The 112,379-nt window shown below is 61.2% G+C and carries 121 protein-coding genes (2 of these 121 only partly in view); 72 read left to right on the forward strand and 49 right to left on the reverse strand.

Translation table 11 applies throughout. The annotated features are described in order from the left end of the window. Nucleotides 1-136, reverse strand: the start of a protein-coding gene (locus Q0844_RS11125) for a hypothetical protein (RefSeq protein ID WP_299044747.1). It extends 488 nt beyond the left edge of the window; only the first 136 of its 624 coding nucleotides appear in the window; its start codon is at nt 134-136; its stop codon lies off the left edge, out of view. Between the two features lie 149 nt (nt 137-285). On the opposite strand from Q0844_RS11125, the gene Q0844_RS11130 reads away from it, so the two are divergent. Genes Q0844_RS11130 through Q0844_RS11145 form a run of 4 tightly spaced genes read left to right on the forward strand, consistent with a single transcriptional unit; the run spans nt 286 to nt 4,240 of the window. Continuing rightward, entirely contained in the window at nt 286-1,479 is a 1,194-nt protein-coding gene (locus Q0844_RS11130; protein WP_299044748.1) for a formate dehydrogenase subunit gamma, read from the forward strand. Continuing rightward, nucleotides 1,460-2,764 carry a c-type cytochrome gene (locus Q0844_RS11135; RefSeq protein ID WP_299044750.1) on the forward strand — a complete coding sequence of 435 codons (1,305 nt, stop codon included), beginning with the start codon at nt 1,460-1,462 and terminating at the stop codon, nt 2,762-2,764. Before Q0844_RS11130 ends, Q0844_RS11135 begins: the two co-directional genes overlap by 20 nt. Further along, complete coding sequence (locus tag Q0844_RS11140; RefSeq protein ID WP_299044751.1) at nt 2,761-2,886, forward strand: hypothetical protein; 126 nt, start codon at nt 2,761-2,763, stop codon at nt 2,884-2,886. Before Q0844_RS11135 ends, Q0844_RS11140 begins: the two co-directional genes overlap by 4 nt. A gap of 4 nt (nt 2,887-2,890) precedes the next feature. Further along, the gene (locus Q0844_RS11145; protein WP_299044753.1) at nt 2,891-4,240 is read left to right on the forward strand and encodes a sigma-54 dependent transcriptional regulator; all 1,350 of its coding nucleotides are present in this window, start codon (nt 2,891-2,893) and stop codon (nt 4,238-4,240) included. A 311-nt stretch (nt 4,241-4,551) separates the two neighbouring features. On the opposite strand, the gene Q0844_RS11150 is transcribed toward Q0844_RS11145, so the two are convergent. Together Q0844_RS11150 and Q0844_RS20910 are read right to left on the reverse strand one after the other, a co-directional pair. After that, a complete protein-coding gene (locus tag Q0844_RS11150; RefSeq protein WP_366522993.1) occupies nt 4,552-5,250 on the reverse strand; it encodes a di-heme oxidoredictase family protein in 699 nt (232 codons plus the stop codon). Continuing rightward, complete coding sequence (locus Q0844_RS20910; protein ID WP_366522994.1) at nt 5,247-5,435, reverse strand: hypothetical protein; 189 nt, start codon at nt 5,433-5,435, stop codon at nt 5,247-5,249. Before Q0844_RS20910 ends, Q0844_RS11150 begins: the two co-directional genes overlap by 4 nt. 134 nt (nt 5,436-5,569) lie before the next feature. On the opposite strand from Q0844_RS20910, the gene Q0844_RS11155 reads away from it, so the two are divergent. Further along, on the forward strand, nt 5,570-6,001 hold the full coding sequence (locus tag Q0844_RS11155) for a hypothetical protein (RefSeq protein WP_299044755.1): 432 nt from the start codon (nt 5,570-5,572) through the stop codon (nt 5,999-6,001). A 104-nt stretch (nt 6,002-6,105) separates the two neighbouring features. Continuing rightward, on the forward strand, nt 6,106-6,576 hold the full coding sequence (locus Q0844_RS11160) for a DNA starvation/stationary phase protection protein (protein WP_299044757.1): 471 nt from the start codon (nt 6,106-6,108) through the stop codon (nt 6,574-6,576). Between the two features lie 19 nt (nt 6,577-6,595). Here Q0844_RS11160 and Q0844_RS11165 read toward each other — a convergent pair whose 3' ends face one another. The 6 genes from Q0844_RS11165 to Q0844_RS11190 form a co-directional block, all read right to left on the reverse strand. Further along, entirely contained in the window at nt 6,596-6,853 is a 258-nt protein-coding gene (locus Q0844_RS11165; protein WP_299044759.1) for a DUF1289 domain-containing protein, read from the reverse strand. A gap of 164 nt (nt 6,854-7,017) precedes the next feature. Next, complete coding sequence (locus Q0844_RS11170; protein ID WP_366522995.1) at nt 7,018-7,824, reverse strand: imelysin family protein; 807 nt, start codon at nt 7,822-7,824, stop codon at nt 7,018-7,020. A gap of 32 nt (nt 7,825-7,856) precedes the next feature. Continuing rightward, the gene (locus Q0844_RS11175) at nt 7,857-8,336 is read right to left on the reverse strand and encodes a hypothetical protein (protein ID WP_299044760.1); all 480 of its coding nucleotides are present in this window, start codon (nt 8,334-8,336) and stop codon (nt 7,857-7,859) included. Next, nucleotides 8,333-8,506 carry a hemin uptake protein HemP gene (locus tag Q0844_RS11180; protein WP_299044762.1) on the reverse strand — a complete coding sequence of 58 codons (174 nt, stop codon included), beginning with the start codon at nt 8,504-8,506 and terminating at the stop codon, nt 8,333-8,335. Before Q0844_RS11180 ends, Q0844_RS11175 begins: the two co-directional genes overlap by 4 nt. A gap of 306 nt (nt 8,507-8,812) precedes the next feature. Further along, nucleotides 8,813-9,832: an extracellular solute-binding protein gene (locus Q0844_RS11185; protein ID WP_299044764.1), complete on the reverse strand. Its 1,020-nt coding sequence runs from the start codon at nt 9,830-9,832 to the stop codon at nt 8,813-8,815. Nucleotides 9,833-9,975: 143 nt separating this feature from the next. Next, nucleotides 9,976-11,004, reverse strand: coding sequence for an L-idonate 5-dehydrogenase (locus tag Q0844_RS11190; RefSeq protein WP_299044766.1), 1,029 nt, complete (start codon nt 11,002-11,004; stop codon nt 9,976-9,978). A 125-nt stretch (nt 11,005-11,129) separates the two neighbouring features. On the opposite strand from Q0844_RS11190, the gene Q0844_RS11195 reads away from it, so the two are divergent. The 5 genes from Q0844_RS11195 to Q0844_RS11215 are packed head-to-tail and all read left to right on the forward strand — an operon-like array spanning nt 11,130 to nt 14,606. After that, on the forward strand, nt 11,130-11,885 hold the full coding sequence (locus Q0844_RS11195) for an SDR family oxidoreductase (protein WP_299044768.1): 756 nt from the start codon (nt 11,130-11,132) through the stop codon (nt 11,883-11,885). Then, nucleotides 11,885-12,385, forward strand: coding sequence for a gluconokinase (locus tag Q0844_RS11200; RefSeq protein ID WP_299044770.1), 501 nt, complete (start codon nt 11,885-11,887; stop codon nt 12,383-12,385). Before Q0844_RS11195 ends, Q0844_RS11200 begins: the two co-directional genes overlap by 1 nt. Further along, entirely contained in the window at nt 12,382-13,269 is an 888-nt protein-coding gene (locus Q0844_RS11205) for an NAD(P)-dependent oxidoreductase (protein ID WP_299044772.1), read from the forward strand. Before Q0844_RS11200 ends, Q0844_RS11205 begins: the two co-directional genes overlap by 4 nt. Beyond that, nucleotides 13,266-13,598, forward strand: a complete 333-nt coding sequence (locus Q0844_RS11210; protein WP_299044774.1) for an antibiotic biosynthesis monooxygenase — start codon at nt 13,266-13,268, stop codon at nt 13,596-13,598. The genes Q0844_RS11205 and Q0844_RS11210 overlap by 4 nt, the downstream gene beginning before the upstream one ends. 3 nt (nt 13,599-13,601) lie before the next feature. Then, nucleotides 13,602-14,606, forward strand: a complete 1,005-nt coding sequence (locus Q0844_RS11215; protein ID WP_299044776.1) for a LacI family DNA-binding transcriptional regulator — start codon at nt 13,602-13,604, stop codon at nt 14,604-14,606. 253 nt (nt 14,607-14,859) lie between these two features. On the opposite strand, the gene Q0844_RS11220 is transcribed toward Q0844_RS11215, so the two are convergent. Beyond that, nucleotides 14,860-15,903 (reverse strand): LacI family DNA-binding transcriptional regulator, encoded by a 1,044-nt coding sequence (locus tag Q0844_RS11220; RefSeq protein ID WP_299044777.1) that lies wholly within the window; start codon nt 15,901-15,903, stop codon nt 14,860-14,862. A 115-nt stretch (nt 15,904-16,018) separates the two neighbouring features. Here Q0844_RS11220 and Q0844_RS11225 point away from each other — a divergent pair, with 115 nt between their 5' ends. The 6 genes from Q0844_RS11225 to Q0844_RS11250 all read left to right on the forward strand — a co-directional run bounded on the left by Q0844_RS11225 (nt 16,019) and on the right by Q0844_RS11250 (nt 22,849). Then, complete coding sequence (locus Q0844_RS11225) at nt 16,019-17,545, forward strand: sugar ABC transporter ATP-binding protein (RefSeq protein WP_299044779.1); 1,527 nt, start codon at nt 16,019-16,021, stop codon at nt 17,543-17,545. After that, nucleotides 17,532-18,554 carry an ABC transporter permease gene (locus Q0844_RS11230; protein WP_299044781.1) on the forward strand — a complete coding sequence of 341 codons (1,023 nt, stop codon included), beginning with the start codon at nt 17,532-17,534 and terminating at the stop codon, nt 18,552-18,554. Before Q0844_RS11225 ends, Q0844_RS11230 begins: the two co-directional genes overlap by 14 nt. 26 nt (nt 18,555-18,580) lie before the next feature. After that, nucleotides 18,581-19,627 carry a substrate-binding domain-containing protein gene (locus Q0844_RS11235; protein WP_299044783.1) on the forward strand — a complete coding sequence of 349 codons (1,047 nt, stop codon included), beginning with the start codon at nt 18,581-18,583 and terminating at the stop codon, nt 19,625-19,627. A gap of 104 nt (nt 19,628-19,731) precedes the next feature. Then, nucleotides 19,732-20,493: an ATP-binding cassette domain-containing protein gene (locus Q0844_RS11240; protein ID WP_299044785.1), complete on the forward strand. Its 762-nt coding sequence runs from the start codon at nt 19,732-19,734 to the stop codon at nt 20,491-20,493. Then, complete coding sequence (locus Q0844_RS11245; RefSeq protein WP_299044787.1) at nt 20,490-21,617, forward strand: ABC transporter permease; 1,128 nt, start codon at nt 20,490-20,492, stop codon at nt 21,615-21,617. The genes Q0844_RS11240 and Q0844_RS11245 overlap by 4 nt, the downstream gene beginning before the upstream one ends. Nucleotides 21,618-21,703: 86 nt before the next feature. Further along, nucleotides 21,704-22,849, forward strand: coding sequence for a substrate-binding domain-containing protein (locus tag Q0844_RS11250; protein ID WP_299044788.1), 1,146 nt, complete (start codon nt 21,704-21,706; stop codon nt 22,847-22,849). Nucleotides 22,850-22,888: 39 nt separating this feature from the next. On the opposite strand, the gene Q0844_RS11255 is transcribed toward Q0844_RS11250, so the two are convergent. After that, nucleotides 22,889-23,653 (reverse strand): penicillin-binding transpeptidase domain-containing protein, encoded by a 765-nt coding sequence (locus tag Q0844_RS11255; protein WP_299044789.1) that lies wholly within the window; start codon nt 23,651-23,653, stop codon nt 22,889-22,891. A gap of 212 nt (nt 23,654-23,865) precedes the next feature. Between Q0844_RS11255 and Q0844_RS11260 the strand changes: the two genes are divergently transcribed. The 7 genes from Q0844_RS11260 to Q0844_RS11290 all read left to right on the forward strand — a co-directional run bounded on the left by Q0844_RS11260 (nt 23,866) and on the right by Q0844_RS11290 (nt 31,029). After that, entirely contained in the window at nt 23,866-24,933 is a 1,068-nt protein-coding gene (locus Q0844_RS11260) for a LacI family DNA-binding transcriptional regulator (protein WP_299044790.1), read from the forward strand. Between the two features lie 99 nt (nt 24,934-25,032). Then, nucleotides 25,033-26,121, forward strand: coding sequence for a sn-glycerol-3-phosphate ABC transporter ATP-binding protein UgpC (gene ugpC, locus Q0844_RS11265; RefSeq protein ID WP_299044792.1), 1,089 nt, complete (start codon nt 25,033-25,035; stop codon nt 26,119-26,121). Between the two features lie 28 nt (nt 26,122-26,149). After that, nucleotides 26,150-27,478: an extracellular solute-binding protein gene (locus Q0844_RS11270; RefSeq protein ID WP_299044794.1), complete on the forward strand. Its 1,329-nt coding sequence runs from the start codon at nt 26,150-26,152 to the stop codon at nt 27,476-27,478. Between the two features lie 78 nt (nt 27,479-27,556). Then, entirely contained in the window at nt 27,557-28,468 is a 912-nt protein-coding gene (locus tag Q0844_RS11275) for a sugar ABC transporter permease (RefSeq protein ID WP_299044796.1), read from the forward strand. Further along, nucleotides 28,468-29,403, forward strand: a complete 936-nt coding sequence (locus Q0844_RS11280) for a carbohydrate ABC transporter permease (protein WP_299044798.1) — start codon at nt 28,468-28,470, stop codon at nt 29,401-29,403. The genes Q0844_RS11275 and Q0844_RS11280 overlap by 1 nt, the downstream gene beginning before the upstream one ends. After that, nucleotides 29,403-30,146 (forward strand): cytochrome B, encoded by a 744-nt coding sequence (locus Q0844_RS11285; protein ID WP_299044799.1) that lies wholly within the window; start codon nt 29,403-29,405, stop codon nt 30,144-30,146. Before Q0844_RS11280 ends, Q0844_RS11285 begins: the two co-directional genes overlap by 1 nt. Beyond that, a complete protein-coding gene (locus tag Q0844_RS11290; protein ID WP_299044800.1) occupies nt 30,106-31,029 on the forward strand; it encodes an SMP-30/gluconolactonase/LRE family protein in 924 nt (307 codons plus the stop codon). Before Q0844_RS11285 ends, Q0844_RS11290 begins: the two co-directional genes overlap by 41 nt. On the opposite strand, the gene gndA is transcribed toward Q0844_RS11290, so the two are convergent. Then, complete coding sequence (gndA, locus tag Q0844_RS11295) at nt 31,018-32,439, reverse strand: NADP-dependent phosphogluconate dehydrogenase (RefSeq protein ID WP_299044801.1); 1,422 nt, start codon at nt 32,437-32,439, stop codon at nt 31,018-31,020. The two genes, Q0844_RS11290 and gndA, sit on opposite strands and share 12 nt — an antisense overlap. 66 nt (nt 32,440-32,505) lie before the next feature. On the opposite strand from gndA, the gene Q0844_RS11300 reads away from it, so the two are divergent. From Q0844_RS11300 to Q0844_RS11330, 7 genes are all read left to right on the forward strand, one after another. Then, entirely contained in the window at nt 32,506-32,925 is a 420-nt protein-coding gene (locus Q0844_RS11300; protein ID WP_299044802.1) for a heme-binding protein, read from the forward strand. Nucleotides 32,926-33,038: 113 nt separating this feature from the next. Next, the gene (pqqA, locus tag Q0844_RS11305) at nt 33,039-33,146 is read left to right on the forward strand and encodes a pyrroloquinoline quinone precursor peptide PqqA (RefSeq protein ID WP_299044803.1); all 108 of its coding nucleotides are present in this window, start codon (nt 33,039-33,041) and stop codon (nt 33,144-33,146) included. A gap of 15 nt (nt 33,147-33,161) precedes the next feature. Beyond that, the gene (gene pqqB / locus Q0844_RS11310) at nt 33,162-34,049 is read left to right on the forward strand and encodes a pyrroloquinoline quinone biosynthesis protein PqqB (RefSeq protein ID WP_299044804.1); all 888 of its coding nucleotides are present in this window, start codon (nt 33,162-33,164) and stop codon (nt 34,047-34,049) included. Further along, nucleotides 34,046-34,792 carry a pyrroloquinoline-quinone synthase PqqC gene (gene pqqC, locus Q0844_RS11315; RefSeq protein WP_299044805.1) on the forward strand — a complete coding sequence of 249 codons (747 nt, stop codon included), beginning with the start codon at nt 34,046-34,048 and terminating at the stop codon, nt 34,790-34,792. The genes pqqB and pqqC overlap by 4 nt, the downstream gene beginning before the upstream one ends. After that, entirely contained in the window at nt 34,789-35,067 is a 279-nt protein-coding gene (pqqD, locus tag Q0844_RS11320) for a pyrroloquinoline quinone biosynthesis peptide chaperone PqqD (protein ID WP_299044806.1), read from the forward strand. Before pqqC ends, pqqD begins: the two co-directional genes overlap by 4 nt. After that, complete coding sequence (gene pqqE / locus Q0844_RS11325; protein ID WP_299044807.1) at nt 35,051-36,136, forward strand: pyrroloquinoline quinone biosynthesis protein PqqE; 1,086 nt, start codon at nt 35,051-35,053, stop codon at nt 36,134-36,136. Before pqqD ends, pqqE begins: the two co-directional genes overlap by 17 nt. A 9-nt stretch (nt 36,137-36,145) precedes the next feature. Beyond that, entirely contained in the window at nt 36,146-36,847 is a 702-nt protein-coding gene (locus Q0844_RS11330; protein WP_299044808.1) for a vWA domain-containing protein, read from the forward strand. Here Q0844_RS11330 and Q0844_RS11335 read toward each other — a convergent pair. Further along, complete coding sequence (locus tag Q0844_RS11335) at nt 36,844-37,608, reverse strand: ABC transporter permease (protein WP_299044809.1); 765 nt, start codon at nt 37,606-37,608, stop codon at nt 36,844-36,846. The two genes, Q0844_RS11330 and Q0844_RS11335, sit on opposite strands and share 4 nt — an antisense overlap. Before the next feature lie 110 nt (nt 37,609-37,718). On the opposite strand from Q0844_RS11335, the gene Q0844_RS11340 reads away from it, so the two are divergent. After that, nucleotides 37,719-39,821: a 4Fe-4S binding protein gene (locus Q0844_RS11340; RefSeq protein WP_299044810.1), complete on the forward strand. Its 2,103-nt coding sequence runs from the start codon at nt 37,719-37,721 to the stop codon at nt 39,819-39,821. Then, nucleotides 39,818-40,690: an FAD:protein FMN transferase gene (locus tag Q0844_RS11345; protein ID WP_299044812.1), complete on the forward strand. Its 873-nt coding sequence runs from the start codon at nt 39,818-39,820 to the stop codon at nt 40,688-40,690. Before Q0844_RS11340 ends, Q0844_RS11345 begins: the two co-directional genes overlap by 4 nt. Before the next feature lie 53 nt (nt 40,691-40,743). Here Q0844_RS11345 and Q0844_RS11350 read toward each other — a convergent pair whose 3' ends face one another. The 6 genes from Q0844_RS11350 to pedF all read right to left on the reverse strand — a co-directional run bounded on the left by Q0844_RS11350 (nt 40,744) and on the right by pedF (nt 46,805). Then, nucleotides 40,744-41,526 (reverse strand): FAD binding domain-containing protein, encoded by a 783-nt coding sequence (locus Q0844_RS11350; RefSeq protein WP_299044815.1) that lies wholly within the window; start codon nt 41,524-41,526, stop codon nt 40,744-40,746. 100 nt (nt 41,527-41,626) lie between these two features. After that, nucleotides 41,627-43,990, reverse strand: a complete 2,364-nt coding sequence (locus Q0844_RS11355; protein WP_299044817.1) for a xanthine dehydrogenase family protein molybdopterin-binding subunit — start codon at nt 43,988-43,990, stop codon at nt 41,627-41,629. A gap of 86 nt (nt 43,991-44,076) precedes the next feature. After that, complete coding sequence (locus Q0844_RS11360; protein WP_299044819.1) at nt 44,077-44,562, reverse strand: (2Fe-2S)-binding protein; 486 nt, start codon at nt 44,560-44,562, stop codon at nt 44,077-44,079. 37 nt (nt 44,563-44,599) lie between these two features. Beyond that, nucleotides 44,600-45,115 (reverse strand): carbon monoxide dehydrogenase subunit G, encoded by a 516-nt coding sequence (locus Q0844_RS11365; RefSeq protein WP_299044821.1) that lies wholly within the window; start codon nt 45,113-45,115, stop codon nt 44,600-44,602. Nucleotides 45,116-45,202: 87 nt separating this feature from the next. Then, the gene (locus Q0844_RS11370; protein WP_299044823.1) at nt 45,203-46,102 is read right to left on the reverse strand and encodes a transporter substrate-binding domain-containing protein; all 900 of its coding nucleotides are present in this window, start codon (nt 46,100-46,102) and stop codon (nt 45,203-45,205) included. A 4-nt stretch (nt 46,103-46,106) separates the two neighbouring features. After that, a complete protein-coding gene (pedF, locus tag Q0844_RS11375; RefSeq protein ID WP_299044825.1) occupies nt 46,107-46,805 on the reverse strand; it encodes a cytochrome c-550 PedF in 699 nt (232 codons plus the stop codon). 162 nt (nt 46,806-46,967) lie between these two features. Between pedF and Q0844_RS11380 the strand changes: the two genes are divergently transcribed. Genes Q0844_RS11380 through Q0844_RS11400 form a run of 5 tightly spaced genes read left to right on the forward strand, consistent with a single transcriptional unit; the run spans nt 46,968 to nt 51,062 of the window. Further along, nucleotides 46,968-48,131 carry an ABC transporter substrate-binding protein gene (locus tag Q0844_RS11380; protein ID WP_299044827.1) on the forward strand — a complete coding sequence of 388 codons (1,164 nt, stop codon included), beginning with the start codon at nt 46,968-46,970 and terminating at the stop codon, nt 48,129-48,131. Then, entirely contained in the window at nt 48,128-49,090 is a 963-nt protein-coding gene (locus Q0844_RS11385) for a YVTN family beta-propeller repeat protein (protein WP_299044828.1), read from the forward strand. The genes Q0844_RS11380 and Q0844_RS11385 overlap by 4 nt, the downstream gene beginning before the upstream one ends. Nucleotides 49,091-49,111: 21 nt before the next feature. Beyond that, the gene (locus Q0844_RS11390; protein ID WP_299044829.1) at nt 49,112-49,561 is read left to right on the forward strand and encodes a hypothetical protein; all 450 of its coding nucleotides are present in this window, start codon (nt 49,112-49,114) and stop codon (nt 49,559-49,561) included. After that, the gene (locus Q0844_RS11395; protein ID WP_299044830.1) at nt 49,558-50,274 is read left to right on the forward strand and encodes an ABC transporter ATP-binding protein; all 717 of its coding nucleotides are present in this window, start codon (nt 49,558-49,560) and stop codon (nt 50,272-50,274) included. The genes Q0844_RS11390 and Q0844_RS11395 overlap by 4 nt, the downstream gene beginning before the upstream one ends. Continuing rightward, nucleotides 50,271-51,062, forward strand: coding sequence for an ABC transporter permease (locus Q0844_RS11400; RefSeq protein ID WP_299044831.1), 792 nt, complete (start codon nt 50,271-50,273; stop codon nt 51,060-51,062). Before Q0844_RS11395 ends, Q0844_RS11400 begins: the two co-directional genes overlap by 4 nt. Here Q0844_RS11400 and Q0844_RS11405 read toward each other — a convergent pair. From Q0844_RS11405 to Q0844_RS11415, 3 genes are all read right to left on the reverse strand, one after another. Then, the gene (locus tag Q0844_RS11405; protein ID WP_299044832.1) at nt 51,059-51,673 is read right to left on the reverse strand and encodes an ABC transporter ATP-binding protein; all 615 of its coding nucleotides are present in this window, start codon (nt 51,671-51,673) and stop codon (nt 51,059-51,061) included. The genes Q0844_RS11400 and Q0844_RS11405 overlap by 4 nt on opposite strands. Further along, nucleotides 51,674-52,642 (reverse strand): ABC transporter substrate-binding protein, encoded by a 969-nt coding sequence (locus Q0844_RS11410; RefSeq protein ID WP_299044834.1) that lies wholly within the window; start codon nt 52,640-52,642, stop codon nt 51,674-51,676. It lies immediately after the preceding gene. Between the two features lie 72 nt (nt 52,643-52,714). Next, entirely contained in the window at nt 52,715-53,236 is a 522-nt protein-coding gene (locus Q0844_RS11415) for a hypothetical protein (RefSeq protein WP_299044835.1), read from the reverse strand. Nucleotides 53,237-53,454: 218 nt separating this feature from the next. On the opposite strand from Q0844_RS11415, the gene Q0844_RS11420 reads away from it, so the two are divergent. The 4 genes from Q0844_RS11420 to Q0844_RS11435 all read left to right on the forward strand — a co-directional run bounded on the left by Q0844_RS11420 (nt 53,455) and on the right by Q0844_RS11435 (nt 59,456). Next, a complete protein-coding gene (locus Q0844_RS11420) occupies nt 53,455-55,221 on the forward strand; it encodes a PQQ-dependent methanol/ethanol family dehydrogenase (protein WP_299044836.1) in 1,767 nt (588 codons plus the stop codon). Between the two features lie 112 nt (nt 55,222-55,333). Next, nucleotides 55,334-56,035, forward strand: a complete 702-nt coding sequence (locus tag Q0844_RS11425; RefSeq protein ID WP_299044837.1) for a response regulator transcription factor — start codon at nt 55,334-55,336, stop codon at nt 56,033-56,035. 32 nt (nt 56,036-56,067) lie between these two features. Then, entirely contained in the window at nt 56,068-57,273 is a 1,206-nt protein-coding gene (locus tag Q0844_RS11430) for an FIST N-terminal domain-containing protein (protein WP_299044838.1), read from the forward strand. After that, entirely contained in the window at nt 57,264-59,456 is a 2,193-nt protein-coding gene (locus tag Q0844_RS11435) for a PAS-domain containing protein (protein ID WP_299044840.1), read from the forward strand. Before Q0844_RS11430 ends, Q0844_RS11435 begins: the two co-directional genes overlap by 10 nt. A 322-nt stretch (nt 59,457-59,778) precedes the next feature. On the opposite strand, the gene Q0844_RS11440 is transcribed toward Q0844_RS11435, so the two are convergent. From Q0844_RS11440 to Q0844_RS11450, 3 genes are all read right to left on the reverse strand, one after another. Beyond that, on the reverse strand, nt 59,779-60,921 hold the full coding sequence (locus Q0844_RS11440) for an aldo/keto reductase (protein WP_299044841.1): 1,143 nt from the start codon (nt 60,919-60,921) through the stop codon (nt 59,779-59,781). A gap of 52 nt (nt 60,922-60,973) precedes the next feature. Next, nucleotides 60,974-61,174, reverse strand: a complete 201-nt coding sequence (locus Q0844_RS11445; protein WP_299044842.1) for a hypothetical protein — start codon at nt 61,172-61,174, stop codon at nt 60,974-60,976. Nucleotides 61,175-61,256: 82 nt separating this feature from the next. Further along, a complete protein-coding gene (locus tag Q0844_RS11450) occupies nt 61,257-62,156 on the reverse strand; it encodes a LysR family transcriptional regulator (RefSeq protein ID WP_366522996.1) in 900 nt (299 codons plus the stop codon). Between the two features lie 95 nt (nt 62,157-62,251). Here Q0844_RS11450 and Q0844_RS11455 point away from each other — a divergent pair, with 95 nt between their 5' ends. Together Q0844_RS11455 and Q0844_RS11460 are read left to right on the forward strand one after the other, a co-directional pair. Then, nucleotides 62,252-63,172 carry a DMT family transporter gene (locus Q0844_RS11455; protein ID WP_299044844.1) on the forward strand — a complete coding sequence of 307 codons (921 nt, stop codon included), beginning with the start codon at nt 62,252-62,254 and terminating at the stop codon, nt 63,170-63,172. Between the two features lie 33 nt (nt 63,173-63,205). Further along, a complete protein-coding gene (locus tag Q0844_RS11460) occupies nt 63,206-64,549 on the forward strand; it encodes an adenylate/guanylate cyclase domain-containing protein (protein ID WP_299044845.1) in 1,344 nt (447 codons plus the stop codon). Here Q0844_RS11460 and Q0844_RS11465 read toward each other — a convergent pair. From Q0844_RS11465 to Q0844_RS11475, 3 genes are all read right to left on the reverse strand, one after another. Next, entirely contained in the window at nt 64,546-65,439 is an 894-nt protein-coding gene (locus Q0844_RS11465) for an AraC family transcriptional regulator (RefSeq protein WP_299044846.1), read from the reverse strand. The two genes, Q0844_RS11460 and Q0844_RS11465, sit on opposite strands and share 4 nt — an antisense overlap. 265 nt (nt 65,440-65,704) lie before the next feature. Then, nucleotides 65,705-66,592, reverse strand: coding sequence for a DMT family transporter (locus Q0844_RS11470; protein ID WP_299044848.1), 888 nt, complete (start codon nt 66,590-66,592; stop codon nt 65,705-65,707). A 318-nt stretch (nt 66,593-66,910) separates the two neighbouring features. Continuing rightward, nucleotides 66,911-67,597, reverse strand: coding sequence for a response regulator transcription factor (locus Q0844_RS11475; RefSeq protein WP_299044850.1), 687 nt, complete (start codon nt 67,595-67,597; stop codon nt 66,911-66,913). Nucleotides 67,598-67,759: 162 nt separating this feature from the next. Here Q0844_RS11475 and ribA point away from each other — a divergent pair, with 162 nt between their 5' ends. Together ribA and Q0844_RS11485 are read left to right on the forward strand one after the other, a co-directional pair. Beyond that, on the forward strand, nt 67,760-68,848 hold the full coding sequence (gene ribA / locus Q0844_RS11480; RefSeq protein WP_299044852.1) for a GTP cyclohydrolase II: 1,089 nt from the start codon (nt 67,760-67,762) through the stop codon (nt 68,846-68,848). Then, on the forward strand, nt 68,845-69,339 hold the full coding sequence (locus Q0844_RS11485) for a L,D-transpeptidase family protein (RefSeq protein ID WP_299044854.1): 495 nt from the start codon (nt 68,845-68,847) through the stop codon (nt 69,337-69,339). The genes ribA and Q0844_RS11485 overlap by 4 nt, the downstream gene beginning before the upstream one ends. On the opposite strand, the gene Q0844_RS11490 is transcribed toward Q0844_RS11485, so the two are convergent. From Q0844_RS11490 to Q0844_RS11500, 3 genes are all read right to left on the reverse strand, one after another. Then, on the reverse strand, nt 69,336-69,818 hold the full coding sequence (locus tag Q0844_RS11490; protein ID WP_299044856.1) for a hypothetical protein: 483 nt from the start codon (nt 69,816-69,818) through the stop codon (nt 69,336-69,338). The two genes, Q0844_RS11485 and Q0844_RS11490, sit on opposite strands and share 4 nt — an antisense overlap. Next, on the reverse strand, nt 69,818-70,471 hold the full coding sequence (locus Q0844_RS11495; protein WP_299044858.1) for a YggS family pyridoxal phosphate-dependent enzyme: 654 nt from the start codon (nt 70,469-70,471) through the stop codon (nt 69,818-69,820). The genes Q0844_RS11490 and Q0844_RS11495 overlap by 1 nt, the downstream gene beginning before the upstream one ends. Nucleotides 70,472-70,594: 123 nt before the next feature. After that, nucleotides 70,595-71,626, reverse strand: coding sequence for a porin (locus tag Q0844_RS11500; protein WP_299044860.1), 1,032 nt, complete (start codon nt 71,624-71,626; stop codon nt 70,595-70,597). Nucleotides 71,627-71,890: 264 nt separating this feature from the next. Between Q0844_RS11500 and Q0844_RS11505 the strand changes: the two genes are divergently transcribed. From Q0844_RS11505 to holA, 4 genes are all read left to right on the forward strand, one after another. Then, entirely contained in the window at nt 71,891-72,385 is a 495-nt protein-coding gene (locus tag Q0844_RS11505) for a DUF3576 domain-containing protein (protein ID WP_299044862.1), read from the forward strand. 80 nt (nt 72,386-72,465) lie between these two features. Continuing rightward, nucleotides 72,466-75,003, forward strand: a complete 2,538-nt coding sequence (gene leuS / locus Q0844_RS11510; RefSeq protein WP_299044864.1) for a leucine--tRNA ligase — start codon at nt 72,466-72,468, stop codon at nt 75,001-75,003. 6 nt (nt 75,004-75,009) lie between these two features. After that, nucleotides 75,010-75,477 carry an LPS assembly lipoprotein LptE gene (gene lptE, locus Q0844_RS11515; RefSeq protein WP_299044866.1) on the forward strand — a complete coding sequence of 156 codons (468 nt, stop codon included), beginning with the start codon at nt 75,010-75,012 and terminating at the stop codon, nt 75,475-75,477. Then, nucleotides 75,474-76,475: a DNA polymerase III subunit delta gene (holA, locus tag Q0844_RS11520; protein WP_299044868.1), complete on the forward strand. Its 1,002-nt coding sequence runs from the start codon at nt 75,474-75,476 to the stop codon at nt 76,473-76,475. The genes lptE and holA overlap by 4 nt, the downstream gene beginning before the upstream one ends. 101 nt (nt 76,476-76,576) lie before the next feature. Here holA and Q0844_RS11525 read toward each other — a convergent pair whose 3' ends face one another. Further along, nucleotides 76,577-77,020 carry a GFA family protein gene (locus tag Q0844_RS11525; protein ID WP_299044870.1) on the reverse strand — a complete coding sequence of 148 codons (444 nt, stop codon included), beginning with the start codon at nt 77,018-77,020 and terminating at the stop codon, nt 76,577-76,579. Nucleotides 77,021-77,140: 120 nt separating this feature from the next. Here Q0844_RS11525 and Q0844_RS11530 point away from each other — a divergent pair, with 120 nt between their 5' ends. Continuing rightward, nucleotides 77,141-77,728, forward strand: a complete 588-nt coding sequence (locus tag Q0844_RS11530) for a glutathione S-transferase family protein (RefSeq protein WP_299044872.1) — start codon at nt 77,141-77,143, stop codon at nt 77,726-77,728. On the opposite strand, the gene Q0844_RS11535 is transcribed toward Q0844_RS11530, so the two are convergent. Further along, the gene (locus Q0844_RS11535) at nt 77,725-78,897 is read right to left on the reverse strand and encodes a TIGR03862 family flavoprotein (RefSeq protein ID WP_299044874.1); all 1,173 of its coding nucleotides are present in this window, start codon (nt 78,895-78,897) and stop codon (nt 77,725-77,727) included. The two genes, Q0844_RS11530 and Q0844_RS11535, sit on opposite strands and share 4 nt — an antisense overlap. After that, nucleotides 78,894-80,225, reverse strand: coding sequence for a mechanosensitive ion channel domain-containing protein (locus Q0844_RS11540; protein WP_299044876.1), 1,332 nt, complete (start codon nt 80,223-80,225; stop codon nt 78,894-78,896). Before Q0844_RS11540 ends, Q0844_RS11535 begins: the two co-directional genes overlap by 4 nt. Nucleotides 80,226-80,299: 74 nt before the next feature. Here Q0844_RS11540 and Q0844_RS11545 point away from each other — a divergent pair, with 74 nt between their 5' ends. Further along, nucleotides 80,300-80,593, forward strand: a complete 294-nt coding sequence (locus Q0844_RS11545) for an HNH endonuclease (protein WP_299044877.1) — start codon at nt 80,300-80,302, stop codon at nt 80,591-80,593. Here the strand turns inward: Q0844_RS11545 and Q0844_RS11550 are convergent. Genes Q0844_RS11550 through Q0844_RS11560 form a run of 3 tightly spaced genes read right to left on the reverse strand, consistent with a single transcriptional unit; the run spans nt 80,590 to nt 82,183 of the window. Then, a complete protein-coding gene (locus Q0844_RS11550; protein ID WP_299044878.1) occupies nt 80,590-80,763 on the reverse strand; it encodes a hypothetical protein in 174 nt (57 codons plus the stop codon). The genes Q0844_RS11545 and Q0844_RS11550 overlap by 4 nt on opposite strands. A 59-nt stretch (nt 80,764-80,822) precedes the next feature. Next, nucleotides 80,823-81,434 (reverse strand): enoyl-CoA hydratase/isomerase family protein, encoded by a 612-nt coding sequence (locus Q0844_RS11555; RefSeq protein ID WP_299044879.1) that lies wholly within the window; start codon nt 81,432-81,434, stop codon nt 80,823-80,825. Then, nucleotides 81,431-82,183, reverse strand: a complete 753-nt coding sequence (locus Q0844_RS11560) for an SDR family oxidoreductase (protein ID WP_299044881.1) — start codon at nt 82,181-82,183, stop codon at nt 81,431-81,433. The genes Q0844_RS11555 and Q0844_RS11560 overlap by 4 nt, the downstream gene beginning before the upstream one ends. Nucleotides 82,184-82,308: 125 nt before the next feature. On the opposite strand from Q0844_RS11560, the gene Q0844_RS11565 reads away from it, so the two are divergent. From Q0844_RS11565 to lpxK, 6 genes are all read left to right on the forward strand, one after another. Continuing rightward, complete coding sequence (locus Q0844_RS11565) at nt 82,309-83,844, forward strand: DUF2125 domain-containing protein (protein WP_299044883.1); 1,536 nt, start codon at nt 82,309-82,311, stop codon at nt 83,842-83,844. An 88-nt stretch (nt 83,845-83,932) separates the two neighbouring features. Then, complete coding sequence (locus tag Q0844_RS11570; RefSeq protein WP_299044885.1) at nt 83,933-85,282, forward strand: TldD/PmbA family protein; 1,350 nt, start codon at nt 83,933-83,935, stop codon at nt 85,280-85,282. After that, nucleotides 85,269-86,057 carry a 3'(2'),5'-bisphosphate nucleotidase CysQ gene (locus tag Q0844_RS11575; protein ID WP_299044887.1) on the forward strand — a complete coding sequence of 263 codons (789 nt, stop codon included), beginning with the start codon at nt 85,269-85,271 and terminating at the stop codon, nt 86,055-86,057. Before Q0844_RS11570 ends, Q0844_RS11575 begins: the two co-directional genes overlap by 14 nt. 72 nt (nt 86,058-86,129) lie before the next feature. After that, complete coding sequence (locus tag Q0844_RS11580) at nt 86,130-86,372, forward strand: DUF4170 domain-containing protein (protein WP_299044889.1); 243 nt, start codon at nt 86,130-86,132, stop codon at nt 86,370-86,372. 7 nt (nt 86,373-86,379) lie between these two features. Further along, nucleotides 86,380-87,600 (forward strand): glycosyltransferase N-terminal domain-containing protein, encoded by a 1,221-nt coding sequence (locus Q0844_RS11585; RefSeq protein WP_299044891.1) that lies wholly within the window; start codon nt 86,380-86,382, stop codon nt 87,598-87,600. Continuing rightward, nucleotides 87,600-88,598, forward strand: a complete 999-nt coding sequence (lpxK, locus tag Q0844_RS11590; RefSeq protein ID WP_299045297.1) for a tetraacyldisaccharide 4'-kinase — start codon at nt 87,600-87,602, stop codon at nt 88,596-88,598. The genes Q0844_RS11585 and lpxK overlap by 1 nt, the downstream gene beginning before the upstream one ends. Before the next feature lie 145 nt (nt 88,599-88,743). Here lpxK and Q0844_RS11595 read toward each other — a convergent pair whose 3' ends face one another. Together Q0844_RS11595 and Q0844_RS11600 are read right to left on the reverse strand one after the other, a co-directional pair. Further along, nucleotides 88,744-89,439 carry a DsbA family protein gene (locus tag Q0844_RS11595; RefSeq protein ID WP_299044893.1) on the reverse strand — a complete coding sequence of 232 codons (696 nt, stop codon included), beginning with the start codon at nt 89,437-89,439 and terminating at the stop codon, nt 88,744-88,746. After that, nucleotides 89,436-89,957: a DciA family protein gene (locus tag Q0844_RS11600; protein WP_299044895.1), complete on the reverse strand. Its 522-nt coding sequence runs from the start codon at nt 89,955-89,957 to the stop codon at nt 89,436-89,438. The genes Q0844_RS11595 and Q0844_RS11600 overlap by 4 nt, the downstream gene beginning before the upstream one ends. A gap of 82 nt (nt 89,958-90,039) precedes the next feature. Here Q0844_RS11600 and mutY point away from each other — a divergent pair, with 82 nt between their 5' ends. From mutY to Q0844_RS11615, 3 genes are all read left to right on the forward strand, one after another. Continuing rightward, the gene (gene mutY / locus Q0844_RS11605; RefSeq protein WP_299044896.1) at nt 90,040-91,083 is read left to right on the forward strand and encodes an A/G-specific adenine glycosylase; all 1,044 of its coding nucleotides are present in this window, start codon (nt 90,040-90,042) and stop codon (nt 91,081-91,083) included. Nucleotides 91,084-91,168: 85 nt separating this feature from the next. Continuing rightward, nucleotides 91,169-92,305 carry an alkane 1-monooxygenase gene (locus tag Q0844_RS11610; protein ID WP_299044897.1) on the forward strand — a complete coding sequence of 379 codons (1,137 nt, stop codon included), beginning with the start codon at nt 91,169-91,171 and terminating at the stop codon, nt 92,303-92,305. 71 nt (nt 92,306-92,376) lie between these two features. Continuing rightward, nucleotides 92,377-92,934 carry an SRPBCC family protein gene (locus Q0844_RS11615; RefSeq protein WP_299044898.1) on the forward strand — a complete coding sequence of 186 codons (558 nt, stop codon included), beginning with the start codon at nt 92,377-92,379 and terminating at the stop codon, nt 92,932-92,934. On the opposite strand, the gene Q0844_RS11620 is transcribed toward Q0844_RS11615, so the two are convergent. From Q0844_RS11620 to Q0844_RS11635, 4 genes are all read right to left on the reverse strand, one after another. Then, the gene (locus Q0844_RS11620; protein ID WP_299044899.1) at nt 92,883-94,250 is read right to left on the reverse strand and encodes an adenylate/guanylate cyclase domain-containing protein; all 1,368 of its coding nucleotides are present in this window, start codon (nt 94,248-94,250) and stop codon (nt 92,883-92,885) included. The two genes, Q0844_RS11615 and Q0844_RS11620, sit on opposite strands and share 52 nt — an antisense overlap. Nucleotides 94,251-94,381: 131 nt before the next feature. Beyond that, nucleotides 94,382-95,482 (reverse strand): site-specific DNA-methyltransferase, encoded by a 1,101-nt coding sequence (locus Q0844_RS11625; RefSeq protein WP_299044901.1) that lies wholly within the window; start codon nt 95,480-95,482, stop codon nt 94,382-94,384. 88 nt (nt 95,483-95,570) lie between these two features. After that, the gene (locus Q0844_RS11630; RefSeq protein ID WP_299044904.1) at nt 95,571-96,188 is read right to left on the reverse strand and encodes a ribonuclease HII; all 618 of its coding nucleotides are present in this window, start codon (nt 96,186-96,188) and stop codon (nt 95,571-95,573) included. A 160-nt stretch (nt 96,189-96,348) separates the two neighbouring features. After that, nucleotides 96,349-96,804, reverse strand: a complete 456-nt coding sequence (locus tag Q0844_RS11635) for a hypothetical protein (RefSeq protein WP_299044906.1) — start codon at nt 96,802-96,804, stop codon at nt 96,349-96,351. Between the two features lie 175 nt (nt 96,805-96,979). Here Q0844_RS11635 and Q0844_RS11640 point away from each other — a divergent pair, with 175 nt between their 5' ends. The 3 genes from Q0844_RS11640 (at nt 96,980) to Q0844_RS11650 (ending at nt 98,873) form a co-directional block, all read left to right on the forward strand. Continuing rightward, the gene (locus tag Q0844_RS11640) at nt 96,980-97,261 is read left to right on the forward strand and encodes a hypothetical protein (protein WP_299044908.1); all 282 of its coding nucleotides are present in this window, start codon (nt 96,980-96,982) and stop codon (nt 97,259-97,261) included. Next, nucleotides 97,233-97,937 (forward strand): hypothetical protein, encoded by a 705-nt coding sequence (locus Q0844_RS11645; protein WP_299044910.1) that lies wholly within the window; start codon nt 97,233-97,235, stop codon nt 97,935-97,937. Before Q0844_RS11640 ends, Q0844_RS11645 begins: the two co-directional genes overlap by 29 nt. Nucleotides 97,938-98,105: 168 nt before the next feature. Further along, nucleotides 98,106-98,873, forward strand: a complete 768-nt coding sequence (locus Q0844_RS11650; protein WP_299044912.1) for an HpcH/HpaI aldolase/citrate lyase family protein — start codon at nt 98,106-98,108, stop codon at nt 98,871-98,873. Nucleotides 98,874-98,905: 32 nt separating this feature from the next. On the opposite strand, the gene Q0844_RS11655 is transcribed toward Q0844_RS11650, so the two are convergent. Further along, nucleotides 98,906-100,033, reverse strand: coding sequence for a DUF3095 domain-containing protein (locus tag Q0844_RS11655; RefSeq protein ID WP_299044914.1), 1,128 nt, complete (start codon nt 100,031-100,033; stop codon nt 98,906-98,908). A gap of 107 nt (nt 100,034-100,140) precedes the next feature. On the opposite strand from Q0844_RS11655, the gene Q0844_RS11660 reads away from it, so the two are divergent. The 3 genes from Q0844_RS11660 to Q0844_RS11670 all read left to right on the forward strand — a co-directional run bounded on the left by Q0844_RS11660 (nt 100,141) and on the right by Q0844_RS11670 (nt 104,112). Next, nucleotides 100,141-101,313, forward strand: a complete 1,173-nt coding sequence (locus tag Q0844_RS11660) for an MFS transporter (RefSeq protein ID WP_299044916.1) — start codon at nt 100,141-100,143, stop codon at nt 101,311-101,313. Nucleotides 101,314-101,376: 63 nt separating this feature from the next. After that, nucleotides 101,377-102,399, forward strand: a complete 1,023-nt coding sequence (locus tag Q0844_RS11665; RefSeq protein ID WP_299044918.1) for an aspartate-semialdehyde dehydrogenase — start codon at nt 101,377-101,379, stop codon at nt 102,397-102,399. A gap of 99 nt (nt 102,400-102,498) precedes the next feature. Next, entirely contained in the window at nt 102,499-104,112 is a 1,614-nt protein-coding gene (locus Q0844_RS11670; protein WP_299044919.1) for a DUF4139 domain-containing protein, read from the forward strand. 475 nt (nt 104,113-104,587) lie between these two features. Here Q0844_RS11670 and Q0844_RS11675 read toward each other — a convergent pair whose 3' ends face one another. Genes Q0844_RS11675 through Q0844_RS11685 form a run of 3 tightly spaced genes read right to left on the reverse strand, consistent with a single transcriptional unit; the run spans nt 104,588 to nt 106,556 of the window. Continuing rightward, nucleotides 104,588-104,899 (reverse strand): transcriptional regulator, encoded by a 312-nt coding sequence (locus Q0844_RS11675; protein WP_299044921.1) that lies wholly within the window; start codon nt 104,897-104,899, stop codon nt 104,588-104,590. A gap of 4 nt (nt 104,900-104,903) precedes the next feature. Beyond that, entirely contained in the window at nt 104,904-105,881 is a 978-nt protein-coding gene (locus Q0844_RS11680) for a sodium-dependent bicarbonate transport family permease (RefSeq protein ID WP_299044923.1), read from the reverse strand. Between the two features lie 24 nt (nt 105,882-105,905). After that, nucleotides 105,906-106,556: a carbonic anhydrase gene (locus Q0844_RS11685; RefSeq protein WP_299044925.1), complete on the reverse strand. Its 651-nt coding sequence runs from the start codon at nt 106,554-106,556 to the stop codon at nt 105,906-105,908. A gap of 211 nt (nt 106,557-106,767) precedes the next feature. Here Q0844_RS11685 and Q0844_RS11690 point away from each other — a divergent pair, with 211 nt between their 5' ends. The 3 genes from Q0844_RS11690 to Q0844_RS11700 all read left to right on the forward strand — a co-directional run bounded on the left by Q0844_RS11690 (nt 106,768) and on the right by Q0844_RS11700 (nt 109,322). Then, nucleotides 106,768-107,112, forward strand: a complete 345-nt coding sequence (locus Q0844_RS11690; RefSeq protein ID WP_299044927.1) for a hypothetical protein — start codon at nt 106,768-106,770, stop codon at nt 107,110-107,112. A 72-nt stretch (nt 107,113-107,184) separates the two neighbouring features. After that, nucleotides 107,185-108,555 carry a M17 family metallopeptidase gene (locus tag Q0844_RS11695; RefSeq protein ID WP_299044929.1) on the forward strand — a complete coding sequence of 457 codons (1,371 nt, stop codon included), beginning with the start codon at nt 107,185-107,187 and terminating at the stop codon, nt 108,553-108,555. Beyond that, nucleotides 108,552-109,322 (forward strand): NlpC/P60 family protein, encoded by a 771-nt coding sequence (locus tag Q0844_RS11700; protein WP_299044931.1) that lies wholly within the window; start codon nt 108,552-108,554, stop codon nt 109,320-109,322. The genes Q0844_RS11695 and Q0844_RS11700 overlap by 4 nt, the downstream gene beginning before the upstream one ends. Nucleotides 109,323-109,411: 89 nt before the next feature. Here the strand turns inward: Q0844_RS11700 and Q0844_RS11705 are convergent, their stop codons facing one another. Beyond that, nucleotides 109,412-109,759, reverse strand: a complete 348-nt coding sequence (locus Q0844_RS11705) for a DUF2794 domain-containing protein (RefSeq protein ID WP_299045298.1) — start codon at nt 109,757-109,759, stop codon at nt 109,412-109,414. A 115-nt stretch (nt 109,760-109,874) separates the two neighbouring features. On the opposite strand from Q0844_RS11705, the gene paaI reads away from it, so the two are divergent. Together paaI and paaK are read left to right on the forward strand one after the other, a co-directional pair. Beyond that, nucleotides 109,875-110,309, forward strand: coding sequence for a hydroxyphenylacetyl-CoA thioesterase PaaI (paaI, locus tag Q0844_RS11710; protein WP_299044933.1), 435 nt, complete (start codon nt 109,875-109,877; stop codon nt 110,307-110,309). Then, the gene (paaK, locus tag Q0844_RS11715) at nt 110,306-111,583 is read left to right on the forward strand and encodes a phenylacetate--CoA ligase PaaK (RefSeq protein WP_299044935.1); all 1,278 of its coding nucleotides are present in this window, start codon (nt 110,306-110,308) and stop codon (nt 111,581-111,583) included. The genes paaI and paaK overlap by 4 nt, the downstream gene beginning before the upstream one ends. 55 nt (nt 111,584-111,638) lie before the next feature. Here the strand turns inward: paaK and Q0844_RS11720 are convergent, their stop codons facing one another. Next, nucleotides 111,639-112,379: the final stretch of a hypothetical protein gene (locus Q0844_RS11720; RefSeq protein WP_299044937.1), read on the reverse strand. The gene runs 1,146 nt beyond the window's last position; only the last 741 of its 1,887 coding nucleotides appear in the window; the start codon falls outside the window, past its right edge; its stop codon occupies nt 111,639-111,641.

A 112,379-nucleotide genomic window follows, 5' to 3' on the forward strand; every position in this document is an offset into this window, starting at 1 on the left:
GCTGTCGCAGCACGACAAAGCCCGGCGCGCCAGAGGGCGGCTGACCCTCTGTGCCGACCGAAAGGTGGTTATTCGCGACCGCCGGGACCGGCAGCATCGCAGCGATACAAATCGCAAAACAAAAACGTCTTCGCATTGTGGATCTCCTAAAAATTGGCTGGTCAAAGAAAAGTGCGCGGAAAATGAAAGTTGCGCGCCTTACTGTACCACCGCGCCGCAATTGGGCCTATGCGGGTATTCACTACCGCTTTGCTTTGCTTCTTCTTCACATGGGAAAGGTCACTCATGAGGCTGATAATCGCGTTCTGTTTTGTCCTTGTTGCTGCTCTGGCGCAGTTCGCGCCAGCACAGGCGCAAGAGGTGGTGGAAACCGACCGGTCCGCCACGGGTGGTGCGCAAACGCTTGAAGACATCCTGGCCCGCCAGCGCGGGGAAGAGGTTGCGCCGAGGACAGGCGACGCCGCAGGAGCGGCGCAGGAGCTGTCGGGCCAGTTGGGCACGCTGGGTGGCGCGTCTGACCCGGATTTGTGGCGCGCGCTGCGCTATGGGTCGGCGGACATCACCGTGTCATCGGGGGGCGAGGTTGCGTCCGTTCTTATGCAAGACGGTGGAATGGCGTGGCTTGAGTTCCGGCAGGGGTCGCTTGCGAAATACGGCGGTTATCTGCTGCTTGGGACAATTGCGCTTTTGCTGGTGTTCTTTGTCCTGCGCGGCCGCGTGAAGCTGGATTATGAAAAAACAGGCCGTACCGTGACACGGTTCAAGACCTTTGAACGCGCGTCACACTGGCTGCTTGCCGGTTCGTTTATTCTGCTTGGCCTGACGGGCCTGTTGACCCTGTTCGGGCGGATGTTCATCGCGCCCTATATCTCCAAGGATTTCAACGCGACGCTGTTGCTGGCATCGAAGTACGTTCACAACAATGTGGCGTGGGCGTTCATCGTGGCGCTGGTTGCCGTGTTCTTTCTGTGGATCTGGCACAATATTCCGAACCGCACGGACATCACGTGGTTTGCTCAAGCCGGCGGCATCGTCGGGTCCAAGCACCCCCCGGCCAAGAAATTCAACGGGGGTCAGAAAATCATCTTCTGGTCTGTGATTCTGCTGGGCGGCTCAATCTCGTTGTCCGGCATATCACTGCTATTCCCCTTTGAATTGCCGATGTTCATGAAGACCTTTGACCTGATGCGCAGTGTGGGAATCGAAAGCCTGCCCCTCTACGGGCCGCTGCCGACGGCATTGGCCCCGCATGAAGAGATGCAGTACGCGCAAGCCTGGCACGCCATCGTCGCCTTTGTGTTGATGGCGATCATCATCGCCCACATCTACATCGGATCGGTCGGCATGGAGGGTGCCTATGACGCGATGGGCACGGGCGAGGTGGACGAGGCCTGGGCCCGGCAACACCATTCGCTGTGGCTGGAAGAACTGGAGGCAAAGGGCAAGGCGGCACCAAAAGATGCGACGCCAGCTGAGTAGCCTTTTACTGTGTTTGGCCCTGCCCCTGAGTGCGCAGGAGTTCACCACCTACAAGGGACACGGCGGACCAATCATGGCGCTTGATGTGTCGCCCGAGGGTGCGCTGGCCTCTGCCAGTTTTGACAACTCGGTCGGGATATGGCCGGGGCCGAAGTGGCTGGAAGGGCATGATGCAGCCGTGACGGCACTGAACTACGAAGTCGCGCCCGCGATCCTTTCAGGAAGCGACGACTTTCGCGTCCTGTTCTGGCGTCCAGACCTGCCTGATCCGATTGAAGTTACCAAAATGAGGGGCAAGATCAGTGCCATTGCCGCTGCATCGCGGCCAAACCGAATTGCCATTGGCAGCTGGGATGGCGCCGTCCGGCTGCTCAGCAGCTCTGATCTGCTGCGCGCAAATGATGCAGCCCTTTTAGAGTTCAGCGCGCAGGATTTGCACGGCCACCGGTCCAATGTGACGGATGTTGTGTTTTCGCCGACTGGCATGCTGTATTCCGCGTCCTCCGATGGCACAGTACGCATCTGGGCGGAGGGTGAGTCCCGGGTCATTGCCAATCAGGGCTTTGGGATCAACCGGATCATCGTGACCGATACATGGCTTGCGTATGGCGCTGTCGACGGCACTACGCGGGTGATCAACGTAGAGACGGGCGATCAGATTGCCGACTTTACCCTCGACCGCCGTCCCATCCTGTCAATGGACCACCACGCGCCCACCGGGCAACTCGCCATTGGCGATGGTGAAGGGCATATCATGATGGTGGACACCAACAGCTGGCGCATCACGCGCGACTTCCGGGCGATGCGGCAGGGGCCCGTCTGGGCGCTCGCGTTTTCCACCGATGGCACCGTGATACATGCCGGTGGGATCGATGATGTGATCTATGCCTGGCCCGTGGCGCTGCTGGACACTTACGATCCGGCAGGCGGGGACACGCGCAGCTTCCTGCGAGATGCTGACACAATGAGCAACGGTGAACGGCAGTTCATGCGCAAATGCTCCATCTGCCACAGCCTTGAGAACGGGCCATCACGCAAGGCGGGGCCAACGCTGTATGGCGTGTTTGGGCGCAAGGCGGGTGTCGTGCCGGATTATCGCTACTCGCCAACGCTTGATGGCTCTGCCATCATCTGGAACGACGCCACGATTGACGCGCTCTTTGACGTAGGCCCGGATCACTATATCCCGGGGTCAAAGATGCCGATGCAGGTGATCGCCGCACCACAGGATCGCGCCGACCTGATCGCATTCCTGCGCACGGCAACCAAGGAGAACAGAAAATGAAAGCGATGATGATGGGTTTTGCCGCGATGGTTGTGATCTCTGTCGGGTCGTATTTTGTGCTGCAAGAGCTTGGGTTTTCGTCTGGTGCCGTGAACTCGGGCGACGCGGTGCGTTTGGACTGACACAATGAATGCGCCACCCAGCCATACGCTTGATATGTACGGCACCTCGTTGTCGGGCGCGTCGATCCTAGTTATCGATGATGAACCCGGCATGCGGCACTTTTTGACCAAGACTTTGGAACCGCGGGTCAAGCGGGTCGAGGCGGTTGGATCCCCCGTGCAGGCGACCAAGGCCCTGGATGATGCACAATACGATCTGGTGATCATTGACAACTTGATGCCGGGCGGCACGGGTCTGGATTGGCTGACGGAACAGAAGCGCAAAGGGTTTTTTGCGGATGCGATCCTGATCACGGCATATGCCGATCTGGAAACCGCGATTGCGGCGCTGCGGGCCGGTGTAAGCGACTTTGTCCTCAAACCGTTCCGCGCCAATCAGATCCTGGGTGCAGTGGCCCGCACGCTGGACCGAAAGTATCTGCAACGCGACAACACTCTGTTGCGGCGTGAATTGTCGTCGGGCAATGGGCATGGCAAATTGCTGGGCGGGTCCGAGCCGATGGAAGACGTGCGCGCGATGCTGGCGCGACTGGCGCCGCTGCCCACGCCTGTGCTGTTCACCGGGGCAAGCGGCACCGGCAAGGAGATGGCTGCGCGCCATCTGCATGATCTGTCGGACCGCGGTGAGGCACCGTTTGTGCCCGTGAACTGCGCGACGATACAACCCGACCGCTTTACCGAAGAGTTGTTTGGCGTGGTCGAGGCCGAGGATCGGTTGAAACCTGGTCTTTTGCTGCTTGCCGATGGCGGCACCCTGCTGCTGGACGAAATCGCACAAATGCCCGAGACGGTGCAGGCGGCCCTTCTGCGCGTTCTTGAAGACAAGAAAGTGCGCCCTGTGGGCGCAGAACGCGAGATCCCATTGAACGTCCGATTTCTCTTTGCCACCAATGACGACATCGAGGCATCCGTGGCGGCCGGCCGGTTCCGCGCGGATCTCTATCACCGTATCCATGTCGTCAAGATCGAGATGCCGCCGCTCAAGGACCGGATGGACGACATAGTCGAGCTGGCTGCGCATTTCATGGCACAGTTTTCTGCGTCGCTTGCCATGCCATCGCTGGATCTGAATGAGGAAACACTGCTGAAACTACGCCGCTATGGCTGGCCCGGCAATGTACGAGAATTGCGCAACCTGATCGAACGGTCCGTAATCCTCGGCGCATTCCCCGAGGAATTCTCGGGTCATGGCAGTGTGACAGGCACCCAGGCCATCGAGAACCTGGATTTGGTGGTGCAGCGCCATATCCTGCGGATGCTTGATCTGTGCGGAGGCAACCGGGCGGAAGCGGCGCGGCGTCTGGGCGTATCACGCAAGACCATTGACCGGAAAATGGTCGCCTGGTCCGGGTAGAATCTTTGCTCCCGTCAGGTAAAAACCACAAGATGACTGTTAAAGGAAACTGTATGCGCCTTGAGTTGGGCAAGCCCCAGTTCCACCAGCGTATGCACACAGCCCAGCCCGTCCGTGATCAGGCATGGTCCAACTGGTGTCGCGCACAGAGCACACACACCCGTTGCCTTGTGCGTTCCCGCAATCTGTCCAACCGCGTCAAATTGGAACGCGCAATTGCCCGGCCGGGCAGGATATGGTCGGTGATTGTAAGCTCCACATCCGCAGATACTGGCAGCGCGACAACATACAGGATCACGGCAAGGCGCATGTCAAAGACTTTCCAGAATGCGGATTAGGGCCGCGCGATCGGGCGGCGGCATGTCCAAATAGGGCCAGATCAGTTGAAAGCTTTTCTCCGGCTGCCCAACCAGGCAATGGGTCACGTGTTTTGGCGTATGGCAGGAAATGCAGCCGGTTTCGTAGAACACCTGCTTGCCCAGCAATACGTCGGGATCGTCAATGTCACGCCGTGCGGGCACGCCCAAGATTGAGGAATAGAACGACACGAGTTGAAGTCCCAGATCCGCAAGCTCAACACCATCATGATCTGCCGTATTTCCGTTTGAGGCCGCACGGCATGCGACCTGAGCCAGCGTGCAATCGCCACACCCTGCCGGGTGCAACGATGTAAGAATGCCGTTATCCCCTGCAAACGCGCCTGCCGACTGTTCCCACACCGATGGCTTGCCAGCCTGCAGACCAAAGCGCCCCAGCATCGGAACCCCATACTCGGCTGACATAACAATTTGGGGGCGCCCGGATATACCATCGCCACCCGCATCATCGGGTTCGGCAAGCGCCAAGACGTCCGCGACCGGGATGGCGTCCAACAGCCCAAGACCGATCATTTGCGGCGCGACACGGGCGCTGAGCATGGCGTCCGGATGCAACGGTCCATAGCCAAGATGCGTCACGGCATAGTCCTGTGTACGCAGCGATGCGGTCTTGCCCCCCAACAGGTCGATCACCTGTTCTTGTACGTGACCTTCAGCTTGGCTTCGGCATGTATACCTGCGACCGAGAGACCCTGTATTTGCCCACTGTAGTTGGGATCAGGACCTGTTGCGATGAAATCTTCGATCTCTGGCGGTGTCGGCCCGCCAGGTATCGACACGCGCACCAGCATGGATGTCGGCAAGCTGAACTTCGGCACGTGCGAGGCAAGGCACAATCGCGATCACGAAAAGCGGCGGAAAGGTTGCGATACCCGCCATAACTTATAAATATACTCAGGAATTTAAGTTGGCGAGGCGATTCCCGCCCTGCTCCCGCCGGAGACCCTGCGACATGGCGCCCTTACGAATGGAAATGGCGGCAGACCAGCGCCGCGCACGGCCGTTGCCACGCGTCTCACCCCAGGGTCTGGCCTTTCTCGACTGTCTACGTGTCACGTCCATGGCCTGCCGCGCCAAGCCCCGCGCGGACCTGTTCGAGGCCTGTGCGCTGTTGCATGCCACCCGGTCCGCCAGCGTCTCTGCTCATGCCGAGGCGCTAATGCGCTGTCTGAACCAGGCTTTGCGTAAGCACCCGCGCCTGCACGCGCCCGGCACGGACGAAATGACCTTTGATGAAAAGTGGTTGGTGCAGTTGGGCCAAGCCAATGTGCGGGACGATGACGCAAGCATGGCGTTCCTTTTGCAATCCCGTATCGTGCCTGAACATCAGCGGCTGATCAAATTCCTGATTGGGCGTATTTCAGAGTCATTCGCACTAGTTTAGAATAATTCTAAAAACTTCTTGCTTATCCGGGAAGGCTGTCTACCTTCTATGGGGCCAGCCAGCAAAACCCACCAGCCAGCCGCAACATCAGACGGAGCTATGACATGACCCAAACAGCCGAAGCGCTGTCGACCGACGCGCGCAGCGTGATCGTAGAAGCGCTCAATCAATCGGTCGCCGAGACCGCTGTGGCCACAATGCTGGCGCAGAACTTTCACTGGAACGTCAAGGGCATGGCCTTTGGCCCCCTACACGAGTTGTTCCAGACGATCTACGAAGATCACTTTACCGCCCAGGACGATCTGGCCGAACGCATCAGGGCCCTTGATGCGCATGCCGAAGGAACACTTGCTGGCATGGTAGGCCGATCAAAGGTCAAGGAACATGACGGGCATGCAACCGATCGAGAGATGATCTCGGCCATGCTCGCAGCGCAGGAAACACTGGCTGCTACTCTGGCTGGCACCGGTGCATTGGCTGCGGAGCATGGCGATACCTTGACCGAGGATTTGTGTATCGCGCGCGGACAGGAACATGAAAAGTTCGCGTGGTTTCTGCGGGCACACCTGGGCTGATCCCCAAAGGGTCAGGAAGTCATGCCGCGTCGCGCACCGCGTCGACCGGCTTGACCTTCTTCTTCAGGCATTTGCGCAAATATTTGGGCGCCCAGTGCTTGTACTTGCCCATCTGTGATTGCTGGCCCACCAGCATTTTGACAAATGCCTCGCGGTGTTTGTTTTTCTTGAGCTGCTTGAAAAGCGACTTCTGCGCTTTGGTCATCGAACAGCCGATGCAATGACCTTGGCGTTTGAATTTGCAGACATCGATGCAAGGGCTGGGGGTCTTGGACATGGATTACCTCGCTGGTGCACACTGAAGCTGGGTGGTTTATCGCGGTTTTGCAATGCGCGCACCGGAAACGCGGAAAACCGGTGCGCGCGGCGGCTGCCACGCGGGGCAACAACGGCACGACATGCGTGTTGGGGTACAACACCGCACCCGCGCGTGGGAAAGGGCTACTGGAACACGGCGTTCGGATCATCGAGGCTGTCCGACCCTTCGAAAGTGATGCCCTCAACCCCCAACACCGCGACGGCCCTTTCGATGGATCGGGTTTGAGCCACAAACGCATCAACGGCTCCCATGATCAACGCTTTGCCTGCGGCATTCCCGCGTTCCAGCATCATATCGTAGGCGAAACCGGCTTCGGCGGTCGTCTTCATTTCGGACATTTCACGCATTGTGGCATCCAGTTTGGCACGCAGTTCGGCTTCAACATCTGCATCAGCGCGCGCCACCAGCCACGACAGGTTCTCGCCGCTTACAATTGTTCCGTCGATGCATGTGTAGCTGCCCAGATACACATTGCGGATGCCAAGGGCGTCATAGAAATGGCTGTTGTGTGTATTGTCCGAGAAGCAATCGTGCTCTTCCTCCGGATCGTTCAGCAACACGCCCAATCGCATCCGTTCGCCCGCCTGTTCACCACAACTGAGCGAGCCCATGTCCGTGAGGATCGCGCTGAGGCCTGCAGTTTCGTCGGCGGTCAGTTGCGTGCGCGTGTCCCCACCGTCTTGCGTTTGTGACACCATCCATTCCTGATCGGACACCATTAGGGCCGTTGCTGCCGCGAGATATTCGGCAGAAGGGGCCTCGGTATGGGCAGTCACCGCATCTATAAGTTTCTGCGCTGTGGTCAAGCTGTCTGTGTACTTGGCCAGCGCGATGTCGGCGTAATTGTCCAGAATGGCTGTCTTGTCCGCAAGCGCAGGCAAACCGGTCAATAGCGCGGCACCAAGCGCCGTCGTGATCGTCAGTTTCATGGGTGGCTTCCCTTCTGGTTTTGGCCGACAGATCAATGCAGGCGCACCAGTTCTGCCGTTGCAACTGGCGAAATCGAATTGGATTTGCAGTGTGCATGCCGCAATGCGCTGCCGACTTCGCCGGCCATCAGCGCAATGTGTTCGGCATGTGCAGGACCCGATAGCAAGGTTGCGATCAACGCTGCATCATTGAGGTACCCATCAGAGGCGGTGCGCACCAGGTGCAGGAAAATGTATTCGTCAGACCCCACACAATTGCACGTCACCTGATGACGGACCAGAGGACGAGACGCGGTGGTGATCACCCGCTCGACCAACCGCTCAAAGTCGTGCCAAGCGCGTTCGGCATCACCGTATGGAACGGCGTTTGCATAGTCGGTCCAGGCCGCGCGTCGCCCGGTTGGACCTTCGCACCACAGTCGCAGGTTCAACACTAGGTTGATTTCCCACGCGTCCATCTGATCGAGAACCGCGATCACAACGCCACCACGGGCATGATGTCGTGCACTCATTTGGTGAGGATCAGCTTGCCCGCGCGCGTGATGCGCAGGTAGTAAACCTGTCCGTCCAGAACGATTGATGCCTGAACGCCATCCTTGATCAAATCGCGCGCATCATAGGTGTCCAGTTGTTGTGGGTCGGGGGCGGCCGTCGTGTTGGGAACTTGTGTCATCGCATTCATGCCGCACGCTCCAGGTAGTCAAGAACGGGCTCCAGTCCAAATTCGGACACGAACCGGGTGTCCCATGCGCCAGATAATAATTCCTGTCTGCGTGTTCTGGGCAGCGCGCTGCGTCCGTTTTTTCGTCTCACCATGTTTCACCTCCAGTCGGGTCACCGGTGTCCGGGCTGCCCAAGGCTGGGTGGCTGAGACTCATGTAAATATCCTGATTGTTTTTGTCGGAAAAGTCAATCCTGAGCATTATTATAGGAAAACAAAAAAAGCGCGGTAAACACCGCGCCTTTCAAGATTTCAGCAAAGGTTTGCTTATTCCCAGCCGACCTCATTAAAGATCTTCTGTGCAGTGGGTACATTCTTGGCCACTTCGCTCAGGTCAACAGCGTCGGGGCGAAACAATCCAAGCTCAGCAACCGATGGGCTGAGGCCAACGCCAGGCACCGCTGGGTATTCGTCATTGCCAGCAGAGAAATATTGCTGCGCCTGATCGCTCGCCAGATATTCCATGAACAAGATTGCGTTTTCACGATTCGGCGCATTGGCCGCAACGCCACCGCCCGACAGGTTCATATGTGCGCCTTCGGCATTTTGCGCTGGGAAGACCCAGCCGATATTGGCGCGGGCATCGGCGGGCAAGCCGTCCACCTCTTTACGGATGGCACGTGCAAAGTAGTAAGTGTTCGAAATTGAGATGTCGCATTCACCCGAAACCAGTCCACGCAACTGATCTGTGTCACCGCCTTGCGGTGCACGGGCAAAGTTGTTGACGACGCCCTGCGCCCAGTCCCGCGCCGCTGCTTCACCGTGGTTCTGGATGACGGCAGACAGCAATGTCTGCGAATACACATTGGACGATGACCGATGGCACACCTGACCCTCGTAAGCCGGGTCGGCAAGATCTACATAGGTGGTCGGCGGGTTTGCGACGTCTGTCTTGTCGTAAAAAATGATGCGCGCGCGTTGGCTGAAACCGAACCACTGGTTGTCGACATCCTGCAAGTTGGCCGGAATACGCGCCTCCAAGGTGGCGCTCTCGATAGACTGCAAGACGCCCGCTTCTTTCGCACGTTCAAGCCGCGACGTATCGACCGTCAACAGAACATCCGCCGGCGAATTTGCGCCTTCGGCTTGCATCCGCGTGATCAGCTCATCCGCCTTGCCCTCAATCCGGTTGACCGTGATGCCAGTGGCATCAGTGAAATCCGAATAAAGGCGTTCATCGGTGTCGTAGTGCCGCGAGGAATACAGATTCAACTCGCCTTCGGCAGCGGCGCTGGTTGCAGTGATGGCAATCGCGGCCAGGGCCACGAAGGACGGTTTTGCAGACATGGAACGGCTCCTGTTTCCCAAAGTCAATTCTTACTGAAACAGTCAATTACAGGAGTCGCGGAACAAAGCAACCCTTTCCGAGTGAAATAGTCAGGAATGGGCAAAATTTCCCGACCTTTTTTATAGTGTTTGTATGAGAGCGCTCAGAAAGTGATGTTGACCTTGACCGCCTGCGACCTGTCGCTTGCCAGTTCGAATGCCTTTTGGGCATCATCAACCGGCAGCGCGTGCGTGATCAGCGGCGTCACATCCAGACGCCCTGTCCGCATCATATCGACAGCCGTGAAAAATTCGGCATGAAAGCGGAACGATCCCTTCAACTGAAGCTCCTTTGCAGTCATGGACTGCATCGGCAGGGTCATGTCACCGCCCAGACCCAGTTGAACGACAGTGGCCCGCGGCCGCATCGCGGGCACTGCGGACGCCAACGCCGAAGCAACACCCGAGCACTCAAAGAGCACATCAAAATACCCTTTGTCCGCTTCGAAAGCCGTCAGCCCCTGAGGGTCCGAGGCGACATTCACGATGTGATCGGCCCCGATGTCGCGCGCCTTGCCAAGGGTGAAATCGGAAATGTCCGTCGCCGCGATATCGACGGCACCAGCAGCCCGGGCCACCAGAACGGCCAGCAATCCGATCGGGCCACACCCGGTCACCAGGACCCGTTTGCCCATCAGGTCGCCGGCGTGTTTTGCCGCGTGCAGGACCACGGCCAATGGTTCGGCCATGGCTGCCTCACCAGCCGTCAGCTGCCCCGCATCCGCACATTGCGCCGCTTCCGCGACTATGTATTCACGGAATGCGCCCTGAATATGCGGAAATGGCATGGCAGAACCATAGAACCGCATGTTCAGGCAATGGTTCTGCATACCCGCCGCACAATAGGTGCACACGCCACAAGGACGTGACGGTGACACAGCGACCATTGTCCCACGCTCAACACCGGTGACGTCTGCACCCAAGGCTTCGATCTGACCTGCTACCTCGTGCCCGAGTATCATCGGCTCGCGCAGGCGGATCGCCCCGAAACCACCGTGGTTATAGTAATGAAGGTCTGAGCCGCAGATGCCGCCGGCCGCCATTTTGACAAGAACCTGGCCGGGGCCAGGGGTGGGAATGTCGCGTGTTTCAACGCGCAAGTCCTTGGCCCCGTGGGCAACGATGACTTTCATGGACAGCCTTTCATGATACGTGATCCAAGCATGGCAATTCTTGCGTTGACACACAATGTTATCGGTATCATGTTATCGGTACCAACAACCGAACGTCAATCCTGCGTGTCAATCCGGAGTACCGAATGTCCAATCTATTTTCCCTGTCGGGCCGTCGGGCTCTGATCACCGGATCATCTCAAGGTATCGGGTTCGCGCTTGCCAAGGGCCTGGCCGCAGCTGGCGCGGACATCGTGCTGAATGGCCGTGACACGGGCAAACTGGACAAAGCCGCCGCGGCTTTGGGCGGCGCGACGCAACAATTGGCTTTCGACGCCACCGATCACGATGGCGTGCGCGCCGCCATTGACGGATTCGAAGCAAACACAGGCCCGATTGATATCCTGATCAACAATGCCGGAATGCAGCATCGCACCGAACTCGAAAACTTTCCCGCGGACGCGTTTGAACGCTTGTTGCAGACCAATATTGCCAGTGTGTTTCACGTTGGCCAGGCCGTGGCGCGCCACATGATCGCGCGGGGTGCCGGCAAGATCATCAATATTGCCAGTGTGCAGACCGCCCTCGCCCGTCCGGGCATCGCGCCTTACACGGCGACCAAGGGGGCTGTGGCGAACCTGACCAAGGGGATGGCGACTGACTGGGCCAAGCACGGGCTGCAATGCAACGCCATCGCGCCCGGCTATTTCGACACACCGCTGAATGCCGCACTTGTGGCGGACCCGGACTTTTCTGCCTGGCTGGAAAAAAGGACACCCGCCGGCCGCTGGGGCCAGGTTGAAGAACTTGTGGGGGCGGCAGTATTCCTGTCGTCACCTGCCTCAAGCTTTGTAAACGGGCACACGCTGTTTGTAGACGGCGGCATAACGGCGTCTTTGTGATGCGGTGCTATGTCCTTATGGGGGTGTCAGGCTGCGGCAAATCATCCGTTGGAACGGCATTGCAGGTTCTGTGTGACCTCGACTTTGTCGATGGTGACGACCTGCACCCGCAACAAAACATCGACAAGATGGCGCGCGGTGTGCCTTTGAACGACGATGACCGCGCGCCTTGGTTGGCAGATGTGGGAAAGGCGTTGGCCCAGCATGACGGCGGTATCGCCATTGGATGTTCTGCTCTGAAGAAAACCTACCGGGACTGGATCCGCGAACACGTTGATGAGCCGGTGCATTTCCTGCATCTTGATGCCCCGCGCGACGTGCTGGCCAAGCGTGTTGCGCACCGTCCCGGCCACTTTATGCCTGCGTCTCTTTTGGACAGTCAGTTCGCCACGCTTGAGCGACTGCACCAGGACGAATGGGGTGGAGAGATCGATATCGCACGCCCCTTCGCTGAAGTGGTGGCCCAATCCGAAGCCTATGTGCGGGAGACGATGATATGAGTGAGAAGATTGCCCTGATCGGAGCCGGGGCCATGGGTGGTGCAATCGGCACCCGATTGCTTGACACCGGCAACAGCCTGCGGGTCTTTGACCTTGATGATGCACGGGTTGACGCATTGGTGGCAAAGGGTGCAGTGGCCGCAGCATCGGCAGCAGATGCAGCACGCGATGCGGATTTTGTAATCACCAGCCTCAACGCCTCTCGCATCGTTGGACTTGCTGCATTTGGAAAGGACGGGATCGCGGATGGCGCCAAACCCGGCACCGTGATCATCGACATGTCGTCGATCGAACCCGAAGCCACCCGCAAGTTTGCCAAGATGGCAGCTGAGAGGGGCCTCGCCTGGGTCGACAGTCCGCTGTCCGGCGGCGCCCCCAAAGCCTTGATCGGGGAACTGACCCTGATGGCAGGCGGAGAAGTTAAGGACGTGGAACGCGCCCATGTTGCGCTGAAACATGTAGCCTCGAACTACACACACATGGGGCCATCGGGCGCGGGCCAGACCACCAAACTGATCAACCAGGTGCTCTGCGGGCTCGGCTTTCTGGCGGTGGCCGAAGCCACTCAGCTTGCGCTCGACGCCGGTGTGGATGCCGAAAAGATTCCGCAGGCGTTGAAGGGCGGACGGGCAGATTCGGCGTTGTTGCAGGAATACCTGCCCCGGTACGCCACCAAGGATTACCGCCGCACGGGCCGCATCGACAACATGGTCAAGGATCTGAACATGGTAAACGATCTGGCCCGACATACCGGAACTTCGATGCCCATGACCGCGCTGTGCACTGAAATCCACCGCATGCTGACCGCCGCCGGTCTGGGCGGAGAGGACCAGGCGGCGTTGATGGAATTTTTCAGGGGCGCCAAAGAGGAGATAGTCGAATGATCACACGATTTGCCATGTTCGAGGGATCGGTAAGGCCCGGCCAGACCGAGGCCTTCCGGGCCGCAGTGCTTGAAAGGCTGGTACCGCTTTGGACGCAGTTCCCAGGCAACACAGATGTCCGCGTGATGTTTGGCGAAGATCGGGACCAAGGTGCCCCCGAATTCCCGTTGATCCTGGCCATCACCTATCCGGACGCGGCGGCGATGGAAGGTGCCTTGGGCAGCCCATACCGGGCGCAGTCGCGCGATGTGACGGCAGAGATTGTGGCAGAGCATTTCGATGGCCACATCCACCATCACGTCACCCAGTTGAACGCGTATCAGGCCTGAGACATGAGCGTGCGCGTCACCATGCGAGACGTGGCACAGGCCGTGGGCATGTCGCCGATGACGGTCAGCCGCGCGCTCCGTGATGACCGCACCGTCAATGCAAAGACGCGCGCGAAGGTGCGGCAGGTTGCAGACGACCTCGGGTATGTCTACGACAGCACGGCCCAGGCCTTTCGCACGCAAAAAAGCGGGTTTGTTGCCGTCACATTACCCTCCGTCAACAATGCCAACTTCGCCGAAACATTCCGTGCGCTGACGAACGGATTGGGTGCGGCGGGGTTGCAGCTGCTTTTGGGCAGCACAAACTACCGGGTGGAGCGGGAGGAAGAGTTGGTGCGCCAGCTTCTGACCCGCAACCCGGAGGCGTTGGTTTTGACCGGCGGCCATCACACGGATGAGACCCGCAAATTGGTGCTGGGCCGGGGCCTTCCGGTGATCGAAATGTGGGATTTGCCCGTGGACCCGCTGGGCCATGTGGTCGGCTTCTCAAACAGCGGCGCCATGGCACATATTGTCGAGCATCTGGCCGCAACAGGACACCGGAAACTGGCCTTTGTCGGCGCGTCCAAAGGTGCAGATATGCGCGGTGCGGCGCGGCGCGCAGGTGTCGTGGCGGCGGCGCGTGCATATGGGTTACCCGAGGTTGCGATGATCGACGCAGGCCCCGCGCCCGTGTCCATGCGCCACGGCGCTGCGGTGATCGAGGCGATGGGACGGGACGTGGCGCAATACGACGCGCTTGTCTGCGTGTCCGACCCGGTGGCCTTTGGCTGCCTCAGTGCCGTACAACGCATCGGCCTGTCGGTGCCGGATGATCTGGCCATCACCGGCTTTGGTCACTTCGAGGTGGCCAAAGTGTCAAATCCCCGGATCACCACGGTGAACGTGCAAGCCGAAGACATCGGGCGGCAGGTTGTGAGCCTCTTGCAAGGGATTTTCGACGGAGAGGTCGACGCACCAGTGCGGGTCGATGTGGGGTCAGAGTTGGTGGTCGGGGAGACGAGTTAAGGCGCTATTCACCTTGCTCGGAAATCATGAAACGCTCACCAATTGGATTTCCACGGCTGTCATAGGTCTGGCCGGACACACCGCCCAACAGCAGCTCATTCCGAAGAAACTTACGGCGACAACGGCAAGGATTGCCCCCGCAATTGCGCTGAAGACTAGGAACCCAACCGCAGTCGAAAAGAAAAAGCGCAAGTGATTGATTATGAACCGCAAAAGCGACGTTCCACTTGAAACATAGGTATTGAGCGGGTCCTCACACCCCACTGTTCCGCACAGTGGACCCCGGGATCAAGCGAAACCCGATATCCATGCAGGTCGGCACGGGTTCATCCGTCAGCCGGCCCATCATCATCTCGGCCGCCTTTTGGCCCAACCGCAGATGCGGGACATGGCAGGACGTGAGACGCCGGTTCATCACGGACGCAATAGGCAAGTCGCCCCAACCTGCGATGCCGATATCGCCCGGCACGGTCAGGCCCTTGGCGTCGCAATATTGCAAGCCACCAAAGGCCATCGCGTCGTTCTGATAGAAAATACACTCGATATCCCGCGCCGCACCCAACAGTTGCTCGGTGCCGTAAAAGCCGGGGTAGTACGTCGCGGTGTCGTGCAGGCACAGCTGCTTCACCACGGCCCCGCCCGCCCCCTCAACAGCTTTGCAAAAGCCATGCAACCGCTCGGTCGCGGCGTTGGCCGTGTCATGGGACGTGCCCACATAGCCGATGTTTTTATACCCCAGCGAGGTCAGGTAACGGCCCATGTCAAATCCGCTGTCGAAGTGGTTGATGCCCACACTCATATCAAGCGGAGAGGAGTTCAGATCCCAAATCTCGACAACCGGAATCCCCGCATTGCGCAGCATGTCCGCCGCGCGGGGCGAATGGTAGCGCCCGGTCAGGATGAGGCCCGCAGGCTGCCATGACAGCACGGTCCTGATCCAGTTCTCTTCCTCTTCCAGCGTGTGCTGCGTGAGGCCCAGAACGGACTGATATCCGAAGATCCCAAGCTTGCGATCGATGCCCTCCAGCACCTGCGCGAACACCTCGTTGCCAAGGTCCGGAATGGAAACACCAATGAAGGTCGAGCTCTGGTCACCCGCAAAAACCGTTGCCAGGCGATTCGGTAGATAGCCCAGCGCATCCACCTGCGCCATCACCTTGACCCGTGTGTTTTCCGAGTACCCCCCCTCACCCCGCAAAACACGGCTGGCCGTCATCTTTGAGACACCGGCTGCACGAGCTACTTGAGACAGGCTTACTTTATTGTTTTTATTTGATTTATCCACGTTCACAGCCATTTTACGTTACGGGTAACTTAAGCCTTGACACCTTGCGCGATCTGCCCCGATGCTAGCGTAACGTTACGGGTAACTCAACGGGGAGGTTGGGTTCCGTAGCCCCGGAGGAGACGTTATGCCTGACCTTCAGACAGGTCTGTTTTTCGACAGCATCGACAAGCATTTCGGCGGGACTTATGCGCTGAAAGATGTGTCGCTGACCGTTGGCCGAGGCGAGATTGTTGCCCTGCTGGGCGAAAACGGTGCCGGCAAATCGACCCTGATCAAAGTCTTGGGCGGCATCCACACTGCAGACGCAGGCCGGGTGCTGATTGACGGCGAACCCTACCAACATAAACCCGCCGGATTCGGTGAACGTCAAAAGGTGGCGTTCATCCACCAGGACCTGGGCCTGATCGAATGGATGACGGTGGCCGAAAACATCGGCCTTGCCTTGGGTTTCTCGCGCAGGAACGGTCTGATCCGCTGGAAGGATGTTGAACATTTCGCTGTCGAGGCATTGCGCAAGGTCGACGCGGAATTTGATCCCACAACCCGGGTCGAGGATTTGACCCGAACGGAAAAGTCGCTTGTGGCCATTGCCCGCGCCCTGGCCGTCGACAGTGAGTTCCTGGTGCTGGACGAACCCACGGCATCGTTGCCCGCTGACGAGGTTGAACGGCTGTTTGTGGCCATCCGCCCTCTGCGTGAAAAAGGCGTTGGCATGATCTATGTCAGCCACCGCCTTGATGAGATTTTCCAGATCGCCGACCGCGTGGCCGTGCTACGCGACGGGGCCATGGTCGGTGTTCGCAGCATTGACCACACAACTCCTGAAGAATTGGTACAAAAGATTGTCGGGCGCAAAACGCGCGAGACCGTCAAAGCCACCGACGCCATCGGCGAGGCCGTTTTGTCTTTGCGCAACTTTGAAGTGCCGGGCATGCAACGTCTGGGTTTCGATCTGCAGAAGAACGAGGTGCTTGGCCTGGTGGGTCTGCGTGGTGCCGGCCACGAGGCGATCTCGCGCGCGCTGTTCGGTCTGGTGCCCTTTGCGGGCCAAGTGACATTGGACGGGCAGATCCCCGACTTGTCGTCACCGCAAAAGGCACTTCATTCCGGTGTGGGCCTTGTTGCCAAGGACCGCACAGAAGAATCCGTGGCGATGAGCCTGTCGATCCGGGAGAACACGTTTCTCAACCCCGACGGGATTGGCCGGAAACTGCTGAGCATGCTGTCACCCCGGGTCGAGGCCGATCAGGCCGCGATCATAGGTGCAGAATTGGGCCTGTCCCCAAACGATCCAAGCCTCGCCATCGAAGCCTTGTCTGGCGGAAACCAACAGAAGGTCGTCATTGGCCGCTGGCTTGCGACCAAACGCAAACTCCTGATTTGCGAAGACCCTACTGCGGGCGTGGACGTGGGGGCGAAATCAGAAATCTACGCGCTGCTGAACCGCGCCTTGGGCGATGGCGTCGCGATCCTGATCATGTCCACCGATTTCGAGGAAATCGCAACAATCTGTCACCGGGCCATCGTGTTCAGTCAGGGCGCGATCGTGGACGAATTGAGCGGCACGCGTCTGACCACGGAAAACCTGATCCAATCGGCGTCGGCCGGGAACATCAAGACAGAAGGGGGCGGTGCGCATGCAGTCGCTTGAATCCAGCGCACTCGAGCCTACAAAGGCCGAACTCAAAGGGCTGCCGATGGGCAAGCGTTTGATGCGGTTCCTGCCGGTCTATGGTCTGGTGATCCTGACCGTGTTTCTGATCGGTCTGTTTTCGGTCCTGTTGCCCAACACGTTCCCTACACTGCTGAACCTGCGGTCCATCATCTCGGACAAGGCGATCATTGCGTTGCTGTCATTGGGGGCGATGATCCCGATGGCAGCCGGGCGGATCGACCTGACCGTGGGATACGGCATCGTATTGTGGCACATTCTCGCCATCAGCCTCCAGACCATGCTCGGCCTGCCCTGGCCCATCGCGGTGGCGATCGTGCTGCTGCTGGGCGCAATCACCGGTTTCCTGAATGGTTTGCTGGTTGAGGTTGCCAAAATCGACAGTTTCATCGCCACGTTGGGCACGGGCACGGTGCTGTACGCGCTGGCGCTGTGGCACACAGGCGGTCGGCAGATGGTGGGGCTGTTGCCGGATGGCTTCTATGCCCTGAACACCACCTTCGTCTTTGGCCTGCCCATCACCGCCTACTATCTAATCGTGATCACGGTCGTGATGTGGGTCGTGCTCGAATACACGCCGGTCGGCCGGTACCTTTATGCCATCGGCGCCAACCAGCGCGCCGCGCAGCTCAACGGTATTCCCACCCGGAAATACGTGATCGGCGCCTTTGTCGCCTCGGGCACGATGACAGCCCTCGCAGGTGTGCTGCTGGCTGCGAAGCTGAGGATCGGTCAGGCCTCTGTGGGACTTGAGTTCCTGCTGCCGGCCCTTGTGGGCGCATTCCTTGGCTCAACCACCATCAAGCCCGGACGGGTCAACGTATGGGGCACCGTTGTCGGTGTCGTCATTCTGGCTGTTGGCATTTCAGGCATTCAACAATTTGGCGGCTCCTTCTGGGTCGAGCCGCTGTTCAACGGAGTCACCCTGCTGGTTGCCATCGGCATCGCAGGCTACGCGCAGCGCAAAAAAGGTGCAGACAAGCGCTGACGCACCAATTGCAAAGGGAGGAAACCATGCAAAAACGTACATTCCTGGCTGGATTGACGGCCACGACAATGATGACCGCCGTTCCGGCCCTGGCCGAGTGGGATGGCCCGACAACCGGCCCCGCAGCAGCCGAGGGCAAATCCATCGTGGTGGTGGCAGGTGATCTGAAAAACGGCGGTATTCTGGGTGTGACCACGGGTGTAGAAGAAGCTGCCGAAAAGATCGGCTGGGACGTGCGTGTCCTGGACGGTGCGGGCTCAATCCAGGGGCGGACTGCGGCGATTGGCCAGGCGCTTGCTCTGAAGGCCGATGGCATCATCATCAACGGATTTGACGCCGTCGAACAGCAAGCCGCTCTGGAAGGCGTGGTCGCCGCCAATGTCCCGATGGTTGCCTGGCACTCTGGTCCCGTGATCGGCTGTGACGCACCCGGTGGCATCTTTGCCAACGTGTCGACGGACGCGATGACCGTGTCCGAAGTCGCCGCCGAATGGGCCATCGACGATGCACAGGCGCAAGGCGAAGAGATCGGCGTCGTGATCTTTACCGACAGCACATACCAGATCGCCATCGACAAGGCGGATCGTCTGAAAGAGACGGTTGAGGCCGCAGGCGGCAAGGTTCTGGAATATGTGGACACACCGATTGCGGACACGTCCACCCGCATGGGCCCGCTAACGACGTCGCTGCTGCAAAAGTACGGTGAAAGCTGGACGCACGCGCTGGCGATCAATGACCTTTACTTCGACTTCATGGGACCATCGTTGGCCGCCGCCGGTCTGTCGCCCGATGCAGGGCCCTTGGCGGGGTCTGCGGGTGACGGGTCCGAGGCTGCGTTCCAACGCATCCGGTCGGGCGGCTATCAGGCCATTACGGTAGCCGAGCCGCTGAACCTGCAAGGCTGGCAACTCGTGGACGAGTTGAACCGCGCCATTCAAGGCGAGGCATGCTCGGGCTATGTGACTTCGCCTGCGCTGGTCACACCCGAGGGGCTGGCCAAGCTGGGCGACAGCAACGCATTTGATCCCGACATTCCCTATCGCGAAGCCTACGCGGAGATCTGGGGCAAGTAATTCTCCCCGCGGGGTCGGGCGGCAAGGTCTGGCCCCGCACCTGAATTCAGAACATCTTGGGCGCGTGCGCAGCCCATCCCATCCGGCCTACGGAGGAGAGAGATATGGCTGATACGCCACTCGTGCAGATGCGCGGAATCACCAAACGGTTCGGCGGCGTCACCGCCCTGCAAGACGTCAACCTGAGTGCCTATGCTGGCGAAGTTCTTGCCATTGTCGGCGACAATGGGGCCGGTAAATCAACCCTGATCAAGGTGCTGACCGGGGTCTACCAACCGACCGACGGTGAAATCTACATCGACGGCGAAAAAGTCGAATTTTCCAACCACGCCGATGCCGCCAAGGCAGGTATCGACGCCGTGTATCAGACCCTTGCGCTGGCCGATCATCTTGACCCGGCAGCCAACATGTTCCTGGGCAACGAGCTGACAAAGAAAGTGTTTGGCATCACTGTCCTCGACAACAAGAAAATGCGCGAAGAAACCGAACGTGTCCTGATGGAACGTCTGGGGGTGCGCCTGAAGTCTCTGGATGCGCAGACCGACAGTCTGTCAGGCGGACAACGCCAAGCCGTCGCCATTGCGCGGGCGGTTTATCACGAAGGCCTGCGTGTGCTGGTGATGGACGAACCTACGGCGGCACTGGGACCGCAAGAAACCGCGCGGACCCTCAAACTGATCCTGTCTCTCAAGGCTCAAGGTCTGGCCGTCATTCTGATCAGCCACTCGCTGGACGACGTGTTCGAGGTCGCGGACCGTGTGCACGTCCAACGCCGCGGACGATGCGTTGGCGTGGCGCTCACTGCCGAAAGCTCGACCCAGGAAGTGCTGGGCATGATCGTTGGTGCCAAGGAGGACGCCGCATGAACTCCGCAGTTGATACAGACTACAAGCCACCGCTGAGCGAGCGGCTTGAACCTTACATGGCCGTCATCGCGCCCATGGCGATGATTGCGGCGATCTTCCTTTTCATGGCCGTCGCATCGCCTGACCGGTTCTATCGGATCAGCAACTTGGAACTGATCCTGCAGGACGCCGCCCTGTACATGCCGATGGCGATGGCAATGACCTTTGTCATCACGCAACGCGGCATTGACCTATCGGTCGGGTCGGTCGCTGTCCTGTCGGCCATCATCATGGCCTTTTTGGTCAAGCAATTCGGGTTCTCGATTTATGTGGGCATCCCGATTGCGCTGACCATCGGCGCACTTCTGGGCCTAATCAACGGCCTCGTCATCACACGCTTCAACGTACCCGACCTGATCGGTACGCTCGCGATGGACCTTGTCTACAAGGGATTGGCGCTGCTGCTTGCCAAAGGTCTGGTATTGGCCCGGTTCCCGGATTTTCTGACGGAAATGGGGCGCGGCCAAACCCCGTTTTTCATTCCAACCCCTGCGGTGATCGGGATGCTGACCATGGTTGCGGGCTACTACATCCTGCAACGCACGCATTTTGGCCGCTACACGGTCGCCATCGGTTCCAGCCCGGAATCTGCGGAACTGACGGGTATCGGGGTCAAGCGGCACAAGGTCTATGCCTATGTGCTGTGTGGCGCCTGCGCAGCCCTTGCGGGTCTGATGTTGACCGGAAAGCAGAACGCCATTCAGGCGACGATGGCCCCGTTCTTCAACTTGCACGTCATTGCGGCGGTGGTTGTGGGGGGCACGTCACTCTTTGGTGGTCGCGCCTCGATCATCGGCTCGTTCTCGGGTGTGCTGCTGCTTGCCATGATGTTGAACGCGCTGGTGACATTGCGGATCGAATTCTTCTGGCAACCGGTCGCTTCGGGCTTTGTCATCATCAGTTCGGTCGCGCTTTATGCCTGGATTCAAAAGAAAGACCGCGATGGCGCGGGTGGCTGGTTCGCTGATCTCAAAACAGCGGAAGGCCAGAAACTGGTGCGGTTCTCCGCACTCCTGATTGGTGTCCTGATTGCGCTTTTGGCAATCGGCGGCGTCTTTGCCGGGGATACCGTGAACAGCGGGTGATCCGGCCCATGCGGGGTGGCCGGGCCGGGGGTGCAGCCCCGGCCGCGGCCGATGGCCCCGCTCTCATTGCAAAGGGAGGAACCAAGATGAGACTTTTAGCAACCACAGCCCTCGTCGCAACCGCGATGACCGGAATCGCACTGGCGGACGGGCACGCAACCCTGCCGCTGAAGGAACTACCGGACATCGCAGACCGCGATTATTGGGTGCCGGACGAGGTGAATGCCGAAGGCAAGCTGGAAGCCATGCAGGCCATCGTAGGCGCAGAGGCGGTGAAATTCACCGGCACGCAGGACGCCCCGATCCAGATTGCCCTGATCTATCCATCCTCGGACACGTCGGACTTTTGGGCGCGCAACTATCTGGCCATGACCAAGCGTCTGGACGAATTGGGGGTGCAGTACGAAACGACCGAATTCGCGTCGCGCCAGATCGAACATTCGTTGCAAACGACCTATGCCAACCAGGTGGTTCTGGACAAAGACATCTATGATTACGTGATCTTTGGCCCGTCGGAACTGGCCATCCAGGCCGACAACATCTCGAAACTGGCGGCGGAAAAGGACGACCTCACCACATATGTCTGGGCGTTTCACACCCCATTGAAAGAGCTTGATCATCAGCCAGCCGCCTGGTTCGACTTTTCGTCGGCTGCGGGTGCATTGACCATGTGCGACTACATGATCGGGCGCTTGGGAGAAGGCGTGACCATGGCGATGAACCGCGGCATCCCGGGCATCACTGACAATCAGCGGTCCGGTGACTTCAAGGCTTGCGTGGAAGAAAAGGCTGGCTGGACCACCGTCTACGAACATTATGGCGAATATCAGCGCGAGGGCGGGTTTGCCGGGACATCGCTGATCCTGCAATCCTACCCTGAGGCTAAGATCATCCACAACGCAAACACCGCGATGGCAATGGGGTCGGTCGAGGCGCAGGTGTCGGTCGGCAAAGAGAAGGAGATCTTCTCGACCGGTTGGGGTGGCACAGGCCTTGAACTCGACGCCATCCGCCGTGGTGAACTGGACGCCACACCGATGCGAATGGGTGATGATGTGGGCGCGGCCACAGCCGAAGCCATTAAGGCAGACCTTGAAGGACGCGCGGATGAACTGCCCTTTGTCTTCCTGGGTCGGATCACGGTTGCCCACGACCAGATGAGTGCCGAGGAAATCGACGCGCTGGAACAGGAAGCCTTCCGCTTCTCGGGCGTCGGCGCGCTCGACCGCTAAAGCGAAATGGCGTCACCCGGTCCGGGTGGCGCCACATATCTAGTCCTGCGCGTCCGTCAAGTTACACGCCGCTAGCAACGTCTCCGCAAAATCCTTGCGATAGGTCCGGATCGCCTGAAAATATGGTCCGACTGCATGATGGGCAAAGACCGCCGTAACCTGATCACCCTGCGTCAGCCAGCCCACATACCAGCCTTCGAACGCGCCGGAAAACCGTTGTTCTGTTACCGGGCCCGCCCCGGTCTTGCCAAACAGCGTCGCGTCCCCAAGAGGACCCGCATGTGCCGCCGCCATCAAAGCGGACACATGATCCCGCTGAACATCAAGGTGGCCCGCGACCATTCGTTCGAGAAACTGCACTTGCTCGGCCACCGACAGCTTGAGCGGGCCTTGAAGCCAGAACGTGTCTGACCGGTCTGGGGCGTCGGCATTGCCATAATTCCACTTTGTGAGAAAAGCCCGGTATTGCGCCCCACCCACATCAAGCGCGAGGTCCTGATAGTACCATACAGCGGACCGCTGGAATGCGGTTTTCAGTGTTTGACCCTGCCGCCAGGCATCCGGCCAAAACGCGGCAGCGGGGCGGTGCACCGGGTCCCAATCGCGCCAGGATTCGATGTCGGACACAACCCCGGTTTCCAGGGCAATCAGTGTATTAGGAACTTTGAAAGTCGACCATGGCGCGTGACGCATCTGAAGATCGCTGCCTTCAAGAATACAGCTGTGCCCATCGGTCAGATCATGTGCCAGGAAGCTTGACCGCCGGTCGCCCATCTGTGCGGCAAAGTTTGCTCGCTTCAGCACGGTGTCGGCAGCGGCTTGGACGGAAAGAAGGGTCAACAGGCCCAGTATGATGGCAAGCCCGGGAATTGAACACCGAAGGGAAATTCGTATCACCGTGCTGAACACCCAGAGAAACACCATTCAGCATCGAAATAGGACGGCTCCGGCGGACCTGCAATCCATCAAGCGGTGTCTCGCTGGCGCCCTTCTGCGCACCTGACGGAAATACCGCCTTGACGCGCGTTGTGACCGGGCACACCCTGCACGCCATGTCCCAAGCGCCGCACAAATCCACCGGTCCGGTCACGATGCGTGACGTGGCACGCGCGGCTGGTGTGTCGCGCATGACCGTCAGCCGCGCACTGAAAAAGGACAGCCCCATTTCCAAGGATACACGCGACCGTATCCTAAAGGTTGTGCGCGAAATGAACTATGTGCCCGATCAGATGGCGGGTAGCCTGACGACCAAACGCTCGGGTTTTGTCGCGGTACTGGTCCCTTCGCTGAACAACCTGCACTTTGCCGAAACAGTGCAAGCCCTGACCGAGGAACTGGAAGGCATCGGGCAGCAGATTTTGCTGGGGCACACCGACTATTCCCCAGATCGCGAGGAACAGCTTGTCGAGGATATGCTCAAGCGTCGCCCGGAAGCCATCGTGCTGTCCTATGACGGTCATTCCGACCGCACAATCGCATTGCTCAGCGATGCGCATATCCCGGTGATCGAACTGTGGGAACGGCCAGACAATCCGATCGGCCACACGATCGGGTTTTCCAACCGGCAGGCCGCGGCGGACATGACGCGTGCGCTGATCGGCAAGGGGTATCGCAACATCGCCTTTGTCGGTGAGGCGGACGATGACTGGACCCGTGGCGCCGCACGGCGCAAAGGATATCTTGACGCGATGAAGGAAGCAGGGTTGCCGACAAACCGGGCCCTCAAGATCGGCAAACCGCCCCTGTCGATTGAAGAAGGAGCCGCTGCCGCGACCAGGTTGCTGAACGATTTTCCAGACACGGATTGCGTGTTTTGCGTATCGGACGCACCTGCATTTGGCGTGTTGTCCGTGATGCTGAAACTTGGAAAATCCGTACCCCAAGACATCGGCATCGCAGGCTTTGGGGATTTCGAAGTGTCGCGCTTTGCCACGCCGACCATAACCACCGTTTCGGTGGACCCGAAAACTATCGGGCGCGAGACCGGGCAACTGCTGGGACGTTTGTTGTCGGACGGCGACCAAGCGAGTCGCACGCTTGTCCCAGTTCCTGTGAATCTGAGCTTTCGCGGCAGCACGAAATAACAAAGTGGCTGTTTATCAGGCTGTTACCGGATTTGTTTTCTCTTGTGTTACCGGTCACACTTGCTAATGTGACCGGTAACAAAAATTGAAAGCACTCTCATGCCCACCATCCGGCTCGACAATCTGGTCAAACGCTATGGCAATGTGGAGGTCTTGCACGGAATCGAGCTTGAGATGGCCGAGAACGAATTTACCGTGCTGGTTGGCCCGTCTGGCTGCGGCAAATCCACGACCTTGCGCATGATTGCTGGGCTCGAGGACGTGTCGGATGGCGAGATCTATGTCGACGACAAACCGGTCAGTCATCTGGAACCGAAAGAACGCGATCTGGCGATGGTGTTTCAGGACTACGCGCTTTATCCGCATATGAACGTCGCCCAAAACATCAGCTTTGCACTGCGACTGGCCCGCCGCCCGAAATCCGAGATCAACGCCAAGGTCAAGGAAGTGGCCGACATGGTCGGGCTCACCGAGTTCCTCGGCCGCAAGCCCGGCGCCTTGTCGGGCGGACAACGCCAGCGGGTCGCGATGGCGCGCGCGCTGGCCAAGGACAGCGGCATTTTCCTGTTTGACGAACCGCTGTCGAACCTCGATGCGAAACTGCGCGGGCAGATGCGCGCAGAACTGGCGCTGATGAGCCAGCGGGTTCAGAAAAACATGATCTACGTCACCCACGACCAGATCGAGGCGATGACGCTCGCCGATCGGATCGTCGTAATGCATGGCGGTTACATCCAGCAGCAGGGCACGCCCGAGGAACTTTTCAAGCGCCCGGTCAACAAGTTCGTTGCGGGATTCATGGGTATGCCGCCAATGAACTTCCTGGATGGCACGTTGGAAGAACGCGCCGGAGACATTTGGGTCACCGGCGACGGCTTCAACCTGAAACTGACCGGGGAAACTGCAGCCAAGGCCAAGGCGCATTCAAGCCGCGACGTGACACTGGGTATCCGCCCGTCCGACCTCAACTACGAAGAGGGCGCTGACCCCGCAGGTGCGCTCACGCTTGATGTTCAGGTGTCCGAATATGTCGGCGCGCAATCTGTCTTGCTCTGCAAATGCGGCCCCGCACAGGTGATGGTCGAGGTGAACTCGGAAACCCCTGTCGCCCTCGGCCAGACCCTTACCTTCGCAGTCAACCAACGCGGCGTCCACCTGTTCGACCGCACAACCGAAACCGCACTTTGAAGACCATAAAGTTCTAAGGGAGGAACACATGTTCAAAGGACTGAAAACCACGGCGTTGGGTCTGACGACCGCCGCCATCATGGTAGGGGCGGCCTATGCCAACCCATACGAGGAATATGCCGGCACGACGCTGATCGTGAACTTCCCCGCGCACCCGCACTACAACGCCGCGATGAAGGTACTGCCCGAATTCACCAAGGAAACGGGTATCGAAGTCGAAGTCGACCAGCTGCCTTACCTGAAGATGCGCGAACGTCAGACTCTGGAACTGGCTCAGGACGAAGGCGAATACGACCTCATTTCCTACGTCGTGTTTTCCAAGGCCGACTATGTGTTTGCCGACCAGCTGGAGAACCTGGCGAAGTATTTCATGAACCCCAAACTGGCCGACCCGAACTATGACGCCGGTGATCTGATCGACGGCTATGTTGAAAACATCGGTGTCGCGGGCGGCTTCAAGGGCTATCTGCCGGGTCCGACCGGCTCGCTGTTCGGCATCCCGTTTGGGTCTGAAACGTCCGTCCTCGCCTACCGCAAGGACATCTTTGAAAAGCACGGGATCCCGACGCCCGAAACCTATGATCAACTGCTTGATGCGGCATGCAAGATCCCCGAGGTTGAGCCGGGCATGGGCGGTATGGCGTCGCGCGCGGCGTCTGGCCACCAGGCCAGCCACGCGTTCCTTCTGCACCTCGCCCCCCTTGGCGGCCGCGTCTTTGACGATGCGTGGAACCCTATCATCAACAACGCCGCCGGCGTCGAAGCGGCCAACGCGCTAAAAACCATCGTCGACTGCGGCCCCGAAGGCGCGATGAGCTTTGGCCCGTCCGAAGCGGCCAACGCATTTGCCAGCGGTCAGGCGGCCATGTTCATGGATTCCATTGCTTTCATGCCAGGGTTCGAAGATCCAGAGCGCAGCCAGGTCGTGGGCAAGGTTGGCTATGCGATGCATCCCGAAGGTGTGCGTCGCGGCAGCCAAACCGGTGGCTTTGGCATCGGCATCCCCAAGAACGCCGAGAACAAGGAAGCAGCCTTCCTGCTGATGCAGTGGCTGACGTCCAAAAAAGGGGACCTGATGGTCGCCATGGAAGGCGGCAACCCCTCGCGCTTCTCGACCTACCAAGACGCAGGTCTGAACGAAAAGTACCCGTTCGCCGCGACCTTTGGTGAAGCGCTGAAATTCGCCGACCCCGACTGGCGCCCGATCATCCCCGTTTGGGGCAAGATCAATGCCGACATCGGCACGACCATGTCCAAGGTGCTGACCGAGGATCTGGACATTCAGGAAGCCCTCGATGGCGTGGCCGAACGGACCCGCGCCGTGATGGAAGACGCCGGCTACTACACCTGGCAATAAGCCATTCCTCCTGCCGGGGCGTGCGGTGTCACGCCCGCGCCCCGGCCTTTTCCCTTCCTGAGTCCCAAAGGCATCACCATGCGCACCGCGATGGCCAACCGATTGACGCCCTACATGTTCATGGCGCCCGCCGCGATCATCATGGCAATCGCGCTGATGTACCCGCTGGGGTACATGGTCTGGGGTAGTTTCCGTGACTGGAATCCCAGCCAGACCATTGGTGAGGCCGAGTTCGTGGGCCTCAAGAACTACATCTTTCTGTGGAACGACCCGAACTTTCACGAAAGCCTGGGCGTCACGCTGCGCTTTGCCTTCTTCGTCGTTACCATCGAGATGATCATCGGTGTTGGCCTCGCCCTGCTGCTCGACCGCGAGATCCGTGGTATCTCGATCCTGCGCACCATGTTCATCCTGCCCATGATGATTGCACCCGTCGTGGTGGGCCTGATGTGGCGCTATATGTACCACCCGACTGTCGGCACGTTTAACCGCTTTCTTGACAGCATCGGCCTGCCGCGCGTGGACTGGTTAGGGGATCACGCCCTCACCTCCGTCATCATCGCAGACATCTGGCAATGGACGCCCTTCATCTTCATCCTGTCGCTTGCCGCCCTGCAATCGTTGCCCCGTTCGGCTTTGGAGGCCGCGCGCATCGACGGTGCCACCGCATGGCAACAGATCATCCACATCAAGCTGCCGCTGATGATGCCCGTCCTGATCGTCACGGCACTCCTACGCCTGATCGACGCCTTCAAGGTACTGGAAGTGATCCTTGTGATGACCGAGGGCGGCCCGGGCCTCAGCACCGAAATCCTGGCGCTGCGGATCAGTCGCACCGCCACCGAATTCCGCGAACTTGGCGTCGCGGCGGCCATGTCCAACTATCTGCTGATCCTGCTCTTGCTGCTGACCGTGGGCATGTTCGCCTTCAACCGCTGGCAGGAATCCCGCGCCGCCCGCCTGAACGCCCTGGTCGAGGAGGAAAGCTGATGGCCACCCCCAACTCCCGCGCCAATCCCGCCTTCTACGCCGTCATCGCGCTGCTGGTCTTCATGTCCGTAGGTCCCGTGATCCTGATGTTCATGAATTCGTTCAAGCTGGACGTAGACATCATCTCTGGCACCTCCGGTCTCATCTTCCTGCCGACGATCCAGAACTACGAAAAGGCGCTTTGCGACGTGCTCTGGTACGAACCGGACCACATTGATTTCTGTTCGCTCAAATTCGGCAATGCTTTCATCAACTCGCTGATCATCGCGCTGATCTCGACCGCGCTGACGCTGGTGATCGGATGCATGGCCGCCTACGCGCTGGTGCGCTTCCGGTTCATGGGGCGGGACACTGTTTCACTCAGCACGCTGATGGTGCGCATGGTGCCGCCCGCCGTGCTACTCGTCCCTGTCTTCGGTTTGTGGAATAACGAGTTCTGTCTGGATCGCGATGGCATCATCGGAGGCGCGATCCGCGACGCGTTTGGCGGGCGAGGCGATGTCTGCCTCGCCGGCACGCACTCCGGTATCATCCTGATCTATGTCGCGATGAACCTGCCCTTCGTGATCTGGATCCTGCAAAGCTTCATCGTGCAGGTCCCCCGTTCTCTGGAAGAGGCGGCGCGGGTCGATGGCGCAGGGCCGTTCCAGGTGTTCTTCAAGGTCGTGCTGCCACTGATCAAACCGGGCCTTGCTGCCGCCGCGATCTTCACCTTCCGCATCGCATGGAACGAATACCTGCTCGCTTCGGCCCTGTCGGACCGCGACACCCGCACGGTGCCGATCCTGATCGTGAACAACATGTCCGAGTTTAACGTGGAATGGGGGGTGATCATGGCCACAGGCATGCTGCTGGCAATCCCGCCCATCATCTTCACTCTGCTGGCCAGCCGCCAGATCATCACCGGCATGACGGCCGGGGCGGTCAAGGGCTGATGGACTGGCTCCTCGCCCCCATTGATCCAACCCGCACGCACGAGGTCGGCTTTGCCATCTCGTGGCACGCAAGGTCGATGGTGCTGGCTTGGGGCATCCTCGCACCGCTCGCGGTGATCATCGCCCGGTTTTTCAAGGTCATGCCGGGCCAGGATTGGCCGCGCGAGGTTGACAACCTCGTCTGGTGGCGCAGCCACTGGATCGGGCAATCTCTGGTCGTCGGCCTGTCGGGCCTTGGCCTCTTGCTCGTGCTGCCCAGCGATCTGGCGTCGATGAGCCTGCACAACTGGCTGGGATACGCAGTCCTTGCAGGCGCGACGATGCAGGTCCTTCTGGGCCTGGTGCGAGGGTCCAAAGGGGGGCCAACCGACACGCAAATGCGCGGTCACCATTACGACATGACACCCTGGCGGCGCATGTTCGAGACACTGCACAAGGGGGTCGGCTATACTGTGATCCTGTTGGGCATCATCACAATTCTGCTGGGCCTTTGGAAAGCCAACGGCCCGGTCTGGATGTGGCTGACATTGACGATATGGTGGGCGGTGTTGGCGGTTCTGTTCGTGGCACTTCAACGGCGCGGCATGGCGATTGACACATATCAGGCGATCTGGGGCACCGACCCCGCCCATCCCGGCAACCAGGGCCCGACACCGGGCTGGGGCGTGCGCCGGTTTGGCGAGACTATGGAAGGAAAAGACGATGTTCGGCGTGATCGAGGGGACCGGGTTCGAAGTCATTGAACCCGAATTTGCCAACTGCTTTGTGGGCCATGCCCGTGTCGAACGGCTCTGGACCGGTGCCCGCTGGTCAGAAGGGCCGGTCTGGTTCGCTGCAGGGCGTTATCTGCTGTGGTCTGACATCCCCAACAACCGCATCCTGCGATACGACGACACGGACGGGTCGGTGTCGACCTACCGCCAGCCGTCCTGCAACTCCAACGGTCACACCGTCGACCGGCAAGGTCGGCTTGTATCCTGCGAACATCAGTCCCGACGGGTCACACGCACGGAACATGATGGTTCGATCACCGTCATTGCGGACAGCTATCGGGGCAAGCGCCTGAACTCGCCCAACGACGTCGTCGTGAAATCAGACGGCTCGGTATGGTTCACCGATCCCAGCTACGGCATCCTCATGGACTATGAAGGCGACAGGGCCGACAGCGAAATCGGCGCATGTCATGTCTACCGCGTCGATCCATCGGGCGAGATCACAATCGCTGCTGACGACTACATGAAACCCAACGGCCTTGCCTTCTCACCGGACGAATCGATGCTCTACATCGCGGACACCGGCATCACCCATGACCCGGATGGCCCAAAGCACATCCGCCGCCACAGCGTAAATGCAGACGGCACATTGTCCGGCGGCGATGTCTTCGCCACCTGCACCGAAGGGCTGTTTGACGGCTTCCGCCTAGACACCGACGGCCGCATATGGAGCTCTGCCGCGGACGGTGTGCACTGTATCAATTCCGACGGCGTGCTGATCGGAAAGGTGCACATCCCCGAACTGGTCGGAAATGTCTGCTTTGGTGGTGAGAAGTTGAACCGGCTGTTCATTGCCGGCACAACCTCGCTCTATTCCGTGTTCCTGAACGTGAACGGCGTCTCACCCCTGTAGGTGCTGATCCAGCCACGGACCATGATGCGCACCATCCTTGTCAGTCCGCTCAAAACTGTGCGCTCCGAAGTAATCGCGCTGCGCCTGTAGCATGTTCGCCGTTGTGCAGGCGCTGGTGAGCGTGTCGAAGTAGTTCAGCGCCGCCGCGAGCGCGGGCACAGGCTGGCCTGACCCCATGGCAACCACGGCCACCTTGCGCAACCCGGCCACGTTCTTGCGCAGAATGTCCGCAAAATAGGGCGCCAGCGCCAGATTCCGATCAGGCGCGTCGGTCAACGCCGACGCCATGTCGTTCAACATCGCCGACCGGATGATGCACCCTTCGCGCCAGACCTCGGCAATCTCGGCCATCGGCAGGTCCCAGCCATAGTCAACACTTGCCTTGATCAGCAACTCGAACCCTTGGGCATAGCACAGAACCTTGCCCGCGATCAGTGCCTGCTCCAATTCATCAAAGCTGAGCGCGCCGTCAGCCAATGCGCCCCCGGATGGCCCAAATACATCTGCTCCGGCCAGACGAAGGTCGCGGGCAGCGGACATGTTTCGGGCCACAACGGCCGCCTCGATCACGGGCACCGGCGCACCCAGCATCTGGCTCTCGATCACCGTCCAACGGCCGGTGCCCTTCTGCCCGGCACGGTCCAGGATCATGTCCAGCATCGCATTGCCGGTGTCAGGGTCCGTTGCGCCGGCCACCTTACCGGAAATCTCGATCAGATAGCTTTGCAGCAACCCTTCGTTCCAGCGATCAAACACCGCACCACACGCCGCCGCAGTCATGCCAATTCCGTCGCGCATCACGCCATAGGCTTCGGCAATCAACTGCATGTCGGCATATTCGATCCCGTTGTGCACCGTCTTGACGAAATGTCCGGCCCCGCCGGCGCCCATATAGTTGGCACAGGGATGGCCCTCGTACTTGGCCGAAATGGCCCTGAGGATATGGGCCACGCGGTCCCAGGCCTCGGGTGTCCCCCCGCCCATGATCGACGGGCCAAAGCGGGCGCCTTCGGCCCCGCCCGACACACCTATGCCAAGATACGGTACACCAGCATCCACTGCATCCTTGGCGCGTCGTTCCGTGTCGTGAAAATTGGCATTGCCTGCATCGATGATCATGTCGTCTGCATCCAGTAGCGGGCGCAGGTGTTCGATTTGCGCGTCCACCGCGTCACCCGCCGGAACCATCAGGATGATGTTGCGTGGGCTGGCAAGGCCTTGCACGAAATCCTCGAGCGCGGCATGGCCAGTAATCCGTTCGGCCAGATCCCCTGCCTTGTCCATGAACTCCGGAATACGGGCCGCCGTGCGATTGTGAACGGCCACACGGAACCCGTTGTCCGCGATGTTGAGTGCCAGCATCGCTCCCATCGTTCCCAATCCGATCACACCGATTTCTGCTGCAGACATGTGCTTTCCTCTTCCCGGAGCCACTGTTATGTTACCGATAACAAAGCTGATGAAAGGATGGAAGTCATGCATGTCGAAAAGTCGCTGAGCCTTGCTCATGAGGGTGTCATGGCCATGCTGACCGCCGCCGTTGCCCGCGCCGAAGACATGGGTCAGCCGCAGTGTATCGTGATCGTTGACGCCAGTGGCGTGACCCTTGGACAGTTGCGGATGAGCGGGGCAAAATTTCTGAGCCTGAAGAGCGCAGGGACCAAGGCCCGCACCGCCGCGTCAATCAAAGCGCCGAGCGACGCAATCCCCGAAGCCGTCGGTCCAGCAATTGCGGCAGCAACCGACAATGCGGTGACCCGTTTGGGTGGTGGCCTGCCGATCTACGTGGACGGGCATTGCGTTGGCGGGATCGGTGTCGGATCCGGCACCGCGGATCAGGACAAGGATGTCGCGCGGGCGGCCCTTGCCGCGATCGGCGCCACGGAGGCGCCATAAGCCTGTCCATCACAAGCAAATGTGACCGCTCGCGACCAAGCTAGGGCTAAAGTCGCATATGGCGTCGCCGTGGGCGCAGCTATCTTATGCGTGTGAAAGAGGAGGAATCTGCAATGGCATGGACCAAACCCAAAGCGCGCGAAATCAAGTGCGGCATGGAAATCAACATGTATGGCCCCGGTGAAGACGATGACCGCGGCGCAGAGCGTGACGTGATCTAAGGCACCTTTCGGTCCATGAGACTGATTGTACTTGGGGCAGCTGCCGGTGGGGGGCTGCCCCAATGGAATTGTGGGTGCCGCAACTGCGCGGATGCACGCGCCGGGGTGATCCCGCGCATGACACAATCCTCTGTCGCGGTAACCGTGGATGGATCGGCTTGGGTGGTTTTGAACGCCTCGCCTGACATTAGGGTGCAAGTGGACACCTGCCCGCAGATGCACCCGCCAGCATTGCGCGGTTCACCGATTGCGTCCGTGGTTCTGACCAACGGCGATATCGACCATATTGCCGGGCTGCTGACCCTACGGGAAAAGACGGGGTTTGATGTGTACACAACCTCGGCCGGCCTGGACATTCTTGCCTCCAACACGGTGTTCGGCGTCCTGGACCCGGCACTTGTCACCCAGCGCGCGATCACGCTGGATACACCGTTTGAACCCGTTCCGGGGTTGCGTATCACACCGTTTGCCGTGCCAGGAAAGGTGGCGCTTTTTCTGGAAGGCGACACCCTGAACCTTGAAGAAGTGGGGGAGCAGACCGTGGGCCTGATGCTGGAAGATGGCGTGTCGCGTGCCGCGTATGTGCCGGGCTGCGCAGCTGTGCCGGACTGGCTGCACGACAGGCTGGACGGTGTTGACCTGCTGCTGTTCGACGGCACCGTCTGGAACAATGACGACATGCAACGGACCGGGACCGGCGAAAAGACGGGGGCCCGCATGGGACATGTGCCGCTGAACGGGGCACAGGGCAGTCTGGCCCGGCTGAGCGATCTGTCAGCGCGCAAGGTGTTCATCCATATCAACAACACCAACCCGATCCTGCAGCCAGACAGCGCCGAACGCGCAACAGTTATCGACCACGGCTGGGACATCGCCTATGACGGGATGGAGATCACGCTGTGACCGACCAGCCCGACAGCGCGCAAGTGTTCGAGGCACGGCTGCGTGCCGTCGGTGACGCGCAGTACCATGACAAACACCCCTTTCATCATCTGCTGCATTCAGGCGGATGCACACCGGATCAGGTGCGGGCGTGGGTGATCAACCGCTACTACTACCAGACCCGAATCCCCATGAAGGACGCCGCGTTCATGTCCCGTGTCTCGGACCCCGCCTTGCGCCGCGCGTGGCGTTCGCGGATCGAAGATCACGATGGGTCTGCGCCTGGCGAAGGCGGAATTGCGCGCTGGCTCAAGCTGGCCGAAGGCGTGGGACTGGACCCAGACTATGTCGCGTCAGAGGCGGGCATACTGCCCGCTACCCGCTTTGCCGTGGACGCCTATGTGCGCTTTGTCCGCGACGAACCCCTACTGCCTGCCGTTGCCTCGTCTTTGACTGAACTTTTTGCCCCGGCCATCCACAAGAACCGGATCGCAGGACTGTTGGAACATTACGCGTTCGCGAACGCAGACACGCTGTCCTATTTTCGGAATCGGTTGAACGAGGCGCCCAAGGACGTCGCCTTTGGGCTGAAATGGGTCTTGGACCACGCGGTGACAAAGGCCGATCAGGACGCCGCCGTGCGCGCCCTGACCTTCAAGACCGAAGTGTTGTGGGCGCAATTGGACGCGCTGTGGTCGGCCTATGTCGAGCCTGGGCGCATCCCCCCCGGCGGCTGGCGCCCCGGCGAAGGCCTTGCACAATGACACAAGACGACGTGCCATACTTGCCGCGCGGTGTGCGCACGCATTTTGATGCGGTGCGTCAGGTTGACGTGCTGCTCGGGCCCGAACGGGTGCTGGTGCTGGACCATGTTGGCACGGCTGTTTTGGGGCAGTTGGACGGGGTGGCCAGTCTGGGCGAAATCTCGACCAGGCTGGCCGAAGTCTATGATGCGCCGCTGGATGTGATCGCGCCGGATGTGACAGGCTTTGTCGCCGATTTGCGGGACAAGGGGATGGTACATGTCCACCCGCGTTGATCCCCCCATGGCCATGCTTGCCGAACTGACGCATCGCTGTCCGCTGGCCTGCCCGTATTGTTCAAACCCGACTGAACTCTTGGCGAAGGACACCGAACTCAGCACCGCGGCATGGTCTGATGTCTTTCGGCAAGCCGCGGCTCTGGGTGTCCTGCAATTGCACTTGTCGGGGGGCGAACCTGCATCACGGCGCGACCTTGTCGATCTGGTCGCGGCTGCGCGCGAGGCAGGACTTTATACGAACCTCATCACTTCCGGCATCGGTCTGAATGCGCGGCGCCTGCAAGAGCTGGACGACGCCGGGCTGGACCATGTGCAATTGTCCCTGCAGGGCGTTACAGCAGCCATGGCGGACCGGATCGGCGGGTATGCAGGCGGGTTTGACCGCAAGATGCACGTAGCTGAAATCATTGCCGATATCGGGTTTCCGCTGACCCTGAACGCGGTCATGCATCGCGAGAACCTGGATGATCTGCCCGCCACAATCGACATGGCTCGCCGGCTGGGCGCACGGCGGATCGAAGTGGCTTGTGTCCAGTTTCAGGGGTGGGCCCTTGTCAACCGCGCCGCCTTGCAGCCCAGCCGGGCGCAGGTGGATGACGCCAAACGCACCGTGGCCCGTGCGGTCGAGGCGCTCAAAGGACGCTTGGTCATCGACTTTGTGCCACCTGACTACTACTCGGACTTTCCCAAGGCGTGCATGAACGGCTGGGGCTCCACAGGGGTGAACATCACACCGGACGGCACGGTCCTGCCGTGCCACGCGGCTGAGACACTTCCACACCTCACCTTCGACAAGGTGTCAGACCGCCCACTGGCAGAAATCTGGTATGATGGTGCGGCGTTCAACGCCTATCGCGGCACGGACTGGCTGCCGCCGTTGTGCCAGGGCTGCGAACGCCGGGACATTGATTTTGGCGGCTGCCGGTGTCAGGCCATGGCCGTGTTGGGGGACGCATCGGCACCGGACCCGGTCTGCCACAAGTCACCCGGACGCGCCGCACTGGATGCATTGTTGACCGAAGAGGTGCACAGTGTCGATGCGCCCGAATTCGTCTATCGGCGATAGGAGGAAAGGATGCGGTGCACAGGTCAGAAGACGGCGGCGTTGGCAGGTATCCTGTCCGTCCTGCTGGCGAATGCCGCCCAAGCAAACTGCACCGAAGACGCCATGATCGTCTTTGACGGCTCTGGCTCCATGGCTGAAATGGGGTTCAACCAGATCGACGAACCGCGCATCTTCGAGGCGCGCCGGGCCATACGCACGGCCATGCCGCAGGTGGCGCCGTTCCGACGCATCGGGCTGATTGTCTATGGCCCCGGAGGAGCGGGGGGCGTTGGCGAATGCTCGGGCATTGAATTGCGCTTTGGCCCGCGCGCGGACGCGGCGGGCCCGATCATCGCAGCCGTCGACGGATTGCAACCCGAAGGGCGCACCGCCTTGACCGAGGCGGTTGCGCTGGCCGCCAAAACACTCGGCGCGCCCGAACAGCCAGGCACAGTCGTGCTGGTCACGGACGGCAAGGAAACCTGCGGCGGCCAGACCTGCACCTTGGCCGCGCAGCTGGCAGGCACGGGCACCACGGTCCACGTGATTGGCTTCAAGGTACGGGGCGAACACTTCGGCTGGGAAACCGAAGGCGACACCGATTACCTGAATTCGGTCAGCGTCGCTCGCTGCCTTGCCGATCAGACAGGCGGCGAATACGTGAACACCGAAACAGTCAACGAACTGGTCGAAGCCATGAACCGGACGCTGGGCTGCAAATTGCTGTTCTAGGCAGCGCTGTGACGCCAGCGCGTTGCCCGCACCTCCATCATGCGCAGCAGCGTGAATTCAATCACCAGCATGAAGACAACAAAGCTCAGCGCGTAGGCCAACACAAAACCGGTTTCGAACAACTGAAAATACAGGTGAATCTGAAACCCGATCCCATTGCTGCGACCCAGAAATTCGACGACCAGAACGATCTTCCAGATGATGGCCAAACCGTTGCGCGTGGACGCCGCGATATAGGGCCAAAGCTGCGGCAAGACGACATGACGCAGATGCGCAACCCGGTGCATCCGAAACACGCGCGCCATATCGCGCAGCCGGGGATCAAGCGCCTGCACACCCTCGCGGATCGATACGGCGACCATCGCGGTCTTGTTCAGCGCAACGGCCGTGATGGCCGCCACTTCGTTCAAGCCGATCCACAGGTAGCACAGCACGATCACAACCAGCGCAGGCACATTCAGAAGCACGACCAACCAGGTGGAAAACCAACGGTTGATCGTGGCATTCATCCCCATCACGAACCCGATGACAACGCCCAGTCCCATGGCAAGCGTAAAGGCCGCCGCCACCCGCAGCAACGTGGCGGCAAAGTGGACCTGCAGCTCACCTTGCGCAACCTCGCCCACAAAGATGCGCCAGACCTGCGCCGGGCTTGGCAAAACACTGGGATCATCCCCGACCCAAGCCGCAGCCCACCACAGGGCAACAAGGCCCAGCAGGGACAGCACCAGCGCCTTGGTATCGAAACGGGTGTCTTGCATGGGCTCACCCTGTCACAAATGTGATTGCGTCCAAAGCCTTGTCAGCCCGCGTTCATACCTTAGTCGCATAGGGTCACGCAGGCTGTCGTCATAGGCTGCGAGGGATGTCGATGATCAGGCCCATACATGCATTCCTGCTGTCCTCCATACTGTGGTGCATGGGGTTGATTTCGGCCGTGGCCGAGCCGCTCTCTCGCGACGTGCTTGAGCCTTACATCGTGCCCCCAATGTCGCTGGGTGCCAAGATCAATGACCAGGGGGTCTGGCAGCTTCTGAATTCAGGTGGGGCCGAGGCGGGATATGTATTTGAAACCGAACCGATGGCGCCGCTGCCCGGCTTTTCCGGGGCGGCTATCAACCTGCTCGTTGTCCTTGATCTGGACGGCCGTTTTCTGGATGTGCAGCTGATTTCGCACAACGAACCGATCTTTGTTTCGGGCCTGCCGGAAAAGCTGTTTTATGACTTTTTCAAACAGTATCGCGGGCACTCCATTTCGGATTCTCTGGTTGTGGGCTCGCCTTACGGCGCGGGCAGCGAAGGGTCCGCGCTGGTCTATCTGGATGGGGTGACCAAGGGAACCGCATCGGTGCGCATTGCGCATGAAAGCATCCTGGCCGCCGCATTGCAGGTCGCGCGGGAAAAGATGGGCGGGATCTCGTCCGGCCCACCCGCCTATCCCGATCCCGATTACCGCGAAGACCTGACATGGGACGATCTGGTGGCGCAGGGCATTGTCACACGTAAGGTGGTGACCAACGGCGAAATGGACATCGCCTTTGATGGCACCTTGTGGGAAGATGACGACCCCGAGGCCAAGGATGATCCCGACGGCGCCTACCTGGATCTATGGCTTGTAGATATCGGTGCGCCATCGATCGCACGGGCGGTGCTGAGCCCAAGCAGTTACGAAGAACTCCAGGGTTTCATGCAGATTGCGGACACCGACGAACCGGTGCTGGTGATCGAAGCCGCCCGGCACGGATTGGTCACAGACGAATTTGTGCGCAACACCGCACCGGACCTGATCAGCGCGGAACAAGGCGGTTTCCCCATCGCCTTTCGAGACAGCGACATCTACGTCGAACTGAACGACGCGCTGCCAGATGATCTGCATAACGCGGTCTATGACGGGGCCGCGTTGATCCTGCGCACGGATCGGCGTCTGGGGTTTGATCCAACAACGGACTGGACACTCAAGGTCAAGGCACTGCGCGAACACGGGTCATTCCAACCCGAGATCGGGTCGGTCACTGTGGACGTGCCCCATGTCACGCCCGAACGGTTCTATGCCCGGCCCGAGATTGTAAAACCCGCACCGCCCTGGGTGGACGCGCTGCGCAATCGGGCCGTGGATTTGGTGGTGCTCGGGGTGTTTCTTGCAGGTTTGATCATCCTGCTTCTTCTTGGAACCAACCGCGTGGCTTCACTTGCGTGGTTCACCCCGCTACGCCTTGGTGTTCTTGCCTTTGTGACCGGCTTCATCGGGTGGTGGGGACAGGGCCAACTCTCCATCGCCACACCTCTCGCTGTTCTCCGAACGGCGCTGGATGGGGGCAGCTATGCCTTCCTGCTCTACGATCCGTTTTCGCTGGTTCTGTGGGCCGTGACCCTCGTGGGTTTTGTTCTGTGGGGGCGCGGCCTGTTTTGCGGCTGGCTGTGTCCGTTCGGTGCCTTGCAGGAATTTGCGAACCACCTGGGCCGCCTGTTGCGGTTGCCCCAGATTGAACCCAATGCATTCTGGGACAGCCAGCTGAAAAACCTGAAATATGCCGTACTGGCCGGTCTGGTGGCCTTGGTCTTTCTGGCACCCGGCGCACTCGACAAGGCCATCGAAGTGGAACCGTTCAAAACAGCCATCACGACGTTCTTCGTGCGCGAATGGTACTATGTCGCCTACGCTGTGGGGCTGCTGCTCTTGTCGATGGTCCTGTTCAAGGGCTTTTGTCGTTACCTTTGTCCGCTGGGCGCCGTAATGGCCATCGGCGGGCTGGTACGAGGCCGCGACTGGATTGCCCGCCGGGCAGAGTGCGGATCACCCTGCCAGTTATGCAAGGTCAAATGCAGCTATGGCGCAATCAAGAAAACGGGAGAGATCCAGTATTCCGAATGTTTCCAATGCCTCGATTGCGTGACGATCCATGACGACGCAGACAAATGCGTACCGTTGATCCTGGCCGCGCGGGGCCGCAAATTGCAGGTGGCCGCAGAATGACAGTGACCCGTCGCCGTTTCCTGTCCATCGCGGCCAGCTTTGCCGCAACGCCCGCCCTGGCGCAGGGACACACGTGGTCCGGCCGCGCATTCGGTGCCGACGTGTCAATTGTGCTGAACGGCCCCGCAGACGTCACCACCCGGGCGGTGCAAAAGGCGCAGACCCTGATGAAAGAGGTCGAGGGGATGTTCTCTCTCTACGACCCAACGTCCGACCTTGCCGTGCTTAACATGACGGGGGAACACACCGTCCCTGCACAATTCGAGACGTTGATGCAGATCGCAGACGTGGCCCACACCCTGACCGACGGTCTCTTTGATCCGACCATACAGCCGCTCTGGCGCGCCCTTGCCGACGGCAACGACGTGACCGCAGCACAAGCAAGCGTCGGGTGGGACCGGGTCGACAGGCGCGGCAATCATGTGCGTCTTGGACCGGGCCAGGCGTTGACCTTCAACGGAATTGCACAGGGTTTTGCGACGGACCTGGTAGCAGACACGCTCCGCGCGCTTGGGTTCACCCGCACCCTGGTCAATATCGGAGAATATCGCGGCGCCGGCGGCCCCTGGCGGCTTGGGGTGGCGGACCCGCAGCACGGGTTGCTTGCGACGCGCACGATCACGGACATGGCCGTTGCCACATCCAGCCCGATGGCGACACCGCTGGGCCAACAGGGGCACATCGTGCACGCGACGCAGGCACCGCACTGGTCAACCGTGACGGTCGAGGCGGAAACCGCAGCCATGGCCGATGCGCTGTCGACGGGGCTGGTTCTGGCCGATCGCGCCCTGGTGGACCGGGTGCGCGGCGCCAAGGGGGTGCACCGGATCACCATTGTCGATCCCGTCGGGAACCTGACAACGCTTTAGACGAACCGGGCGGGGTACGATCCCCGCCCTGTCCGCAATAAAGGTCCGGAAAATCAGCTTGCAGCTGTGACGGCACGCCCGGTCATGACTTTGACCAGATGCGCCCGGTAGGTCGCCGCGCCATGCAGGTCGGTGATCATGTTGTCAGGCGACACGCTCAACCCGTCCAGGGCGGACGCGGAAAAGTTGGCGCTCAGCGCGGCTTCGGCCTCGCTCCAACGGAACACACCTTCGTTCGATGCGCCCGTCACAGCGACCCGTACACCGCTTGCGTATTTGGCGACAAACACTCCGACCAACGCAAAGCGCGACGCGGGCTGTACGAACTTCTGGTAATGCGCTGCCTGCGGGACGGGGAAGGACACGGCAGTGATGATCTCACCCTCGTTCAGGGCGGTGTCGAACATGCCCTGGAAATAGTCATCCGCCGCGATCTCTCGGCTGTTGGTGATGATGGTCGCACCCGACGCCAACGCAGCCGCCGGATAACACGCCGCCGGATCATTGTTGGCAAGGCTGCCGCCAATGGTGCCGCGGTTGCGCACCGCCGGATCCCCGATCTGCGCGGCCAACGCCGACAGGGCGGGATAGTTGCCGTCGGCGGCAACGGATGCATGGGTCGTTGCCCCACCGATACGCAGGGTGTCTCCGTCCTTGCTGATCCCCTGCATCTCGGCGACACCGGACAGCGACACCAGGGTCGTCGGGCTGGCAAGGCGCTGCTTCAACGTGGGAATCAGCGTTTGCCCGCCGCCCAGCGCCTGTGCCTCTTCACCACCCATCGCAGCGGCGGCGTCGGCAATCGTGCCCGGCTTTTCTACTTCAAAATTATACATCTCTTGGTCCTTTCCTCTGAAACAGATCGCGAGGTCCCTCTCCTCTGTTTCAAAAAATCCCGGGGGTCCGGGGGATGGCCCCCGGTCCTTCCCTTTCACATCACTGCATTGCTTCCCAAACGCGCGACGGCGTCACAGGCATGTCGATATGGGTCACGGTCTTGCCCCCCGACTGCAGCGCGTCGATCACCGCGTTGACGACCGTGGGCGGCGACCCGATGGCCCCGGCCTCGCCACAGCCCTTCACCCCAAGCGGGTTATGGGTGCACGGCGTGCCCTGGCTGTGATCCACCGCGAACATCGGCAGATCGTCGGCCCGGGGCATGGTGTAATCCATGTAAGACGCGCTCAGCAGCTGGCCGTTCTCGTCATAGGTGGTGTTTTCGACCAGCGCCTGCCCGATGCCCTGTGCCAGACCGCCATGGACCTGACCCGTCACGATCATCGGATTTATGACATTGCCGAAATCATCTACGGCCGTCATCCGGTCGACGGTCACCTTGCCGGTTTCCGGGTCCACCTCAACCTCGCAGGCATATGCGCCCGAGGGATAGGTGAAGTTCGCCGGATCGTAGAACGCCGTTTCCTCCAGCCCCGGTTCGATATCCTCCAGCGGGTATTCGTGCGGAATATACGCCTTCAGCGCGACCTCACCAAAGGTCACCGACTTGTCGGTACCCGAGACGGAGAACACGCCGTCTGCCAGCGTGATGTCGTGCTCGGACGCCTCCAGCATATGGCCTGCAATCTTCTTGGCCTTGTTGATGATCTTCTCGGTCGCCCGCACCACGGCAGAGCCGCAAACGGCAAGGCTGCGCGAGCCATAGGTGCCCATCCCGAACGGGATCTTGGACGTGTCGCCATGCACGATGTCGATGACGGCGGGGTCGATGCCCAGCATCTCGGCCACCACTTGGGGAAAGGCGGTCTCGTGCCCTTGCCCGTGGCTGTGCGCGCCGACCATGACGCTCAGGTTGCCGGTGGCATTCACGCGCACCGTGGCGGCGTCATAGAGACCCACACGTGATCCCAGAACACCGACAAGGTTCGACGGCGCGATGCCGCAGGCCTCGATATAGGCGTTCACGCCAAAGCCGCGCAGCAGCCCCTTGGCCTCGCTCTCCTTGCGACGCGCTGCAAAACCAGCCACATCCGCGACCTCTTCCATCTTGTCCATCAACGCGTCGTAATTGCCCGCGTCGTATTCCAGCCCGGCGGCGGAGGCAAAGGGGTACTGATCCGGCTTGATGAAGTTCTTGCGGCGCAGTTCGATGGGGTCCATCCCCAACTCACGCGCGGCCTTGTCGATGACCCGTTCGATGGAATAGGTCGCCTCGGGCCGCCCGGCCCCACGATAGGCATCAACAGGGGCGGTGTTGGTAAAGACGGCCTTCACATTCACATAGACCAGAGGAACGGTGTAGTTCCCGGCCATCAGCGTGCCGTGCAGGAAGGTGGGCGTCGCGGTCGAAAAGTTCGACAGGTACGCACCCACATTCGCCTTCGTGTCCGTGCGGAAGGCAAGGAATTTGCCGTCCTTGTCCAGCGCCAATTCGATCTTGGTCACGTGGTCGCGGCCATGCGCGTCCGTCAGGAACGACTCGGTCCGGTCCGCCGTCCATTTCACCGGACGGTTCAACCTTTTGGCCGCGGCCAGCACCAGCGCCTCTTCGCCGTAGTGGTAGATTTTCGAGCCGAAGCCGCCGCCCACGTCGGGGGCAATGACAGTCAGCATGTTCTCGGGAATACCCAGAACAAAGGCCGAAATCAGCAACCGCGTCAGGTGCGGGTTCTGCGATGTCGTGTGCAGGGTGTATTCACCCGTGCTGGCCTTGTAGCTGCCGATGGACGCCCGGGGTTCCATCGCGTTGGGGACAAGGCGGTTGTTGACCAGCTCCAGCGTGGTGACGTGATGCGCGTTCTTGATCGCATTGTCCGTTGCGTCGCGATTGTCCTCGATCCAGCCCCAGTCGAAACACTGGTTGGTGCCAATCTCGTCATGCACATAATTCGACCCCGACAGGGCGGCGTTCATGTCAACGATGGCGGGCAGCTCCTCGATGTCGGCCTCGATGGCCTCAACCGCGTCACGGGCCTGCTCTGCCGTCTCGGCGACCACGGCGGCATAGGCATCGCCCACATGGCGGACCTTGCCGTGCGCCAGTACCGGGCGCTTGGGTTCCTTCATCGGCTCACCATTGCGCGAGTTGATCAGCCACCCGGCTGGGTTGCCGCCCACTTCGGCAAAATCCTCGCCCGTGAACACGGCCAGCACGCCGGGCATCGCTTCGGCGGCCGATGTGTCGATAGATTTGATCGTGCCATGGGCAACGGTCGAGCGGGCAAAGACCGCGTAGGTCTGTTTTGCCAGCGTGATGTCGTCAGTGTATTCGCCGGTTCCGGTCAGGAAGCGGACGTCTTCGCGGCGCACTGTGGCGGCGCCAATCCCTGTATCCTTGGGCATTCAAATTCCTCCCTTGAGGTTCGGTGCGCAGTAAATGCGCACCCTACGGGTTGCGTAGGGTGTGCGCTTTGCGCGCACCTTTCGTGTTACTCTGCGGCGATGGCGGTCACATCCTGGCCGGACGCCGCCATGATCGCCTTGACGATGTTGTGGTAGCCGGTGCAGCGGCAGATGTTGCCTTCGAGATATTCGCGCACCTCTTGCTCGGACGGTTTCGGGTTGTCCTTCAGCAGCGCCGCCGCCGACATCACCATGCCGGGCGTGCAGAAGCCGCATTGCAGGCCGTGGTGATCCTGGAACGCCTGCTGGATCACGTTCAGTGACCCGTCGGCATTGGCCTGGCCTTCGATGGTGGCGACGTCGGCTCCTTCGGCCTCGACCGCAAGCATCGTGCAGGATTTGACCGCCTGCCCGTCCACATGCACCACGCAGGCCCCGCATTGCGAGGTGTCGCAGCCCACGTGGGTTCCTGTCAGGCCCTGATCGTCGCGCAAAAAGGACGACAACAAGGTGCGCCCCTCCACATCGCCCGAGACGGCCTTGCCATTCACCGTCATGGTTACCTTTGTCATGCTTTCCTCCCTTGGAATGTCTGTCTTTTCCGTGCGCTCAACTGACCAGGCGCTTCAGCCAACCCTTCTTGGGTGCGTCTTCGGACGCGTCGGTCTCCGCGTCTTCGGCGGGCGGTGTGCCCACGTGGTCCTGAAAATTGTTGAAGAACTGGTCCGCCATCTTCTTGGCGAACCCGTCGATGATGCGACTGCCCAATTGGGCCAGCTTGCCGCCCACTTTCGCTTCGACATCGTAATGCAGAACGGTTTGCGCGCCCTGATCTTCCAGCCGCACCTTGGCGCCGCCCTTGGCAAAGCCTGCGGCGCCACCCTTGCCCTCACCCGTGATGTTCACGCTTTCCGGGGCTTGCATATCCGACAAGGTCACGGCCCCTTTGAATGTCGCCTTCACCGGGCCCACCTTTTGAACAACCGTCGCGGTGAACCCGTCCTTGGGCGTGCCCTCCATCTCCTGACAGCCGGGCACGCAGGCCTTCAGCACGTCGGGATCAAGGATTGCGGCCCAGACCGTTGCGCGGTCGGCATCGATGATACGTGTGTCGCTAAGATTCATGGAAGGACCCCCCTTTGCTTGTCGGAAAGCCTATGGCGCAGGGGGTCCACGCACCATTCGACCAAGTGTGTACGACCAAAGTCGCGCTTACCTTTCAGGGACTTGATGGGTCAGGCCGTACGCCTCGAAAATCGCCGGAATCCGCCCGTCCTGCAGCGCGAAATTGATCGCATCATCGACCGAATAGGACAGCGGGCGGTAACGGAAATTCACCGCCACGCCCAATGTCCAGCTGCTGACGGCGAAACCTGCAAGCGGCGGCTGGTGCACGGCACTTTTTTCGCTCAACCCGTACTCCAACTCCCCAAGCGACCCCATAACGGCCTTCACTTCGCCTGCATTCAACGCCTCCATGGCGGCGGCTGTGGTGGGAAAGCGGCGGATGTTCGGTTGCAACTGCCCGCCCACGAAACCCGACAGGTAGAAGTCAGAGATCGAATCATTCTCGACGCCGACAGTGTCGAACCGGAAATAGGCCGGGACAGGTTTCTCGTCGGGATATGTCGCCTTGTCATAGGCAATCGCGATGCTCTCGCCTGCATATTGCCCGGTAAATACTACCTGCTCGACCCGGCACTTGAAGGCGCTGTCGTAAGGGATTCGCATCATCACATTGGCAATGCGCCCCCCGATCAGGGCACCACGCCAGATATTGTTGCGCAGATCGGCATCCAGGTTCTCGCCCGCGGCCACGAAATTGAACCGGGCCTCGACGCCCAGATCGTCGGCAATGATGCGGGCAATCTCCACATCAACACCCATCGGCTCGCCGCCTTCCTCCCAGGAATAGGGCGGGTAATCCTCGTAAACGGCAAACAGCATGTGGCCCTGGTCCTGGATTTCATCCAGCTCCTTGCCCACGATGTCGCGCCCCACGTTCTGGGGCTTGGGCTGAGGCACATGATCGGCGCACGGATCAGCGGCGTGGGCCTGCCCAAGGGACAGACCCACAACCACCAGGGAGAAGATCGTTGTTCGTAGTGTCATGCCGTCAGTTTGCGGCAGACAATCCGATGGTCAAGACTTCGGACGCCGACTTGTACGCATCAGGCGTGCCGTCAATCAGGTTGGCCGCGCGGAACGCAACGCTGTCGGCCACTGGGGCACCCGACAGGGTTGGAATGCTTGTCGCAATCTCTGTCAGCCGGTTCTTGAGGCCGTCGGCATCCGCACCGCTTGCGTCACTGGCATATCCGGCCAACTGATCGCGCATCGCCTTCAACTCGTCCGCGACCTCTTCCATCGCGACATCATCGGGTCGGGCCTCGATATAGGTGCGGATGGCCCAGGCGGCCTCCTGCCCCAACAACTCTCCAAAGGCGGGCATCTTGGTAATACCGTTCTGGGTATAGCCTTCGACAAAACGCTCAACATACCATTCGTCGCCGTATTCTTCGGCCTCAAGGAACCTCAGGTCGGGGGCCAGACCGCCCGAAACAACCTCAAGCCCGTGGCAGCGTGCGCAGTTCTGGTTGTAGCCCGACGCGCCGATCTCGACGGCGCGCAGCCAGGTTTCCTCGCCCACCTTGTCGGCGCGATAGGGGTTTTCGGTCAACCAATCCCCTTCGATGGTGGGCAGGCCAGTCGTATCGACCGCTTGGGGTGCGACATCGCCATGGGCCACCGCCAGGGTCGCTGCAACGCTCATCGCGCCGGCCATCCAAAGCTGTTTTCTGGTCTTGCTGTTCATCACATGCCTCCCTGACATGGGTGCTCCTCTTGCCTTCTGTCCTACGCCACCAGATCGGGGGGCGGTATTGGACTTTGGTTGTGCGGCCAAAGGAGTAAGACCATGGTCCTATACACACTCATTTCCGGCGCACGCTAGCGTTGCGATAACGGGAGGACGATCGTGAAACACCTTGCCTTGGGTGCGCTCGTGGGGGCTGCGCTGGCCGCGCCCGTCAGTGCGGAAATCACTTTGACCATCGGATATCTGCGGGTCGAGCAGCCCATCCCCCCGACCTTGTCGAACCTTGACCCGATCCCGGAAAACAACGGGCTTGCAGGCGCGCAGACCGGTCTGGCGGACAACCTGACAACCGGAAAATTCCTGGGGCAGACCTACGAATTGACAGTGACCGAGGTGTTCGAGGGCGAAGACGCGCTTGCCGCTGCCCGCGACCTGCTCGCCGTGTCGCCCTATCTGGTGATCGACGCCGCCGCCCCGGACATCACCGCCATTGCCGATCTGCCAGAGGCAGATGGTGCCGTCTTGTTCAACACCTCTGCCGGTGATCTGGCCCTGCGCGATACCGAATGCCGCGGCAACCTGCTGCATACGCTCGCCTCTGACGCGATGCGCACGGATGCGCTGGCGCAGGTGCTGGTGAAAAAACGCTGGGACGATCTGGTGATGATCACCGGGACGCATGATGCCGACACCAGCTATGCCCAGGCCATGCGCCGGTCCCTGACCAAGTTCGGCCTGTCGCTTGAGGGCGAAAAGGAATGGGCGTTTGACGCCGACATGCGCCGCAATGCCAGCGAGGAGGTTCCGCTCTTCACGCAGGATTTCGGCGACTACGATGCGTTGATCATCGCGGACGAAGTGCACGATTTCGGGCGCTATGTCCTTTACAACACCTGGCAGGCGCGGCCGGTGGTCGGCTCGGAAGGGTTGACCGCCGTGGGCTGGTCTCCGGTGATCGAACAATGGGGCGCTGCGCAGTTGCAGTCCCGCTTTGAAAAAGAACACGCGCGCGAAATGACCGCGCAGGACTATGCCGCCTGGGCCGCCGTGCGTACGCTGGGCGAGGCGATGACGCGCACCAACGCGACCGATCCCGAAACGCTGCGCACCTACATCCTGTCTGACCAGTTCGAACTGGCAGGATTCAAGGGCCGTCCGCTGACCTATCGCGACTGGAACGGCCAGTTGCGCCAGCCCATCGCCATCGCGCACCCGCGTGCGCTGGTGGCACAGGCGCCGCTGGACGGGTTCCTGCACCAAATCAATGAACTAGACAGCCTGGGGCTCGACCGCCCGGAAAGCAATTGCGAGGCATTCCAATGATACGATTGACCGCGATATTCTCTCTTCTGGCCTCGACCGCGATGGCAGGCGAAATTTGGGTCACCAACGAAAAAGACGACACGATCTCGGTCATCTCGACCGAAACGCTCGAGGTCATCAAGACCTACGACACAGGCGAACGCCCGCGCGGCATCCTGTTTTCCAAGGATTACAGCCGCGTCTACATCTGCGCCTCGGACAGCAACGCGGTGCAGGTCATGGACCCGAACTCGGGCGAGATCCTGCATGAACTGCCATCAGGCGACGACCCGGAACAATTTGTCCTGCACCCCAACGATCGGCACCTTTATATCGCCAACGAAGACGACGCGATCACAACCGTGGTGGATGTCGAAACCCGCAAGGTGATCGCGCAGATCGACGTGGGCGTCGAACCCGAAGGGATGGCCGTGTCCCCCGATGGCACCATCGCGATCACCACGTCTGAAACCACGAACATGGCCCACTGGATCGACACGGAAACACAGGAACTGTTCGCTAACACATTGGTCGACAGCCGCCCGCGCCATGCCGAGTTCATCAAGGACGGGGCCGAGATGTGGGTGAGTTCCGAGATCGGCGGCACCCTCACCGTGTTCGACACCGCCACGCAGACCGAAAAGGCCAAGATGAGCTTTGAGGTCCAGGGCGTCCACCCCGACCGGGTCCAGCCCGTAGGGTTCGAGTTCACCGCCGGTGACACACACGCCTTTGTGGCGCTTGGGCCGTCCAACCACGTCGCCGTCGTCAATGCCACGACCTACGAGGTCGAGGAGTACATCCTTGTCGGGCGTCGGGTCTGGCACATGGAATTCAACGAAGACCGGTCATTGCTGTTCACCACCAACGGCGTGTCGGGTGACGTGACGGTTATCGACGTGGCAAAACGCGAAGCGATCAAGTCCATCAAGGTGGGCCGCTTCCCTTGGGGGGCTGCGTTCCGCCCCACCGGTTCTTAACCCGCAAACTGGAGAACACGCATGAAAACCCTGGCCCTGATCGCCGCAATGTCGCTTGCCGCACCGACACTTGCACTGGCGGATGACGATGATGGCCCCAGCTTTGGCGCCGCGGGTCTGCTGGGCGGCAGCAACAAGGAAGACCTGCCGCCGATCATCCTGTCGGCGGGCGAACCCATCGCGCCCGAAGGCCCTTGGGAATTGCAATCCGGCACCTATTACGAATTTGAAATCCAGGGTGACGGCAGCCAGGAACTGGCGCTCGTGGGGCCCGAGTTCTTCCGCGCCATCTGGATCGACGAGATCGTGGTCGAGGGTCTCGAAATCCGCCCCCTCGGCCTCGACAGTATCGAGTTCGACGAGGCGGGCGAGATGGAAATCGGTTTCGTCGCGATTAAACCCGGCGCATACTACATCAAGATCCCGGGCACGTCGGGCGAAACGCAACGGTTGGACATCACCATTAAATGACAGGACTTGAGGCGCGCGGCCTCAGCTATGCCTACGGAGACAAGCAAGCGCTGGACGATGTGTCGTTCAGCGTCTCTTCGGGTGTCTTCTGTGCCCTTCTTGGCCCCAACGGCGCGGGCAAGTCCACGCTGTTCAACCTGCTGACCCGCCTGTTTGTCGCGCCCCACGGTCAGATCGTGATCGCAGGGCACGACCTGCGCACGGCACCGCGCGCGGCGCTGGCCCAGCTGGGGATCGTGTTTCAGCAAACCACACTCGATCTGGACCTCACGGTCCGGCAGAACCTGGGGTACTTCGCGGCCCTTCACGGCTTGTCGGGGCGCAGCGCCCGCACCAGGATCGACGGCGCGCTCGATCAACTGGATATGCGCGACCGCGCCGATGAAAAGGCGCGCGCACTGAATGGCGGACACCGGCGACGGACCGAAATCGCTCGCGCGCTCTTGCATGATCCCGGCGTCCTGCTGCTGGACGAACCCACCGTGGGCCTGGATGCCGCCGCACGCGCGTCGATCACCGACTATGCCCACACGCTGGCGGATGCAGGCAAGACAATCCTCTGGGCCACCCACCTCACGGACGAGGTGCGGCCCGAAGATGACCTGATCGTCCTGCACAACGCGCGTGTCTATGCCAAGGGCACTGCGCGGGCCATTGCCGCGGACATGACACTTCAGGATCGCTTTTTGTCGCTGACCGGGGTCGGCACATGACGGCCTATCTCACCTCTTTGCGGGCCATCGTGCTGCGCGAGGCGCTGCGCTTTATCCACCAACGCGAACGGTTCATCGCCGCGCTGGTCCGCCCGCTGGTCTGGCTGCTGGTCTTTGCGGCCGGGTTCCGCGCGGCACTCGGGCTCAGCATCATTCCACCCTACCAAACCTACATCACCTACGAGACCTACATCGTGCCCGGCCTCTGCGGCATGATCCTGCTGTTCAACGGCATGCAATCCTCGCTCAGCCTTGTCTACGATCGCGAAATGGGCTCGATGAAGCTGCTGCTGACCGCGCCCCTGCCCCGGTGGTGGTTGCTGCTGTGCAAGCTGATGGGATCAACGGCCATCTCCATCCTTCAGGTCTATGCGTTCCTCGCCATCGCGGCGGCCTTTGACATCCGCATGCCGGGCTGGGGATACGTCACCGTATTGCCGTCGCTGATCATCGCCGGTCTGATGCTCGGGGCGCTGGGGCTGCTTCTGTCCAGCTTCATCAAGCAACTGGAAAACTTTGCCGGGGTCATGAACTTCGTCATCTTCCCGATGTTCTTCTTGTCCTCCGCGCTCTACCCGCTGTGGAAAATGGCCGAAAGCTCGGAACTGCTGCACGACATCTGCGCGGTGAACCCGTTCACGCACGCGGTCGAACTGATCCGCTTTGCGCTCTACATGGACTTGAACGCAACCGCGCTGGGGTGGACGGCTCTGGCCACACTGGCCTTCGCGGCCGCAGCGCTTGTGGGCTACGATCCGGCCCGCACCCGCATCGGGAAACGCGGTTAGACCGGCCTGTCGCTGACAATGGTTGCAGGCGTCCCGCCCAGGGTCACGATGCGGTCCGCCAGATGCTGCGCTTCATCTGCCACGTGGGTGACAAGAATGGTCGCAACACCGTGCCTGGCCCGCAACTGTTCAAACAACACCATCATCTCGCGGACCAGATCGGGGTCCAGCGACACAAATGGTTCGTCCATCAACAACAGATCGGGCTTCACGGCAAAGGCACGGGCCAGGGCCAGGCGGCGCTGTTGCCCAAGGGACAGTTGATTGGGAAAGTCCAGGGCGCGCGGGCCAAGGCCCACCTCGGTCAGGGCCGTGTTCACCGCACTGTCCGACGCGCCCGTCGTCAGCGCCACGTTCTGGGCCACCGTCCGCCACGGCAACAGGGTGGGTTCCTGAAACACCATTGCGCACGTACCATTCAGCGCACAGTCGCCATCATACTTCGCCTCAAGCCCGGCAATGACCCGCAAAAGCGACGACTTGCCAATGCCCGACGGACCCACAAGGGCAAGCGTTTCACCCGGGGCCAAGCGCAGGGATACGTTCCGCAAGACAGGCTTGCCCTGATAGGCCAGCCCGCGCAACCGAAGGTCAAGAAGCGGCGGCGTCACCTAGCTGCCGGGTTGCAGGAACGTACCGGCAGGCAAGGTGCGGGCCGAACCCACCAGGTCTTCGCCGCCCAGCTCGACCATCAGCGCAAGCATGCGCGCGGCGGCCTCTTCATCCACCGGGCCTGCCTCGGGAATTCCGGCACGGAACCCCGCCTTCAACGCGTCGAACTGCGCGTCGGTCTTTGCATTCATCTGGTCGCGCAACCGGTCCCACTCTGCTTCGTTCGATGCCAGTAAATCCTTCGCATCGCGCGACGCGGCGGCCAGACCGTGCACAAGGGCCGGGGTCTCGCGCAGCATCTCGCCCTTGACGACATACCCCAAAAGCGGCGTGTCCGGGTCAAGGCCCAGCGCGGTCGCGGCCTCTGCCACGTCCACCAGCTTGCGCATGCCGGACGCTTCCATCTTGGCAAGGAAGTGCCAGAAGTTGATGGCGGCACCGACCTCGCCGGACAGGGCGGACTTGAAGATCAGCGGCGGCGCGGCAAATACCTGTTCGGTCGTCGCCTCAAGGTCAATGCCCGCCGTGTGTGCTGCATAGGCACGCAGGATCAACCAGCTTTTGTCCAACGGACCGCCTGCAATCCCGATCTTGGATCCGGACAGATCGGCAATGGATTGCGCCGGGCTTTCCTTTGGGACCATCATTCCGCCCACGGCCTTGGAATAGGGAATGAACACGTAATCCTTGCCTGCCGCCCGCTGCCGCGCGACCCACAACCAGTCGGACACGATGACGTCGGCCTCGCCCCCTTGAAAGGCGACCTTGGCGGCTGATCCTCCGGCAACACCCTGCACCTGCAGATCAAATCCGTGGGCGGCATCAAACCCGTGGTGCTTGATCGTGTTCAATTCCCAATTCACCGTTCCGAACTTCAGGACCGACACGCGCAGCGCCTGCGTCTCGGCCCAGGCCGCAGTGGTCAGCACGGCGGCGGCCACCGCCCCGATCAGCGTTTTGAAAAACATGGCGTGATCCTCCCGTATCACAGAAATCGTAGCAGCATCGCGCGCCGCCGGAATACGACCAAAGGCGCAGACCTAGTCGATGACCAGCCGTGGCAGCCAGTGACTGTCGGGATCGCTTTCATGCAGGTCGGACGGGTCCAGCGGGCGCAGGTTGCCCGCCTCGGGTGGCGCAGACAGCAGATCCATGTCCATCTCGTGCAGCGTACCGACAAGACGGCCCTCCTCCTGTTCCAGCTTGTAGTAGATACCGTTCCACATGTTGATCCCGTACTCGGTCGCGCCTTTCCAAAGGAACAGGAAATCATATTCCAGATCGGTCAGGTCTGCGCTGACATTCCGCGCGATGTCATAGGGATATGGCACATGGCACCAGTGCTTTCGCGGGCCTTCAAGACACCGGAACGGACGCATCGACAAAAAGTGGTCGGTAAACGGGGCGTCCAGCATCTCGACCTCGTAGTCCCCGCTTGGGGCAATCCGGACCGTGGCAATGTCGATGCGGGTGCCGTCCCCCGATTCGAGCGACACGGTCTGTGTCCCGGCCCACGCCACCTGGACAATCGCCATCACGGCAAGTGGCAGTGCTTTCAACATCCCTGTGCCTCCCTGCCGCCAGATTACGCGCACCCAAATCGACTCGCTGCGCGACCAAAGTCGCAAGGCTCCTGTCAAGTTCCTTGGGGTCTTACGACCATTGGCCAATACCTGCTTGGCCCGTTTGCGCAAATAATTGGCACAGGGCGAAAGCTGTGCGCCACCTGTTGGTCGCTTTCGCAGGAACTGCCCACCAACGGGTTTTGGGAGGAAAACACATGAACAGATTTATTGCAGCTGCGGTCGCGGGGGTGCTGGCCACGACACCCGTCTTCGCCGAAGGCGTGACCGAGGAGATGCTGGCGAATGACACCGCCTCGACGGACAACGTGCTGACAAACGGCATGGGCCGCCATCTCCAGCGCTATTCGCCGCTCGACATCCTCAACAAGGACAATGTCGACAACCTGGTGCCCGCCTGGGCCTTCAGCCTCGGCGGTGAAAAGCAGCGCGGCCAGGAAACCCAGCCCATCGTGCATGACGGTGTGATGTATATCACCGGCTCCTACAGCCGGATGTACGCCATCGACGTCAAGACGGGCGAAGAGATCTGGCAATACGACGCCCGCCTGCCCGAAGGCATCCTGCCCTGCTGCGACGTGGTGAACCGGGGTGCGGCCATCTATGGCGACAACATCTACTTCGGCACGCTCGATGCCCGCATCGTGGCGCTGAACGCCAAGACGGGCGACACGGTCTGGAACAAGAAGATCGCCGACTACAAGGCCGGCTACAGCTATACGGCGGCCCCGCTGATCGTGGACGGTCTGGTCATCACCGGCAACTCCGGCGGTGAATTCGGCATCGTCGGCGCGGTCGAGGCGCGCGACGCCGAAACGGGCGAACTGGTCTGGTACCGTCCCGTGATCGAAGGTCACATGGGCATGCTGAACGGCGAAGAAAGCACCATGACCGGCACGCTGAACGCGACCTGGCCGGGCGACATGTGGAAAACCGGTGGTGGTGCCACGTGGCTCGGTGGCTCCTATGACGCGGACACCGACACGCTGGTCTTCGGCACAGGCAACCCCGCGCCCTGGAACTCGTGGTTGCGCGATGCGGGCCAGAACAATGACGGTTCGGGTGACAACCTCTATGCCGCCTCGCGTCTCGGGATCGATCCCAAGACCGGCGAGATCAAGTGGCACTTCCAGACCACACCGCGCGAAGGCTGGGACTATGACGGCGTGAACGAAGTGGTGGCCTACGAAAACCGCGCGGGCGAAAAGCGTTTCGCCACGGCGGACCGCAACGGCTTCTTCTACGTCCTGAACCGCGAAGACGGCGCATTCGTGCGCGGCGTGCCCTTCGTCAAGGACATCAGCTGGGCTGACGGGCTGGACGAAAACGGGCGACCCATCTTTAATGAGGCGAACCGGCCCGGTGATCCGGCCGAAGCCGCAGACGGCAAGAAAGGCGAGGTTGTCTTTGCATCGCCCTCGTTCCTTGGGGGCAAGAACTGGATGCCCATGGCGTTCAGCCAGCGCACCGGCAACTTCTACGTGCCCTCGAACGAATGGGGCATGGACATCTGGAACGAACCGATCACCTACAAAAAGGGTGCCGCCTATCTCGGGTCGGGCTTTACCATCAAGCCCAACTACGAAGACCATATCGGCAGCCTGAAGGCGATCGACCCCGACACCGGCGAAACCAAGTGGGAGTTCAAGAACGACGCCCCGCTCTGGGGTGGCGTGATGACCACGGGCGGTGGCCTCGTCTTCACCGGCACCCCCGAAGGCAAGTTCATCGCCTTCGATGACGAGACCGGCGAAGAACTGTGGTCCTTCCAGACCGGCTCGGGCATCGTGGGTCAGCCCATCACCTGGGAACAGGACGGCGAACAATATGTCACCGTCATCTCGGGCTGGGGCGGTGCCGTTCCGCTCTGGGGCGGGGAAGTGGCCAAAAAGGTCAACTACCTGAACCAGGGTGGCATGCTCTGGACGTTCCGCCTGCCGGAACAGCTGGCCTCGGCCAACTGATACCTGCGCAAAACCGTATCGAAACGCCCTCGCATCCGCGGGGGCGTTTTGCGTTGGACGTAGTACCTTTTGACAAGTGACCGATCGGACATGGCTGGTCTAAGCTGTGCCTATGTCGCTTCAAACCTCACCGCTGTCCGATCCCTCCGAAACCAAGGTGCCGCAAGGCTGGGCGCTGGTGATTGATGATCATCCGTTGTTCTGCGATGCGCTTGAACTGACGCTCCGGTCGGTGGCCAATTTCGCACGGGTGGTCACCGCCGACAGCCTGGAACGCGCCCTTGAAAAGCTGGGCGAAGACGTACCCCCCACATTGATTCTGCTGGATCTGAACCTGCCGGATGTCGACGGGCTGGACGGGCTCATGCGGCTCAAACGCACGGCTGACGCGACGCCGGTGATCATTGTGTCGTCCATGACGGACAATTCGATCATCGCCAATTCAATCATCGCGGGTGCGCAGGGGTTTGTGCCCAAACACTCGCACCGGTCCGTCTTCCGCGAAGCCATCGAGACGATCGCCGCGGGCGATATCTACAAACCGTCCGGCTTTGTCGAAGGCAATGGCACGGACCCGAAAGAAGACCACCTGACGCGGCTGACCTCGCTGACCAATCAACAGGCCCGCATTCTTGAACTGATCTGCGAAGGCAAGCTGAACAAGCAGATCGCCTATGACCTGTCCATCGCCGAAACCACGGTCAAGGCACATGTGACCGCGATCATGCGCAAGCTTGGGGTCCAAAGCCGGACCCAGGCCGTGCTGGTCGCGCAAGAAGCCAAGTATTCAAAGGTCTTGCCAAGTCCCGAGTGACGCTCGTATCCTGAGCGCCAGGGAGAACTCAAATGACATTGCAGTCCAAAGCCGACAGGCTTGAAGGACGTGCCGTGGCGGACCAGTACGCTATATTGCGAACTGGTGAAGTGCGCGCTTCAACGACGTCGCCTGTAAAACATCTCAAACGCAAACTGGGTGACAGCCCCTTTGCGCTGGTCGCGCTGTTCGTGACACCCATGATCGACTTTCAAAGCGTCGTCGACGAAGCCGCAGACCTGTTTCCCGACACGGATGTGCTGGCCTGCACGACGGCCGGGGAAATCGGCACCACAGGGTACGAAGAGGGGCTTGTCGTTGCTGTTGGGTTCCCGTCTGACGGGTTTGTCACGACATCGCTGATGATCGAAGACATCAGCGCGCTCGACACCCAATCGACCATCGATCGGATCACGCTGGAACGGATGGCGCTGCGGGACAAGACGCCGGGGCTTGATGACAACTTCGCATTTCTCGTGGTTGATGGCCTGTCGCTCAGCGAGGATACACTCGCCGCCACCATCGCGCCCGCCCTTCGGGACTTTCCGATCTTTGGCGGCTCTGCGGGCGACGGCACCAGCTTTGCCCACACCTATGTTGCGTTGAACGGAAAGGTGGCCACCGACGCGGCCATCCTGACATTGGCCCGCAGCCGGTACCAGACCCGCGTGTTCAGTCTGAACCACCTGATCCCGGGCGACACGCAGATGGTTGTTACGGGCGCCGACCCGGCCCGAAGAATCGTCAAGGAAATCAACGCCGAACCCGCCGCACGTGAATATGCGCGACTTGTGGGCAAGGACCCGGACCAGTTGGATCGTTTCACCTTTGCCTCGCATCCGGTCGTGGTTCGGATCGGCAACACCCACCACGTGCGGGCGATCCAGCAGGTCAACGAGCATGGGGAACTGGTGTTCTTTTCCGCCATTGACGAAGGCATGGTGCTGACTGTTGCGTCGCAGGAAAACCTGTCGGCGCATCTGGAAAAGAAGCTGACGGAACTTGGCACGCCGAACCGGCCGGTAAACATCATTGGCTGCGATTGTATCCTGCGTCGGATCGAGGCCGAACAATCCCAGCAGACACGGCAAATCTCGGACGTGCTGAGCGCGCACAGGGTGACCGGCTTTTCGACCTACGGCGAACAGATTGGCCCGCTGCATGTCAATCACACAATGAGCGGCGTTGCGTTCTACCATCCGGCACCGCATGGCAAGGCGAACGGCGAGTGTCCCTGATCAACCCACAGGATTCGCTTGAGCGGCAGAACGAAAAGCTGCTCCAGATTTCGCAGGCGCTGATGCGCCGGGTCGAACAGAAGACCGAACAATCCGGGTTTGCCTACCAGCAATTCGAACGCGCCGCATTGCTGGAATCCGAGGTGCGCGAACGCACCCGCGATCTGGAACGCACGCTGGATCTGCTCCAGGATTCGAATGCCCGTCTTGAACAGGCCAATCTGGAAACCGAAACGGCCCGCGCCAACCTGACCGAGGCAATCGAGACGATCAACGAAGGCTTTGCGCTGTTTGATCAGGACGACCGGCTGGTGCTGTACAACAGCCGGTTCTGCCGCGACCTTCAGGATGTCGAGGCGATCCTGCACGAGGGTCTGTCCTTCAACGACTATGTCACCTCGATCTCGAACAGCCGCTTTCTCGCCCTGCCGGACGGAGAGACACCCCATGACTGGGCGCAGTTGCGTCTGGAACGGCACCGCGAAGAGCACGTGGTGTTCAACGTCAGCCTGATCTGGGACCGATGGTTGCAAGCCTCGGAACACAGGACGTCGCGCAATGGCACGGTGATCCTGCAAACCGACGTCACCGACATCATCCGCATGGAACGGCAGGAACGCGACAAGATGCGTCACCAGCAGGCGCGCAAGTTGCAAGCCACGCTGGACCACCTCAACCAGGGTGTCTGTATCTTTGACCACGACAAGACGCTGGTGGGCTGGAACAAGCGGATGGACCGGCTGCTGGACGTGGCCCCGGTACGCACCCGCCGCAAGCTGACCTTTGACGACCTGATGGAACAGTTTCAGGAGGAACTGACCTTCGACACCGGCTTTAGCGCGGACCATCTGATCGACTGGACCCGACGCACCCGTCCGCGCGACCCCATCGCGTTCGAGGTGACGCGCAAAGGTGACCAGATCTATAGCATCTTTGCACAGGAAATGCCCGACCGCGGTTTTGTGATCAGCCTGACGGACGTCACGTCTGAACGCGCCGCCACGCGTGCGCTGGCAGAGGTCAATGAAAAGCTGGAGGGATGGGTCGAGGCGCGCACGGCCGAGCTGGAAGAGGCGCTGTCGGATGCCGAACGCGCCAACGCATCAAAGTCCCGCTTTGTCGCCGCGGCCAGCCACGATCTGTTGCAGCCCCTGTCGGCGGCCAAGCTGTTCGTGTCGTCGATCTCGGACCAGACCGACAACCGCGCCATCAAGGAAGTGGTCGCCAAGACCGAAACCGCGCTGCAAGGTGTCGAACAGATCATCGAGGCGCTGTCGGCGATCTCGAAGCTGGACGCGGGCAAGGCGGTGTTCGAGGTACAGCCCGTGTCGCTGACCGAAATCTTCAATCCGCTGCGCGACGAACTGGCGCCGACCGCCCGCGCCAAGGGGTTGACCTTTTCGCTGGTGCACAGCGGACTGACAGTGGTCAGCGACCCCGGATACTTGCGGCGGATCGTGCAGAACCTGCTGTCCAACGCCATCCGCTACACCACCACGGGCCGCATCCTTGCCGGTGTGCGGCGTGTCGGCAGGTTCGCCCGGATCGAGGTCTGGGATACCGGCTGTGGTATTCGCGAGGAAGACCAGCAAACCATTTTCCAGGAGTTCAAGCAGCTTGGCTCGGGCCCGGCGAATGGCGGTCTGGGGCTTGGCCTTGCCATTGTGGAACGGGCCTGCAAGGGCCTTGATCATCCGTTGGAGATGTGGTCGGAGCCGGGGATCGGCAGTTGTTTCAGCCTTGTCGTCCCGGTCTCGGCCCCGACCACCCGGATGCTGAGCCCCTTTGCAAGCCAGGGCCCCACCGTCGAACGTGACCTCAAGGGGTTGCTGGTGATGCTGGTGGAAAACAACCGCAGCGTCGCACAGGCCGTGACGCACCTGATCGAAAGCAGCCGGGGCGAGGTTATCCTGGCGGAAACGGCCGAAGAAGCGCTGGCGACCATTTCCGAAATCGACCTGGTGCCGGATGTATTCCTGCTGGACTATCAACTGGGTGACGGCATGAACGGCATCCAGCTTTACGAACATATCCTGCGCACGTACGGCCCTGTTCCTGCGTCGATCGTGTCGGCGGACCGGACTGCCGAACTGCGGGCGCACTGCAAGCGGCTGAACCTGAACATGCTGGCGAAACCGGTGAACGCGCAGCGGCTTTATGCCTTTCTGAGAGACGGGCTGTGAGGGGGGTCTTGCAGCGTATTCCACGGTCAGTCGGCCGGGACTGACGATGTGTCCCCGCGGGGACACGTGTTTCGGCGCGGTGACCGGATCTTAACCTATTTGAGATTGTCGCGGCGTGACAGACACTTGACCCTGCGGCCGTTGCATTGAGGCGATTTTAACCGTCGCAATGACAGACTGACCTACGAAGCAGGGCGGGTCGCGTTTTCGCCCACCGGACACCCCGAAACAATCCGATCTGACCGCGTTTTTCGGCAAGACGCGCCTGATGCCCACACGGGGTCGCATGGGCATCAGCGTGTCTTTTCACGGTGCGGTCAGGTCAGCCACGCGTCGGTGCCTCGACCTCGGACCAGGCTTCGACCATTTCGGGCATGCGGGCACCCTGAACATCGATTGCGGCGATCTGACCGTTCAGGTCCGCCAGTTCATCCGCAGTGAACGTGATCCCGCTGGCACCGGCGTTTTCAAGCATGTGCGGCATCTGGGTCGTGCCGGGGATCGGCACGATTGTCGGGCTTTGCGCCAGCAGCCATGCGAGTGCGATCTGGCCCGGTGCCGCATCCTTGCGGTCGGCCCATGTGCGGGCAAGTTCGACCAAAGCCATGTTGGCCGCCCGGTTATCCATGTCCATCCGGGATGTGCCAGCGCGGAAATCACCGGGCGCAAAACTGGTGCCCATGTCGATGGCCCCGGTGAGAAAGCCGTAGCCCAGCGGGCTGAACGGGACAAAGCCGATGCCCAGGTCCTCGCACAGGGCCAGCAACCCGTTCTCCGGTCCGCGCCACAGCATCGAATATTCGTTCTGCACCGCCGCGACCGGCAGTTCCGCATGGGCGCGGCGCAACGTGTCGTGGCCCATTTCCGACAGCCCCCAATGCAGCACCTTGCCTTCGTCCATCAGGTCCTTGACCGCACCGGCGACATCCTCGATCGGGACCTCGGGATCGACGCGGTGTTGATAGAGAAGATCGATCCGATCCGTGCGCAAGCGGCGCAGCGACCCTTCGACCGACTTCTTGATGTGGTCCGGGCGGCTGATCAGCCCCGGTGCCCAAGCGCCGGTTTCAAGGTCCACGTTGAACCCGACCTTGGTCGCGATCTGGATCTGGTCACGTATCGCGCCGGTGGCTTCGCCCAGGATGCGTTCGGAGTCGTGCGGGCCATAGACCTCGGCGGTGTCAAAGAAGGTGATCCCCTGATCGAATGCCGTCTTGATGATGTTGTGCATCTCGGCCCGGTTGGGAATTGTCGTTTCGAAGGTTCGGCTGTGGTTCTGCACGCCGAGGCCAAGCGCGGAAACCTCAAGATCGCCCAGCATCCGGCGGCCGGTCGTCCCGGTTGCGCCACTGCTGGTCGCCGTGGATTGAGCGCGGGCGGAACGGGCGGCGATGCCGCCCAGCGCCATGGCGGCGGCGCCTGCGGTCAGAAGCGAACGGCGGGTGGTGTTGATTGGATTGGTCATGTGATTGGTCCTTGGATCAGGGAATTTTCAGACGTGAGCGTAAGTGGCGGTGTCAGCTGCCCGGTGTGTTGCGGACAACCGCGTTGCCGGACCAGCCCGCAACCCGCGCGTTCGCAGGGATCGTCGCGGGTTGCCCCCTGAGAAGCGTGTCCACAGTGATGGCCATCCCGGACAGCGATGCGTCTTCGGCAGGTGCCGGTGTGGCGGTGACCATCACCGTCGCCAGGACAGGTGCAGTAGGTGAGCGTTTCATCAGATGTCTCCATCGTGTTGCGGCGATGAGAGATATCTGGGGGTGCAGTTACATAATTGGAAATTCTATAATGATATGGAAATCATGCCTCAGTGGCATCAATCGCTTGAACGATATGTTGCAGGCGTTGCGCCAGTCCCCCTGCAGGTTTGCGGGCCGCAAAGAGGAACTGGATCGGGACGGACACACCCCGGACCTTGTAGAACCGGACATTGCGCGGTGGCCGGTGGGTGTTGGCGACATTGACAAACGCGCACCCGACCCCTGCCGAGACGAGGCTGAGTATCGTCGTTTCGGTCTCCGCCTCTTGCACGACAACCGGATCGAACCCGATGCCGGAGAGCGCCCCAAAGAGCGCGTCGTGATATCCCGGCGCCACTGACCGGGGGAAAGAGACGATCGGCAACCCGTCGATGTCGTCCAGGTCCAGTGGACCGTCCGTGTCGAACACCAGATCCGCAGACGCCGCCATGACAACATCATCCGTGCGCAGCGGCAGGAGAGTCAGTGCATCCACAACCAGGTTGGGTTGGGGATAGACAAAGCCCACATCGAGTTTGTCCGTCAGCAACGCGTCGATCTGTTCAACCGATCCCATCGGAACAACGTCCAGCCTGACATCCGGGTAGGCCCGCGCGAACCTGCTGAGGGCGATGGGCAAGTGCCCGGCCCAGGACGCGCTTTCCAGCAACCCGATCCGCAGGTGGCCAGCTTCGCCCTTGTCGATGCGCCGCGCTTCCTCTGCCGCATTTTCCGAGGCCGCCAGGACGGCACGGGCCCGCGCGGCAAAGGCGCGTCCGGCATCCGTCAGGACCACGCGCCGCCCTTCGCGCAGCAACAGGTCCACGCCCACGTCCGCTTCGAGATCGCGGATCTGACGGGAGACGGCGGGCTGGGCGATGTTCAGCCGGTCGGCCGCGTGGCTTATGCCCCCGTGATCTGCCACAGCCACAAAATACCGCAAATGCCGAAGCTCCATCATCCATACCTATGCGTTATGATTTACGTGTATATTTAGCATTGGTTGATATCATTCAAAAGTGCCATTCTTTGGTCGTCGCACCCGGAGTTGGAACAATGCCCCTGCACCGCCTGTCTGGTCCGTTTGTGGGCGTCCTGACCATCCTGTGCTGGTCGGCCTACAACGTCGCGGCCAAACACGGGATCGACACCGGCATGTCGCCCGAAGCACTGGTCTTTCTGCGGTTTTCGGTGCCGGGCATCGTGGCCGTGCCGGTGCTGTTGATCCTTGTCGCGCGGGGCAGGACCCTGGGCATACCGGTGTCCCGTCTGTTGGTTCTGGTGCTGTTGGGCGGCCCGCTGTTTGGCCTTGCCGCTGTCAGTGGATATGTGCACGCCCCGCTGTCCCACGGATTGCTGTTTGCGCCGGTGGCCGTGTTTCTGATGAGCAGCCTGCTGGGACGCCTGCTGTTGCGCGAGCCGGTGACAGGCCGCCGCATGGGGGCCGCCGCGCTGATGTTTGCGGCGCTCGCGATCCTGGTGGGGTTGGACATGCGGGCCGTTGGCACCGCGTGGAGCCAGGGGGCCGCATTCTTTGTGCTGGCGGGCGCGATGTGGGGTGCCTACATCGTTTTGCTGCGCCATTGGTGCATTCCCATGCCCGAAGGGGCCGTGGGCGTGGCTGCGGGTGCCGCCCTTGTCGCGCTGCCCGTTCTGGGTGCGGCCGCAGTTGAGACGTTGCGTACGGCACCGGCTGCCGAGATTGCCCTGCAAGCCCTGATGCAGGGCGTCGTTGGCGGCGTGATCAGCGTCGTGGCCCTGATCGGTGTGGTGCGGACCCTGTCCGTGCACACCGCGTCGTTGCTGCCCGTGTTCACGCCGGTTGTTGCCCTTGGCATCGCATATGTCCTGTTTGGCGCGGTTCCGTCGGGTGCAGAAGTGGCGGGTGTTGCGATCATAGCCATCGGATTTGTCGTCAGTCTGGGCCTGCGTGTCCCCGAAGGCTGGTCAAACCGCGTGTCCCATGCACATCGTTGAGCCAGACGCATCCACAGCAAGGCGTTCACAGTGATGTCGCAAGGCACCGACACTTTCGAGACGGAATCCGCGGCCCGCCTGATCCGGGCGGAGCAGACGGGGCTGCGTCTGGCCATTGCGTGCCGCACGCTTGTGACCGGGCTGGCCTTTGCGTGGTATGTCGGTGCCCCGCTTCTGTTCAGCGGGTTCGAGCCGCGATTTGCTGCGATCCTTGTCCTGCTGGTGTTCACGGCCGTGGGCGTGGCCCATCTGGCGGCGATCGGCACACGGTTTGATCGGTGGTGGATGAAATATGCCGTCTACGCCCTGGACACCCTGTCGATCTGCGCGACCTTTGCGCTGATCCCGATCAGCCGTGCGGACGACGTGCCCCAGATCATCGCGTTCCGCGCCTATGGCATCTATTACCTGTTCCCCCTTGTCGCCATCGCCTGCCTGAGCCTGTCGTGGCGGTTGGTCCTGTGGACCGGCGCACTGTGCGTTGCCGGTTGGTGGGGCGCGTTCCTGTGGGTATCGACGCGCATGGAGAATTCCTTGTCCTGGGCGGACATCCCCGCAAATGCGACGCGACAGGATTACGAGACGGTGTTCCTGTCCATGGACTTTATCGGACGGGGAAACCGGATCGAAGAGACCGCGATGATCATGTTTGCGGCCCTTGCCCTGGCCGTCGCGGTCTACAGGGCCCGCAGCGTGTTCTTTGCCCAGGTGGCATCCGAACTGGAATCACGCCAGGAACGATCAGCCCGGGAACGCGTCAGCACGCTGTTCGGAAAATACGTACCCGCGGACATCGCCAATTCGCTGATCGAAAATGACGGACGCATGCGTCCGCGCCGTGCGGCGGGCACTGCGCTGGTGATGGATATCGCAGGCTTTACCGCCTTTTCGTCTCGGCATACGCCCGAGCATGTCATCACCGTGCTGGATGCCTTTCTGTCGGACGCGACGGAGGCCGTTTCCGAACAGGGGGGCACCGTGATGTCCTATCTGGGTGACGGGTTCCTGGTGACGTTCAATGCGCCCATCAGCATCCCCGACCCGGCCCGCGCGGCAGTTGCAACCGCGACAAGGTTGGTGGAGGTCGGCAAGGCGCATGGCTTTGGCATCCGCGTCGGGATTGCCAGCGGCGATCTGGTGACCGGCACGATTGGGTCGTCCGAACGCCAGTCCTTTACCGTGTACGGCGACGCGGTGAACCTGGCCGCGCGGCTGGAAAGCCAGTGCAAGCGCCTTGGCGTTCCTGTTCTGGTCGATGCGGATACGCGGGCCGCCTGTGGACCGTCCGCGCCACTTGCAACGCTTGGCGTGCAACAGATCGACGGGTTGGTTGGCGACGTGCCGGTGTTTGGCCTGTCGGATACTGCGGGTGGCTAAGCGCTTTTCCTGCGGATGCCGCCGGGGGTTTCGCCAAGCTGCTTGGTAAAGGTCGAGGTCATGTGCGCCTGACTGGAAAACCCGCAGGCATAGGCCACTTCGGACAGGGGCATGTCCGAGGTCATCAGATATTCGGTCGCCCGGTGCAGCCTGCGACCAATCACGAATTGATGCGGGCTTGCCCCTGTGGCGGCCTTGAAGGCCTTGGAAAACCTGAACACATCCTGTTTCAGAACAGATGCCATCATGGACAGGTCGATGTTGCTTTCGAGGTTGCCTTCGACAAAGTCGGTGATTGTCTTGAGATCGCGTTGCGACAATTCATGGTCGGTCTGCGTGCGTTTCTGTTTTGAAAACGTCCGCAACACCTCGGATGCCACCATCAGGCCAAGGGTTTCGGATTCGATGTTCGTGTCCAGGTCGTTCTGCATCATCGCTTCGAAATGCAGAAGGATCAGATGGGCAATCCGTGGATTGTGCCAACCGAAGCGGGGTTCAAGATCGCCGACAGTGTCAAAACCGATGTCGGACTGTATGACCTGGGCAAACACGTCCTTGTGGATCGCGATGCAATCCGTCTGCGTGCGCCCCTGAAACGCATATTCCGCGTTCGTATTGGCCGTCGAGAACCCAAGCACCCCCGAATGCACCATGGCGGTCATTTCGACATTGTCCTGCCGTGTGACCACATGCCCGTTCGCGTGGCGCTGCAATGTCAGGTCGTACTTGTCATCGGCGGGTACAATCGCCTCGTGATCGCCCACGGTGAAGCGGGCGCAACTGACCGGTAGGTTGCGATCAACAAACACCGCATGAAGGTTCAATTCATCCGGATTGACCGAAACCGAACACCGTTCATATCCCGCAACTGGCGGCAGATTCCGGGTCATATCAGATGCTCCTTACGCGTCGTGCAGTATTGCGCCATCATGGTCGCTATCCACCCCTGCCTGGCGCTGCCAACGCAACCCCAAAGTCATTCACATCAAAAAAGACTGTCTCAGACCGAAGATTTGTCTGTCCCGCGCGCAGTATTTATCAGGTTCTGGCGCAGATATTTCAGAGTCTTGCAGTTGCGCTGTCTCTCATGTCTTTTCGCACTTTAGCGCATGACCGACCGGTCCTTGCGCCTTGGTCGGGTTGGGCCGTCCCCCCTCAGGCCGCGAGCGCCCGACCGTCTTGACGCAAAAGGTAGAGCGATGCCCCGACAATAAAAGCCGACCCCAGAAGCATAGAGCCCGGCGGCATGAACCCGAACACGGCGATCCCCAACACGACGTTCACCGGCAGTTTGAGGTGATCAAACGGTTGCAGGAAGCTGGCATCCGCGACGCTGTAGGCCGACGCCAGCGTAAATTGCGCCAGGCCGGTCAGGATGCCGGCCGCGATGGCAATGGCCCAGGCCCCCCCGACCATCGACAGATCACCCGCACCCAACGCAACGGTCAGGTTGATCGGCGTCAGCAGCAGCATGACGTAGAAGGTGATCGTGGCCGGGCTTTCCGTTTGCGTCAGCCGCTTCATCAACAGTGAGGCTATGGCCCACAATGCAGCCGCGATGACGGGCAGGATCGCATAGAGCGTGAACCTGTCCGACCAGGGTGACAGTATGATCATCCCGCCCAAGAACCCGGTGGCAACCGCAATCCAGCGTTCCACCGCGATCCTTTCCCGCAGGAAGATACGCGCGCCGATGGTCACGAAGAACGGGGACAGCATGGCAAGTGCAATCGCCTGCCAGATCGGAACATGTGCCAGGCCCATGACCCAGAACTGAATCCCTGCCGCGGCAAAGACGACCTGGATCAGGTGGACCGGAAAGTGTCGCGTCGCGAGCGGTGCAAGGCCCTTTGCCGTGATCAGCGGCAACATGAAAAGGAACGCGACGGCGTATTGCCAGAAGGCCACCGTGGTCGATTGCAGCCCCGCGCCCATCGTGGCGTATTGCACCAGGGTGTTGGCCCCGGCAAAGAGCGCCCCCGTCGTCACCATCAACGCCGCACCACGGATAGCAGGCCTGCGCATCTGCATCGCAGCGATCATGGATTTGGCCCTGAGGGTGATGGAAACGGTACTTTAGGGTCGATATTCATTGGATCCAATTGTTTTTATTATATATTTCGCAAGGTCGATATAGTACGTTGTGCGTATCATATTTTGCGCAACATGAATTTTATGTAAGGTTAGCGCGCGACCCGGAAAAGTCCCGCACCCGGCGGGCAGGCAAAAAAACCCGGGCACGCAGGCCCGGGCAAGTCCAACAGGGAGGTGCATGTTTTGCCGCGGGGGCCCCGACATGCGCGGGCTTCGTGCCGTTAACCTGTGCCAAGGCGAAAGGTTCCGCTTTGACCCAGATCAATCTCAGGCCATCAGACGGTACCCACCGGATTCGGTCACAAGAAGGCGCGCATTTGACGGATCTGGTTCAATTTTCTGACGCAAGCGGTAGATGTGCGTTTCCAATGTGTGGGTCGTGACACCGGCATTGTAGCCCCATACCTCGTGCAGCAGCACGTCGCGGGCCACCACGCCTTCGGTCGAACGGTAGAGGAACTTGAGGATGTTCGTCTCTTTCTCGGTCAGGCGGATTTTGCGGTCGTCTTCGGTGACCAGCATTTTGACCGATGGTTTGAATGTGTATGGCCCAAGCGTGAACACCGCATCTTCGGACTGTTCGTGCTGACGCAGTTGGGCTCGGATGCGGGCCAGAAGCACAGGGAACTTGAACGGCTTGGACACATAGTCATTGGCCCCGGCATCAAGGCCCAGGATCGTGTCCGCGTCGGTGTCGTGGCCCGTCAGCATCAGGATCGGCGATTTGACCCCCTGCTTGCGCATCACGCGGCACAGTTCGCGCCCGTCCGTGTCGGGCAGGCCAACATCAAGGATGACAAGGTCATAGATTGCTTCCTTGGCCTTGACCAATGCGTCCTGGCCGTTGCCGGCTTCGAACACATCGAAGTCTTCGGTCATGACCAATTGTTCGCTGAGCGCTTCGCGCAGGTCTTCGTCGTCATCGACCAGCAGGATCTTTTTCAGTTGTGCCATTGGCCTTACCTCCGCTTCGTGTTGAAGGATAGATGCGCTTTGGGGGCGAATTCAGCAAGTTATGCCCCATTTGTTTCACGCCCATGTGTCGGGGAACGGGCAAATGTTTCAATTCTCTTGCGATTTGCTTATGTCGGGCGGGCGTAGACGAGGATTTGTTACATGGGGCTGGGCCCGGATATCGTGGAGATGTTGGCGCGGGCACGGGCCGATCTGCGCATGGGGGTGCCCGTTGTCATATTGGGCGAACGGTCTGTGCTGGCCGTGGCGGTCGAGACGTTGACCCCTGCCCGGCTGGAAACCATGCGCGCCCTGGAGGGCGATCTGACACTGGCGCTGACAGGATGGCGGGCCGAGACGTTGAAGGCGCGAACCTATGATGGTGATCTTGCCCGCATCGCCGTTCCGGATGCCGCCGCCCTGGGATGGCTGCAATCGCTTGCTGATCCGGCTGACGACCTGTCGACGCCCATGAAGGGCCCCCTGCGGTCCCTGCGCGACGGTGATGCGGCACCGCACCGCGCGGTGCTGCAATTGTGCAAGGCCGCGCAATTGCTGCCCGCAGCGCTGTGTATCGAGATCGAGGACGGCCTTGGCGTTGCGGTGCGCGAGGGATTGACCGCCGTGCCGCTGACGCTGGCCGCACCTCTCTTGGGCGGGTCGAGCCTGTTGCACCCTGTGGTGCAGGCCCGACTGCCGGTCGAGGCATCCGAGGCCGGACGATTGCACGTGTTCCGGCCCGAAGATGGTGGCGAAGAACATTACGCCTTTGAAATTGGCCGCCCAGACCGCAGCAAACCCGTGTTGGCGCGGCTGCATTCGGCCTGTTTCACGGGCGACGTGATGGGCAGTCTGAAATGCGATTGCGGCCCGCAACTGCGGGGTGCCCTGGCCCAGATGGGCGCAGAGGGCGCGGGTGTCCTTTTGTATCTGAACCAGGAGGGGCGCGGCATTGGCCTTGCCAACAAGATGCGCGCCTATGCCTTGCAGGATCAGGGGTTTGATACCGTGGATGCCAATCACCGCCTGGGTTTCGAAGATGACGAGCGCAATTTTGAGCTGGGATCGGATATCCTGAAGTCATTGGGATTTGGGGCTGTGCGCCTGCTGACCAACAACCCCCGAAAAGTGGTGATGATGGAAAAAAGCGGCATCGCCGTGACCGAACGCGTGCCACTGAAGGTCGGCGAGAACCGGTTCAACCGCGCCTATCTGGCGACCAAGGCCGCGAAGTCGGGGCATCTGTTGTGACGCCCTTGGATATGGTGGTCACGCTGCGCCGCATGCGCTTTGCCGGGCGGTGGTTTCCCTGCACGTTAGGCAAGGGCGGCATCACAGACAGCAAGCGTGAAGGGGATGGGTCCACACCACGCGGTCTGCACCGGATTGTCGGAATGCTGTACCGTCCAGACCGCATGGCGCGCCCCGCAGATTGGGCGCTGCCCATAAGGCCCGGCGATCTGTGGTCAGATGATGCAGGGGACGAAGACTATAACCAGATGGTCCGCGCACCCTATGACCATAGTCACGAGCGGTTGCGCCGGGCTGATCCGCTTTATGATCTGGTGATCCTGACGGACTGGAACTGGCCCTATGCCGTGAAGGGGCGTGGGTCAGCCATATTTATCCACCGTTGGCGCAGGCCCGGATATCCAACCGAGGGCTGTGTTGCGTTGCAGCCCAACGATTTGCGTTGGATCGCGCCCCGGATCCGCTTTGGCACCCGACTGATTGTCCGCTAGCGGTTGGGCAGACCTGCCCTGCGCCGTTGCGCGCGCAGTTCGGACCTGGACGGCAGTGATGCGATCAATTCGTCCAGCCCCGCCAGCACATTCGCATGCACGCGGCCATAGCGTCGGCGCGGATAATCGGGATCGTCGTTTTCCGCGGCCCATTTTCGGGCGCATGTCATGGCTTCGATCCAGTCATCGCGGTCCCCACCCAGCCACTGGTTGATGGGACGCGCCACCGTTTCGCTGAGTGACGCAAAAAGGGCGGGGCCGCCATCGGGCGGCTGGTTTGGATTGGCGAGTAACAGCAGGCGCGCGCGGAATTGCCCCCGATACATGACGCAACCGGCCTGTACCCGCTTGCCCGCGTTGAACAGCTCAGCCGCGCGTGCGTAATCATCCCAGGCGCTGGGTGTGATTGGCCCCGGCGTCACGGATTGGGCAAAGACAAGCGTTGGCCAGAAGAGACCGAGAAAGACCAAATACCGCATCACTGCACCTCCCTTTCGCCGAATATAGCAGATCCCACGCGCACATGCGTGGCCCCAAGCGCGATGGCGTTTTCGAAATCGCTGCTCATGCCCATGGAGAGGCCCGCGAGACCGTTGCGCGCCGCGATCTTGGCCAGCAAAGCAAAGTGGAGCGATGGTTCTTCGTCAATGGGCGGGATGCACATCAGGCCCTGAACCGGCAGATCCAACGCAAGACAATCTGCGATGAATGCATCGGCGTCGGCGGGCTGTACGCCGGCCTTTTGTGGTTCTTCGCCGGTGTTGATTTGCAGGAACAGGTCCGGGCAATGGCCCAACTCTTGCGCCAGGCGCGCGATGGCCTTGGCCAGTTTGGGTCGGTCCACGGAATGGATCGCCTGAAACAGGTCCATCGCCTGACGGGCCTTGTTGCTTTGGAGCGGGCCGATGAGGTGGACATCTACATGCCCATACTGCGCGCGCAGGTCCGGCCACTTGCCCGCAGCCTCTTGCACCCGGTTTTCGCCAAACAGGCGGTGCCCCTGATCCAGAACGGCTGTTATCCGTTCGAGCGGTTGCACTTTGCTGACGGCGATCAGATGGACATCGGCAGGTGAGCGCCCCGCCTTTGCACATGCGGCGTCAACCTTGGCAGAGATTTCAGACAGAGACATCGTGTGCACCTATCGCGTTGGGATCACGGCGCAGAAAGCACGACAGGATCACAAATGCAAAGGGCTGAAACGAAAAGGGGCAGGCCATAGGCCCGCCCCAAATCGTCAGTGAGTGTTCAACTATTAGAAGTTGAAGACCACACCCAGGTCGGCGAAGGTGTCGCCCTGGATTTCGCCAACACCACCGCGCAGCGACACACCGCCGCCCAGCGAGTGGCGGAAGCCGATGCCGTAGGATTCTTCATCAGCTGCACCGTCACCGGCATCTGCGAATGCAAAGCGGATTTCGGTTGCCGCGCCGACGTCGTACTTGACCGAGAAGCCGTACGAGGTGTCGGGGTTGGCGTCGTAGTCAGCGATCAGGATCGAGAACGCGAATGCGCCGATCTCACCGCCGAACGACAGAGCGTAGAAGTCGTTGTCAACACCAGCGGACGCGACTTCAGCAGTCACGGCACCAGCAGCGTCGATGGTTTGCGTTGTGATATCGGAGTCTTCGTTACCGAACGCGACACCAACCGAGTAGTTGCCGAAGTTATAGCCGAAGCCGATCTGGTACTCTTCACGCTGTTCCAGAACCCGCGTACCAGCCTGTGCTGTGTCCGAGGTGTCGCTGGTGACCAGAGCCGAGTCGTCGGTGATCGATGCCGAAACGGTGAAGTCGCCAGCAGTGTAGCGCAGTTTCACGGTCGGAGCGATACCTGTGCCGGGATCAGATGTGCCGAAGCCGGAAGCAGGCAGGCCGAACGACGTCGATTGTTCGATCGACGAGGTCAGACCAACGCCGAAGCCGTAGTAGTCAACAACGTCGCCGGAGTCGATAACGTCAGACACGTGACCCACGTCCAGACGGAAACCGCCGGTCGACACGGCAAAACCGGCTGCCGAGTTGTTGGCGACGTTCGAGTTGCCCTGCGCTTGGTCGTCTGTTTGGAAACGAATACGACCTTCGAATTCCAGGCCGTTGTCGGATGTTGTCGTACCTGTTGCCGTCAGACGGAAACGCTGTTCGATGCGCAGTTCGTCTGTTGTGGCGGAGTCGTTGCCTTCATCATACAGAAGGCCGAAGCGGCCAAAGCCGCCAAAGCTAACTTCCGCAGCTGCCATGCCTGTGGTGGCGATCAGCGCGGTTGTAGCGAAGAGAACTTTTTTCATGAGTTTTCCCTCGGTTTTCAGTCACACGCCCTAACCGGGGAATCCGGCGAGGGGATGAATGCTGTCTCAACCATTTGCCGGGGCATCTCAAGCGACGCATCATACACGGGCCGCAATTCCGGCATGGTTGGTGCAGCTTTGCCACAGTCCTGCCGCATCCCCATTCATCGCATTATAGTAGCCGAACATGCGCAAGCGCCCGTCTTGCGAGCCTGTAGCAACTTGTCTATCACGGTGCGCAACGAACAGGGGTTGGGAAGTCCTATGGGCAAAACACGAGTGGTGGGCCGGTTGGCCGTTCTGTCTTTTGCGGTGTTTCTTACCGCGTGTGGCGGCCGTGTGGGCGTGACAGACCCCGACTCGGAACGGATTGTCGGCGACGGTGACAGCGCGCGCGAGCGGGATATTCGCACCGGCACAACGCTGGGCGAGGCGCTGCGCGCAAGGCGCAACCAGGAATCCATCGTTCGCGTGAACAAATACATCTGGTCCGCGACCCTGCAGGTCCTCGACTTCTTGCCAATCCAGTCGGTTGACCCGTTCACCGGCGTGATCGTCACCGGCTTTGGTACGCCACCCGGCGGCGGCCGGGCCTACCGAGCAACCGTGTTGATCGGTGACCCGGCCCTTGACGCGCGGTCGTTGAACGTGGCGTTGCAGACCCGCAATGGCCCGGCCAGCGCCGCGACCGTGCGCGCCATCGAAGACGCGATCCTGACACGGGCCCGCCAACTGCGCGTGGCGGACAACCGTCTATAGGCCCTTTCACGACACATCATTCCACACTATCAGATGCGCCGGGCCAATCAGCCCGGCGTTTGCACATTCAGGACCAGACCATGGCAACCTATACCCCATCCACGATCGAAGCCCGCTGGCAGGCCGCCTGGGACAAGGCCAACGTGTTCACAGCGACCCGCAGCGCCGACAAGCCCAAGTATTATGTGCTTGAGATGTTTCCCTACCCGTCGGGCCGCATCCATATGGGGCACGTGCGCAACTATACGATGGGCGACGTGATCGCGCGCTACAAGATGTCGACGGGCCATAACGTGCTGCACCCGATGGGCTGGGATGCCTTTGGAATGCCTGCGGAAAACGCAGCCATGGCCATCGGCGGCCACCCCAAGACATGGACCTACGACAACATCGCCGACATGCGCAGCCAGATGAAGCCGCTGGGCCTTTCCATTGACTGGTCGCGCGAGTTCGCCACCTGCGACCCCGAATATTATGGCCAACAGCAAGCGCTGTTCCTTGATATGCTTGAGGCCGGTCTGGTCTATCGCAAGAACGCGCAGGTGAACTGGGACCCGGTCGATATGACCGTTCTGGCCAATGAGCAGGTGATTGACGGCAAAGGATGGCGGTCTGGCGCCGAGGTCGAGCGACGCGAGCTGACCCAGTGGTTCTTCAAGATCTCGGACATGGCCGGAGAGCTGAAGGACGCGCTTGCGGGCCTTGAAAACTGGCCCGCCAAGGTCCGCCTGATGCAGGAAAACTGGATTGGCGAAAGCCGTGGCATCGATATCCCGTTTGTCCGTACGGATGGAAACGGCACGATCCTGTGCTATTCGACCCGCCCCGACACGATGCGCGGCGCATCCTTCATTGCCGTGGCACCCGACCACCCGGTCGCGAAGGCGCTTGAGACCGAAAACCCCGATCTGGCCGCCTTTATCGACGAATGCCGAAAGATGGACACCACCGAAGCGGCCATGGAAAAGGCGGAAAAGAAGGGTGTGGACACCGGCGTGCGGGTCAACCACCCGGTCTACCCCGATGTCGAACTGCCCGTCTGGATCGGCAATTTCGTTCTGATGGATTACGGCACCGGCGCTGTTTTTGGCTGCCCGGCCCACGATCAGCGTGACCTGGATTTTGCCCGCAAATACGACCTGCCCGTTCAAAATGCATTCTATATGCCCGGCAACGAAACCGAGGTCGCAAACGAGGCCTTGGTGCCCGCCAAGACCGAGAAGGTCGCCTATATCGATCATTTCGCGGGTGTGACCGAGGTCACAAGCCAAGAGGCCATCGACGCCACCATCGACTATTTCGAGGCGCACGGGCTGGGCAAGGGTCAAACACAATACCGCCTGCGCGATTGGGGCCTGTCGCGTCAACGCTATTGGGGCTGCCCCATTCCGGTTGTGCATTGCGATGACTGCGGCGTGGTGCCTGAAAAGAAAGAGAACCTTCCGGTCGAATTGCCCGACGATGTCAGCTTTGACATCCCGGGCAACCCGCTGGACCGCCACCCGACCTGGCGTGACGTGCCCTGCCCGGCCTGCGGCAAGCCTGCGAAACGCGAAACGGACACGATGGACACGTTTGTGGATTCGTCCTGGTACTTTGCCCGCTTTACCGCCCCGCGTGCGGACACGCCCACGGTTCAGGAAGACGCCGCATACTGGATGAACGTGGACCAGTATATCGGCGGGATCGAACACGCGATCCTGCACCTGCTTTATTCCCGGTTCTTTGCGCGGGCGATGCAGATCACAGGGCACCTGCCCAAATCCGCGATCGAGCCGTTCGATGCGCTGTTCACCCAAGGGATGGTCACGCACGAGATTTACCAGTCCCGCGATGACAAGGGGCGGCCCGTCTACCACCTGCCCGAGGATGTGACGGACGGCAAGCTGTCCGACGGCACGCCGGTCGAGATCATCCCCTCTGCCAAGATGTCGAAATCCAAAAAGAACGTGGTCGATCCGCTGGGCATCATCGCAAGCTACGGCGCTGACACCGCGCGCTGGTTCGTCCTTAGCGACTCTCCGCCCGAACGGGATGTGGAATGGACGGCCTCGGGCGCGGAGGCCGCGTTTAAACACCTGACCCGCGTCTGGAACATCTGCGACCGGATCGGCGAAATGGACAAGGATGCGCCCGGCACGGGTGACGACGACCTGCTGCGCGCCATGCACAAGACGATCCACGATGTGACGATGGGCGTCGAATCATTCGGCTTTAACGCAGCCATCGCCAAGCTCTATGGCTTTACCGCGACACTGCAGAAATCCAGGGCCAGCCATGCGGCCCAGCGCGAAGCGGTGATGACGCTTGCCCAGTTGATGGCCCCGATGACCCCGCACCTGGCCGAAGACATCTGGGCCCATCAGGGTGGCAACGGGCTGATCATCAACGCCCCTTGGCCGGTCGCGGACGCAGGGATGCTGGTGTCGGATACCGTGACTATGCCCATCCAGATCAATGGCAAACGGCGCGGTGAAATCACCGTACCCGCCGATATGGACAAGGCCGAGGTTGAAAAAGCGGCGCTGGCGACCGAAGCTGTGCAAAAGGCGCTGGACGGCGGATCGCCCAAGAAGGTGATTGTGGTCCCGGGCCGTATCGTGAACGTGGTGGTCTGACCCGACATGCGCATCCTTGCTGCCCTTGCCCTGATCCTGATGGTGTCCGCCTGCGGGTTTGAACCGGTCTATGGCCCCGGGGGAACAGGCACGCAGTTGCAGAACAGGGTGTTGGTGGACAAACCCATCGACCGCGAGGGGTTTTTGTTGGTGCGCCAACTGGAGGAACGTCTGGGCCGCACCGGCGATCCCGCCTACAGGCTGGGTATCAAGCTGGCCGTGGCGGAAGAAGCACGCGCAATCGACCCGGATGGTGACATACGCCGGTTCCACGTGATCGGCACCGCGGAATACACGCTGGCAGATGCCGCAACCGGCGCAATTGTTCGTTCGGACAGTGTGGACAACTTTGTGGGTTACTCCGCCACCGGCACGACCGTTGCGACACTGGCTGCCAAGCGCGACGCAACCGAACGCCTGATGACGATCCTCGCGGATGAGATCGTGCTGCAATTGCAGGCTTCGGAACTGTGAAGCTGAATACCGGTCAGGCGAATGCCTACTTTTCCAAACCTGATGCGGATGCTGCGGGGCTGTTGATATATGGCGCGGACGGTATGCGTATCGCGTTGAAGCGACAGCAGGTGGTCGCGGCCCTGATCGGCCCGCACGGCGAAGAGGAAATGCGGCTGACCCGTATCGCGGCAGCGGACCTGCGCAAGGAACCCGCCCTTTTGCTGGATGCGGTCAAGGCCATCGGATTTTTCCCGGGGCCGCGCGTGGCGCTGGTCGAGGACGCCAATGATACGGTGGGCCCCATCGTCACCAACGCCCTGTCGGATTGGGCGCCGGGGGATGCGCAAATCGTGGTGACGGCCGGTGCGCTGAAACCGACATCCAAGCTGCGCAAGGCGTTCGAAGCCCATACATTGGCCTACGCCGTCGGCATCTACGACACGCCCCCCACACGCGACGAGATCGAGCGCGACCTGACAGCCGCCGGTATCACAAACCCGCCCCAAGAGGCGATGCACCTGCTGATGGACCTTGCGCGCCAACTGGAACCGGGGGATTTCCGCCAAACTCTGGAAAAGATCGGGCTGTACAAGCTGAACGATCCCGCCCCGCTCAGTGCTGATGACATTGCGGCCTGCGCCCCCGCGTCGATCGAGGCGGATGTGGACGACGTTCTGCTGGTTGTGGGTGACGGCAACGCGGCGGCCATCGGTCCGGTGATGCAGCGCCTGCAAGCGCAGGGGGCAAATGCGGTGTCGCTGTGCATCGGGGCCATGCGCCACTTCCGAACCCTGCACCGCGCGGCAAGTGACACATCTGGCCGCCCGCAGATCTGGGGCCCGAACCGGGACAAGATGCTGGCACAGGCCCGCAATTGGGGCGCACCCAAGCTGGAGATGGCACTGACCGAATTGACCGATACGGACCTGCAACTTCGGTCCGCGGGCCAAAACGCACCCGCACTGGCGGTGGTCGAACGCTGTTTCATCCGCCTTGCCATGCTCGCCCGGCGCTGAACGCGTTCGTATTTCTCTGACTTAAGACATCCCGGGGACGTCGCCACAGTGACGGGGGCAAAGCCCCGTCATCATGTCATCGCCGCATGGCGGCCCTTGGATCACGCGTGGTCCGGGGGCGGGGCCGCAAACATAGCGATGACCTCCGCCTCGGTCATCTGGTGGCGCCCCGCACCGGCAAAGGCGTATCCATCTGGCTTGAGGTCAATGTAAAGCTCCCCCGTCAGCGGGATGTTGGACGCATCGGAAAAGGTGCCCAACCCCACATGCATTTCGCCGTTCATCGGTCCCGGGGCCGTCACGCGGTAGAACACCGAGGCGCCGCAAGACTTGCAAAACGCCCGCTCCGCCCACTCGGACGAGGTATAGATTGTCAGGTTGTCTTTGCCGTGGATCGTCATGCCATCCTTGGGAACACGCACCCCCAGAAATACGCCGCCGGACCATTTGCGGCACATCCCGCAATGGCAGGCCCCGGTTTCTGTCACCGGGGTGGTGATTTCGAACGTAACCGCGCCGCAGACGCAAGAACCTGTGTGGGACATGAAACCCTCCTGTCTTAGATGCACACGCACGCTACCACACCGGTGTGACAAATCCTGACAGCAGGCTTGCGACCCGTCCCGCTGCCTGCAATCGTGCAAGCGCAGCAAAAGGAACACCCCATGTACCGAGTCGTCGGAACCGTCAAAAGCCGTGCATTTCGTGTGCTCTGGATGCTTGAGGAGCTAGGCCAGCCCTATGAGTTGGTCACTGCCACCCCGCGCTCGGACGAGGCGCGCGCGTTCAATCCGTTGGGCAAGATCCCCGCGCTCGCGGACGGGGAGGCAGTGCTGACCGACAGCGTGGCGATCATGACTTATCTTGCGGACAAGCATGGCCGCCTGTCCGCACCCGCCGGCACCCCGGATCGCGCACGACAGGATGCCGTCACCCTGTGGCTGATCGACGAGATGGACGCACTGTTGTGGGCGGCAAGCAAACACAGCTTTGTCCTGCCTGAAAAACTGCGCGTTCCGGCGCTGACACCAACACTGCATAAGGAGTTCGCGCGCAATGTGGACACCCTGGCAGGGATGCTTGACGCGGGACCCTTCCTCATGGGCGACGACATCACCTTACCGGACATTCTGGCGGTGCACTGTCTTGGCTGGGCATTCGGCGCGGGTTTCCCGCCGCTTCCCGACCCTGTCAAAGCCTACAGCAAACGGCTGCGTGCACGTCCCGCCTTTCGCGCGGCGGCGGACCACTAGATACGCAGATAATCCATTACGCCCTGCCCGGCCCAGCGCCCCGTGGCAAGGCACGCGGTCAACAGATAACCCCCTGTGGGCGCTTCCCAATCCAGCATCTCGCCTGCGCAGAACACGCCTGGACGGGACCGCAGCATCAGGCGGTCATCCAACGCGACGGCGGGCACGCCACCCGCGGTCGAGATCGCCTCGTCCATCGGACGCACGCCATGTTGTGCCACGCGCAACTTTTTCAGACGCCGCGCAACCCGAAGCGCCTCGTCAGGCCATGGACGGCCCCATTCCTGCGCCAGCGCAATCTTGAGCGGGGACAGTTTCAGAACCTTGCGCAGATGGTTGGAAAAGCTTGCCTTGCCACGCGGTCGGTCGAGGCGCGTGGCCACGTCGTCAACATTCATGTCGGGCAGCAGGTCAAGAAACAGGTCGGCGCCCTCGCGGACCCCGCGCGATACCGAATACACCCCGCCCCCTTCAAGGCCACGGCGCGACGCAACCGCTTCGCCTCGGGACCGGTAGGACCCGGCGCGCCATGCTACCCCTTTGATGGGGTGACCCATATGCCGGGCCATGTGATCGGACCAGTTCACAGCCACGGCCGCGTTGGCCGCACCAAAAGGTGCAGTGCCCACACCGATCCAATCGGCCCATGCCCCATCAGACCCCAGCCGCGCCCAGCTTGCACCCCCGCACGCCAGAACAACCGCATCCGCCGTTATGGGGACCGGGGCAGAGGACGGGCCGGATATCGAAAGCGCATCGCCATCCCAACCGGTCCAGCGGTGACGCGTACGCATCTCAACCCCCAGATCGTCCAGGCGCTGCAGCCAGGCCCGCAACAGCGGTGACGCTTTCATGGCCTTGGGAAAAACGCGGCCCGTGGTCCCGGTGAACACCTCTTGTCCCAACCCTTGGGCCCAATCAGAAATCGCCGCCGCGTCCCACGCCTTGATGGCCGGGCCCAGCCAATGTGCCGCTTCGGCATAGTGCGGCAGCAGCGTGCCGACATCTTCGGCCTTGGTCAGGTTCAGGCCCGATTTTCCCGCCATCAGGAACTTGCGCGCGACAGTCGGTTTTGCGTCGTAGACCGTCACTTGCGCCCCGGCCTGTGCCATCACCTCGGCCGCAGCCAGACCGGCAGGCCCGCCACCGATGACTGCGACACCGCTCACCCTGACGTTGTCCGCAACTCACCCTTCATTTCAACCACGCGGTGCGGATAGGGGATTTCGATGTTGTTGTCCTTGAGCGCGTTCCAGATCAGGAACAGCACATCCGAGGTGTATTTGTTCGGCCCGTCATCGATGCCGTTGACCCAGAATTCCACGGCAAAGTCGATGCCGCTGTCGCCAAATCCGCGCAATTCGCAATCCGGGGGAAAAGGCGAATCCAGCACTTCGGGATGCGTGGCAACGGCCGCCTCGATGATCGCGGGCACGGTGTTGATGTCGGTGTCGTAGCTGACGGAAAACGGTGCCTCATACCGGTTAGCCGAACCGCTGTCGGAATAGTTGACGACGCGGGTTGTGATGAAATCCTCGTTTGGGACCACGATCCACCGGCCGTCATAGGTTTCAAGGATCGCCGCACGCGCCGACATTTTGACAATCGTGCCTGCCTCGCCACCGTCCAGTTCAACATAGTCACCGACAGTTGCCTGCCCCTCTACCAGCAGAATCACGCCAGAGATGAAGTTCGACGCGATTTTTTGCAGGCCAAAACCAAGGCCGACACCGATGGCACCGCCCAGCACGGCAAGGGCTGACAGGTTGATACCCATGATGTTCATCAGCAAAAGAAAGGCGACGCCAAAGATCATGAACTCGATCGACTTGGCCACCAATTGCCGAAGCGAGGGGCGCATCTCTTCCTGCTTCTGGATGAAGGTGGAGGATTGGCTGTTTGACCATTGGCCCAGCCAGAAAATCACGCCCCCCACCGCAAGGAACTGCAACAGCCACAGCAGGTTGAACGACAGGTTGCCCAAGGGGACCACCGTCGCTTCAAGCCACGAGGCCACGGGCTCCAGCAACCCAAGGGCGTACAGCGCGGCGATCGGAACCAGGATGTACCGCCCAAGCAGTTTCAGGAACGGATCCGCAACGATGTCGCGGACCAGGGCCCGAACGGCCAGGAACAGAAACACACGCTTGCCAAAGGCAATGACCGCGCCGCTGTCAAAGATCGACCGCACGACGCCTTCGCCGATGCCGGTCAGCACATAGGCCAGCAGGGGCAAGAGCAATGGCAGGAACTGGGCCACGAACCTGCGCGCCTTGGCAAAAAGGTTGTCCGCGTCACCGGGATCAAGCAGGCGTGCCAGCATGGGGCGCACCCGGCGCGCGATCACCAATGCAGCCAGATAGGCGACGATCAACAGCGCGAATTGCGACCAGGCCGCCGGGCTCAGCAGCCATAACAGCGCCAGTTCCCACCCTTGCAGCGCATAGCCTGCAACGGTCTGCACAATCTCCGGCTGGCTTTCCAGGTCGAACTCCACGGCGCACCTCTTGCCTTGGTTACACACCGTTCCAATTGTCACGGGCAACCGTGTTACTGCAAGGGATCACGCCGTTGTCTGACCCGATCTGTGCCCTCTGTGGCCGTCCAATCCCACCTGACGCCCCACAAAGCCTGCATCACCTTGTTCCCAAGCTGAAGGGTGGCAAGGGGGGTCCCACCGTGCTGTTGCATCATATCTGTCACCGCGAAATCCACGCCACCCTCACCGAGGCGGAACTGGCGCGCAACTACTGCACGCCCGAAGCGTTGCGGGAACATCCGCGACTTGGCAAGTTCCGCACGTGGGTGGCCAAGCGCCCGCCGGGATTTGCGTCCAAGGTTCCGGGTGCACGGCGCAAGCGTTAGCTCGACTTGCCCTTGCTGTCCTGGGTTCGCTTTTCCTCGATCCGCCGACTGACATCGCTCAGGATGTCAGAGACCAGCAACTGCACACGATCAGACGTGGTAAACACCCGCTGCGTTTGCGCGGGTTTGGGGGCGCGTTTGGCGCGCTCGATCCGGTTGTCACGTGCCATCGACTCAATCATACATCGTGTCACGTAAAGTTGACAACTGCTGTGTCGAATTCACTTACCTACTGATTGCAAAGGGATTTGATGGCCCGCGCCGTCTGCGGCGGTGCGGCAGCGATATCGGCACAAAGCGCCCGGGCCCGCTCCACGACGGTCTCAGCTTCGACAATTTCGTCTACCAACCCGAAGTTGAACGCGGTTGCCGCGGTAATCTTTTGCCCGCCCAGAAAGATCATCTTGGTGCGTGCAGGGCCGATCAGTGCCGCCATCCGCACCGGGTCACTGGGTTGCGGCAGATACCCGAGCTTCATCACCGGATAGAAGAACTTGGCCGCCGGCACGGCGATGCGGATGTCGCAGGCCAGCACCATGCCGGTGGCCCCCCCGGCGACGGTTCCGTTCAAGGCCGCGATGCTCAACCCGCGCAGGTCAGCGATTGCGCCGGACAACTCCTCCCACAGTGGCGAGGTCGCCAGACCCGCCCGCGCCGCGTCGAGGTCTGCGCCGGCGCTGAACACCGAACCGGTGCCCGTCAGAATGACCGCCGCCGCGTCCTTGGCCGCATGCACCGCGTCGCGCAGATCAATCAGCATTTGCTCGGTCAGCGCACCGGCCTTGTCCGGTCGGTTGATGGTCAGCGTCCAGATCGGGCTACTGCGGTCAATGTCGATCATGTCAGATCCACCCGCTTGCGAATGTCCGGGTCGCGCAGCGAAATCTCTTGCCCGATCCAATCGTCGGCGTTGGCGGTGCACATCCACAATAGGGCCTTTGCCGGCCAATCGGGTGGAATGTGATCGGACCAGTCCAGCTGGCTGACAGGATTGATACCGCTTGCCTTGATGTCGCGCTGCATCTGCGTGGCAACCGTGCCGGGCGACAGCCCCATGGCGCGGATACCGGCGCTGCCGTTTTCCTTGTCCACGCAGCGGGTCAACATGGCAGCACCCGCCTTGGAGGCACAGTAATGGGACCATGCCTCGACCGGGCCGTGGGCCGCCCCCGAACTGACGGTCAGTATGGTGCCGCCACCTGCTGCCACCATCACCGGAAGCGCGGCGCGCATTCCATGGAACACGCCCTTGAGATTGATGTCGATCACGCCCCCCCACGCCTCTGGATCAGCGGTCGCAATATGCGAAATGGGTTCAATCACACCTGCATTGCCGATCAAAACGTCCAGACCGCCGAACCGCTTTATTGTTGCTTGAACAGCGCCTTCGACGGCGGGGTAGGAACTGACGTCGCAGGGCAACGCGACAGCGCCGGGGCCGATTTCATCGGCCAGTGCACGGATATCGTCAGCCCCGCGCGCCACAAGCGCGACATTGGCTCCGGCGGCGGCAAAGGCACGCGCCGTATCTGCGCCGATCCCCCGGCTGGCACCGGTGATCAATACCGTCTTTCCGCTCATTTCGTGCATCGCACCCTCCGCATCCATTTGTTGGTCTTGTGGTACGGTCAAGCGCGCCTTAGGTCCACCCTGTGGCCTTGACGCTTCGCGTGCCGTCCCGGACGATATGGCCATAGCTATTCAAGGATTCTGTCATGTCTCGTATTTCTCATCTGTTTTCCGGCACCGCCCTGGCGATATGCCTGCCCGCCACGGCCGCCTTGGCCGACCTGACGGCCGAAGAGGTCTGGGCCGACTGGCAGTCATACATGTCCAGCGCAGGTTACGCCGTTACCGCATCCGAAGTCGTCGGGTCTGGATCGGTTGCCGTGTCGGACATGACACTGACCATGGAAATGGATGACGCATCGGGCGGCGGCGCATTCGAAGTGGTCCTTGAAACAATCAACTTCGTAGAACAGGGCGATGGTACCGTCGCTATCGAATTGCCCGCCAGCACAACGATGAACATGTCCTTCCAACCGGAAACCGGAGAAAACGTGACTGTCGCCGTCGACTTTGACCAGACGGCGCCCAACATGGTGGCCGCGGGTGACCCGGGCGATCTGACATATACCTACGCCGCCGAAGCGGCGCGTATGGCACTGCAAGGCGTGACAATCGACGGCATCACGGTCGGACCCCAGATCGCGAAGCTGGATGTGACCATGACCGACCTGGCCCAGGTCGTTAAGACAACCGTTGGCACGCTGCGCTCTGTCAGCCAGGACATGACCATCGCGTCGGTCGATTATGACCTTGCCTTCAACGATCCCGAAAGCGACGACAGCTTCCAGATGAAGGGCGCCATGCAGGGCCTGAAGCTGGACGGCACCGGCAAGTTGCCCATCGCCTCGGACGTGCAGAACCTGAACGCCATGCTGAACGACGGGTTCCAGGCGGCCGTGACCTTTACGACGACGGGTGGCAATTATGACCTGTCTTTCAGCAGCGAAACGGATGGCAGCGGCACAGCCAATGCAACGTCGACAGGGGCCGCGTTTGATGTCTCGATCGGGCCGGACGGATTGCTGTATGACGTGTCGCAAACCGGCGTAGACATGAACATGCTGCTGACCGAGCTGCCGTTGCCCTTGTCCTTTTCTGCAGCAGAAATCGGCACACGCTTCCTGATGCCCCTGCAGAAATCGACGGAAGAGCAGGATTTCGGCATTGCGGTCACCCTGAACGAGTTTTCCATGTCCGACGTGATCTGGAGCCTGTTCGACCCGACCTCGCAATTGCCGCGTGATCCTGCCACGCTGGTTGTGGACCTCAGCGGCAAGGCGAAGGTGCTGTTCGATTTCCTCGATCCCGCGCAAGCGGCGGTGCTGGATCAGGCGGACACGGTCCCGGGCGAACTGAACGCCGTAACGATCAACAAGATCGAGCTGGATGCCGTGGGTGCGCGTCTGACCGGGTCGGGTGACTTTGTCTTCGACAACACGGACCTGGCGACGTTTGATGGCGTGCCGCGTCCCGAAGGTGCGGTAGATCTGACGATGGTCGGCGCAAATGGCCTGATCGACAAGCTGGTCGGCATGAGTCTGCTGCCCGAGGACCAGGCCATGGGGGCCCGCATGATGATGGGTCTGTTTGCCGTGCCCGGCGAAGGCGAAGACACCCTGAATTCCAAGATCGAAGTCAACGACCAGGGCCACGTGCTGGCCAACGGCCAGCGCATCCGCTGAACTGCGCGTGTAGGGCGGCGCAGGCCGCCGCCCTTGCACCTGCCCCCTTGCACGGCTACCTGAAAGCGCAAGCATGCGGAGCAGACACATGACCCCTTCCGATCTGTCCACCTTGACCGAACGCCTTTTGAAGGCGGCCAAATCCGCGGGCGCCGATGCCGCAGACGCCATGGCCGTACAGGGCACATCGGTGTCGGTGGATGTGCGCGCAGGCGCGCTGGAACAGGCTGAACGGTCCGAGGCGATCGATATCGGTCTGCGTGTGTTTGTGGGTCAAAAACAGGCCAATGTGTCCGCGTCTGACACCAGTGACCGCACGGTCGAGGAAATGGCCATGCGCGCCGTCGCGATGGCGGCCGAGGCACCGGATGATCCCTATGCCGGTCTGGCCGACCCGGATCAGCTGACCACATCCTGGGACGTGGAGGCGCTGGAACTGAACGACACAACTGCGGAACCCGCGGCCGAAGACCTGCAAGCCGATGCGATGGCCGCCGAAGCTGCGGCCATGCAGGTCGCGGGCGTGACACAGGTTCAGCAATCCTCGGCCGGTTATGGCGCGCGCGATATCTGGCTTGCCGCGAGCAACGGGTTTTCCGGGGGCTATCGCCGCACGGACCGCGGGCTGAGCTGTGTGGCCATCGCGGGCACCGGCACAGGTATGGAGCGGGACTATAGCGGTGACAGTCGCATCTTTCAGTCCGATTTGCGCAGCGCCGAAGACATCGGGACCGAAGCCGGAATGCGCACGGTCGAACGCGTCGGCGCACGCAAACCGCCCACCGGTACGTTCCCCGTAGTGTTTGACGAACGGATATCGTCATCCTTGATCGGCCATCTTCTGGCGGCCGCCAACGGGTCAAGCGTATCGCGCGGGTCGTCATGGCTGCGGGATCATCTGGGCCGACAAGTCTTGCCTGAGGGTCTGAACCTGGTCGAAGACCCCTGTCTTCCGCGTACCCCCGGGTCGCGCCCGTTCGATGCCGAAGGGCTGCGCACGCAACGCCGCCTGATCGTGGAGGATGGGGTATTGACCGGTTGGACGCTGGATTTGGCGAATGCGCGCAAACTGGGCATGGCACCTACCGGGAATGCCGCACGCGGCACCTCGGCCCCGCCAAGCCCGTCAAACTGGAACATTGCACTTGATGCGGGCAGCGCCACGCGCGACGACCTGATCCGCGACATGGGCACCGGCTTGCTGGTCACTTCGATGATCGGTGCCACCATCAACCCCAACACGGGCGACTATTCCCGTGGGACTGCAGGCATGTGGGTGGAAGATGGCGAAATCGCTTATCCCGTAAACGAATGCACCATTGCGGGGACCCTGCTGGACATGCTGCGCCGCATTGTGCCTGCAAATGATGCCCGCCCGCATCTGAGCCGGGTGGTGCCGTCGCTGTTGATCCCCGGAATGACCCTTGCCGGCAGCTGATTTGCCCTTGCTGATCGATGCGGCCCGGGTCGCAGGACGCGTCGCGACCAGCTTTGCCGGTCCGACAGCGGCCCGTTGGGACAAGCCAGACGATGCTGGCCCCGTAACCGAAGCCGACCTTGCGGTGAATGACGCGTTGCAGTCTACCCTGCGCCTGGCCCGCCCGGATTATGGCTGGTTGTCGGAGGAAACCGAGGACAACGACGCGCGCCTGTCAGCAGACACCCTGTTCATCATCGACCCGATCGACGGTACCCGCAGCTTTGTCGAAGGGGGGCGGACCTGGGCAATTTCCATCGCCGTGGCGCACAAACGGCAGATCACCGCGGCGGCCATCTACCTGCCGCTGCGGCACAAGCTGTACGCAGCGGGCCAGGGCGTCGGGGCCACGCTGAACGGGGCGCCACTGCGCGCCACAACGAATGAAATGCAGCCAGACAGTACCGTGCTGGCCGCGCGACCCAGTTTCCACGACAGGCACTGGCGCGATGGCCCCCCACCCGTCGAACGGCACTACAGGCCATCGCTGGCCTATCGGCTGTCGCTTGTGGGTGAAGGGCGGTTTGACGGAATGCTGACCCTGCGGCCAAGCTGGGAATGGGATATCGCGGCGGGCGCGCTGATCGTGTCAGAGGCCGGTGGCAAGATCACCGACCGCACGGGCGCGCCGCTGAGGTTCAACAATGCCCATCCGGCGCTGAACGGGGTAGTGGCGGCTGGGCCTCGTCTGCACGGTGCGCTGGTCAACCGGTTGGGACCTGGTCGCGCGGCCTGATCTTCTTGACCCCCCGACCCATATGCGCAAACTGCGCCCCGGACGCCCCGCACATAATCAAAGGAAAATGCGATGACACAGCGCCTGCACCTCGTCTTTGGTGGCGAACTGGTCGACCCGTCCCGCAACGTGTTCAAGGATGTGGACGACCTGCACATCGTCGGGATCTTTCCAAATTACCAGGCGGCCTATGACGCATGGAAATCCGAAGCACAGCGTACCGTGGACAACGCGCATATGCGGTACTACATCGCCCACCTGCACCGGTTGCGGGACGAAGAAAGCGAAACCGCCACAACCGAAGAACTGGGCTGACGCCCGGGTGCGCGGTTCACTGGGGCTGACGGCCTATCGCACATTGTCGGGACGGCGCAAACCGCCGGATTTTGTTCCTGCACGCGACCGGCCAGAGGGCGAACTGGTTTGGATACATGCCGCCGAACCGGGCAACAACCGCGCGCTCAACGACCTTGCCCATCGCCTGGTGTTCATGCGACCCGGCTGTCAGGTGCTGCTGACCGCAGCCCAAGACCATTTTGGCGACCGCGGCGCCGATGACATCTGGCACGAAACACTGCCGTCCGACCATCCCGTTGTGACCGATGCATTTGTGGCCCATTGGGCGCCCGACGTTGCGGTGTGGGCCTGGGGCGATTTGCGCCCGAACCTGATCCTGTCGACGGCAGAAAGCGGCGCGCACCTGATGCTTGTTGATGCCGCCAGGGACGGGTTTGACGGACGCCGCGACCGGTGGCTGTCCGAAGTGCCGCGCGCCTTGCTGGCCCAGTTCGACCACGTGACCGCCCGCAACGAAGAGGCGCACCTGAAACTGGCCCAGATGGGGCGCCCCGTCGGCGCCATGGAACTGGCCGAGCCGCTGCACCCGTTTGGCAAGGTGATGCCAGCCGCAGACAGCGATCTGACCGAACTGACTGCAACATTGGGGGGGCGGCCGACATGGCTTTCGGCGCGCACATCTCAGGCCGAATGTTCAACGATCCTCGCGGCGCACAAGCTGTCGCTCAAAGCGTCGCACCGCCTGCTTCTGATCCTGCACTTTTCCCAGGTGCACCACGCCAAGGCCGCCGAACAAGAGGCCCGCGAACAGGGCCTGCAAGTTGCCAACTGGGGCGACGGCACCTTTCCCGATGACAACACGCAGGTTCTGATTGCGGATGACGACGCCGAATTGGGCCTGTGGCTGCGGGTGGCGACGGTCACCTTTCTGGGGGGATCCATGCGGGTCGGATCCGACGTCTGCGACCCTTATTCCGTCGCGGCCCATGGCACCGCAATTGTCTACGGCCCCAATGTCGGGCCGCATGTCGATGCCTTCACCCGTCTGATGAACGCAGGCGCCGCACGAATTGTAAACGACACCGCGTCCTTGGGCCGGGCCATCAGCCAAATGATCGCACCCGATCACGCGGCACAGATGGCGATGGCAGGGTGGGACGTCGTCACGCGGGGGGCCGACAGCCTGGACCGTATCATCGCGCTCATTCAATCGCGCCTGGACGGGCGCAAGCCCGAAGCATCGTGATGCGCGCACCCGGGTTCTGGCTGAAACACGCCCCCGATTGGCGGGCCCGGCTGCTGTCGCCCCTGGGGTATCTTTATGCCAACGCAACCGCACGGCGGCTGGCAGGGGGGACACGCAAACACCTGCCCGTGCCCGTTATCTGCGTTGGAAACATCAACGCGGGCGGCACGGGCAAGACACCAACTGTAATGGCCATCGTCGAACGGTTGCGCAACGCCTTCCACGATCCGCATATCGTCAGCCGCGGCTACGGTGGCCGCGAAACCGGGCCACTCGAGGTTGACCCGGCCCGGCACCGCGCCGACCAGGTAGGGGACGAGCCCCTCTTGCTGAGCGCTTTCGCGCGTACATGGGTGGCACGGGACCGGGCAGAAGGCGCAGATGCCGCGATTGCAGCCGGGGCCACTGCCATCGTTCTGGATGATGGATTTCAGAACCCGGCGCTGGCCTATGATCTCTCGATCGTCGTTGTTGATGCCGAAACCGGGTTTGGCAATGGGTTGTGCCTGCCTGCCGGACCTCTGCGCGAACCGGTGGCCACCGGATTGGCCCGCGCAGACCTGTTGCTGTCAATCGGATCAGCCGCGGCGCAGGACCAGTTCGACACCCCTTCGCTTCCCGATACGCTGCCCCATGTTCGGGCCGAATTGCAGCCACTTCAAACAGGTATGACCTGGGCGGGCATGCCAATGATCGCCTTTGCAGGGATCGGGCGCCCGGAGAAATTCTTCGATACGCTGCGCAGCCTCGGGGCCAAACTGATCCGCACCGAAGCACTGGGGGATCACGAAACACCGGGTACGGCCTTCCTCACCCGGCTGGAACGCGATGCCCGACTTGCAGGCGCACAACTGGTCACAACGGAAAAGGACGCTGTGCGCCTGCCCCCTGCATTCCGGCAAAGCGTCGTAACCTTGCCCGTCCGTCTGCACTTCACCAATCCCGAACTGCTGGACAGTGCCCTCGGCGCTCTTGGTCCAGGTGTTTCTTCCGACTGAAAATACGACCGCCGGAGGCACAATCGCAGCCGCGGGACGCGGATGCAAAACATCGTGTCGCGCGCATGCGCGTCAACCCGACGGCACACCACAACGCAAGACGCCCGACCATAAGCCGGGCGTTGATGCATGTCGTGTCACAGCGTCAGCTTCCTGCCGCCTCGTCGATCAGGCGCGACATCTCGGAATAGGCCATGTTGTTGTACTTGGTCCCGTTGATGACAAAGCTGGGGGTCGAATTGATCCCGTCTTCAGCTGCGTTTTGCTGGTACCACGCAACCAGCGTGCGCAGGTTGTCCGCATCCGTCAGGCATGCCTCAAGCATGTCTCCTTCGAGGCCGGCAAGGCGACCGATCTTGCGCAACTCGTCGGCGATCTGGGCCGGGTCGCCGCCACCCGCACGCGCCCATTCCGACTGGCTTGCATACAGCATGTCGGTGATGCCAAAGAAGGTTTCCGGCGTACCGGCACAGCGCGCAATGGCGGATGCCCACAGGCCGAACCGGTCAAAATACACTTCGCGATAGATAAAGTTGACCTTGCCGGTGTCGATGTAATCCGCCTTGAGCTGCTTGTAGGCCCCGGCATGGAAGCTGGCGCAGTGCGGGCAGGTATAGCTGGCATATTCAATGACCGTCACCGGCGCATCGGGATTGCCCAATTGCATGTCGACCACCGTCGAGGTGTCGATCTCACTGGCAGCTTCCTGTGCGTTGGCGGCGCCCAAGAGACGTTCGGCCTGGGCCTGTTGCTGGGTCGACGGACCCGATTGCATCGTGCTCCAAAAGACATACCCGCCCACACCGATCACGACGGCGAGGATGGCAACAATACGGTTCATGTGCGTGTTCCTTGTTTTTCTTTTGTCAGGATATGTGCGCCCAGCCGTTCAAGGGCGGCGCGCAATGTCTCATCTTCGACCGGGGCGACAACCTGCCCGGCGGCTGCGGTCATTTCCGGTTCCGGCATCATGGGGCCTTGATCCTTCGGGCGATGATCAAATGCGACCTGCCCGTCCGCAAACCCGGTCGCGGCGGTCTGGGTGATCCGAATGCGCGCAATTGCATTGTAGCCATAGACGGCATTCACCCGTTCGCGCAGCTGTTCCTTCTGCATCTCCAGCATCGGAGCCTGCGCGCCCGTGGTCAGCAAGGTCAGCGTCGCGCCCATGCCGCCCCGGCCATAGCTCACCTCGACCGGACGGGCGATGGCCGCTACGTCGGTGCCCGCAACCTCGGCCCAGTCGGTCAGCAAACGGCTTTGGGCGAATCCGCGGCTTTCGCTGGCGTGTCGAATCTGTCCGGTCAGCAGTGACGCTGTCCGCCTGAACCCTTTTGTACTGGCACGCCGCGCGACCATGGCTATGTTCCCTCTCACTGATGCGTGATCATAACGGATCAAGGCGTGATCACCAGCCATCTCAAGTAGGAAGCCATAACTCTTGCGTGACCTCAGCCGCGACCTTCTGGATTGGTATGATGTCCATGCCCGCGCCATGCCCTGGCGGGTGGGCCCCAAGGACAAGAAGGCGGGCATGCGCCCTGATCCCTACGCCGTCTGGATGTCCGAGATCATGTTGCAGCAGACGACCGTCGCTGCGGTCACCGCCTATTTCAACCGCTTCATGGCACGATGGCCCACGGTTGCGGATCTGGCGGCAGCGGATGATGCCGCCGTGATGGGCGAATGGGCCGGGCTGGGATACTATGCCCGCGCGCGCAACCTGCTGAAATGCGCGCGCGCCGTTGTCCGGGATCACGACGGGCAGTTTCCGGCCGATCACGCCGCCCTTCTGCAATTGCCCGGCATCGGCCCGTACACCGCTGCCGCGATTGCGTCGATCGCCTATGACCTGCGGCATGTGGTGGTGGACGGCAACGTCGAACGCGTCATGGCGCGGATGTTCGATGAACACACGCCTCTGCCCGCTTCCAAGCCCATCCTCACCGCTTATGCCGACCAACTGACACCACGGGATCGGCCCGGCGATCATGCCCAGGCGGTGATGGACCTCGGGGCCACAATCTGCTCACCTAGGTCCCCTGCCTGCGGCATCTGCCCGTGGCGTGACCCGTGCCAGGCGCGGGCCGCGGGCACCGCCGCTGGCCTGCCCAGGAAGACACCGAAAAAGCCGAAACCAATCCGCCATGGCACGGTATACCTTGCCCGGCGCAGCGATGGCGCCTGGCTGGTGGAAACGCGCCCGGAAAAGGGTCTGCTCGGCGGCATGATGGGATGGCCCGGAACGGAATGGCTGGATGTGTCGGAACCGCGCCCGGACTGCGCGCCAATTGACACGCACTGGACCAAGCTGACCGGCGAAGTGCGGCACACCTTCACCCATTTTCACCTGCTGCTTGATGTCATGGTTGCCACAGTCGAGGATGCGCAACCTTCTCGGGGTTACTTTCTGCCGCGTGACCAGTTTCGGCCGTCGGACCTGCCCACGGTCATGCGCAAGGCGTTCGATCTGGCGCAGACGTGAAGACACGCGGCGTAGCGTCACGCTTGGCAGTTCGGCACCAGTGATTCTAAGCTGGACCGCGCGCAATCAGAGGAACCGATCCAGAATGACCCTGCCCCCGGAAACCGTCGCCAAAATGCAGAACGCCCTGCCGTTTGCCCTGTCCTTTCTTCTGATCCCATTGGCGATCGTCAGCGCCATCTATGGCGGCTGGACCGTCATTCTGCTGCCCGTGGTGACATGGTACATGTTCTCAATTCTGGATCTGGCCGTGGGTCTGAACACCGACAATGCCGATCTTGAGGCCACGGATGACGACCTGTTCTGGTACCGCATGATCACGGTCGCCTGGGTGCCGGCACAGTTCCTGATGCTGTTTGGGCTGATTGCCTATGTGGCACCTGCCGATCACCTGAACACGGTGGAAAAACTGGCGATCTTCTTTGGCGTCGGTGTCATCACCGGGACGGTTGGCATCAACTACAGCCACGAACTGATGCACCAGAAGAACAAGCTTGAGCGGTGGCTGGCGGATGCCCTGCTGGCAATGGTGCTGTATTCGCATTTCCGGTCCGAACACCTGTTGGTGCACCACCGTTATGTCGCCACGCCGCGCGACCCGGTCACGGCACGCATGAACGAAACCTTCTACCGCTTTTACCCGCGCGTGCTCAAACAATGTTTCCTGTCCGCATGGAACGCGGAAAAGGCGATGCTGGCGCGCAAGGACCTGCCCGCGACAGACAGTTCAAATCCATTCTGGAAATACGCCTATCTGCAACTGGTGTGCTTCCTTCTTGCCTTTGCCCTTGGCGGTTGGGTGGGCGTGGGCCTGTTTGTCCTGCAAGCCGGAGTCGCCATCTGGCAACTGGAACTGGTCAACTACATCGAACACTACGGCCTGACCCGCAAGCATCTGGGCGACGGCAAATATGAACACGTGCAGCCACGCCATTCCTGGAACGCCGCCCATAAGGCATCGAACTGGTTGCTGATCAACCTGCAACGCCACTCGGACCATCACTACAAACCCGACCGCCGGTTCCCGGTCCTGCAGAACTACACCGAAGCGGACGCGCCCCAGCTTCCCTATGGGTATCCGGTGATGACCATCGCGGCGATGATGCCAAAGATCTGGAAGCGCGTGATGAACCCCCGTGTGCAGAAGTGGCGGGAGATGTACTATCCCGAGATCACCGATTGGGCAGCTTATAACAAAGCTGCAAATCCGTTGCCGCGGTAACACATTCAGCCGATCTTGAATAAATACGAATATCGTACCAAATATCCCTCCACTCTAGGATGGGATACGACATGGATATCGACACCGACAGTGGACCCAAAGCAGTTGTAACAGGAACGGCGCAAGGAGCCCTGGCCGAGGTATGGGACCGGTTTGTCCCGATAAAACTGCCTGAAGTCTTTCCCAATCCCAAAGGGCCAATACCAGCCGTTGTAGCGGTCGAAGACCAGGATGGCCGCTGGGATACCGTCGGCAAATCACGCACCGTCGTGTTGGCCGACGGCATGCGCGTACGCGAAGAGATCACGCACAGTGACCCCACAGGCGGACAACCTGCACAGGCAATCGCGCAGTTCGGATACACGGTGTCCGGGTTTACCGGACCGCTCAGTTGGCTGGTCAGCGAGGCACAGGGGCATTGGCTGTTCGAAGACAAGGGTGCCCACACGCGCATCACGTGGACCTACCAGTTTCGGCCGACCCACGCGCTGGCGCGGCCGCTGGCCAAGGCCATCATCGCCCTTTTCTGGCAACGTTACATGAACGAGGGGATGCAGAACGTCACGCGGATCACCGGTCAGTCCAGCACCCAGACCGCCAGTGGATCGGTCACCCCCCGCACCTCTTGATCCGGTGCGCGGCGAAAACCGTCGCTGTCGCCTGCTGCCGCAATGGTGGCATCACTGACAATCGCCCGCACGTCCAGACTGCGGGTCATCGCCTCCAGTCGGCTGGCTACATTCACCGTATCGCCCAGAACGGCGAACTCCAGCCGGTTGGCTCCGATGTCACCCAGCACCACGGGGCCGAAATGCAATCCAAACCGCGCATCGATCTCGGGCAGGTTGTCGGCCCGGCGCGCCACGTTCAGGGCCTGCATCCGGTCCACCATCGCCCGCACGCAGGCCACAGCACGAACCGCGTCATCTTCAAGCGGCAAGGGTGTCCCGAAGGTCGCCATCAGCCCGTCGCCCAGGTACTTGTCAAGCGTACCGCCATGGGCGAACACCTCGCTTTCCATCCGGGCGTGAAAGGCGCGCAGCGTTTCGATCACCTCTTGCGCCGGACGCCCGTCCGAATAGGCCGTGAACCCGACGATATCGACAAACAGCACCGCCGCATCGTGGCTGCGGATCTGTCCCAGCGGTTCATCTTTGGTCGACAGTTCCTCGACCATCGTCGGAGAAAAATAGCGGGCCAGGTTCGTGCGCTCCCGCGCCATTTCGGCACTGTCAAGGACAAGGTTCTGATAGCGACGTACCGCCACGGCAAGGATCACAGCCACGACCACAAACACGACGACTTGCTGAAACCGAAGGTCCCAATTCACGTTGTTGGGGTCAAACTGGCGGGCCAGATCGGGGTTGTTCGGAAACATTGCATGTGCGGCATCCGTCAACTCGGGAAAGGTCCGGCCAAACCACCAGACACATAACGTCCCCAGCAACCACATCGCCATGGTCCAGTTGCCAATCGCAATAATTGTGCGCCACGAATAGGTCAGGACCCCGGCCGCCAGAATGATAAAGAAGTACTGGAACACCTCGAAATTGTAGATCAGCGCCGTGGGTGTCGGATCGACCTGCAACGGGTTGGGCACCAACAGGGCCAGCGTCATCAAAAGCAGGTCAGCAAACAGCAACGCCAACTCGGCCCCAGACTGGCCAACGCGGCCCACGCGGCGCTGCGCCAGACCAACCAGAACCAGGCAAAACAGCAGGAAAAGGTACCAGGTCACGTCCCAGTTGGGATTCAGAAAAACAAGCATGACCGCCGTCACCGACAGGGCGCCGATGCGCGCCTTGACCGCCAGGTCCATCCCTTCGCGCTTGTTGCGCTCCAACGCCTCCTGAGCGTGACGGTGGGCCGGGATCTCTGCATCGCTTTCATTGCGACCGGCGGTGGTCAGGGTGCTGCTGATATCAACCATGTCATCTGTTCTCATGCCTCTGCGAGCGCAATGTAAACCGGATTAACAAAAAAGCCCCGCCAAAAAGGCGGGGCATAGGTGCAGTGCCTTGGATCAGGCCTTGTGTAAGGCCGCAGGCACCTGGCGGTGTGGGGGTAAACCTTGGTTCAGTCGTGCATTTCCGACCGGATTTGCTGGCGGAGCACATCAATGGGCACGGTCTGACCGTCCTTTTTGAAGCACCAGTAGGTCCAACCGTTGCAGCTGGGCGCGCCTTCAAGATGGGCACCCACCTGGTGGATCGATCCCTTGATGTCGTCACCGATCAACGTGCCATCGGCACGGACCTTGGCCTTGTGACGGCGGTTCATGGAATACAGCTCTTCGCCCGGACGCAGCATCCCGCGTTCGACCAGCTGGCCAAAGGGCACACGTGGCTGCGCCCGCTTGGAGGCCGAAACTGTCAACGCTTCCTTGTCGAACTTGCGGACATTGGCGATACGTTTCTCGGCTACCTTGCGATAGGCCGCTTCCCGTTCGATCCCGATAAAGTCGCGCCCCAGCATCTTGGCAACAGCACCCGTGGTTCCGGTGCCAAAGAACGGATCAAGGATGACATCACCCGGGTTGGTCGACCCAACCAGAACGCGATGCAACAGGCTTTCTGGTTTTTGCGTCGGATGCGCCTTGTCGCCCTGATCGTCCTTCAGCCGTTCATGACCGGTGCAGATGGGCAGAACCCAATCGCTGCGCATTTGGATACCCTCGTTCAACGCCTTCAGCGCGTCATAGTTGAAGGTGTATTTGCTGGCCTCATCCTTACCGGCCCAGATCATCGTTTCGTGGGCATTGGTAAACCGCTTGCCGCGGAAGTTGGGCATCGGGTTGGATTTGCGCCACACCACATCGTTCAGGATCCAGAATCCTTCGTTCTGCAAGGCGGCACCAACACGGAAGATGTTGTGATAGCTGCCGATCACCCAGATCGCGCCATTGGGTTTCAGCAACCGACGCGCAGCCTTCAGCCAGGCCGTCGTGAACGCGTCATAGGCACGGAACGAATTGAACTGGTCCCAGTGATCGTCGACCGCGTCGACCTTGGAATTGTCGGGGCGATGCAATTCGCCTTTCAGCTGCAGATTATAGGGCGGGTCGGCAAAGATCAGATCAACGCTGCCAGCCGGCAGGCTGTTCATCACATCAATGCAATCCCCCGCAAGGATCTGGTTCAAGGGAAGCGCCTCGGCGCCCTTTACATGTTTCGTCATCGTCTGCCTCTGTCCCCGGTGCATTTTGCACTCGTTGGTTGGCTTCAAGATGAGTCATAGCCGATTCGCCGTCAAATTCTTTTTTGAATCAGTCACTTATGATTTTTTCTTGATACAAGATGTTGTGGACGGGTTTGAAGGTTCGTCTATGGTGTGGGGTCACCCCAAGATTTTCCAGCGCCAACCTGTGGCTTTTTGACGGATATCCCATGTTGGTTTCCCAGCCATAGCCGGGGTGCTGTTGCGCCAAATCCACCATGATCCGATCGCGACATATTTTGGCCACAATTGAGGCCGCCGCGATGCTGAGCGAACGGGCGTCGCCGCGCACGACCGGCGTGGCCGGAACGGCCAAGTCACGCGGCACCATCGTTCCATCAACCAACGCGTGATCCGGGGACCGTCGCAGCCCGGCCACCGCCCGCTCCATCGCCAAATGCGACGCGCGCAGAATGTTCAGCTCTTCGATCTCGCGTACCGAAGCATGCGCTACGGACACATCCGCGGAGGCTAGAATTGCATCCAACACAGTCTCACGTCTGCGAACCGACAATTTCTTTGAATCGTCCAATCCAGGGGGAATGGCCTGTGGATCCAACACCACGGCCGCCGCCGTCACCGGCCCGGCCAGGGGACCCCGGCCAACCTCGTCCACACCTGCCACACGCCCACCGACACGCGCTTCGAATTTGAAATCTGGCACCACGCCACCTGTTTCTTCTGACCAAAAATACGACCGCCGGAGGCACAGAACACATTTTGCGGGCGAAAGTGCAAACACGTTCCAGCACCGCAACAAAAAAGGGCGGTGCCCGAACACCGCCCCTTGCAAGGTGGACCATGTGGCATGGTCCGGTTGCCCGCTCTTAGTGACGGGCCAATTGGAACCCATGCCGGCTCAGGCAGCGGGCGCTGTACCCCTGGCGCCAACCCCGGTGGGTATAGACTTCGCGGTGGCAGCGATACGGCAGACTATCCACATGCCTGTAGTGCTTGTGCAGGCAGCGTTGTCCAAACAGTCGACGATTGCCCTGTTCGGTATGGAAGCTGCGCAGGCAATGCTGCGGAAGCAGCTTGCGGTTTACGCGCTTGGGCAACGGCTTGGGTTTGGGGTGAACCGGCGTGTGAACTGTGTGCCGTTTCTTCTTGTCCTTCTTCTTTTCATGGATGACGGCCCCCACGACGGCCAGCCCCAGCAACGCAGCAAGGGCCGCCGCCACTTCGTCGTCGCCAGCCCGGGCGGGGGCGGCAGAAAAACCGGTGATGGCAATGGCAGCGGCAGCAATGGTGCCAATGAACTGGCGGTGAATACGAAGGGTCATGGGGTGTCCTTTCCAAGATAACGTTTACGAGGTCGGCCAAGCAGTTGTCGGCGCTGTCCTCAAACTGGGGTGGGCCCCGCCGGACAGGCAATATCGCCCCCGTGCTATCGAATAACGCGCACATCAGGCCCTTGTGGTTATTGAATATCTCCTGCGTCCGGCGCAGGTTGAGGCCATGAAACAGATCACCATCACATTCGCCTTGATCATGGCGCTGGCCGGGACCGCACAGGCCCAGTGCTTTGCCGATTACAAGGCCAAACAGGACAACCCGCTGCGCCTGCACTACGGCGTCGCGCAAATCTCGGGCGCCTGCTCGGCAGGCAATGCAACCGGACAACTCCGTTCACGACTTGCTGCACAAGGCTGGACATTGCTCCAGGTTCAGTCCGTGTTTGGACCCGAAGGTCTCGATCAAAGGAAAGCCAGTGCAGGACAATACTACCTCCGCTTCTGACATGCGGCGCACCGGCGGGCGGCTCGTGGTCTTCGGGATCGCGGGCATCGTCCTGCTGCTGGTCCTCGCGGCCGCACTCCTCTTCTTCACCCTGCCCGACGCCGGTGCCTTCGATGCCCGCGTCGAACGGATGTTCATCGAAAACGCCGACCTGACCAGCCAGGCCGAAATCAAGCTGCTGGAAATCCTCGCCCAGTCCGGCACCGCCTTCTCGGACACACTCGCCAGCTACCGGCTGGTCATCTTTGTCCTGCTGGTCTTTGCCACCGGCATGATGATCGCGGCCCTTGTCTTCCTGCTGCTGCTGGTCGGCTTCAACCGCCGCATGGCCCAGATCGAACGGGCCGGCATTCAGGTCAATTCACTCCTCATCAGCCGCGAGGAAAACACCGTCTACCTCAACAACCTCGGCTTCAAACTGACAGACGCCGCCATGGAAACCATGTCGGTCCTGGCAGAGGCGCGGATGGATGACGACGTCCTGTCCGGCTCCGAAATCGAAGGGGTCATCTCAGGCCGCAGCGCCGCCGATTGCGAAGAAGCCGCAGGCGCGACACGCATCAAACGCCTGCGCGACACGCTCGGCAACCAGATCGTCAGCGAACTTCTGGTCAAGAACATCGCAAGACGTGGCTACATGCTGGCTGTGGAAAAGGACGTCATCAAGGTCCTCTGACTCTTCTCTTCTTCTGGCTGAAAATACTTCGGGGTTTGGGGCAGCGCCCCAAGACATCATCTGCTGGAAGCAGATATACAAAATCACGTGGCGCGCATGCGCCTCATTTCACCAGTAGCCACGCGCGGCAGGTCAGGTCTAGGGTGCCCAAAACGAAGGAGACGCCCCATGCCCGCCCCCATCAATCCGTTCAAGGCCGCCCTCAAGAACGGAGACACCGTCATCGGCTGCTGGCTCAGTCTCGGTGACCCGCTCGCGACCGAAATCGCAGGTACGGCAGGCTTTGACTGGCTGCTGATCGATGGCGAACATACACCCTACGACATATCGAAAATGCGGATGCAGTTGATGGCGCTGGAAGCGTCCGACAGCCACGCCGCCGTCCGGGTCCCGGTGGGCGAGACATGGATCATCAAGCAGGTGCTCGACGCGGGTGCGCAAACGGTGCTGGTCCCCATGGTCGAGACCGCCGAACAGGCACGGCAACTCGTGCACGACGTCCGATACCCGCCCACAGGTGGGCGCGGGGTCGGCTATTCCGGGGCACGGTGCAGTCGCTTTGGCACGATCACCGATTACGGTCCCACCGCCGATGAACAGGTCTGCCTTCTGATCCAGGTCGAAAACAAGGCAGGCATTGCCAACCTGGACGATATCCTTGCGGTCGACGGCATAGACGGCGTGTTCATCGGACCGGCGGACCTGTCCGCGGATATGGGCCACATGGGCCAACTCACCCACCCCGACGTGCAATCCACGATCAAGGGCGCTGTCGCCCGGATCGAAGCCGCGGGAAAAGCGCCCGGCATCCTCACCACGACGCCCGAATTCACGCAGGACGCCCTTGATTGGGGCGCGCGGTTCGTCGCAACGGGGCTCGACCTTCTGATCCTCGCCAAAAGCTTGCGCGAGCTCGCTCAACGCTGGGTGAAATAGGCGCCGGGCGCCGCCGCCGTTTGATTGCCGTTCTATTCAGATTTCAATCCAACCGAAGCCTGCGTGTACCCGCCCGCGGCGCCGTCGATGAAATGCACATGCGTGTCGTCCATGATAGACGGCACGATGCAGGTCATCATCGCCTCGTCCTGCGTGTGCATCCCATACCGGGCCACGCCGTCCGCACGCGCAGCGTCAAGCACCGCGCGCAAACGCGACACCGTTTCGGCGTCGCAATCCACGGTCATCTTCAACCCGTCATCAAATTTCCTGAAATCCGCATTGTCGCCAACGGTGCGCCGATAGTGGGTCGGATCAAACCCACCCAGCTTGATGCCCGTCTTGATCAGCACCCAGGCGATCAATGTCTCGAACAACACCTGACGCTTGCGGGCCTTCACACCTTTGCCACCATGACTGGCATGGGCCTCCAATGTCGCTCCGGCGGGCGGCCAATCCGTACCAGGCCCCTCGGGAGGGGACGGGTGCCCGCCCCGCTCCAGATGCGCGACCTCGGCCAAGACCGCCTCGACCACGGCGCCGAACCGCGCCTGCTCCACGCCCTCGACCGGCGACAGCAGCAATGACAGGATCGTCCCGTTCCGGGCTTTCATATGGCTCCACCGACAGCTCAGCCCCGTCAGGTCCGGTTCTGTCCCCGCGGGGACAGATGGCACGGTTTCGGCCCCGGCCTTCATCTGCCCTTCGGCCCAACTGACACCGCCGCCAGCGAACATGGCATAATCCACGCCATCCGACACCGCGTATCGGGCGACCGCCACCTCTGGTCCGGCGGCCCGAATATCGGCCACCGCATACAGACCGACCCGCAGCCCCATGTCGAACTCGGCCCGCGCCCAGGTCTGGACGGCGGCCAGGGCCCGCCCGGCCTCTGCCGCAAACTCGGGCGGATGGGCAAAGGCCGCGCCGTCCCCACCAAACACAAATGGAAAGGCGCGCCCTCCGGCCGCATTGATCTGGGCCGAGATCACAGCCGCCCCGATCATGTTCACCGTCTTGTACTTGCCTGCCGCCACCGCATCCGTGGACCCCACGATGTCGGACACACCGACAACCCAGTCATCGGGCAGGGGCGTGTAGCGGCGCAGATCGGCCACATCGTCAAACGTGGTCAGCCGCGGCAGGTCATCATAGAACATCTTGCACCTCTTCCCTGCGCAACCCTAACACGGGTCCGCTCTTGAACAATGACCCTTGCGCATGCCCCCACTGCATGCCACCCAATTCGCAAGGAACGGAGACCTCCATGCAAACCGGACTGATATTGCTGGCGCTGGCCTATGTGCTCAGCCAGTTCTTTCGCGCCTTCCTGGCCGTGCTGACCGGCCCCCTGGAGGCCGAGCTGGGCATCACCCCCGATGTCCTCGCGACCGCGTCCGGCTACTGGTTTCTCGCCTTTGCACTCATGCAACTGCCCGTGGGCAAGGCGCTTGATACGTTGGGACCCCGCCGGACCGGTGGCTGGCTGTTCCTGATCGGCGGTGCAGGCGGCGCCGCGCTGTTTGCCCTGGCCCAGGGTCCCATCCACATCCACGCCGCCATGGCGCTTATCGGCATCGGCTGTTCGCCCGTCCTGATGGCCAGCTTCTACATCTTCGCACGCGAGTTCGACCCGGCCCGCTTTGCCACACTTGCGGCCCTGATGATCGGGATCGGCACCATCGGCAATCTGATCTCAAGTTATCCGATGGCCTTCGCGGTCGAAACGATGGGGTGGCGCAACGCCATGTGGTCCCTTGCCGCCGCATCTGCGGCGATTGCCTTGGGTGTGTTGGTCAGCGTGCGCGACCCGGCCAAGGCCGAAGACGCAGGCACGGGGTCTCTCTTGGACCTGCTACGGATGCCCGTCCTGTGGTTCATCTTTCCGATCATGTTCGTCAACTACGCCCCAGTCGCCGCCGTGCGGGGCCTCTGGATCGGGCCCTACCTGCGCGACGTCTTCGACCAGACAACAGCGCAGATAGGTATCGCCACCCTGGTGATGAGCCTTGCCATGATCCTTGGCACGATCGCCTATGGCCCGCTTGATCGCATCCTTGGCACGCGCAAGTGGGTGGTCCTTACAGGCAACGCCCTGACGGTCGCCATGCTGGCCCTGGTCATTCTTTGGATCGACGCCGGCCCCTGGACGTCCATCATCCTCTTTGCCGCCATTGGTGCGCTTGGCGCGTCTTTCCCGGTGATCATCGCCCATGCGCGCAGCTTTTTCCCCGCGCATCTGACGGGGCGCGGCGTCACGCTGATGAACCTTTTTGGCATCGGCGGCGTCGGGGTCATGCAAACCATTTCGGGCCGCATTCACACCGCCACGGCAGGCGGCGACCCAACCACCCCTTACATCGCGATCTTTGGCTTTTTCGCCGTCGCCCTGACGTTAGGTGTGGCGATCTATGCACTAAGCCGTGATGCCACCGACTGACGCCCTTTCCCCCACCAGACATTGGGTGTAAGGCCCTCGCACCTACCCGAAAAGGAGTCGATTATGGGGTATCGTGTCGTCGTCGCGGGCGCCACCGGTAACGTGGGCCGCGAAATGCTGAACATCCTGGCCGAGCGCCAGTTTCCCGTGGACGAGCTGGCCGTACTGGCAAGCCGTCGTTCGCTGGGCACGGAAGTGTCGTTCGGTGATCAGACGCTCAAGACGAAAGACCTCGACACATTCGACTTCACGGGCTGGGACATCGCGCTTTTCGCCATCGGCTCGGACGCGACCAAGACTTACGCGCCCAAGGCGGCCAAGGCCGGGTGCGTGGTCATCGATAATTCGTCGCTTTATCGCTATGATCCGGATGTCCCGCTGATCGTTCCGGAAGTGAACGCCGACGCGATCGAGGGCTACGCCAAGAAGAACATCATCGCCAACCCCAACTGTTCGACGGCCCAAATGGTCGTGGCGCTGAAGCCGCTGCACGATCGGGCCAAGATCAAGCGCGTGGTGGTCAGCACCTACCAATCCGTATCCGGCGCGGGCAAGGAAGGGATGGACGAGCTGTGGGACCAGACCAAGGCGGTCTACAACCCGACGTCGGACATCCAGGTCAAGAAATTCCAGAAGCAGATCGCCTTCAACGTGATCCCGCATATCGACAGCTTCATGGAAGACGGCTCGACCAAGGAAGAATGGAAGATGGTCGCCGAGACGAAGAAAATCGTCGATCCCAAGATCAAGGTCACGGCCACTTGCGTGCGCGTACCGGTCTTCGTCGGCCACTCCGAAGCAGTGAACATCGAGACCGAGGAGTTCCTCGACGAGGACGAGGCCCGCGATATCCTGCGCGAAGCGCCGGGGATCATGGTGATCGACAAGCGCGAGGACGGCGGCTACGTCACGCCCATCGAATGCGTGGGCGACTTCGCCACCTTCATCAGCCGTATCCGCCAGGACAGCACAATAGACAACGGCCTGAACTTCTGGTGCGTGTCGGACAACCTGCGCAAGGGCGCGGCCCTGAACGCGGTGCAGATCGCCGAGGTGCTGGGCACGCGGTGTCTGAAAAAGGGCTAAGGCTCGGGCACGCAGCTTGCGGGGAACAAGGGGCCGATTGGCCCCTTTTCTTTTGGCTCATGCGGTGCAGACTGGGGACATCCAACAAAAGGTATCCCCATGCGCTCCGCCTTGATCCTTGCCCTGCTGCCCTTGCCTGCACTTGCCGACACCTTTGTGGTGCAAGCCCCGCCGGTGGCCGCCACGGTCTATGCGCAAGGGGCGCTGGTGTCTCGCGCTGCTACGGTTGACCTGCCCGCAGGCCAGCACGTATTGGACCTGCGGAACATGGACCCGGATCTGTCGCTGGACGCGATGGACATACGCCTGACCGGGGCCACGATCACCGCCCGCAGTTGGACGCCGCGACCGGATACCCCCTACCGTGCGCCGCGCACCCCTGAATGGATGGCCGCCAAGGATGCATTTGATGCAGCATCCGAGGCGCTGGCCGCGCTGGACGACCGGATTGCGCTGGCTTTGGCCTCTGCCCAGGCGGCCCAGGACCAGATTCAGTTTCTGAATGGCCTCACCCTCCCCAAGGATGCGTCTGCAAATGTGGACACCCTGCGCGCCATCGGCCAGTTGATCGCAAGCGACGGGACCGCCGCGCGCGCCGCGATGCGCGCGGCCGAGGCCGAAGCCCGGCAACTGCGCCGCGACCGTCCCGATCTTGAATTTGCCCTGGCACAGGCGCAAGCGGCCCTTGATGCCGCGACGCCCACCAACACAGCGCCTGCCACCTTGTCGCTGAACGTCACTGTCCCCCAAGCGGTTTCGGCAGAACTGGACCTGTCCTACCTCACCGCAGGTGTCTCCTGGGCCCCTGTCTACGAGATGGACCTGACGGACGACACGGCGCTGTCCATTGCGCGCAGCGCCGTGATTTCACAATTCACGAACGAAGACTGGACGGACATTCAACTGACGTTGTCGACCGTCGAACCTTTCGCGCAATCCGAACCCAGCACGCTTTGGCCACAACGGCGCAGGATCGAAGACCCGGTGCAAAAAAAGCGCGAACTCTCACGTCTGCAAGCCGACAGCGCGACGGGCCTGGTTGCACCCGTCATGGAATCGCCCGTGATCGCCGAAGAGGTTGCCGCCGCCAATTTCGAAGGTATCGGCGTTACCTACACGCTTCCCACCCCGGTCACGATCAACGCGCGCAGCGAGGATTTGCAGATTGCGCTCGATAGGCTGGAAATGGATGCCACGGTCAGTGCCCGCGCGATCCCACGCTTTGATGACACCGCATTTCGGCTGGCTCAGATCACGAACACCACCGCCGAAATCCTGCTGCCCGGCCGGGCACTCTTGTATGTGGACGGCCAGTTGGTCGGCACGACAGATGTCGGCGCCTTGGCACCAAACGCGGAAACCGAGCTGTTCTTTGGCCGCATCGACGGGCTGCGACTGACCCGGACGGTTCTGGACCGCAACGAAGGTGATCGCGGCCTCATCACCCGGTCAAACCAGGAATCAGAGGACATTCGCATCGACATCGAGAACCTGACACCGCGCGCGTGGGACGTTTCGGTTCGTGACGCGGTCCCGTTCTCCGAACAGGAGGATCTGGTGATCGACTGGTCCGCCCGCCCAGCACCCGATGTGGATGCCGTTGATGATCAGCGCGGCATTCTGGAATGGCAAATGTCGCTTGATCCGGGGCAAAGCCGGACCATCGCCGTTCAAACAACCCTGACATGGCCCGAAGACAAGGTCCTTCGGTGACCCTTTGTGTGCGCAGGGCCCCAGGAACAGAGTTGATTCGACTTTTACGTAGGTCGATCTGCACCGTAAGGATTTGATAAAAAACGATATTTCTTCGGTGCAATGACGTCGTTAAAGCAGAACGTGATTCCGGAAACACATTGGTAATTTCATACTGCGATACCGATGGGCATCGAAGGGTCACCAGACCCGGGTAACGGGCGACGCGGCCAAATGCGCCGAATACTTGCCCACCAGATGCAAGTGCATGCGCTTGCATCACCAAACGGCAGAATGCCGCTTCATCACATGAATGCCGCCCAAGGGTTTGGGTGAACCGACGGGAACAGTTCGGCAACGCATGGGTTGAATGACGGCAGATACACGAAATGTCCGCGCGGTGAAGGAACCAGTGAATGGGGTGAGTGACGCGCGGGTATGTGGGGTAACGAGTGGTCTTGGGCGGCGCATCCGGTGGGAGGCGTCGCCCATTTTTCTAGAACCGTTCGGCCCGCAGCACTTCGCAATCGCTGATGGTGACAACGCCGATATGGCGTTCCACCACGGCAAAGGCGGCATCCAGCATCTCTTCCAGCCGCTCGGGTTTGATGATGCAGATCACCTGCACCATGCCCGTGCCACGGCTGACCTGGCCTTCACGGCTCCAGGCGCCGGACCGGCCCGACCCACCCAGCACCGGCAACACTGTCCACCCGGTCACGCCCGCATCAGACAGTGCACCCGTCAACCGGCTTTGCATGACCTGCTCGATGATGATGGCGACGCGCTTGGCCTTATGGGTTTGCATGGGCTTATCCTCCGGTCAGGGCGCTGGCGACGGCCACATAGATCGGAATGCCCAGCGTCAGGTTGAATGGAAAGGTGACCCCCAGTGACAGGGTCAGGTAGATGGACGGGTTCGCCTCGGGCAGGGCCACGCGCATGGCTGCGGGCACGGCGATATAGCTGGCCGAGGCCGACAGAACCATGAACAGCGCCACGCCCCCCGTGCTGACCCCCAAAAACAGCCCGGCGGCACAGCCAAAGGTCGCGCCAACCAACGGCATCACGACGCCAAAGGTCAAAACGCCAGGCTTCAACACGCCCGATCCGCCGCGCAGGCCACGGCCCGCGACCAGCCCCATGTCCAGAAGGAACAGGCACAAGACGCCCTGGAACGGGGACACGATGAACGCCTCGATCTTGGCCAACCCGTCCACGCCTGTGGCCCAGCCGATCAGGAAACTGCCCACCAACAGAACAATGGACCCGTTCAACATGATCTCTCGCATCAATTCGGGGTCCATGCGCCGGCTGTCTCCGCCCCGCGAAATCAGCCATAGCGCAGACAGGATCGCCGGGGCTTCCATCGCGGCGGCCACCGCCACCATATAGCCTTCGGATGCAATGCCGCTGCTGTCCAACACGGATGTGGCCGCAACAAAGGTCACAATGGAAATGGACCCGTAATGCGCCGCAACCGCCGCCGCATCCAGACGGCTGAGGTTCCCCATGACCTGCAACAGGCCAAAGGCGACGATGGGCAGCGCGGCCGACAATACGATCCCCGCCAACAGCGACGCCGCCAGCGTGCCGTCGATCCCATGATCGGCCACGCTGACGCCGCCTTTGAAGCCGATTGCAAACAGCAGGTAGATGGACATGCCCTTGGCCACCGCCTCGGGAATGTTCAGATCAGACCGCGCCAGCGACGCCGCCACACCCAGCGCAAAACTCAGGATGATGGGCGACAAAAGGTTTGTCGCCGCAAGGCTCAGGATCTGGTCCACATCTGTCCCCTTGGATCGCCCGGCCTAGACCGGTTGAAAGTCGAGCGTCTTGCCCATGAATTGGCTCAGGCCGCCATTCTCGATGTCCATGCGCAGCCCATGGATGCTCAGCGAACCCGCGTTCACCCGCTCTTCGACAAAGGGGAAGGACATGAGGTTTTCCATCGACGTGACAACGGCCAGCTGTTCCAGCCGCTCGGCCTTGGTTTCAGGCACGGACATGTCGGCGACCTCGGGGAATTTCGGACGCAGGATATCCATCCAGCGACCAACGAAACTGCCCTTCTCCTCCAGCTCCGGCGCGCGGCCTTCACACATGTCGATACAGCCCTGTACGCCCCCGCAGCGCGAATGACCCAGCACCACCAGATGGGCGACCTTCAGCACGGTGACGGCATATTCGACGGCCGCAGACGTGCCGTGATGTTCACCATCCGGCTCATATGGCGGCACCAGATTGGCAATGTTGCGATGGACAAAGAATTCACCCTGATCGGCCCCGAAGATCGACGTGACATTCACCCGGCTGTCACAGCAGGAAATGATCATCGCGCGCGGGCGTTGTCCTTCGGTGGCCAGCCGTTGGTACCAGGCGCTGTTTTCGGCATAGGTCGTCGCCTTCCACCCCTGATAGCGCTGCAAAAGAAAGCTGGGAAGTGGCTTCATCCTGTGCATGGTGCGTCCCCGGTCTGCCTGTCCTCGTGTCCGTTGAACGCGGTGATTATCCCCATTTGTCACCAAATTCGAGCGAAAAGACCGCCCCGGCATAAGGATTTGGGAAGGGTCTGTGATCTATCACCCGATCAAGCCGTGGGGGCGGACCGACTTTTGGGTGAGTAGAGGTGACGTTTTGTCAACAGTAACACAGATTCAGCTGCACGAACCCGTGCAGGTCAACCATGACCGCTTGAATTCCCTGTACGGGGAAATGGACCCGGCCAGTGCAGAGGACGTGGTGTGCCGCGCGATGGAAGAGTTGGCCCTGCGCATGGCGCATTGCGATCGCCTGTATCGCAAGGGCGACCTGGACGAATTGCGCCGGTCGGCCAAATCCCTGATCGCCATTGCGGACCAGATCGGCATGGACGTGCTGGCCCGCGTGGCGAACGACGTCGTCACCTGTTCCGAATACCGCGATCAGGTCGCGCTGGCCGCCACGCTGGGCCGTCTGCTGCGCACGGGCGAAGGGTCGTTGACCGCCATTTGGGACTTGCAGGATATCAAGATCTGACGCCCGGGCGCCCTTGCGGTGATGCGCAAACAGACTAGGGTCGGCCCCATCTGACATCGCAGGATCTCTCCCATGACGCTACGCTTTGCCACCCCGGATGACGCGACCCGAACCGTTCATGTGCTGGACGACACAAGCGCGCAAACATGGCTGGAAACGCAGCCGGACGCGGAACGGGACTGGGCACAGGCGCACGGGTTCTCCGGGGCCCTGGGTCAGGCGCTGTTGTTGCCCGGCGGCGACGTGGCCGTGATCGGCTACGGCAATGCGGCAACCCGTGCACGGGGGCGGTTCCACCTCGCGGCCGGCGCCGCAAAGCTGCCCGCTGGGACATACCGCCTCGCGACCGACTTGCCCCCGGCCACATTGGAAACCGAAGCCTTGGGTTGGCTGCTCTCCGGCTACCGGTTCGACCGCTACAAGGATCAGCCGGCCATGGGCGCCAAACTGGTCGCACCGGACGGGATCGACCCCGCGCGGGTCGAGGCGATTGCCCAGGGCGAGGCGCTCACGCGCACCCTGATCAACACGCCCGCCTCGGACATGGGACCGCCCGACCTTGAACGGGCGGCACAAGACCTCGCACATCAGTTTGACGCCACCATTGCCGTGATCACCGGCGACGACCTCCTGGCGCAGAACTTCCCGATGATCCACACGGTGGGCCGCGCGGCTGACAGGGCCCCGCGCCTCATCGATCTCACGTGGGGCACAACCGGCCCGAAACTGACGCTGGTGGGCAAGGGGGTCTGCTTTGATACCGGGGGTCTCAACCTCAAACCCGGCGCTTCGATGGGGCTGATGAAAAAGGATATGGGTGGCTCTGCCGCTGTCCTTGGCCTGGCCCACATGATCATGTCGACCGGACTGCAGGTCCAGTTGCGCGTTCTGATCCCGGCGGTGGAAAACAGCGTCTCGGGCAATGCGTTCCGCCCGCAGGATATCCTGACCAGCCGCAAGGGCCTCACGGTCGAAATCAACAACACCGATGCCGAAGGACGGCTGGTGCTGGCCGATGCGCTGGCCCTTGCCGACGAAGGCCACCCCGATCTGATCATCTCGATGGCGACGCTGACCGGTGCCGCCCGGGTCGCTGTCGGCCCGGACCTTGCACCGTACTACACGGATGACGGGGCGCTGGCGGATGCGTTGGAAACGGCGGCGACGGCCACGGCGGACCCCGTCTGGCGAATGCCCTTCCACACGCCCTACGAGGCGATGATCGAACCCGGCATAGCCGATCTCGACAATGCACCCAAAGGCGGGTTCGCCGGTTCGATCACGGCGGCCCTGTTCCTGCGCCGTTTCGTCGACACGGCGCCCTATGTGCATTTCGACATTTACGGCTGGCAACCGTCCGACGCACCGGCCCGGGCCAAGGGCGGCGTTGGCCAGGGCACGCGTGCCGTGCTGGACGCGTTGCCAAAGATGCTGAACCTGTGATCGACCGCAGAACAACACCGGACCCGCACCTGGTGGATGGGACCACGCCGGGCCAGGTCATCGCGCCCCACGTGGACTTGCTGGCACGTCCGCATGGGGCGCGGGACAGGCAACTCATCGCCGGGGCCAAGGTCACCGTGCTCGGGCACACGGACGGCCATGCCTATATCCGCGCGGACCTGGATGGCTATGTCGGTTTTGTCGCTCTGGCGGCCATCGGACCCGTGACCGATCACACGCATATGGTCACGGCAGCCGCCGCGCACGCGTATCGCGATGCAAGCATCAAGTCCCCGGAAACCGCGGCGCTCAGCTTTGGCGCGCGTCTGACGGCGCGCGCGGATACGCCGGACTTCATCGAAACGGCGTTCGGTCACATCCCCAAGGCCCACATATCCAGCCTGCCCTGCACCGCAGACGCCATCCAGACCGCGCGGCTGTTTCTGGGCACGCCCTACCTCTGGGGCGGAAACACACGCGCGGGCATCGACTGCTCTGGCCTGACGCAGATCGCGCTGACGGCTGCGGGCACAACCTGCCCCGGCGACAGCGACCAACAGCAAGCGGCATTTGAGGATGCCACGGGCACCTGTGCGCCCGGCGACCTGCTGTTCTGGAAAGGACATGTGGCGTTGGTCACGTCGCACACACACATGATCCACGCCAATGCATTCCACATGTCGGTGGTCGAAGAACCCATCGACACCGCCACCGTCCGCATCGCGGAAAAAGGCGGCGGCCCCATCACCGGCCACAAACGGCCCTGATACCTTCTTCTGGCCAAAAATACTTCGGGGAGCTCGAGGGGCAGGGCCCCTCGTCAGCACATATGAATCGCGTGCGCGTCAGCGCTCAATCACTCGACCGCCCGGATCAGCTTGCGCTCCAGAACGCGCAGCACGGTCTTCAGATCCTGCCCCCGGCGCAGCACTTGGCCGTCAACCCCAATGACGGCATACATGCCTTGCTTGCCACGCAGTTTCGGTCGCTTTTCGATCCGGTAGATCGGATGTTCGGCCGTGCGGCGAAACACCGAAAACACCGCCACATCACGCAGACAGGATATGCCGTAGTCCCGCCACTCACCCGCGGCCACCATTCGTCCGTACAGCGACAGGATCACCGACAACTCGGTCCGGTGAAAAGCGACCTGAGGGCTTGGCATTTCGCGCAGGTTTGAAGGAGGAGGCGTGTGGAACGTCATGGTGCCACAGTCGCGCGGGCCGCCCACAATTTCAAGAGCCATGCCAACGCGCTTGAACATGTTACAGAACAACGGCAAGATCGCGCCAGTCTGAAACGCATGGGGAGGATGCCGGATGACCCCCGAAGAGCGCGCCCAGCGCTGCGCCGACGCCATGTGGGCGACAGATCAGGCCAGCCAGGCGCTGGGCATGCGGATCGTTCAGGTGGGGCCAGGCACGGCCACCCTGACCATGCAGGTGCGCAAACACATGCTGAACGGGCACGGTATCTGTCATGGGGGCATGATCTTTTCCCTCGCCGACAGCGCCTTTGCGTTTGCTTGCAACACATACAACCAACTGGCAGTCGCCCAGACGAACCAGATCACCTACATAACGCCCGGCCAGCCGGACGAAGTGCTTACAGCCACGGCCACCGAAATTGCGCGCCACCGGCGCTCCGGCACATATGATGTGGTCGTTACCGGCGACGATGATCGCCAGATCGCGCTCTTTCGTGGCCTGTCACGCACCGTTTCAGGCACCCATTTCGACGAGGAAGCAGAATGAAAGACCTCACACCCGCACGCGACACGCTTGATCCAATCGAAATCGCCAGCCGCGACGAAATCGAAGCGGTCCAGCTTGAGCGGCTGAAATGGTCGCTGACACACGCCTACAGGAACGTGCCGCATTACACGGCCGCTTTTGACGCGGCGGGCGTGCACCCGGATGATGTGCGCACCCTCGCCGACCTTGCCAAATTCCCCTTCACAACCAAACAGGACCTGCGCGCCAATTATCCGTTTGGCATGTTCGCCGTCCCGCGCAACCAGGTAAAGCGCATCCACGCATCCTCGGGCACGACGGGCCAGCCCACCGTCGTCGGCTACACCGAAACGGACCTTGCAAATTGGGGGCAGGTCGTCGCGCGCTCCCTGCGCGCCGCTGGCCTGCAACCGGGCGACCTTCTGCACAACGCCTATGGCTACGGCCTGTTTACCGGGGGCCTCGGCATCCATCTGGGTGCAGACGCGCTGGGGCTGACCACCATCCCGATCTCGGGCGGCATGACCCCGCGCCAGGTCCGCCTGATCGAGGACTTCAAACCCAAGGGGATCACGGTGACCCCGTCCTATGCCCTGTCCGTGCTGGACGAATTCAACGCCCAAGGGATCGACCCGCGCGCCTCGTCGCTCGAGGTTGGGATCTTTGGCGCCGAACCCTGGACCAACGCGATGCGCGTCGAAATCGAACAGGCCTTCGACATGCACGCCGTCGATATCTACGGCCTGTCCGAGGTCATCGGCCCCGGCGTGTCCATGGAATGTGTCGAGACCAAGGACGGCCTGCATATCTGGGAAGACCACTTTTTCCCCGAAATCATCGACCCTGAAACGGGGCAACCCGTCGCAGACGGCGCGATGGGCGAATTGGTATTCACCTCGCTCACCAAGGAGGCGTTTCCCATCATCCGCTACCGCACCCGCGACCTGACCCGGCTTTTGCCGGGCACCGCGCGCAGCATGCGCCGGATGGAAAAGGTGACCGGGCGCAGCGACGACATGATCATCCTGCGTGGCGTCAACGTCTTTCCCACCCAGATCGAAGAATGCCTGATGGCCACGCCCGGCCTTGCCCCGCATTTTCAGATCGAACTGACCAAACCCGACCGCATGGATCAGATGCGCGTGCTGTGCGAGGGGACGGACCCGGCCGCCGGTGCCGCGCTGGCCGCCCGGATCAAGGACAGTATCGGCATCTCGGTCCAGGTGACGGTGGGCACCGAAGGGTCTGTTGCCAGATCGCAGGGCAAGGCCGTGCGGATCATCGACAGACGCTGAGCAAAAAAAAAAGGGGACCCGAAGGCCCCCTTCCAGTTCCTGAGTGGTGAGGGTTCTATTGGTTTTTGCCAACCGACGTGATCGACCCGAAGATATGGCTCACACCAAACTTCCATCCGGGGGTGGTCTCGCTCGACTTCGACACGGCATGGCAGGAAAAGCAGCCCGCCGTATTCATGGTGGTGCCAAAGGTCTGGGTGAACGTCTCAAGCGTGGCGTTCTCCATCGCGGGCGTGCCCGAGATGTTCAGATCCGGCGGGCTGTCGGAATAGGTCGGAAACGCCCCCTTCGTGCCCCAGCTTGACCCGGTCAGGATGTAATTCAGACGCGGATCCTTGGGCGCATCAACCCCAACGGTGCTGTAAAACCCTTTCAGCGCGTTCAACACCTGGATGTTGTTCGAAATCATCTCTGAATTCGTGGCCGCACTTGACGCATCCGCGGTGCTGCCCCACGGGCTGAGACGCATGACATTTGTCGGCGTATCCAGCGCGCCCGTGTTGCCCGACGCCTTCGTGATGATCGGCGCGTCGCCAGAGCCTGATTTCGGACCAACGAATTGACCAAATTCCTGGTTCAAACCGGCCATCGACCCGTCCGCAAACAACCACGCCTGTGCATCCGCCATCAACGTGTCGGCATGCACCTTCATGGCACCGCCCGCATCGGTGTAGGCATAGGCGGTGTTGGGCGCATTGTTGTAATGCTCGAACGTGGCCCAGATCATCTCTGGATGCCCCTTCACGGACCCCACGACGTGCAACCCGACCAGGGCAACCGTGGCCTCCGTGCTGCC

It is taken from the genome of uncultured Tateyamaria sp. (assembly GCF_947503465.1).
Taxonomy (GTDB): Bacteria; Pseudomonadota; Alphaproteobacteria; order Rhodobacterales; family Rhodobacteraceae; genus Tateyamaria.

Coding starts and splice junctions, on each gene's coding strand:
- Q0844_RS11130 (WP_299044748.1), top strand. CDS start 286: ATGAGGCTGATAATCGCGTTCTGTTTTGTCCTTGTTGCTGCTCTGGCG.
- Q0844_RS11135 (WP_299044750.1), top strand. CDS start 1,460: ATGCGACGCCAGCTGAGTAGCCTTTTACTGTGTTTGGCCCTGCCCCTG.
- Q0844_RS11140 (WP_299044751.1), top strand. CDS start 2,761: ATGAAAGCGATGATGATGGGTTTTGCCGCGATGGTTGTGATCTCTGTC.
- Q0844_RS11145 (WP_299044753.1), top strand. CDS start 2,891: ATGAATGCGCCACCCAGCCATACGCTTGATATGTACGGCACCTCGTTG.
- Q0844_RS11155 (WP_299044755.1), top strand. CDS start 5,570: ATGGCGCCCTTACGAATGGAAATGGCGGCAGACCAGCGCCGCGCACGG.
- Q0844_RS11160 (WP_299044757.1), top strand. CDS start 6,106: ATGACCCAAACAGCCGAAGCGCTGTCGACCGACGCGCGCAGCGTGATC.
- Q0844_RS11165 (WP_299044759.1), bottom strand. CDS start 6,853: ATGTCCAAGACCCCCAGCCCTTGCATCGATGTCTGCAAATTCAAACGC.
- Q0844_RS11170 (WP_366522995.1), bottom strand. CDS start 7,824: ATGAAACTGACGATCACGACGGCGCTTGGTGCCGCGCTATTGACCGGT.
- Q0844_RS11175 (WP_299044760.1), bottom strand. CDS start 8,336: ATGAGTGCACGACATCATGCCCGTGGTGGCGTTGTGATCGCGGTTCTC.
- Q0844_RS11180 (WP_299044762.1), bottom strand. CDS start 8,506: ATGAATGCGATGACACAAGTTCCCAACACGACGGCCGCCCCCGACCCA.
- Q0844_RS11185 (WP_299044764.1), bottom strand. CDS start 9,832: ATGTCTGCAAAACCGTCCTTCGTGGCCCTGGCCGCGATTGCCATCACT.
- Q0844_RS11190 (WP_299044766.1), bottom strand. CDS start 11,004: ATGAAAGTCATCGTTGCCCACGGGGCCAAGGACTTGCGCGTTGAAACA.
- Q0844_RS11195 (WP_299044768.1), top strand. CDS start 11,130: ATGTCCAATCTATTTTCCCTGTCGGGCCGTCGGGCTCTGATCACCGGA.
- Q0844_RS11200 (WP_299044770.1), top strand. CDS start 11,885: ATGCGGTGCTATGTCCTTATGGGGGTGTCAGGCTGCGGCAAATCATCC.
- Q0844_RS11205 (WP_299044772.1), top strand. CDS start 12,382: ATGAGTGAGAAGATTGCCCTGATCGGAGCCGGGGCCATGGGTGGTGCA.
- Q0844_RS11210 (WP_299044774.1), top strand. CDS start 13,266: ATGATCACACGATTTGCCATGTTCGAGGGATCGGTAAGGCCCGGCCAG.
- Q0844_RS11215 (WP_299044776.1), top strand. CDS start 13,602: ATGAGCGTGCGCGTCACCATGCGAGACGTGGCACAGGCCGTGGGCATG.
- Q0844_RS11220 (WP_299044777.1), bottom strand. CDS start 15,903: ATGGCTGTGAACGTGGATAAATCAAATAAAAACAATAAAGTAAGCCTG.
- Q0844_RS11225 (WP_299044779.1), top strand. CDS start 16,019: ATGCCTGACCTTCAGACAGGTCTGTTTTTCGACAGCATCGACAAGCAT.
- Q0844_RS11230 (WP_299044781.1), top strand. CDS start 17,532: ATGCAGTCGCTTGAATCCAGCGCACTCGAGCCTACAAAGGCCGAACTC.
- Q0844_RS11235 (WP_299044783.1), top strand. CDS start 18,581: ATGCAAAAACGTACATTCCTGGCTGGATTGACGGCCACGACAATGATG.
- Q0844_RS11240 (WP_299044785.1), top strand. CDS start 19,732: ATGGCTGATACGCCACTCGTGCAGATGCGCGGAATCACCAAACGGTTC.
- Q0844_RS11245 (WP_299044787.1), top strand. CDS start 20,490: ATGAACTCCGCAGTTGATACAGACTACAAGCCACCGCTGAGCGAGCGG.
- Q0844_RS11250 (WP_299044788.1), top strand. CDS start 21,704: ATGAGACTTTTAGCAACCACAGCCCTCGTCGCAACCGCGATGACCGGA.
- ugpC (WP_299044792.1), top strand. CDS start 25,033: ATGCCCACCATCCGGCTCGACAATCTGGTCAAACGCTATGGCAATGTG.
- Q0844_RS11270 (WP_299044794.1), top strand. CDS start 26,150: ATGTTCAAAGGACTGAAAACCACGGCGTTGGGTCTGACGACCGCCGCC.
- Q0844_RS11275 (WP_299044796.1), top strand. CDS start 27,557: ATGCGCACCGCGATGGCCAACCGATTGACGCCCTACATGTTCATGGCG.
- Q0844_RS11280 (WP_299044798.1), top strand. CDS start 28,468: ATGGCCACCCCCAACTCCCGCGCCAATCCCGCCTTCTACGCCGTCATC.
- Q0844_RS11285 (WP_299044799.1), top strand. CDS start 29,403: ATGGACTGGCTCCTCGCCCCCATTGATCCAACCCGCACGCACGAGGTC.
- Q0844_RS11290 (WP_299044800.1), top strand. CDS start 30,106: ATGTTCGGCGTGATCGAGGGGACCGGGTTCGAAGTCATTGAACCCGAA.
- gndA (WP_299044801.1), bottom strand. CDS start 32,439: ATGTCTGCAGCAGAAATCGGTGTGATCGGATTGGGAACGATGGGAGCG.
- Q0844_RS11300 (WP_299044802.1), top strand. CDS start 32,506: ATGCATGTCGAAAAGTCGCTGAGCCTTGCTCATGAGGGTGTCATGGCC.
- pqqA (WP_299044803.1), top strand. CDS start 33,039: ATGGCATGGACCAAACCCAAAGCGCGCGAAATCAAGTGCGGCATGGAA.
- pqqB (WP_299044804.1), top strand. CDS start 33,162: ATGAGACTGATTGTACTTGGGGCAGCTGCCGGTGGGGGGCTGCCCCAA.
- pqqD (WP_299044806.1), top strand. CDS start 34,789: ATGACACAAGACGACGTGCCATACTTGCCGCGCGGTGTGCGCACGCAT.
- pqqE (WP_299044807.1), top strand. CDS start 35,051: ATGTCCACCCGCGTTGATCCCCCCATGGCCATGCTTGCCGAACTGACG.
- Q0844_RS11330 (WP_299044808.1), top strand. CDS start 36,146: ATGCGGTGCACAGGTCAGAAGACGGCGGCGTTGGCAGGTATCCTGTCC.
- Q0844_RS11335 (WP_299044809.1), bottom strand. CDS start 37,608: ATGCAAGACACCCGTTTCGATACCAAGGCGCTGGTGCTGTCCCTGCTG.
- Q0844_RS11340 (WP_299044810.1), top strand. CDS start 37,719: ATGATCAGGCCCATACATGCATTCCTGCTGTCCTCCATACTGTGGTGC.
- Q0844_RS11345 (WP_299044812.1), top strand. CDS start 39,818: ATGACAGTGACCCGTCGCCGTTTCCTGTCCATCGCGGCCAGCTTTGCC.
- Q0844_RS11350 (WP_299044815.1), bottom strand. CDS start 41,526: ATGTATAATTTTGAAGTAGAAAAGCCGGGCACGATTGCCGACGCCGCC.
- Q0844_RS11355 (WP_299044817.1), bottom strand. CDS start 43,990: ATGCCCAAGGATACAGGGATTGGCGCCGCCACAGTGCGCCGCGAAGAC.
- Q0844_RS11360 (WP_299044819.1), bottom strand. CDS start 44,562: ATGACAAAGGTAACCATGACGGTGAATGGCAAGGCCGTCTCGGGCGAT.
- Q0844_RS11365 (WP_299044821.1), bottom strand. CDS start 45,115: ATGAATCTTAGCGACACACGTATCATCGATGCCGACCGCGCAACGGTC.
- Q0844_RS11370 (WP_299044823.1), bottom strand. CDS start 46,102: ATGACACTACGAACAACGATCTTCTCCCTGGTGGTTGTGGGTCTGTCC.
- pedF (WP_299044825.1), bottom strand. CDS start 46,805: ATGAACAGCAAGACCAGAAAACAGCTTTGGATGGCCGGCGCGATGAGC.
- Q0844_RS11385 (WP_299044828.1), top strand. CDS start 48,128: ATGATACGATTGACCGCGATATTCTCTCTTCTGGCCTCGACCGCGATG.
- Q0844_RS11390 (WP_299044829.1), top strand. CDS start 49,112: ATGAAAACCCTGGCCCTGATCGCCGCAATGTCGCTTGCCGCACCGACA.
- Q0844_RS11395 (WP_299044830.1), top strand. CDS start 49,558: ATGACAGGACTTGAGGCGCGCGGCCTCAGCTATGCCTACGGAGACAAG.
- Q0844_RS11400 (WP_299044831.1), top strand. CDS start 50,271: ATGACGGCCTATCTCACCTCTTTGCGGGCCATCGTGCTGCGCGAGGCG.
- Q0844_RS11410 (WP_299044834.1), bottom strand. CDS start 52,642: ATGTTTTTCAAAACGCTGATCGGGGCGGTGGCCGCCGCCGTGCTGACC.
- Q0844_RS11415 (WP_299044835.1), bottom strand. CDS start 53,236: ATGTTGAAAGCACTGCCACTTGCCGTGATGGCGATTGTCCAGGTGGCG.
- Q0844_RS11420 (WP_299044836.1), top strand. CDS start 53,455: ATGAACAGATTTATTGCAGCTGCGGTCGCGGGGGTGCTGGCCACGACA.
- Q0844_RS11425 (WP_299044837.1), top strand. CDS start 55,334: ATGTCGCTTCAAACCTCACCGCTGTCCGATCCCTCCGAAACCAAGGTG.
- Q0844_RS11430 (WP_299044838.1), top strand. CDS start 56,068: ATGACATTGCAGTCCAAAGCCGACAGGCTTGAAGGACGTGCCGTGGCG.
- Q0844_RS11440 (WP_299044841.1), bottom strand. CDS start 60,921: ATGACCAATCCAATCAACACCACCCGCCGTTCGCTTCTGACCGCAGGC.
- Q0844_RS11445 (WP_299044842.1), bottom strand. CDS start 61,174: ATGAAACGCTCACCTACTGCACCTGTCCTGGCGACGGTGATGGTCACC.
- Q0844_RS11450 (WP_366522996.1), bottom strand. CDS start 62,156: ATGATGGAGCTTCGGCATTTGCGGTATTTTGTGGCTGTGGCAGATCAC.
- Q0844_RS11455 (WP_299044844.1), top strand. CDS start 62,252: ATGCCCCTGCACCGCCTGTCTGGTCCGTTTGTGGGCGTCCTGACCATC.
- Q0844_RS11460 (WP_299044845.1), top strand. CDS start 63,206: ATGTCGCAAGGCACCGACACTTTCGAGACGGAATCCGCGGCCCGCCTG.
- Q0844_RS11465 (WP_299044846.1), bottom strand. CDS start 65,439: ATGACCCGGAATCTGCCGCCAGTTGCGGGATATGAACGGTGTTCGGTT.
- Q0844_RS11470 (WP_299044848.1), bottom strand. CDS start 66,592: ATGATCGCTGCGATGCAGATGCGCAGGCCTGCTATCCGTGGTGCGGCG.
- Q0844_RS11475 (WP_299044850.1), bottom strand. CDS start 67,597: ATGGCACAACTGAAAAAGATCCTGCTGGTCGATGACGACGAAGACCTG.
- ribA (WP_299044852.1), top strand. CDS start 67,760: ATGGGGCTGGGCCCGGATATCGTGGAGATGTTGGCGCGGGCACGGGCC.
- Q0844_RS11490 (WP_299044856.1), bottom strand. CDS start 69,818: ATGCGGTATTTGGTCTTTCTCGGTCTCTTCTGGCCAACGCTTGTCTTT.
- Q0844_RS11495 (WP_299044858.1), bottom strand. CDS start 70,471: ATGTCTCTGTCTGAAATCTCTGCCAAGGTTGACGCCGCATGTGCAAAG.
- Q0844_RS11500 (WP_299044860.1), bottom strand. CDS start 71,626: ATGAAAAAAGTTCTCTTCGCTACAACCGCGCTGATCGCCACCACAGGC.
- Q0844_RS11505 (WP_299044862.1), top strand. CDS start 71,891: ATGGGCAAAACACGAGTGGTGGGCCGGTTGGCCGTTCTGTCTTTTGCG.
- leuS (WP_299044864.1), top strand. CDS start 72,466: ATGGCAACCTATACCCCATCCACGATCGAAGCCCGCTGGCAGGCCGCC.
- lptE (WP_299044866.1), top strand. CDS start 75,010: ATGCGCATCCTTGCTGCCCTTGCCCTGATCCTGATGGTGTCCGCCTGC.
- Q0844_RS11525 (WP_299044870.1), bottom strand. CDS start 77,020: ATGTCCCACACAGGTTCTTGCGTCTGCGGCGCGGTTACGTTCGAAATC.
- Q0844_RS11530 (WP_299044872.1), top strand. CDS start 77,141: ATGTACCGAGTCGTCGGAACCGTCAAAAGCCGTGCATTTCGTGTGCTC.
- Q0844_RS11550 (WP_299044878.1), bottom strand. CDS start 80,763: ATGGCACGTGACAACCGGATCGAGCGCGCCAAACGCGCCCCCAAACCC.
- Q0844_RS11555 (WP_299044879.1), bottom strand. CDS start 81,434: ATGATCGACATTGACCGCAGTAGCCCGATCTGGACGCTGACCATCAAC.
- Q0844_RS11560 (WP_299044881.1), bottom strand. CDS start 82,183: ATGCACGAAATGAGCGGAAAGACGGTATTGATCACCGGTGCCAGCCGG.
- Q0844_RS11565 (WP_299044883.1), top strand. CDS start 82,309: ATGTCTCGTATTTCTCATCTGTTTTCCGGCACCGCCCTGGCGATATGC.
- Q0844_RS11570 (WP_299044885.1), top strand. CDS start 83,933: ATGACCCCTTCCGATCTGTCCACCTTGACCGAACGCCTTTTGAAGGCG.
- Q0844_RS11580 (WP_299044889.1), top strand. CDS start 86,130: ATGACACAGCGCCTGCACCTCGTCTTTGGTGGCGAACTGGTCGACCCG.
- lpxK (WP_299045297.1), top strand. CDS start 87,600: ATGCGCGCACCCGGGTTCTGGCTGAAACACGCCCCCGATTGGCGGGCC.
- Q0844_RS11595 (WP_299044893.1), bottom strand. CDS start 89,439: ATGAACCGTATTGTTGCCATCCTCGCCGTCGTGATCGGTGTGGGCGGG.
- Q0844_RS11600 (WP_299044895.1), bottom strand. CDS start 89,957: ATGGTCGCGCGGCGTGCCAGTACAAAAGGGTTCAGGCGGACAGCGTCA.
- Q0844_RS11610 (WP_299044897.1), top strand. CDS start 91,169: ATGACCCTGCCCCCGGAAACCGTCGCCAAAATGCAGAACGCCCTGCCG.
- Q0844_RS11615 (WP_299044898.1), top strand. CDS start 92,377: ATGGATATCGACACCGACAGTGGACCCAAAGCAGTTGTAACAGGAACG.
- Q0844_RS11620 (WP_299044899.1), bottom strand. CDS start 94,250: ATGAGAACAGATGACATGGTTGATATCAGCAGCACCCTGACCACCGCC.
- Q0844_RS11625 (WP_299044901.1), bottom strand. CDS start 95,482: ATGACGAAACATGTAAAGGGCGCCGAGGCGCTTCCCTTGAACCAGATC.
- Q0844_RS11635 (WP_299044906.1), bottom strand. CDS start 96,804: ATGACCCTTCGTATTCACCGCCAGTTCATTGGCACCATTGCTGCCGCT.
- Q0844_RS11640 (WP_299044908.1), top strand. CDS start 96,980: ATGAAACAGATCACCATCACATTCGCCTTGATCATGGCGCTGGCCGGG.
- Q0844_RS11650 (WP_299044912.1), top strand. CDS start 98,106: ATGCCCGCCCCCATCAATCCGTTCAAGGCCGCCCTCAAGAACGGAGAC.
- Q0844_RS11655 (WP_299044914.1), bottom strand. CDS start 100,033: ATGTTCTATGATGACCTGCCGCGGCTGACCACGTTTGACGATGTGGCC.
- Q0844_RS11660 (WP_299044916.1), top strand. CDS start 100,141: ATGCAAACCGGACTGATATTGCTGGCGCTGGCCTATGTGCTCAGCCAG.
- Q0844_RS11665 (WP_299044918.1), top strand. CDS start 101,377: ATGGGGTATCGTGTCGTCGTCGCGGGCGCCACCGGTAACGTGGGCCGC.
- Q0844_RS11670 (WP_299044919.1), top strand. CDS start 102,499: ATGCGCTCCGCCTTGATCCTTGCCCTGCTGCCCTTGCCTGCACTTGCC.
- Q0844_RS11675 (WP_299044921.1), bottom strand. CDS start 104,899: ATGCAAACCCATAAGGCCAAGCGCGTCGCCATCATCATCGAGCAGGTC.
- Q0844_RS11685 (WP_299044925.1), bottom strand. CDS start 106,556: ATGCACAGGATGAAGCCACTTCCCAGCTTTCTTTTGCAGCGCTATCAG.
- Q0844_RS11695 (WP_299044929.1), top strand. CDS start 107,185: ATGACGCTACGCTTTGCCACCCCGGATGACGCGACCCGAACCGTTCAT.
- Q0844_RS11705 (WP_299045298.1), bottom strand. CDS start 109,759: ATGACGTTCCACACGCCTCCTCCTTCAAACCTGCGCGAAATGCCAAGC.
- paaI (WP_299044933.1), top strand. CDS start 109,875: ATGACCCCCGAAGAGCGCGCCCAGCGCTGCGCCGACGCCATGTGGGCG.
- paaK (WP_299044935.1), top strand. CDS start 110,306: ATGAAAGACCTCACACCCGCACGCGACACGCTTGATCCAATCGAAATC.